General features: G+C 65.7%; 96 protein-coding genes, 9 tRNA genes and 3 pseudogenes. 37 read left to right on the forward strand and 71 right to left on the reverse strand.

Features of this window, described 5'->3' with window-relative positions:
- Window positions 1-282: 282 nt before the first annotated feature.
- Together EO174_RS02550 and EO174_RS02555 are read right to left on the reverse strand one after the other, a co-directional pair.
- Window positions 283-2,091: a transmembrane repetitive protein gene (locus EO174_RS02550; RefSeq protein WP_126942060.1), complete on the reverse strand. Its 1,809-nt coding sequence runs from the start codon at window positions 2,089-2,091 to the stop codon at window positions 283-285.
- 13 nt (window positions 2,092-2,104) lie between these two features.
- Complete coding sequence (locus tag EO174_RS02555; RefSeq protein ID WP_039815233.1) at window positions 2,105-2,704, reverse strand: NfuA family Fe-S biogenesis protein; 600 nt, start codon at window positions 2,702-2,704, stop codon at window positions 2,105-2,107.
- Window positions 2,705-2,792: 88 nt separating this feature from the next.
- Here EO174_RS02555 and EO174_RS02560 point away from each other — a divergent pair, with 88 nt between their 5' ends.
- The 3 genes from EO174_RS02560 (at window position 2,793) to zupT (ending at window position 4,663) form a co-directional block, all read left to right on the forward strand.
- Entirely contained in the window at window positions 2,793-3,149 is a 357-nt protein-coding gene (locus EO174_RS02560) for a 4a-hydroxytetrahydrobiopterin dehydratase (RefSeq protein WP_046342783.1), read from the forward strand.
- Entirely contained in the window at window positions 3,146-3,568 is a 423-nt protein-coding gene (locus tag EO174_RS02565) for an energy transducer TonB (protein ID WP_104582585.1), read from the forward strand. The genes EO174_RS02560 and EO174_RS02565 overlap by 4 nt, the downstream gene beginning before the upstream one ends.
- A gap of 276 nt (window positions 3,569-3,844) precedes the next feature.
- Window positions 3,845-4,663, forward strand: a complete 819-nt coding sequence (zupT, locus tag EO174_RS02570) for a zinc transporter ZupT (protein WP_104582584.1) — start codon at window positions 3,845-3,847, stop codon at window positions 4,661-4,663.
- Between the two features lie 211 nt (window positions 4,664-4,874).
- Here the strand turns inward: zupT and EO174_RS02575 are convergent, their stop codons facing one another.
- Window positions 4,875-5,861: an RluA family pseudouridine synthase gene (locus tag EO174_RS02575; protein ID WP_126942062.1), complete on the reverse strand. Its 987-nt coding sequence runs from the start codon at window positions 5,859-5,861 to the stop codon at window positions 4,875-4,877.
- 410 nt (window positions 5,862-6,271) lie between these two features.
- Here EO174_RS02575 and EO174_RS02585 point away from each other — a divergent pair, with 410 nt between their 5' ends.
- On the forward strand, window positions 6,272-10,003 hold the full coding sequence (locus EO174_RS02585) for an Rne/Rng family ribonuclease (protein WP_164740063.1): 3,732 nt from the start codon (window positions 6,272-6,274) through the stop codon (window positions 10,001-10,003).
- Window positions 10,004-10,189: 186 nt separating this feature from the next.
- Here the strand turns inward: EO174_RS02585 and EO174_RS02590 are convergent, their stop codons facing one another.
- From EO174_RS02590 to EO174_RS02600, 3 genes are all read right to left on the reverse strand, one after another.
- A complete protein-coding gene (locus EO174_RS02590) occupies window positions 10,190-10,837 on the reverse strand; it encodes a response regulator (protein WP_016904564.1) in 648 nt (215 codons plus the stop codon).
- A 209-nt stretch (window positions 10,838-11,046) separates the two neighbouring features.
- A complete protein-coding gene (locus tag EO174_RS02595) occupies window positions 11,047-11,808 on the reverse strand; it encodes a sulfurtransferase (RefSeq protein WP_126942066.1) in 762 nt (253 codons plus the stop codon).
- Between the two features lie 35 nt (window positions 11,809-11,843).
- Window positions 11,844-12,209 (reverse strand): DUF6164 family protein, encoded by a 366-nt coding sequence (locus EO174_RS02600; RefSeq protein ID WP_126942068.1) that lies wholly within the window; start codon window positions 12,207-12,209, stop codon window positions 11,844-11,846.
- A 61-nt stretch (window positions 12,210-12,270) separates the two neighbouring features.
- Here EO174_RS02600 and EO174_RS02605 point away from each other — a divergent pair, with 61 nt between their 5' ends.
- Together EO174_RS02605 and EO174_RS02610 are read left to right on the forward strand one after the other, a co-directional pair.
- On the forward strand, window positions 12,271-12,702 hold the full coding sequence (locus EO174_RS02605; protein WP_164740055.1) for an FKBP-type peptidyl-prolyl cis-trans isomerase: 432 nt from the start codon (window positions 12,271-12,273) through the stop codon (window positions 12,700-12,702).
- An 11-nt stretch (window positions 12,703-12,713) separates the two neighbouring features.
- Window positions 12,714-13,976 (forward strand): TIGR03862 family flavoprotein, encoded by a 1,263-nt coding sequence (locus tag EO174_RS02610; protein WP_126942070.1) that lies wholly within the window; start codon window positions 12,714-12,716, stop codon window positions 13,974-13,976.
- Here EO174_RS02610 and EO174_RS02615 read toward each other — a convergent pair.
- Window positions 13,960-15,252, reverse strand: a complete 1,293-nt coding sequence (locus EO174_RS02615; RefSeq protein ID WP_126942072.1) for a nucleotide sugar dehydrogenase — start codon at window positions 15,250-15,252, stop codon at window positions 13,960-13,962. The genes EO174_RS02610 and EO174_RS02615 overlap by 17 nt on opposite strands.
- Window positions 15,253-15,394: 142 nt before the next feature.
- Here EO174_RS02615 and EO174_RS02620 point away from each other — a divergent pair.
- Window positions 15,395-15,478, forward strand: a tRNA-Leu gene (locus tag EO174_RS02620).
- Between the two features lie 351 nt (window positions 15,479-15,829).
- Here the strand turns inward: EO174_RS02620 and EO174_RS02625 are convergent.
- The 13 genes and pseudogenes from EO174_RS02625 to EO174_RS02685 form a co-directional block, all read right to left on the reverse strand.
- Window positions 15,830-15,905 (reverse strand) — tRNA-Gly (locus tag EO174_RS02625).
- Window positions 15,906-15,985: 80 nt separating this feature from the next.
- Window positions 15,986-16,059 (reverse strand) — tRNA-Cys (locus tag EO174_RS02630).
- 68 nt (window positions 16,060-16,127) lie between these two features.
- A tRNA-Gly gene (locus EO174_RS02635) sits at window positions 16,128-16,203 on the reverse strand.
- A gap of 36 nt (window positions 16,204-16,239) precedes the next feature.
- A complete protein-coding gene (pgsA, locus tag EO174_RS02640; RefSeq protein WP_016902574.1) occupies window positions 16,240-16,872 on the reverse strand; it encodes a CDP-diacylglycerol--glycerol-3-phosphate 3-phosphatidyltransferase in 633 nt (210 codons plus the stop codon).
- Window positions 16,872-18,728, reverse strand: coding sequence for an excinuclease ABC subunit UvrC (gene uvrC / locus EO174_RS02645; protein WP_126942074.1), 1,857 nt, complete (start codon window positions 18,726-18,728; stop codon window positions 16,872-16,874). Before uvrC ends, pgsA begins: the two co-directional genes overlap by 1 nt.
- Window positions 18,725-20,143 (reverse strand): hypothetical protein, encoded by a 1,419-nt coding sequence (locus tag EO174_RS02650; RefSeq protein WP_164740056.1) that lies wholly within the window; start codon window positions 20,141-20,143, stop codon window positions 18,725-18,727. Before EO174_RS02650 ends, uvrC begins: the two co-directional genes overlap by 4 nt.
- A 23-nt stretch (window positions 20,144-20,166) precedes the next feature.
- Window positions 20,167-20,631: a low molecular weight protein-tyrosine-phosphatase gene (locus EO174_RS02655; RefSeq protein WP_104582574.1), complete on the reverse strand. Its 465-nt coding sequence runs from the start codon at window positions 20,629-20,631 to the stop codon at window positions 20,167-20,169.
- Entirely contained in the window at window positions 20,628-21,407 is a 780-nt protein-coding gene (gene kdsB, locus EO174_RS02660; RefSeq protein WP_126942076.1) for a 3-deoxy-manno-octulosonate cytidylyltransferase, read from the reverse strand. Before kdsB ends, EO174_RS02655 begins: the two co-directional genes overlap by 4 nt.
- 318 nt (window positions 21,408-21,725) lie before the next feature.
- Window positions 21,726-22,769, reverse strand: coding sequence for a tetraacyldisaccharide 4'-kinase (lpxK, locus tag EO174_RS02665; protein WP_119131912.1), 1,044 nt, complete (start codon window positions 22,767-22,769; stop codon window positions 21,726-21,728).
- Window positions 22,766-24,535, reverse strand: coding sequence for a lipid A export permease/ATP-binding protein MsbA (gene msbA, locus EO174_RS02670; RefSeq protein WP_104582571.1), 1,770 nt, complete (start codon window positions 24,533-24,535; stop codon window positions 22,766-22,768). The genes lpxK and msbA overlap by 4 nt, the downstream gene beginning before the upstream one ends.
- Entirely contained in the window at window positions 24,532-24,996 is a 465-nt protein-coding gene (locus EO174_RS02675; protein ID WP_104582570.1) for a biopolymer transporter ExbD, read from the reverse strand. The genes msbA and EO174_RS02675 overlap by 4 nt, the downstream gene beginning before the upstream one ends.
- A gap of 3 nt (window positions 24,997-24,999) precedes the next feature.
- The gene (locus tag EO174_RS02680) at window positions 25,000-25,662 is read right to left on the reverse strand and encodes a MotA/TolQ/ExbB proton channel family protein (protein WP_115676959.1); all 663 of its coding nucleotides are present in this window, start codon (window positions 25,660-25,662) and stop codon (window positions 25,000-25,002) included.
- Window positions 25,556-28,102, reverse strand: a pseudogene (locus EO174_RS02685) (DNA internalization-related competence protein ComEC/Rec2); the annotation flags it as partial. The gene EO174_RS02680 and the pseudogene EO174_RS02685, both read right to left, overlap by 107 nt.
- 257 nt (window positions 28,103-28,359) lie before the next feature.
- Between EO174_RS02685 and EO174_RS02690 the strand changes: the two are divergent.
- Window positions 28,360-29,424: an SDR family oxidoreductase gene (locus tag EO174_RS02690; protein ID WP_126942080.1), complete on the forward strand. Its 1,065-nt coding sequence runs from the start codon at window positions 28,360-28,362 to the stop codon at window positions 29,422-29,424.
- 226 nt (window positions 29,425-29,650) lie between these two features.
- On the opposite strand, the gene lolD is transcribed toward EO174_RS02690, so the two are convergent.
- The 10 genes from lolD to EO174_RS23400 all read right to left on the reverse strand — a co-directional run bounded on the left by lolD (window position 29,651) and on the right by EO174_RS23400 (window position 36,402).
- Window positions 29,651-30,406, reverse strand: coding sequence for a lipoprotein-releasing ABC transporter ATP-binding protein LolD (lolD, locus tag EO174_RS02695; RefSeq protein WP_164739044.1), 756 nt, complete (start codon window positions 30,404-30,406; stop codon window positions 29,651-29,653).
- Complete coding sequence (locus EO174_RS02700) at window positions 30,399-31,640, reverse strand: lipoprotein-releasing ABC transporter permease subunit (RefSeq protein ID WP_126942082.1); 1,242 nt, start codon at window positions 31,638-31,640, stop codon at window positions 30,399-30,401. Before EO174_RS02700 ends, lolD begins: the two co-directional genes overlap by 8 nt.
- A 23-nt stretch (window positions 31,641-31,663) precedes the next feature.
- Window positions 31,664-32,116 (reverse strand): hypothetical protein, encoded by a 453-nt coding sequence (locus EO174_RS02705; RefSeq protein WP_104582564.1) that lies wholly within the window; start codon window positions 32,114-32,116, stop codon window positions 31,664-31,666.
- Complete coding sequence (locus EO174_RS02710) at window positions 32,067-32,315, reverse strand: succinate dehydrogenase assembly factor 2 (protein ID WP_104582563.1); 249 nt, start codon at window positions 32,313-32,315, stop codon at window positions 32,067-32,069. The genes EO174_RS02705 and EO174_RS02710 overlap by 50 nt, the downstream gene beginning before the upstream one ends.
- Before the next feature lie 108 nt (window positions 32,316-32,423).
- The gene (locus EO174_RS02715) at window positions 32,424-33,206 is read right to left on the reverse strand and encodes a succinate dehydrogenase iron-sulfur subunit (protein WP_024938686.1); all 783 of its coding nucleotides are present in this window, start codon (window positions 33,204-33,206) and stop codon (window positions 32,424-32,426) included.
- A 16-nt stretch (window positions 33,207-33,222) separates the two neighbouring features.
- On the reverse strand, window positions 33,223-33,432 hold the full coding sequence (locus tag EO174_RS02720) for a hypothetical protein (RefSeq protein ID WP_104582562.1): 210 nt from the start codon (window positions 33,430-33,432) through the stop codon (window positions 33,223-33,225).
- Window positions 33,433-33,435: 3 nt separating this feature from the next.
- Window positions 33,436-35,226, reverse strand: a complete 1,791-nt coding sequence (gene sdhA, locus EO174_RS02725) for a succinate dehydrogenase flavoprotein subunit (RefSeq protein WP_104650447.1) — start codon at window positions 35,224-35,226, stop codon at window positions 33,436-33,438.
- 33 nt (window positions 35,227-35,259) lie between these two features.
- Window positions 35,260-35,646 (reverse strand): succinate dehydrogenase, hydrophobic membrane anchor protein, encoded by a 387-nt coding sequence (gene sdhD / locus EO174_RS02730; protein ID WP_016902592.1) that lies wholly within the window; start codon window positions 35,644-35,646, stop codon window positions 35,260-35,262.
- Window positions 35,643-36,038 carry a succinate dehydrogenase, cytochrome b556 subunit gene (gene sdhC, locus EO174_RS02735; protein WP_104582560.1) on the reverse strand — a complete coding sequence of 132 codons (396 nt, stop codon included), beginning with the start codon at window positions 36,036-36,038 and terminating at the stop codon, window positions 35,643-35,645. Before sdhC ends, sdhD begins: the two co-directional genes overlap by 4 nt.
- A 55-nt stretch (window positions 36,039-36,093) precedes the next feature.
- Window positions 36,094-36,402, reverse strand: coding sequence for a DUF1674 domain-containing protein (locus EO174_RS23400; RefSeq protein WP_338121599.1), 309 nt, complete (start codon window positions 36,400-36,402; stop codon window positions 36,094-36,096).
- On the opposite strand from EO174_RS23400, the gene EO174_RS02745 reads away from it, so the two are divergent.
- On the forward strand, window positions 36,304-37,194 hold the full coding sequence (locus tag EO174_RS02745) for a folate-binding protein YgfZ (protein ID WP_126942084.1): 891 nt from the start codon (window positions 36,304-36,306) through the stop codon (window positions 37,192-37,194). The genes EO174_RS23400 and EO174_RS02745 overlap by 99 nt on opposite strands.
- On the opposite strand, the gene ugpC is transcribed toward EO174_RS02745, so the two are convergent.
- The gene (gene ugpC / locus EO174_RS02750; protein ID WP_115676952.1) at window positions 37,191-38,279 is read right to left on the reverse strand and encodes a sn-glycerol-3-phosphate ABC transporter ATP-binding protein UgpC; all 1,089 of its coding nucleotides are present in this window, start codon (window positions 38,277-38,279) and stop codon (window positions 37,191-37,193) included. The genes EO174_RS02745 and ugpC overlap by 4 nt on opposite strands.
- A 421-nt stretch (window positions 38,280-38,700) precedes the next feature.
- Between ugpC and zwf the strand changes: the two genes are divergently transcribed.
- The 5 genes from zwf (at window position 38,701) to EO174_RS02775 (ending at window position 44,629) form a co-directional block, all read left to right on the forward strand.
- Window positions 38,701-40,131, forward strand: coding sequence for a glucose-6-phosphate dehydrogenase (gene zwf, locus EO174_RS02755; protein ID WP_115676951.1), 1,431 nt, complete (start codon window positions 38,701-38,703; stop codon window positions 40,129-40,131).
- Window positions 40,128-41,135: a glucokinase gene (glk, locus tag EO174_RS02760; RefSeq protein ID WP_126942086.1), complete on the forward strand. Its 1,008-nt coding sequence runs from the start codon at window positions 40,128-40,130 to the stop codon at window positions 41,133-41,135. Before zwf ends, glk begins: the two co-directional genes overlap by 4 nt.
- Window positions 41,132-41,851 carry a 6-phosphogluconolactonase gene (gene pgl, locus EO174_RS02765; protein ID WP_104582556.1) on the forward strand — a complete coding sequence of 240 codons (720 nt, stop codon included), beginning with the start codon at window positions 41,132-41,134 and terminating at the stop codon, window positions 41,849-41,851. Before glk ends, pgl begins: the two co-directional genes overlap by 4 nt.
- Window positions 41,852-42,000: 149 nt before the next feature.
- Window positions 42,001-43,917 carry a phosphogluconate dehydratase gene (gene edd / locus EO174_RS02770; protein ID WP_126942088.1) on the forward strand — a complete coding sequence of 639 codons (1,917 nt, stop codon included), beginning with the start codon at window positions 42,001-42,003 and terminating at the stop codon, window positions 43,915-43,917.
- A 52-nt stretch (window positions 43,918-43,969) separates the two neighbouring features.
- A complete protein-coding gene (locus EO174_RS02775; RefSeq protein WP_104650443.1) occupies window positions 43,970-44,629 on the forward strand; it encodes a bifunctional 4-hydroxy-2-oxoglutarate aldolase/2-dehydro-3-deoxy-phosphogluconate aldolase in 660 nt (219 codons plus the stop codon).
- A gap of 602 nt (window positions 44,630-45,231) precedes the next feature.
- Here EO174_RS02775 and EO174_RS02785 read toward each other — a convergent pair.
- The 3 genes from EO174_RS02785 to EO174_RS02795 are packed head-to-tail and all read right to left on the reverse strand — an operon-like array spanning window position 45,232 to window position 52,954.
- Window positions 45,232-48,318 carry an efflux RND transporter permease subunit gene (locus tag EO174_RS02785; RefSeq protein WP_115676950.1) on the reverse strand — a complete coding sequence of 1,029 codons (3,087 nt, stop codon included), beginning with the start codon at window positions 48,316-48,318 and terminating at the stop codon, window positions 45,232-45,234.
- The gene (locus EO174_RS02790) at window positions 48,315-51,824 is read right to left on the reverse strand and encodes an efflux RND transporter permease subunit (protein ID WP_126942090.1); all 3,510 of its coding nucleotides are present in this window, start codon (window positions 51,822-51,824) and stop codon (window positions 48,315-48,317) included. The genes EO174_RS02785 and EO174_RS02790 overlap by 4 nt, the downstream gene beginning before the upstream one ends.
- Complete coding sequence (locus tag EO174_RS02795) at window positions 51,821-52,954, reverse strand: efflux RND transporter periplasmic adaptor subunit (protein WP_164739042.1); 1,134 nt, start codon at window positions 52,952-52,954, stop codon at window positions 51,821-51,823. Before EO174_RS02795 ends, EO174_RS02790 begins: the two co-directional genes overlap by 4 nt.
- 204 nt (window positions 52,955-53,158) lie before the next feature.
- On the opposite strand from EO174_RS02795, the gene EO174_RS02800 reads away from it, so the two are divergent.
- The 6 genes from EO174_RS02800 (at window position 53,159) to EO174_RS02830 (ending at window position 55,022) form a co-directional block, all read left to right on the forward strand.
- Window positions 53,159-53,551, forward strand: coding sequence for a cytochrome c (locus tag EO174_RS02800; protein WP_126942092.1), 393 nt, complete (start codon window positions 53,159-53,161; stop codon window positions 53,549-53,551).
- 8 nt (window positions 53,552-53,559) lie between these two features.
- The gene (locus tag EO174_RS02805) at window positions 53,560-54,021 is read left to right on the forward strand and encodes a cytochrome c (RefSeq protein ID WP_164740057.1); all 462 of its coding nucleotides are present in this window, start codon (window positions 53,560-53,562) and stop codon (window positions 54,019-54,021) included.
- Between the two features lie 104 nt (window positions 54,022-54,125).
- A tRNA-Ala gene (locus EO174_RS02810) sits at window positions 54,126-54,201 on the forward strand.
- A 46-nt stretch (window positions 54,202-54,247) separates the two neighbouring features.
- Window positions 54,248-54,323, forward strand: a tRNA-Glu gene (locus EO174_RS02815).
- Window positions 54,324-54,821: 498 nt separating this feature from the next.
- Window positions 54,822-54,897: transfer RNA gene (locus tag EO174_RS02825), tRNA-Ala, on the forward strand.
- 49 nt (window positions 54,898-54,946) lie between these two features.
- Window positions 54,947-55,022, forward strand: a tRNA-Glu gene (locus EO174_RS02830).
- 255 nt (window positions 55,023-55,277) lie between these two features.
- Here the strand turns inward: EO174_RS02830 and EO174_RS02835 are convergent.
- Together EO174_RS02835 and EO174_RS02840 are read right to left on the reverse strand one after the other, a co-directional pair.
- Complete coding sequence (locus EO174_RS02835; RefSeq protein WP_104582549.1) at window positions 55,278-55,454, reverse strand: hypothetical protein; 177 nt, start codon at window positions 55,452-55,454, stop codon at window positions 55,278-55,280.
- A 343-nt stretch (window positions 55,455-55,797) separates the two neighbouring features.
- Window positions 55,798-55,884: transfer RNA gene (locus EO174_RS02840), tRNA-Leu, on the reverse strand.
- A 139-nt stretch (window positions 55,885-56,023) separates the two neighbouring features.
- Here EO174_RS02840 and EO174_RS02845 point away from each other — a divergent pair.
- Together EO174_RS02845 and EO174_RS02850 are read left to right on the forward strand one after the other, a co-directional pair.
- On the forward strand, window positions 56,024-56,404 hold the full coding sequence (locus EO174_RS02845; RefSeq protein ID WP_104582548.1) for a response regulator: 381 nt from the start codon (window positions 56,024-56,026) through the stop codon (window positions 56,402-56,404).
- Between the two features lie 190 nt (window positions 56,405-56,594).
- On the forward strand, window positions 56,595-60,365 hold the full coding sequence (locus EO174_RS02850; protein ID WP_126942096.1) for a PAS domain S-box protein: 3,771 nt from the start codon (window positions 56,595-56,597) through the stop codon (window positions 60,363-60,365).
- A gap of 389 nt (window positions 60,366-60,754) precedes the next feature.
- Here the strand turns inward: EO174_RS02850 and EO174_RS02855 are convergent, their stop codons facing one another.
- On the reverse strand, window positions 60,755-63,121 hold the full coding sequence (locus EO174_RS02855) for a Tex family protein (protein ID WP_126942099.1): 2,367 nt from the start codon (window positions 63,119-63,121) through the stop codon (window positions 60,755-60,757).
- 244 nt (window positions 63,122-63,365) lie between these two features.
- Window positions 63,366-63,593, reverse strand: a complete 228-nt coding sequence (locus EO174_RS02860; protein WP_016904406.1) for a hypothetical protein — start codon at window positions 63,591-63,593, stop codon at window positions 63,366-63,368.
- A gap of 192 nt (window positions 63,594-63,785) precedes the next feature.
- Here EO174_RS02860 and EO174_RS02865 point away from each other — a divergent pair, with 192 nt between their 5' ends.
- Window positions 63,786-64,997, forward strand: coding sequence for an FAD-dependent oxidoreductase (locus tag EO174_RS02865; protein WP_126942101.1), 1,212 nt, complete (start codon window positions 63,786-63,788; stop codon window positions 64,995-64,997).
- Here the strand turns inward: EO174_RS02865 and EO174_RS02870 are convergent.
- The 5 genes from EO174_RS02870 to EO174_RS02890 form a co-directional block, all read right to left on the reverse strand.
- Window positions 64,955-65,443, reverse strand: a complete 489-nt coding sequence (locus EO174_RS02870) for a hypothetical protein (protein ID WP_164740064.1) — start codon at window positions 65,441-65,443, stop codon at window positions 64,955-64,957. The genes EO174_RS02865 and EO174_RS02870 overlap by 43 nt on opposite strands.
- A complete protein-coding gene (locus EO174_RS02875) occupies window positions 65,440-65,640 on the reverse strand; it encodes a PspC domain-containing protein (protein WP_016904409.1) in 201 nt (66 codons plus the stop codon). Before EO174_RS02875 ends, EO174_RS02870 begins: the two co-directional genes overlap by 4 nt.
- A gap of 103 nt (window positions 65,641-65,743) precedes the next feature.
- Window positions 65,744-66,820 carry a class III poly(R)-hydroxyalkanoic acid synthase subunit PhaC gene (locus tag EO174_RS02880; protein ID WP_126942105.1) on the reverse strand — a complete coding sequence of 359 codons (1,077 nt, stop codon included), beginning with the start codon at window positions 66,818-66,820 and terminating at the stop codon, window positions 65,744-65,746.
- Window positions 66,817-67,983 carry a class III poly(R)-hydroxyalkanoic acid synthase subunit PhaE gene (gene phaE, locus EO174_RS02885; protein WP_164740065.1) on the reverse strand — a complete coding sequence of 389 codons (1,167 nt, stop codon included), beginning with the start codon at window positions 67,981-67,983 and terminating at the stop codon, window positions 66,817-66,819. The genes EO174_RS02880 and phaE overlap by 4 nt, the downstream gene beginning before the upstream one ends.
- 54 nt (window positions 67,984-68,037) lie before the next feature.
- The gene (locus EO174_RS02890; RefSeq protein ID WP_172453143.1) at window positions 68,038-68,700 is read right to left on the reverse strand and encodes a CDP-alcohol phosphatidyltransferase family protein; all 663 of its coding nucleotides are present in this window, start codon (window positions 68,698-68,700) and stop codon (window positions 68,038-68,040) included.
- Between the two features lie 82 nt (window positions 68,701-68,782).
- Here EO174_RS02890 and EO174_RS02895 point away from each other — a divergent pair, with 82 nt between their 5' ends.
- A complete protein-coding gene (locus EO174_RS02895) occupies window positions 68,783-69,544 on the forward strand; it encodes a 3-hydroxybutyrate dehydrogenase (RefSeq protein ID WP_126942109.1) in 762 nt (253 codons plus the stop codon).
- Between the two features lie 322 nt (window positions 69,545-69,866).
- Here EO174_RS02895 and EO174_RS02900 read toward each other — a convergent pair whose 3' ends face one another.
- The 3 genes from EO174_RS02900 to EO174_RS02910 all read right to left on the reverse strand — a co-directional run bounded on the left by EO174_RS02900 (window position 69,867) and on the right by EO174_RS02910 (window position 71,951).
- Window positions 69,867-70,355 (reverse strand): 8-oxo-dGTP diphosphatase, encoded by a 489-nt coding sequence (locus EO174_RS02900; RefSeq protein ID WP_104582543.1) that lies wholly within the window; start codon window positions 70,353-70,355, stop codon window positions 69,867-69,869.
- A 64-nt stretch (window positions 70,356-70,419) separates the two neighbouring features.
- Window positions 70,420-70,929: a DUF1249 domain-containing protein gene (locus EO174_RS02905; protein WP_104582542.1), complete on the reverse strand. Its 510-nt coding sequence runs from the start codon at window positions 70,927-70,929 to the stop codon at window positions 70,420-70,422.
- 200 nt (window positions 70,930-71,129) lie between these two features.
- The gene (locus EO174_RS02910) at window positions 71,130-71,951 is read right to left on the reverse strand and encodes a pyruvate, water dikinase regulatory protein (RefSeq protein WP_024939184.1); all 822 of its coding nucleotides are present in this window, start codon (window positions 71,949-71,951) and stop codon (window positions 71,130-71,132) included.
- Window positions 71,952-72,093: 142 nt separating this feature from the next.
- Here EO174_RS02910 and ppsA point away from each other — a divergent pair, with 142 nt between their 5' ends.
- Both ppsA and EO174_RS02920 read left to right on the forward strand, forming a co-directional pair.
- Entirely contained in the window at window positions 72,094-74,472 is a 2,379-nt protein-coding gene (ppsA, locus tag EO174_RS02915) for a phosphoenolpyruvate synthase (RefSeq protein WP_126942111.1), read from the forward strand.
- Window positions 74,472-75,404, forward strand: a complete 933-nt coding sequence (locus EO174_RS02920; RefSeq protein ID WP_126942113.1) for a mechanosensitive ion channel family protein — start codon at window positions 74,472-74,474, stop codon at window positions 75,402-75,404. The genes ppsA and EO174_RS02920 overlap by 1 nt, the downstream gene beginning before the upstream one ends.
- Window positions 75,405-75,594: 190 nt before the next feature.
- Here EO174_RS02920 and orn read toward each other — a convergent pair whose 3' ends face one another.
- The 3 genes from orn to mntR form a co-directional block, all read right to left on the reverse strand.
- Window positions 75,595-76,179: an oligoribonuclease gene (gene orn, locus EO174_RS02925; protein WP_126942116.1), complete on the reverse strand. Its 585-nt coding sequence runs from the start codon at window positions 76,177-76,179 to the stop codon at window positions 75,595-75,597.
- A gap of 70 nt (window positions 76,180-76,249) precedes the next feature.
- Complete coding sequence (tadA, locus tag EO174_RS02930; protein WP_164740058.1) at window positions 76,250-76,765, reverse strand: tRNA adenosine(34) deaminase TadA; 516 nt, start codon at window positions 76,763-76,765, stop codon at window positions 76,250-76,252.
- Complete coding sequence (mntR, locus tag EO174_RS02935) at window positions 76,762-77,229, reverse strand: manganese-binding transcriptional regulator MntR (RefSeq protein WP_024939187.1); 468 nt, start codon at window positions 77,227-77,229, stop codon at window positions 76,762-76,764. The genes tadA and mntR overlap by 4 nt, the downstream gene beginning before the upstream one ends.
- Window positions 77,230-77,372: 143 nt before the next feature.
- Here mntR and EO174_RS02940 point away from each other — a divergent pair, with 143 nt between their 5' ends.
- The 4 genes from EO174_RS02940 (at window position 77,373) to EO174_RS02955 (ending at window position 81,930) form a co-directional block, all read left to right on the forward strand.
- Entirely contained in the window at window positions 77,373-78,719 is a 1,347-nt protein-coding gene (locus EO174_RS02940) for an Nramp family divalent metal transporter (protein WP_126942119.1), read from the forward strand.
- A gap of 226 nt (window positions 78,720-78,945) precedes the next feature.
- Complete coding sequence (locus EO174_RS02945) at window positions 78,946-79,770, forward strand: alpha/beta hydrolase (RefSeq protein WP_104582537.1); 825 nt, start codon at window positions 78,946-78,948, stop codon at window positions 79,768-79,770.
- A gap of 346 nt (window positions 79,771-80,116) precedes the next feature.
- Window positions 80,117-81,244 carry a Cache 3/Cache 2 fusion domain-containing protein gene (locus EO174_RS02950; RefSeq protein ID WP_104582536.1) on the forward strand — a complete coding sequence of 376 codons (1,128 nt, stop codon included), beginning with the start codon at window positions 80,117-80,119 and terminating at the stop codon, window positions 81,242-81,244.
- 44 nt (window positions 81,245-81,288) lie between these two features.
- Complete coding sequence (locus tag EO174_RS02955) at window positions 81,289-81,930, forward strand: hypothetical protein (RefSeq protein WP_126942122.1); 642 nt, start codon at window positions 81,289-81,291, stop codon at window positions 81,928-81,930.
- Between the two features lie 168 nt (window positions 81,931-82,098).
- Here EO174_RS02955 and guaA read toward each other — a convergent pair whose 3' ends face one another.
- The 3 genes from guaA to folD form a co-directional block, all read right to left on the reverse strand.
- A complete protein-coding gene (guaA, locus tag EO174_RS02960; RefSeq protein ID WP_126942125.1) occupies window positions 82,099-83,664 on the reverse strand; it encodes a glutamine-hydrolyzing GMP synthase in 1,566 nt (521 codons plus the stop codon).
- Window positions 83,665-83,795: 131 nt separating this feature from the next.
- Complete coding sequence (guaB, locus tag EO174_RS02965; RefSeq protein WP_016903541.1) at window positions 83,796-85,253, reverse strand: IMP dehydrogenase; 1,458 nt, start codon at window positions 85,251-85,253, stop codon at window positions 83,796-83,798.
- Between the two features lie 92 nt (window positions 85,254-85,345).
- A complete protein-coding gene (folD, locus tag EO174_RS02970; RefSeq protein WP_104582533.1) occupies window positions 85,346-86,230 on the reverse strand; it encodes a bifunctional methylenetetrahydrofolate dehydrogenase/methenyltetrahydrofolate cyclohydrolase FolD in 885 nt (294 codons plus the stop codon).
- A gap of 49 nt (window positions 86,231-86,279) precedes the next feature.
- Here folD and EO174_RS02975 point away from each other — a divergent pair, with 49 nt between their 5' ends.
- Window positions 86,280-86,600, forward strand: coding sequence for a DUF1244 domain-containing protein (locus tag EO174_RS02975; protein ID WP_126942128.1), 321 nt, complete (start codon window positions 86,280-86,282; stop codon window positions 86,598-86,600).
- An 81-nt stretch (window positions 86,601-86,681) separates the two neighbouring features.
- Here EO174_RS02975 and EO174_RS23120 read toward each other — a convergent pair.
- The 9 genes and pseudogenes from EO174_RS23120 to cmk all read right to left on the reverse strand — a co-directional run.
- Window positions 86,682-86,861: pseudogene (locus EO174_RS23120) on the reverse strand (hypothetical protein); the annotation flags it as partial.
- 104 nt (window positions 86,862-86,965) lie between these two features.
- Entirely contained in the window at window positions 86,966-87,859 is an 894-nt protein-coding gene (gene galU / locus EO174_RS02985) for a UTP--glucose-1-phosphate uridylyltransferase GalU (RefSeq protein WP_016903544.1), read from the reverse strand.
- On the reverse strand, window positions 87,859-89,766 hold the full coding sequence (locus tag EO174_RS02990) for a nucleoside-diphosphate sugar epimerase/dehydratase (RefSeq protein WP_164739802.1): 1,908 nt from the start codon (window positions 89,764-89,766) through the stop codon (window positions 87,859-87,861). The genes galU and EO174_RS02990 overlap by 1 nt, the downstream gene beginning before the upstream one ends.
- A 13-nt stretch (window positions 89,767-89,779) precedes the next feature.
- Window positions 89,780-90,757, reverse strand: a complete 978-nt coding sequence (locus EO174_RS02995; RefSeq protein WP_126942131.1) for a glycosyltransferase family 4 protein — start codon at window positions 90,755-90,757, stop codon at window positions 89,780-89,782.
- A complete protein-coding gene (lapB, locus tag EO174_RS03000) occupies window positions 90,757-91,935 on the reverse strand; it encodes a lipopolysaccharide assembly protein LapB (protein WP_104582530.1) in 1,179 nt (392 codons plus the stop codon). The genes EO174_RS02995 and lapB overlap by 1 nt, the downstream gene beginning before the upstream one ends.
- A gap of 6 nt (window positions 91,936-91,941) precedes the next feature.
- Complete coding sequence (locus tag EO174_RS03005) at window positions 91,942-92,247, reverse strand: LapA family protein (protein ID WP_104533506.1); 306 nt, start codon at window positions 92,245-92,247, stop codon at window positions 91,942-91,944.
- 66 nt (window positions 92,248-92,313) lie between these two features.
- Complete coding sequence (locus EO174_RS03010; RefSeq protein ID WP_104582529.1) at window positions 92,314-92,625, reverse strand: integration host factor subunit beta; 312 nt, start codon at window positions 92,623-92,625, stop codon at window positions 92,314-92,316.
- Window positions 92,626-92,712: 87 nt separating this feature from the next.
- Window positions 92,713-94,398 (reverse strand): 30S ribosomal protein S1, encoded by a 1,686-nt coding sequence (rpsA, locus tag EO174_RS03015; RefSeq protein ID WP_016903550.1) that lies wholly within the window; start codon window positions 94,396-94,398, stop codon window positions 92,713-92,715.
- Between the two features lie 183 nt (window positions 94,399-94,581).
- The gene (gene cmk, locus EO174_RS03020; protein ID WP_104582528.1) at window positions 94,582-95,265 is read right to left on the reverse strand and encodes a (d)CMP kinase; all 684 of its coding nucleotides are present in this window, start codon (window positions 95,263-95,265) and stop codon (window positions 94,582-94,584) included.
- Between the two features lie 172 nt (window positions 95,266-95,437).
- Between cmk and ykgO the strand changes: the two genes are divergently transcribed.
- From ykgO to EO174_RS03050, 6 genes and pseudogenes are all read left to right on the forward strand, one after another.
- A complete protein-coding gene (gene ykgO / locus EO174_RS03025) occupies window positions 95,438-95,563 on the forward strand; it encodes a type B 50S ribosomal protein L36 (RefSeq protein ID WP_005913193.1) in 126 nt (41 codons plus the stop codon).
- 241 nt (window positions 95,564-95,804) lie between these two features.
- Window positions 95,805-96,134: a hypothetical protein gene (locus tag EO174_RS03030; RefSeq protein WP_104582527.1), complete on the forward strand. Its 330-nt coding sequence runs from the start codon at window positions 95,805-95,807 to the stop codon at window positions 96,132-96,134.
- A 260-nt stretch (window positions 96,135-96,394) separates the two neighbouring features.
- The gene (locus EO174_RS03035; RefSeq protein WP_164740059.1) at window positions 96,395-97,429 is read left to right on the forward strand and encodes an agmatine deiminase family protein; all 1,035 of its coding nucleotides are present in this window, start codon (window positions 96,395-96,397) and stop codon (window positions 97,427-97,429) included.
- Between the two features lie 80 nt (window positions 97,430-97,509).
- Complete coding sequence (locus tag EO174_RS03040; RefSeq protein WP_104582525.1) at window positions 97,510-98,394, forward strand: carbon-nitrogen hydrolase; 885 nt, start codon at window positions 97,510-97,512, stop codon at window positions 98,392-98,394.
- A 16-nt stretch (window positions 98,395-98,410) separates the two neighbouring features.
- Window positions 98,411-98,671 (forward strand): annotated as a pseudogene (locus tag EO174_RS03045) (phosphinothricin acetyltransferase); the annotation flags it as partial.
- 4 nt (window positions 98,672-98,675) lie between these two features.
- A complete protein-coding gene (locus tag EO174_RS03050) occupies window positions 98,676-99,896 on the forward strand; it encodes a TraB/GumN family protein (protein ID WP_181142027.1) in 1,221 nt (406 codons plus the stop codon).
- A 117-nt stretch (window positions 99,897-100,013) separates the two neighbouring features.
- Here EO174_RS03050 and EO174_RS03055 read toward each other — a convergent pair whose 3' ends face one another.
- The 10 genes from EO174_RS03055 to EO174_RS03100 all read right to left on the reverse strand — a co-directional run bounded on the left by EO174_RS03055 (window position 100,014) and on the right by EO174_RS03100 (window position 114,212).
- Window positions 100,014-100,925, reverse strand: a complete 912-nt coding sequence (locus EO174_RS03055; RefSeq protein WP_164740066.1) for an endonuclease/exonuclease/phosphatase family protein — start codon at window positions 100,923-100,925, stop codon at window positions 100,014-100,016.
- Window positions 100,926-100,987: 62 nt separating this feature from the next.
- Window positions 100,988-104,125, reverse strand: coding sequence for a discoidin domain-containing protein (locus EO174_RS03060; protein ID WP_164740060.1), 3,138 nt, complete (start codon window positions 104,123-104,125; stop codon window positions 100,988-100,990).
- A 26-nt stretch (window positions 104,126-104,151) separates the two neighbouring features.
- Window positions 104,152-104,988, reverse strand: a complete 837-nt coding sequence (locus EO174_RS03065; RefSeq protein ID WP_104582522.1) for a carbohydrate ABC transporter permease — start codon at window positions 104,986-104,988, stop codon at window positions 104,152-104,154.
- Window positions 104,985-105,869 carry a sugar ABC transporter permease gene (locus EO174_RS03070; protein WP_104567381.1) on the reverse strand — a complete coding sequence of 295 codons (885 nt, stop codon included), beginning with the start codon at window positions 105,867-105,869 and terminating at the stop codon, window positions 104,985-104,987. Before EO174_RS03070 ends, EO174_RS03065 begins: the two co-directional genes overlap by 4 nt.
- Window positions 105,866-107,224 carry a sugar ABC transporter substrate-binding protein gene (locus EO174_RS03075; protein ID WP_126942140.1) on the reverse strand — a complete coding sequence of 453 codons (1,359 nt, stop codon included), beginning with the start codon at window positions 107,222-107,224 and terminating at the stop codon, window positions 105,866-105,868. The genes EO174_RS03070 and EO174_RS03075 overlap by 4 nt, the downstream gene beginning before the upstream one ends.
- A gap of 3 nt (window positions 107,225-107,227) precedes the next feature.
- Window positions 107,228-108,865 carry a glucoamylase family protein gene (locus EO174_RS03080; protein WP_119128704.1) on the reverse strand — a complete coding sequence of 546 codons (1,638 nt, stop codon included), beginning with the start codon at window positions 108,863-108,865 and terminating at the stop codon, window positions 107,228-107,230.
- 101 nt (window positions 108,866-108,966) lie between these two features.
- Window positions 108,967-111,945, reverse strand: coding sequence for a TonB-dependent receptor (locus tag EO174_RS03085; RefSeq protein ID WP_104582519.1), 2,979 nt, complete (start codon window positions 111,943-111,945; stop codon window positions 108,967-108,969).
- A 119-nt stretch (window positions 111,946-112,064) separates the two neighbouring features.
- A complete protein-coding gene (locus EO174_RS03090) occupies window positions 112,065-113,087 on the reverse strand; it encodes a LacI family DNA-binding transcriptional regulator (protein ID WP_104648989.1) in 1,023 nt (340 codons plus the stop codon).
- A gap of 559 nt (window positions 113,088-113,646) precedes the next feature.
- Window positions 113,647-113,916: a BolA family protein gene (locus EO174_RS03095; RefSeq protein ID WP_104582517.1), complete on the reverse strand. Its 270-nt coding sequence runs from the start codon at window positions 113,914-113,916 to the stop codon at window positions 113,647-113,649.
- On the reverse strand, window positions 113,913-114,212 hold the full coding sequence (locus EO174_RS03100; RefSeq protein ID WP_104648991.1) for a YciI family protein: 300 nt from the start codon (window positions 114,210-114,212) through the stop codon (window positions 113,913-113,915). Before EO174_RS03100 ends, EO174_RS03095 begins: the two co-directional genes overlap by 4 nt.
- Window positions 114,213-114,321 lie beyond the last annotated feature (109 nt).

Raw genomic sequence — 114,321 nt, forward strand, 5'->3', positions numbered from 1 at the left:
CCCCCCAGAGTGCGCGACTGGGAAAACCAGGCACTCATTACTGCGTTCCCGGAACTATAGACCCCCTTGACTGCGTTAAATGGATACTCAGAGTGCGTCGGTGGACCATCAAAGAGTGCGGTGCCCATCCTTACAAATCAATGATGGGCACGATCTGAGAAAAGGGACACGAATTTAAAAACTGACAAAGGGACAACCATTGATAGTCCGCAGGACGCACGGGGAGCGCCAACAGGCCACTTCGCATAATGTATATTATGTCAGGCCAAGCCTAGCAACCGACTACCTAACAGCCCCATTGTCTTCCTGCAGCTCCCGCTTGAACGGCACATCCGGCGGCGGTCTTGCAGTTGCCGGTTGATCGTTGAGATTCGGGTCGCTCAGGCCGCAGCCGCCGCCGAACTGCAGCAACGACACCACGCAACTGATCTTGGTGGTGGTTCCCGGGATCGGGATCTCGATCTTCTTCAGGCCGCGGCGCACCCATTCCTGCAGCAGCGACTGGTTTGGCATCCAGTACTTGTCCAGCGAGGTCGGCGTGTAACCGTACGGCGGACGTTTGAGCCAGGTGCCGCCCTGGGCGATCTGGTCGCGGGTCCAGGTATCGGTTTCGCTGCCTGGCGGCCCGCGGTCGCCAGCACCGTTGTCCGCATCGCCGGTTCCGGCGGCGACGTGGACGCTGCCGTCTGCGTTGAACATGCCATTGCGCGTTCCGTTGGCACCTGTTGCTTCGCCGGCGCGACGACGGTCGGATTTGCTCCAGTCGTCTGCATTGGCCGCAACATCCCAGCCGCCACTGCGATCTGCTGGCGCCGGGCCGGCATTGCTGGTCGCCGGCTTGGCTGCGGATGAGGCTGCTGCAGTAGTGCTGCTGGATTGCGCAGATCGCGCCGGATTCGCCTGCGCCTGGCTGGGCTGCGTGGAAGCTGCCGATGGCTGCGTCGCTGCAGTAGCCGACGCGGATGCTGCCGGCGACGGAGTCACCGGCGTCTGTTGGGCTGGTGCCGCCGGTGCCGGCTGGGGCGCCGGGTCCGGCACGCTTGGCAGTTCGGCCGTTCGAACGGCGACATCGGGCATGCGAACCGTCGGAGTGATCTCGTGACTGCGTACGGACGGCGCAACGACCTGTGGCCGGTCCGGCACGACGACTTCCCGCTCGCGCACCGTTGGCGCATTGGCAGCGCGCACCGCCACCGTGGCTGCAGGACGCTGCAATTCGCGCAGTTGCGGCTGTTCGGTGACGGTCTGGATATCGCGCTGGCGCACCTCGATCTGCGGCGCGGCCGGCGCAACCGGACGCGGAGTCACCGTGATCGTGGGCGGCGGCGGCACGACGAAGTCGTTCGTAGCCACCGGTGTTTCGGTGACCTGCAGCGGCGATTCAATCGTCACCGGCGGCACCTGCACGCTCACACGTGGCACCTCAGGCGCCACCGGTTCGCTGGCAGCGGCAGCCTCCGGTTCCGGCGCGATGTCCTGCGCCTGGGCAGTACTTGAAGGATCGACTGGTGGCTCGGCGGGCGCAGGCTCTGACGGTGCTGCACTCGCTTTGCTCGGCCTGCCGGTTGCAACGGACGCAGCGGATTGCGGCGCTAAAGCCGCATCGCCCGAGGCGGCCTGCGCCGCGTCAGCGGGCTGCCCTTGTCCACCGCCCTGCTCCGCCGCTCCGTCGCCGATGAAGGTCATGCGCACCCGCGATTCGTCGCCGGTCTTAGTGTCATCCGGCGCCCAGCGCACCGTGACGACCCAGATCAGCAGTGCGATGAAACCGAGATGGATCAACAGGCTAGCGAGCAGCGCCAGCCAGTGTTGCGGCCGTTGGTCCTTCGGCCGCGGCTCCCAGTGCTGCCACCACAGGCTGCGAAATGCCTGGAACGGCGACAACAGCAACGCCATGCCAGCACCTGCAGGCGACGCTGGCCGTGCCAGCAGCACGCCCATCACCTGGTCATCGTCGAACGCAGCCGCCGGCCCGATGCGACTACTCATCCAGGTTGCCCAGCCGTAAGGCAGGCCGGCGCGCCGATCCAGGATGAGCTTGCCCGGCATGCGCGCGCGCAATGCCTGCAGCAGATCGGCGGCCGTGGTCACCGGTGGCGCGGAATCAGGCCGCGCTGTCGCGCGGAATATACGGCGCGTCGCCGGTGGCGTGATCGGTCGCGTCGCGCACCGCAATCACGCCGGGCACGCGCCCCATCAAGGTCTTCTCGATGCCCTGCTTCAAGGTTACATCGGCCATGCCGCAGCCGTGGCAACCGCCGCCGAAGCGCAGCAGCACGACACCCTCCGCCGAGACCTCCTGCACCGCCACACGGCCACCATGCGATGCCAACTGCGGGTTGATCTCGTTCTCCACCACCCAGCGCACGCGCTCCACCATCGATGCGGAGTCCGCCGGCGCTTCGCCCTTGATCTTGGGCGCCTTGATGGTGAGCTGCTGGTTGCCGGTGGACTGGGTGACGTAGTCGATTTCGGCGCCATCCACCCAGGGCACGCTGGCGGCGACGATATACAAGGTGAAGCCGTCGCAGTCGATCGCCCATTCGTCACCGCTCAGGTCCGCCGGTTCGGCGAACTCGAGCCGGGCGTCGGCGCGCGGGGTGCCGGCGTCCACTGCGCTCAGGCGCACGCCCATGCCGGGCACGCCCTCACGTTCGATGAGCTTGCGGAAATAGGTTTGGGCTTTGTCGGATATCTGGATCATGGGGTTATTCTACCGCTCAATGCGCCTGCGCTCATGGAACACCGTGATCCTGAGTGAACGCGCTGTCCGCCACCCCTGCGAGACTGTCATGACCGATCTGATTCCCCTGGAACAGGCCCACTGCCTGCCGCGCAAGGGCAGCGACCACAAGCTCGGCGAAGCGCGCCTGGCCGAATTGCTGCCGCAGGTGCCAGGCTGGGAGCTGGCCGAACTGGGCACGGCGATCACCCGCACGTTCCGCTTTGCCGACTATTACCGCACGCTGGCCTTCGTCAACGCGCTGGCGTGGATCGCCCACCGCGAAGACCACCACCCCGACCTGGGCGTGCATTACGACCGCGTGGTGGTGCGCTATTCCACCCACGACGTCGGCGGATTGAGCGAAAACGACTTCATCTGTGCGGCCAAGGCCGCCCAGCTCTACGACCAAGGAGCCACCCCATGACCCCGTCTCGCACCGCCCTCGCCGGCCTGTTCATTGCCGTCGGCATCAGCGGCTGTGGCAAGTCGTCGCAGCCGCCGGCCGCGCCGGCGGTGGCTCCGACCGAACTGGCCGCCTTGAAGACGCCGCCGCCGGAATACTCCCCGCAACTGGCCTGTGCCGGCATCGGCGGCACTGCCGTGCTCCGGGTGGTGGTTGGTGTCGAAGGCACCCCGACCGACGTCTCGGTCGCGCAAAGCAGCGGTCAGCCGGTGCTGGACGAAGCCGCGCAAAAACGCGTGCGCGAGTGGAAATTCCGGGCCGCGACGCGCAATGGCCAGGCGGTGCCGCAGACGATCCAGGTGCCGGTCGCCTTCAAGCCGCCGGTGCCGCGCCCGGACGAATGCTTTGCCATCGAAGAGCGGGCGCGTCGAGGCGGCTGAGCCGCTGTTGATACGTTGCGCGAGCAGACGCGGCGGCGGTAACCCGCCGGCGCGCCGCCCCCAACGCCGAGCACCGCGCAGGCCTGCAGCAGCGCCAGGCACCGCAGTGTTCGCCAGCTGTCAGCGTGCACGCGCCAGGCCTGCCGCGTCAGACACCACGTGTTCGTCATCCAGGCATGGCCATCCTGCAGGCGCAGCGTGGCCATGCGCAAAGTGCGCAGCAGCAGTCGCCACGCTCCCCGCAGGTCGGTTCCATTCCACGAGGTCGTGCGTCACATGCTCGAAGTGTCATCCCACAATGTCTGGACCGCATTTGCGGTCACGCTGGCAGCTGGCCTGGCGACCGGACTCGGCAGCCTGATGGTCGTGTTCTCCAAGAAGCCCAATCCGCGCCTGCTGGCGTTCGGGCTGGCATTTGCCGGCGGCGCGATGGTGTACGTATCGCTGTCGGAGATTCTCAACAAATCGATCGCTTCGTTCTCCAACGCCTATAACGACAAGCTCGGCTTCACCTTCGGCACGCTGGCGTTTCTGGGGGGCATGCTGTTGATCATGGTGATCGACCGCCTGGTGCCCAACCCGCACCAGAGCCTGTCCAGCGATGATCCGCTGTTCCGCGACGACAACCGGGCCTATATCCGCCGGGTCGGCCTGATGACGGCCATCGCCATCACCGCGCACAATTTCCCCGAAGGCCTGGCAACCTTCTTCGCCACGCTGGAAAGCCCCGCGGTCGGCATGCCGCTCGCGTTCGCCATCGCCATCCACAACATTCCCGAGGGCATCGCCATTGCGGTGCCGGTGTACTTCGCCACCCGCAACAAGTTCTACGCCTTTGGCGCCAGCCTGCTCAGCGGACTGGCCGAACCGATCGGCGCCGGCATCGGCTATCTGGCCTTGTCCAGCGTGCTGTCCGAAGCGGTGTTCGGCACCGTCTTCGGCCTGATTTCCGGGGTGATGGTGTTCCTGGCACTGGACGAATTGCTGCCGGCCGCCAAGCGCTACGCGCAGGGCCACGAGACGGTCTACGGCCTGGTCGCCGGCATGGGCACGCTGGCGATCAGCCTGGTGTTGTTCCGCTTCGCCACGCCCTAGCGCGGCCTGCGACGACCACGCGACGTGGGAGCGAGACGCGATTGCCCGATTCAATCGGTTCAGTTCGCATGCCGAGGTTTGTGAGTCGCCATTCCCCTGACGAGCGCGGGTTCCGCTCTACCGGCAGGATCGTGACCCGCACAGCCGCACATGGCGCGGGTGCGGCCCCAGCATCCGCGCCGATGTAGCCTCCCTGCCCGCCCTGGCTGCGTCAGCGCCCCAGCCGGTCCAATGCCTCGGCCAGCTCCGGCGCCAGCGGCGCGCTCAAGACGTAGGGCGTCTTGCCGCCGTCCAGCGTGAATTCCAGCGACGCGGCATGCAGGAACAAACGCTTCAGGCCGAGCTGGTCGCGCAGGCGCTTGTTGACCTCCCCCTCGCCGTACTTGTCGTCGCCGGCCACCGGGTGCCCCAGGTGCTGGGCGTGCACGCGGATCTGGTGGGTGCGGCCGGTTTCGATGCGGACTTCGCAATACGAGTGCCCGCCGCGCCGCTCCAGCAGCGTGAAGTGGCTCAGCGACGGCTTGCCGATCGCATTGACCTGCACATGCCGCTCGCCGCCCTGGCGCAGCCCGATGTGCAGTGGCGCATCGACCGTCATCACCCCGTCCGGCATGCGACCGACCAGCAAGGTCAGATAGCGCTTGGTGATGCCGCGGCCCTCGACGCGGTCGTCCTCCCGCATCAAGGCCTGCATTTCGGTCAGCGCGGAGCGCTTTTTCGCCACGATCAACAGCCCGGAGGTATCGCGGTCGAGCCGGTGCACCAGTTCCAGGGTCTGGTTCGGCCGCAGCGCCCGCAGGGTCTCGATGGCGCCGAAGCTGATCCCGCTGCCGCCATGGCTGGCGACCCCGGATGGCTTGTTGAGCGCCAGCAGGCGCGCGTCCTCGAACACGATCGCCGCTTCCAGCCGCGCCAGGAACGACGACGGTGGCGCGGCCTTGTCGCCCTCTTCGGCAACGCGCACCGGCGGGATCCGCACTTCTTCGCCGCCTTCGAGCTTGCGCTCGGCCTTGGCCCGCCCGCCGTTCACGCGCACCTGGCCGCTGCGCACCAGCTTGTAGATCAGGCTGCGTGGCGCGCCCTTGAGCTGGCCGAGCAGGAAATTGTCCAGCCGCTGCCCAGCACGGTCTTGCGGAACTTTGAGAATACGCACGCCCACACGGTCGGCAGGCGGCTTGGGGGGCTGGGGGTCGGTCATCCGGCTCTTTATTCTGTTACACTCGGCGAGCGAGATAAGGGTTTGATTTCGTTGGAAGTTGATTGGCCAGAAGCCTGCCTTCCGATGATTCCGGCACAGTGCGCGACCACCGCCCCCGGGGCGGCCATGTTAGCGGCTCACCGGCCTGCCCGGCCATCGCCAGCGGTTTTTGACCGTTGCGCTGAACATGTCCCGTGCGCTGCCCCGGTTCTTCCGGACGCGGCTGCCGGCCCTGAAACACCTATAAAACTTAAGACAAGCGCTCCCGCGGCCTGCCGTGGTGTTGCAGCGCTGGAAACCCTGGTCAGGCCTGTCCGCGCGTTGCGCGAAGGGCCGACAAGCTGTTCCAGAGGCGAAACGTCACGGCGTTCCGCGCGGTAGAGCGCGAGAGGAACGCAATAATGAAGCGAATGCTGATCAACGCAACGCAGGCCGAAGAGCTGCGCGTGGCGATTGTGGACGGCCAGACCCTGTACGACATCGACATCGAACAGCCGTCCAAGGAACAGAAGAAGTCCAACATCTACAAGGGCCGTATCACCCGGCTCGAGCCCTCCCTGGAGGCGGCGTTCGTGGACTATGGCGCCGAGCGCCATGGCTTCCTGCCGCTGAAGGAAATCTCCCGCGATTATTTCCAGGCTGGCGTCGACCACAACAAGTCGACCATCCGCGAGTTGCTGCGCGAAGGCCAGGAAATCGTGGTGCAGGTCGACAAGGAAGAGCGTGGCAACAAGGGCGCCGCCCTGACCACGTTCATCTCGCTGGCCGGCCGCTACATGGTGCTGATGCCCAATTCGCCGAGCGCCGGTGGCGTCTCGCGCCGGATCGAAGGCGAAGACCGTGCCGCGCTGAAGGAAGCGCTGGACAAGCTCGACATCCCCGACGACATGGGCGTGATCATCCGCACCGCCGGTGTCGGCCGTGACGCCGAAGAGCTGCAGTGGGACCTGGACTACCTGCTGCAGACCTGGAAGGCGATCGCCGAGGCGGCGCTGAGCAAGCCGGCCGCGTTCCTGATCTACCAGGAATCGCGCCTGATCATCCGCGCCCTGCGCGACTACCTGCGCGCCGACATCGGCGAGATCCTGGTCGATACGCCGGAGCTGTACGCCGACGCCCAGGAGTTCATGCAGCAGGTGATGCCGCAGAGCCTGCGCAAGCTCAAGCACTACACCGACGACATTCCGCTGTTCAACCGCTTCCAGATCGAATCGCAGATCGAAGGCGCCTATGAGCGCAACGTGCGGCTGCCCTCGGGTGGCTCGATCGTGGTCGATCAGACCGAAGCGCTGACCGCCGTCGACGTGAACTCCTCGCGCGCCACCAAGGGCAGCGACATCGAGGAGACCGCCTTCCAGACCAATCTGGAAGCGGCCGAGGAAGTCGCCCGCCAGCTGCGCCTGCGCGACCTGGGCGGCTTGGTGGTGATCGACTTCATCGACATGGCCTCGACCAAGCACCAGCGCGAAGTCGAAAACAAGCTGCAGAACGCGCTCAAGTACGACCGCGCGCGCGTGCAGCTGGGCCGCATCTCGCGCTTTGGCCTGATGGAAATGAGCCGCCAGCGCCTGCGTCCGAGCCTGGGCGAATCCAGCCAGATCGTGTGCCCGCGTTGCGACGGCCATGGCCGCATGCGCAGCGTCGAGTCGCTGTCGCTGTCGATCATCCGCGTGGCCGAAGAGCACGCCATGAAGGAAAACACCGGACAGGTGCTGGTGCAGGCCCCGGTGGAGATCGCCAACTACCTGCTCAACGAAAAGCGCAGCGCGCTGCGTGAGATCGAGCAGCGTCACGAGTCGCCGATCATCATCGTCGCCGACGAACAGCTGCATACCCCGCACTACGAAGTCACCCGCCTGCGTGAGAACGAGCTGGGCGAAGACAGCGGCAAGCCGAGCTACCAGCGCGGCACCCCGCGCAAGTTGCCGGTACATGCGCTGACCAAGGCACAGTTGAATATCCCGGCTGCGCCGGCAGTGACCTCGATCAAGCCGAGCCAGCCGGCGCCGCTGCGTGAAGAGGCCCCTGCCCCGGTTGCCGCCGCACCTGCACCGGCACCGGTTCCGGTCGCGGCACTGCCGCTGCCCGCGCCGGTGACCGGTGTGGTCGGCTGGCTGAAGCGCATCTTCGGTGGCGTCGAGCCGGTCGCGCCTGCGCCCGAATCGACCCAGCGTCCGCGTCAGAACGATGCCGGCCGCAGCAGCCGTAACGAGCGTAGCGACCGTGGCGGTCAGCGTCGCGACGGCCGGGATGCCCGCAATGGTGGCAGTCAGCACCGCGGCAATGGCAACGGCAATGGCGCCAACAAGGAGCGTCGTGACGAGCGTCGCCAGCCGGCCAATGGCCAGGCTGCGCAGAACGGCGGGCAGGCGCAGCAGGTGCAGGTGCCCAAGCCGCCACGCGGCGAGGCACAGCAACCCAAGCAGCCGCAGCAGGCCCAGCAGCAGAAGCAGAAGCCGCAGAACCAGGCACCGCGCCCGCCGCGTGCAGCTGCACAGCAGCAGGACGGCGCGCCGTCTGAACGGCAGCAGCGCCCTGCGCGTCAGGACGAAGGCACTGCCTCGGCGCAGACGCTGACCTCCACGGCCGCAACCGCCACGACTGCGACCGTGGTCGCGGCGATTGCGGAAACCGCGGCACCGGCAACGCAGGCCTCGGCACATGAGGCTGCGCCGGCACACCCGGTCGAGGTCATCGTGACCGAAGCGCATGCCGATCGCGGCACCGACGCGAATGCGGACGGCCAGGCACCGGAGGCGGCAGGCGATGATGCGGCCAATGGCGAAGGCGGCAGCCGTCGTCGTCGCGGTCGTCGCGGTGGCCGTCGTCGCCGTCGCGGCGCTGGTGCAAACGGCGAAGGCGGCAGCGGCGTCGATGGTCTGGAAACGGACGATCTGGACGGCGATGCCGAGGGCGATCTCGATAGCGACACCGAGAGCGACGATGCCGGTGCGCAGGTCCACACCTCTGCTGCCCCGCGCGCCGGACAGCCGGAGTTCGACTTCGACGATGACGCGACCACGCCCGCGGTAGCGGCACGCACCAAGCCGGAGTCCAGCACTCCGGCAGCAGTGAAGCCGCGCCCGGTACCGAAGGAACGTGCGGAAGCGCCGCTGGCGGCCGACACGACGTCGACCACGGCGCCGGTTTCCAACGCCACGCCGTCGTTCGAACAGCAAGCTGCAAGCCCTGCAGTGACCGCAGCCGAACAGGCACGTGGCGATGCACCGGCGGCCTCTCCGGCACCGGCTGCAACAGTCCCGGCTGGCAATGCAGCGCCAGCTGCAGCGCAACCGGCTGTGCAGGCTCCGGCCAATGCACCGCGTCCGCAAGCGCCTCAGGCTCCGGTCGTTGCGCAGGAATCGGCGAACCCGCAGGCCCAGCCTCCGGTTGCCGCGTCGACTCCGTCCGCTGCGTCGAGCCCGGTTGCCGCTTCGGCCCCGGTTGCGACGTCGGCGGCGGCTCCTGCTGCAGCTTCGCCTGTCGAGACTGCCGCTTCCTTGGCAGAGCCTTCGTCCAAGCCGACGATGCGGTCAACACCGGCGGCGTCGGTATCGGCCGACGCTGCAGCGCCGGCCGTTGCTGGGCAGGAAGTTGCCCGGCAGGAACAGGCAGCACCGGTAGCCGCCGCGGCAGCAACGCACGCGGAGCCGGCGAAGACCGACGCAACGCCGGCAGCTGGCAGCGTTCCCAAGCCGGTCGCTGCTGCGCCGTCGAGCGCCCAGGCGAACGTGGTGACATCCAAGCCGCCGCATGCCGAGCCGTCAACAGCGGAAAGCCCGGCAACCGATGTTGCCGCGACGTCCACCACCACGGTGCCGCAGACCTCCCCGTCTGCCGACGCTGCGCCGGCACGCAAGCCGTACGCTCCGGTGCAGACCACGCTGCTGGACGCCTTGGCTCCGGCCGATGCAACCGCGGCGACACTGCCACAGGCCGAAACGCCGGTGCCCTACAAGGCGCCCGAGCGGCCGGCATCGGTCGCACCCGTGGTGCCTGCAGACGCCACCGAGCCGACTGCCGACAAGCCGAAGCCGACCGTCGTCGTGTCCGAGGCGGTGAAGCCGGCAGATGCATCGCCTAACGGCGATGACGCCCAGGCGCAGCAAGACGACACCAACAAGCCGCGCGGCGATCACTGATCGTCTCCCGGCCGGTTGAACCTGCCTGGGTAAATCCGGGCAGGTGGCGTCAGACAAGGCGGCCTTCGGGCCGCCTTTTTTTATGCGTACAGCAGTGTCATGCCGGCATTCAGGCTCCCGGCAACAGCACGTTATGCGGCAGCATCCGACCGCCGCATCTGCAAGATCGGACCCGAGGAACTTGGCTTACAGGGTGCGCGCCGGGTCGGTCAGGCCGTACTGATTGGCCAGACGCGCCAGGGCGATGTTGTCCTGGATGCCGACCTTTTCGAACAGGCGCGCCTTGTGGGTGTTGATGGTCTTGGCGCTGAGGTTCAGGCGCTTGGCGATGTCTTCCTGGCGCAGGCCCTGGGTCAGCAACAGGGCGACCTCCAGTTCGCGCGGCGATAGCGCATCGAACGGCGAGCTGCCCCCTTCCAGATTGGACAGGGCCAGATTCTGCGCAATGGTATTGCCGAGATAGCGCCGGCCCAGTGCGACTTCGCGCACCGCACGCAGCAGTTCCTGCGCATCGCCGCCCTTGCCGACATAGCCAGATGCGCCAGCTTCAAGCAGACGCTTGGGCAATGGGCCGTCTTCCAGCACCGACACGATGATGACGCGGGTGCCATAATCGCCCTTGACGATGCGCTCGGTGATTTCCAGGCCGCTGACACCGGGCAGATGCAGGTCGCAGAGCACGATCTCGGGTTTGAGCTGGCGAATTTGCGGCAAGGCCGCCTCCCCGCTCTCCGCTTCTCCCACCACATCGATGTCCACTTCCTTGGACAGGATCATCTTCATGCCGGTACGCACGAGTGCATGATCGTCGATCAGAAAAACTCTGATGGTCATCCTTGTTGTCCTCGCTGTGCGGCTGGCTGATGCAGCCTATCTCCGTGAATAATTCAGGGCAAGCTCGATGCGACGTATTACATTTGAGTAAGAATGCGACGCACTCTGCCGCCGCGTGTCATGGCAGGCATTGAATGCACGATCGCGGCATGATCGGATGATGCGAGCGCCCCCAATGCGCGAACATCGGGCAATTCACTCGCCCCCGGTCAGATTTTTCCTGCTTCGGTGCTGCACTCGGCGTCCACCAAGGGGCGCAGTTGCGCATCGAGTGCAACGCGCTCGTCGAACACGAAGCAGCGGCCGTCGTAGCCTTCGCCACCGACCTCTTCGAAGTAGCCGAGGATGCCGCCTTCAAGCTGCAGCACGTTGTCCATGCCGTCGGCCTGCATCCACAGCGCAGCTTTCTCGCAACGGATGCCGCCGGTGCAGAAGCTGACCACGGTGGCATCGGCCAATGCAGCGCGATGCGGTTCCAGCGCAGCCGGCAAGTCGGTGAACTTGTCGATCGGCAGCGTCAACGCTCCCTGGAACGTGCCGTACGCGACTTCCTGGGCATTGCGCGTGTCCAGCAGCACCAACGGGCGGCCGCGATCGTCGCGCCCTTCCTGCATCCACGCGCGCAGCGTGGCGGGCGTCACTGCCGGCGCACGGCCCTGCAGCGGCGAGGCATCGTCGCGGCGGAAGCTGATGATCTCCGGCTTGACCTTCACCTTGAGCCGCGCAAACGGCTGCGACGCGCTCAGGCTGTACTTGATGCGCATCTGTGCAAAACGCGGATCGGCCTGCAGCCACGCGTAGAACGTGCCGACCTGTTCGGCTTCGCCGGCCAGAAACAGGTTGATCCCCTCTCCGGCCACCAGCACCGATCCTTTCAAGGCCTGCTGCCCGGCCTGCGCGAGGACGCTGTCGGCGAGCGACTGCGGATCCTGGATGGTGACGAACTGGTAGGCAGCGGTATTGGTGATCATGCGGCCATTTTAAGCCGATGCGGCCGCAGGTGCGATCAGCCACGCAGCAGCAGGAACGGCAGCAGCACCAGCGAGGCGACAACCAGCATGCCGATCAACGTGGCAATCACGAACAGCGGGCGCTTGCGCAGCAGCGCGCCGAAGGTTTCGGCGGTGCCGGCAGCGAGCGCATCCTGGCGTTGTGCGCGCGCGAGGGCACCCCGCTGCGCCTGGTACGCATCCATCGCCGCCTTGGCGCGCGGGTAGTCGGCATCGTCGCTGAGCCAGATGCCACCGGCGGAAATGCCCCAGTTACTGGGCCGAGTTTCGTAGATCGGTATGAGATGCTCGCGCATCAGCGCCCGTACCTCGTCGGCCTCGTCATCGGGAACATTGCGCAGATTGAGCAGCAGCTTGGCCATGGGCGCGATGATACCGGGAGCCGGATGCGATAATGGCGCACTTCCCTTGCCGGACCCTCCCATGCGCCTTCTGTTGACGCTTTGTGCTGCCCTGCTGCTCGCAGGCTGTACGCCCGCCCTGCCGCCGTCCGGCGGCACCATCGCCGCGTTCGAGCGGATCGACCGCAATGTCGGTACCGGTGCCGAAGCCACGCCGGGCGCGCTGGTCACCGTGCACTACACCGGCTGGCTGTACGACGAAAAAGCCGCCGACAAGCACGGCAAGAAGTTCGACAGCTCGCTTGATCGCGCCGAGCCATTCCAGTTCGCGCTGGGCGGCCGTCAGGTGATCCGCGGCTGGGACGAGGGCGTGGCCGGCATGCGCGTGGGCGGCAAGCGTACCCTGATGATTCCACCCGAGTACGGCTATGGCGACAACGGCGCAGGTGGGGTGATTCCGCCCGGCGCGTCGCTGGTGTTCGACGTGGAATTGCTTGGCGTGCAGCCGCGCTGAAGGCCTGAGCAATGACGGATGCGAGCAAGCGGCGGCTGGCGGTGATCGGTGGTGGGCCGGCCGGTCTGATGGCTGCAGAAGCGGCGTGTGCGGCGGGCCTGGCGGTCGACCTGTACGAAGCCAAGGGGTCGGTGGGACGCAAGTTCCTGATTGCCGGCAAGGGCGGGCTGAACCTCACCCACTCCGATCCGATGCCGGTGTTTGCGCAGCGCTATCGCGAGCGCACCGATGCAGTCGCCTCGTGGCTGCAGGCGTTCGATGCAGACGCGCTGCGTGCCTGGGCGCGCGACCTGGGCGTGGAAACCTACGTCGGCAGTTCCGGACGCGTGTTCCCGATGGATCGCAAGGCCGCACCGTTGTTGCGCGGCTGGGTGCGCCGACTCAAGGAACAGGGCGTGGCGTTTCATGTGCAGCATCGCTGGCTTGGCTGGAGCGACGACGGTGCGTTGCGCTTCCACTCGCCCACCGGCGACGTCGAACGCACTGCAGATGCCGTGGTGCTGGCGCTCGGTGGCGGCAGCTGGCCGCAGCTCGGTTCCGATGGTCTTTGGCAACCGGTGCTGCAGGAACGCGGCATTGCGGTGGCACCGCTGGTACCGGCCAACTGCGGCTTCGACATCGCCTGGAGTGCGCATTTCGTGCAGCGACATGCCGGTGCGCCACTCAAACCCGTGGTTGCACACTGGCAGGACCGCCACGGCACGCCGCATCAGTTGCAGGGCGAGTGCGTGGCGACGTCCACCGGTATCGAGGGCAGCCTGATCTATGCGTTGGCTGCGGATCTTCGCGCGCAGATCGATGCGGATGGCGTGGCCGAGCTGGTGCTGGACCTGCTGCCCGGGCGCACGCTGGAACGCGTCAACGCCGAGCTGGAAAAACCGCGCAAGGGACGCAGTTTCAGCGAGCATCTGCGCCGTCAGCTCGGCATCGATGGCGTCAAGGCCGCCTTGCTCTACGAACATCTGGGCAAGCAGGCGGGCGACGATCCTGCGCTGGCAGCGCGCACGCTCAAGCGATTGCCGCTACGTCTGCTGCGGCCGCGCCCGCTTGCCGAGGCAATCAGCTCGGCCGGTGGTGTGCAGCTGGAGGCGCTGGATGCGCAACTGATGGCGCACGCGCAGCCCGGCGTGTTCTGTGCCGGCGAAATGCTCGACTGGGAAGCACCGACCGGTGGCTATCTGCTGACTGCCTGCTTTGCCAGCGGATTACGTGCCGCGCATGGCGCGGTGCAGTGGCTGCAGCGACCGGGCGACCGCGCTACAGGCGATCGCTGACCGCATTGCGCGGCCATACCGATTTGACGTCATAGATCACCGCACCGGGTTTGCCCAGCGCTGCGATGCGCTGCGCGTCGTAGTCGCGGTATTGCGCATGCGCCACTGCCAGCACCACGGCGTCGTAGGCACCCTCGTCCGCAAGCGCGCACAACTGCACGCCGGCATGATGCAGCGCTTCTGCAGGGTCGGCCCACGGGTCGCAGGTATCGACCTGCACGCCCGCAGCTTGCAGCAGCTGCACCAGTTCCAGCGCCCGGCTGTTGCGCAGGTCCGGGCAGTTCTCCTTGAAGGTGGCGCCCAGCACCAGCACCCTCGCCTGCGCAAGCACCACGCCACGCGTGGCCAGCATGCCGCAGACACGCTCGGCCACGTGCCGGCCGACGCGGTTGTTGACCTGGCGCGCGGTGTGGATCAGGTCCGGGTGGTAGCCCACGCTTTCGGACTTGTGCATCAGGTAATACGGATCCACCCCGATGCAGTGGCCACCGACCAGGCCGGGCCGGAACGGCAGGAAATTCCATTTGGTTCCGGCCGCCTCCAGCACATCCAACGTATCGATGCCCAACTTGTCGAAGATCAACGCCAACTCGTTGACCAGCGCAATGTTGACGTCGCGCTGGATGTTTTCGACCACCTTGGCGGCCTCGGCCACGCGCATCGATGGCGCCCGCCAGGTGCCGGCGGTGATGATGCCGGCATACAAGGCATCGACCGCATCGGCCGCTTCGGCGGTGGAGCCGGAAGTGATCTTGCGGATATCGCGCAGACGCCGCTGGCGGTCTCCCGGATTGACGCGCTCAGGGCTGTAGCCACAGAAGAAGTCGTCGTTGAAGCGCAAACCCGAGGCAGCTTCGAGCAAGGGCACGCAGACTTCTTCGGTGGTGCCCGGGTAGACGGTGGATTCGTAGATCACCAGGTCGCCGGGTTTGAGCGCGGCGGCGATCAGCGTGGTGGCACTGCGCAGCGGTTCCAGGTCGGGCTGCTCGAAGCTGTCGATCGGCGTCGGCACGGTGACGATGAAGATGCTGCACGCGGCCAGGTCCGCAGCGTTGGCGGTGTAGCGCAGGCGGGTGGCGGCGGCCAGCTCGGTGTCGTCCAGCTCCAGCGTGGCGTCATGGCCATCGCGCAATTGCCCGACCCGTTGCGCATCGATGTCGAAGCCCAAGGTGTCGCACTGTTCGCCGAAGGCGACGGCCAGCGGCAGGCCGACATAGCCCAGCCCGATCACGGCGATGCGGGCCTGCTGCGGAGCGAGTAACGTGGTGCTGGACATGCGGTTCCTTCAATCGTGCGCAGCCGGTTGCTGCGCGCCTGCGCGGTGGCAGCATAGCGCAGCCGACCATCGGGCCATCAGTGCGGCGCGCCTGCGACGCGGCGATTCACAATCGGCGCGCAATCAGGCACGCTATCGCAATGCCCGGGTGGCGAAACTGGTATACGCAAGGGACTTAAAATCCCTCAGCTGCAAGGCTATGCGGGTTCGATTCCCGCCCCGGGCACACGCTTATCGCGTTGCGAATCGCGCAACGCCATGCACGCACCGACTGGTCTCCCCAGTTGCGTTGTCGCTGCCATAGCGCATGGCGATCGGTCACACCTGTGCGTCGTGCTTGGGCAATGTATTGCGCGCCCTCAGGCAGCTCCCTGCCCCCGAAAATGATCGCAGGCGTCAATGCATATGCATCCCGGCCCGACGTGGAAGATCGCGAGCAGACCATGGATCGACGCTACCGCCGACGTCGACAGTGATGCGAAACTGCGTTGAACGAGATGGAGCTGCGCGCTTCTGCGTACCAGACGATCAACCAATAAAAAGCCCCGAATATCGTTTGATATCCGGGGCCTGAATTTGGAGCGGGAAACGAGACTCGAACTCGCGACCTCAACCTTGGCAAGGTTGCGCTCTACCAACTGAGCTATTCCCGCGTGGAGCAAAATTGTACAGCTTGTTACTTCGTTGCGCCAGTCCTGTCGTCGTTGCCGACGCATGAAAAACGCATGCAATGTGGAGGCCTGGGCCGGAATTGAACCGGCGTACGCGGATTTGCAGTCCGCTGCATAACCACTCTACCACCAGGCCGAAACATCAAACCCAAGGCATCCTGCCTTGAAACAACGAGACCTCGGGCAAGGGGCCTTGTCTACATCTGGAGCGGGAAACGAGACTCGAACTCGCGACCTCAACCTTGGCAAGGTTGCGCTCTACCAACTGAGCTATTCCCGCTTGGGAGGCGAAATTCTACAGCGAACAGCATCGCTGTCAACTATTGCTTTCGACTTTTTTCGGTTTGCTGGTGATCGCGGCTTTTTCGTCGGCACGCAGGCTCGGCCAGGCGGCCTGCAGGTACTGGAATCCCGACCACAGCGTCAGCAGCGCGGCGATCGCCAGCGTCCAGTAACCGGCGCGGAAGATCAGGTTGCCGAACCAGATTTCGTGCGTGGGCATCTGCCCCGGCGTGACCGAATACAGCAGGCATAGCAGCGCGACCATCTGCGCGGTGGTTTTGACCTTGCCGATCACCGCCACCCGCACCTTGGCGCGCTGGCCGATCTCGGCCATCCATTCCCGCAACGCCGACACCGCGATTTCACGTCCGACGATGACCGCCGCCCAGAACGCCATCCACGGCGTGGGGTGGCCCTGCACGATCAGGAACAATGCCACCGCGACCATCAACTTGTCGGCCACCGGGTCCAGGAATGCACCGAAGGCCGAATACTGGTGATAACGCCGCGCGACCCAGCCATCCAGCCAGTCGGTGATGGCGGCCAGCGCGAACACGCCGGCGGACGCGAAATTGGTCCAGGTGTACGGCAGGTAGAACACCACGACCAACACCGGGATCATCACGATCCTCAGCAGTGTCAGCCACGTGGGGATGGTCAACTTCATTACGGACTCGACTCGCCTGCCGCATCGGGAAGCGCCAGCCCGTGCAGGTTAGCGTAGATTCGCGCGGCAAGTGCGGCATTGACGCCCTCCACCCGCGCAATCTCGGCCTCGCCGGCGGCCTTGAGCCCGACCAGGCCGCCGAAATGCTTGAGCAGGCTCGCGCGCCGGCGCGGACCGATGCCGGGGATATCCTCGAGCTTGCTGGTCATGCGCGCCTTCTGGCGACGGCCACGGTGACCGGTGATCGCAAAACGGTGCGCTTCGTCGCGCACCTGCTGGATGAACTGCAGTGCCGGCGATGCCGCGCCCGGCCGCAGCTCGCGGCCATCGGCCATGATCAGCGCTTCATGCCCTGCCCTGCGTTCCTCGCCCTTGGCCACGCCGACCAGCAGCACGTTCTCGATGCCCAGATCGGCCAGCGCGCCCTTGGCCTGCGCCAGCTGACCGGCGCCGCCATCGATCAGCAGCACGTCGGGCAGTACGCCGTTTTCTTCCACCGCGCGTCGAAAACGCCGTTCGATGGCCTGACGCATTGCGGCGTAGTCGTCACCTGGCGTGATCCCGGAGATATTGAAGCGCCGGTATTGGCCGCGCACCGGCCCATTGGCATCGAACACCACGCAGGAGGCCACCGTCGCCTCGCCCATGGTGTGACTGATATCGAAGCACTCCACCCGCTTGACCTGCTCGGCCAGCCCCAGCATCTCGCGCAGTGCCTCGCTGCGTGCGTGCTGCGCGCTCTGGCTGGTGAGTTCGGTAACCAGGGTCAGCTGCGCATTGCGGGTGGCCAGCAGCAGGTAGCCGGCACGTTCGCCGCGCACGTTCCACTTCAACGTGACCTTGTGCTCGGCGGCGCTGCCGAGTGCGGCCTCGATCAGTTCGGCATCGGGAATTTCGCGATCGAGCAGGATCTCGCGCGGCGGCGAATGTTCTGCGTAGTACTGCGATACGAATGCAGCCAGGATTTCGTCCGCGCTGTCTTCGCCATTGGTCTTGGGAAAGAACGAGCGCGTGCCCAGGTTGCGGCCATCGCGAAAACTCAGCAGCAGCACGCAGGCCTGACTGGATTGCGTGGCGCAGGCCAGCACATCCAGATCCGCCGCGCGGCCGTCCACGTACTGGCGGTTCTGCATGCTGCGCAACGAGGACAGCAGGTCGCGCAGACGCGCGGCACGCTCGAACTCGAGCGCTTCGCTGGCCTGCTGCATCGAGTGCATGATCTCTTCGCCGAGCTGGTCGCTCTTGCCTTCCAGAAACATGGTGGCGCGGCGCACCGATTCGGCGTAGTCGGAAGCGGCGACCAGCTCCACGCAGGGCGCGCTGCAGCGGCCGATCTGATACTGCAGGCATGGCCGCGAGCGATTGCGGAACACGCTGTCCTCGCAACTGCGCAGCTTGAACAGCTTGTGCATCAGGCTCAACGTTTCGCGCACACCGGTAACGCCGGTGTACGGGCCGAAATAGCGCCCCTGCACGGCGCGCGGGCCGCGGTGCAAGGCGATGCGCGGCCACTGCTCACGCGTCAGCAGCACGTAGGGATAACTTTTGTCGTCGCGCAATGACACGTTGTAGCGCGGCGACAGCGACTTGATCAGCTGGTTTTCCAGCAGCAGCGCTTCGGCCTCGCTGCGGGTCACGGTGACGTCCATGCGCGCAACCTGCGACAGCATCGAGGTCAGCCGCGCATTCTTCGGCGTACCGTTGAAATAACTGCCTACACGCTTGCGCAACGCACCGGCCTTGCCGACGTACAGCAAGGTGTCGTCGCCCGCGTACATGCGGTAGACGCCGGGCGCAGTGCTCAGTTGGGCAGCAAACGCCTTTCCATCGAAATCGGCTTGGGGCCTTGCGTTCATTCTTCTATCGAAACATCGCGCAGTTCGCCGCTCGCCAGGTCGTAGCGCAACACGGCATGGGCATCGGTCTCGGCAATCCATACCGCGCCGGCGGCAACTGCCAGCCCGGCCGGGCCATGCAGGCGGCGTGGCAGCAAGACGGTGGTCAGTTCGCCGCCGCCCAGACGCAGGCAACGCAGGCGGCCGTTGCCGGTGTCGGCAATCCAGAGCATCGGCGAATCGGTAGCCAGGGCGATGGCTTGCGGAAACTGCAGGCGCGCCGTGCCGCGCGGGCCGTCCTCGTCGCCGAACTGCCAGGTGCCCTGCCCGCCGACCAGGGTCTGCACCAGATCGCCGCGCAATTGCATGGTGCGGATCGACGAACCCAGGCCATCGCAGACGTAGGCCACCTGCTGCACCGCGGCCAACCCGGCCGGCTGTGCGAACGCGGCCAGATGCCCGCTGCCATCGCGAATCTCGAGCGCGCCGGTACCGGCGCGTGCGCTCAGTGCGGCGCGACCCAGGTCATAGCTCCAGATGCGGTTGTCGCCCGCCATGGCGATCAATACCTGATTGTCGGCAACCGCCAGCCCTTGCGGGTAATGCAGCGCCGAGGCACCGGCGAACGCCAGCGGCCCCTCGACCGGCTCGCCGGAGCGCCCGGTGCCGCACAAGGTGTCGACCTGCCCGCTGCGCAGGTTGATGCGACGCAAGGCGTGATTGCCGGTGTCGGCGACATACAGCTGGTCGCGTTCCAGCGCCAGGCCCTGCGGACGCCGGAACGCCGCTTCACCGACGCCACCATCGATGAAGTCCGCGTTGCCATGGCCGAACTGACGCAGCACGCGGCCACCATGCGTGCATTCGAGCACGCGGTGATGACCGGTGTCGGCGATGTACAGGCGGTCCTCGGTGGCGGCAAGGCCAGTTGGAAACCGCAGTTCCAGGCGCGGCTCGGGGTCGCGCTCGGCGACCCCATGCAGATCGGCATCGGATGGCAGCTGCTGGCCTTCACATAATGCGACCAGTGCCTTGTCGAGATCGCCAGTCACGCCGACCAGGCGCTGACGCTCGCGGCCGTAGGCATCGAGCAGCACCAGCGTGGGCCAGGATTCGATGCCGAAACGGCGCCAGGTCTCCCAGTCCCTGTCGAGCAAAATGGGGGCGCTGACACCATGACCGCGCAGCTGCTTGAGTGCGCGTTGCGGCTCGCGTTCGCTGTCAAAGCGCGGCACCTGCACCACGATCACCTGCAGCCGGCCGGGGCTGCGGGCCTGCCAGTGCGCCAGCTCGGCCAGGCGCTCGGCGCACCACACCGAGCTGGCATTGACGAATGCCAGCACCAGTGCACGCCCGCGATGCTCCTGCAGCGTGGATGGCCTGGCGTTGAGCCAGGTAGGAAATTCCGGCAGTTCCTGGGTGAGCTGGGCAGTCATATCGTAATTATGCCCAAGCCCGATTAGCGGCGGGTGAGCCTGGCCACGGTCTGGCGCGCAGCGGTATCGACCAGTTGCCAGGCACGCTCGAAATCGTCCATGCCACCGGTGTAGGGGTCGGGGATTTCGTCGCGCTCTTCCACACCCGCCCAGGGCAGCCACAAGGCCAGCTTGTCGCGCAGCGGCGCCGGGGCGAGGCGTTGCAGATCACGCAGATTGCTGCCATCGGCGCACAGCAGCCAGTCGAAGTGCTCGAAGTCTGCCGTACGCACCTGGCGCGCGCGCAATCCGGAGATGTCCACGCCATGGCCGCGTGCACAGCGAATCGCGCGCGGATCGGGTGGGTCGCCGGCATGCCAGTCGCCGGTACCGGCCGAATCGACCTCGATCCGCAGCGACAAGCGCGCCTCGTCCAGCCGCGCACGCAGGGCGCCCTCGCCCATTGGCGAGCGGCAGATGTTGCCCAGGCACACGATCAGCACCCTCATGCCGACGCCAGGCGGGTTTGCGCGCGCGCCAGATCGTCCGGGGTATCGATGCCCGGCGGAAACTGCTCGGGCGTCACTGCCACCGCGATGCGGTAGCCGGCCTCCATCACGCGCAGTTGTTCCAGTGACTCGATGCGCTCCAGCATGCCGGGCGGCATTGCGGCAAAGCGCTGCAGAAACCCCGCACGGTAGGCATAGATCCCGATGTGGCGCAGCCACTGCCCGTCACCGGGCAAGGTGTCGGGCTGACTGGCAAAGCTGTCGCGATGCCAGGGAATCGGCGCGCGGCTGAAATACAAGGCGTCGCCGCCAGCACTACGCACCAGCTTGACCACATTGGGATCGAACAGCTCATGCGCGTCGTCGACCTGTGCGGCCAGCGTGGCCATCTCGGCACCGGAATGCAGCAGCAGCTGGGCCACCGCACGGATGCCGGCCGCCGGCGCGAACGGCTCGTCGCCCTGCAGGTTCACCACGCAGGTGTCGGCCTCCCAGCCGGCGATCCGCGCGCACTCGGCAAGCCGGTCGGTTCCCGATACGTGCGCATTGCCGGTCATCGCCACATGCACGCCGGGCAGGCCGTCGATCACCTCGGCAATGCGCGCATCGTCGGTGGCCACCCAGACCTCGCGCGCCCCGGCCAGCAATGCCCGCTCGGCCACATGCTGGATCATCGGGCGATCGCCGATCAATTGCAGCGGTTTGCCCGGCAAGCGCGTGGAAGCGTAGCGCGCGGGAATGGCGACGACGAAATCTGCAGGCGTTGTGGCGGTCATGCGTGCGTGCTCTGGAAGGCAGGAAGAGTTGAAGAAACGAGATAACCGAATCGCATGATGTCGTTGTGTGATTGAGCGAAGTCGCGGTGTTCAGTTTGGCAGCGATGCCCTACATAGCACTAGCACGCCGATGCATGCACTGCTCGCACATGCACACCGATCATCGTGATTGGTCCTTGCCCACCCACCGTCGCGGGACCTTACGCGGCATGGATGCCGCGTAAGAGCCTATATGGATGTACTTGCGGCGTGTCCCGCGACGGTGGGTGGGCAAGGGCCCTGCAACCAAGCCGCAGATCACCACTACCGGCGCAGCGTTCAAACGCCTTGCCGACTCGCCAACTTGTCCAGGCGATCCAGCAGACTCACCCAGAACGCCGCCGGCAACTCTGCCTTGAGCGGTACGCTGTACAGCCACTCGTCGGCGAAGGGCCGGCATTTGACCGCGTCTTTTTCGGTCATCAGCACCGGCAGGCGGCTGCCGAAACTGAAGTCGGCGGCGCGATAGACGTGGTGATCGGGAAAGGCATGCGGCACCACACCGATGCCGCGCGCGCGCAGCATCGCGAAGAAGCGTTCCGGATGCGCAATCCCGGCCACTGCATGCACGCGCTGGCCGGCCAGCCTGCTCAATGGCTGAGCGCGCTTGCCATCCATCGGTTGCACGCTGTCGATGCTCAGGCGCATCTGCCATTCGCCGAATCCGGCGTCATCGGGCGCGGGCACGGGTGTCGTCGTCGCTGCGCTGGCCTGGCCCAGATTGACCACGCGGAAATCGCAGTCGCGCGCACGCGCCGCCGGCTCGCGCAACGGCCCGGCCGGCAACAGGCGCCCGTTGCCGTAACGGCGCTGGCCATCGACCACTTCGATCTCCACATCGCGGGCGAGCCGGTAGTGCTGCAGCCCGTCGTCGCAGACGACGATGTCGCAGCCTGCTTCGACCAGGGCGCGCGCCGCGGCCAGGCGATCGCGGTCCACGCGCACGCGCGCGCCGGTTTTCCAGGCGATCAGTACCGGCTCGTCGCCGCCGAGCGCCACCGGCGTGTCCGCCTCGACCCAGCGTGCAGTATCCGACGCCTCGCGGCCATAACCGCGACTGGCGACGCCGGGCGTCCAGCCGGCTTCCTGCAACTTGGCGACCAGGGCAATCGTCAACGGGGTCTTGCCGGTGCCGCCGGCGGTGACGTTGCCCACCACGATCACCGGCACCGGCACGCCGTGGCGCTTGCGCCAGCCGCGGCGATACAGCGCGCGTCGCAGCGCGATGGCAGCACCGTAGACCGGCGCCAGCAGGCGCGCCGACAGCGGAATCGGCGCATTGTCGTACCAGTAGCCCGGCGTGCGGGCGCCGCGCTTGCTCATGCCTGACGTTCGCGAAACTGCATGCCGTGCAGATGCGAGTACAAGCCACCCTGCTCCAGCAATTGGCGATGCGTGCCGCGCTCGACGATGCGACCCTGGTCCATCACCAGCACCTGGTCGGCATGCTCGATCGTGGACAGGCGGTGCGCGATCACCAGGGTGGTACGGTCCGGCATCAATTTATGCAGGGCGTCCTGCACCAGGCGTTCGGATTCGTTGTCCAGCGCCGCAGTGGCTTCGTCCAGGATCAGGATCGGCGCGTCCTTGAGCATCGCGCGCGCGATCGCCAGACGCTGGCGCTGGCCACCGGACAGGCGCCCGCCCTTGGTGCCCACGTGCGACTGCAGCCCTTCGGGCAGCTGCGCGACGAACTCCATCGCATTGGCACCCAGAATCGCGCGTTCCAGCTGGCCGGCGTCGGCACTGCGCATTTCGCCATAGGCGACGTTGTCGGCGATGCTGCCATCGAACAGCATCACCTGCTGGCCGACCAGGGCGATCTGCCGACGCAGATCGGCCAATGCGTACGCCTGCACCGGGTGCCCGTCGAGCAGGATCTGCCCGGACTCTGCCTCGTAGAAGCGCGGAATCAACTTGATCAGGCTAGACTTGCCGCTGCCGGAACGCCCGACGATCGCGGTCACCGTGCCCGGCTGCGCCACGAAACTGACCTCGGCCAGGGCCGGATTCACCTGCCCCGGATAACGCGCAGTGACGTTGCGGAACTCGATCAAGCCCTTGGCGCGCGTCAGCGGCACCGTGCCCTGATCCGGCTCGTCGGCACTGTCGAGCACCGAGAACAGGCGCTCGGCCGAGGCCAGGCCGCGCTGCACCATGTTCTGCACATTGGTGAGCTGCTTGAGCCCGGGAATGATCGTCAGCATCGAGGTCATCAGCACCACGAAATCACCTGCGGTCAGCCGCCCGGCCAATGCCTGCGCACCAGCCACGAACAGCAGCGCCGACAGACCGATCGCGCCGATCATCTGCACCGTGGCGGTGGAAATGCCGCGCGTGGATTCGACCTTCATCGCCAGCCGCAGATTGCGGTCGGCCAGCGCGCCATAGCGCTCCATTTCGGTCTGCTGGGCACCGTAGATCTTGACCTCCTGGTGGCTGGACAAGGTCTGGTCGGCCGCCTGCAGCAGATGCGCGCCGCTTTCCTGGATGCTGTGGCTGATGCGCCGGTAGCGCCGCGCCACCTTGTCCATCACCCAGGCCAGCACCGGTGCCAGCACCAGGATGGTCAGCGTGACCTGCCAGCTATGCCACAGCATCAGCGCCAACGCGCCGATCACCTGCAGCGACTGCTGGATCATCACCTTGACCGCATCCACCGCCGCCTGCGCCACCTGATCCGAGTCCGAGCCCAGGCGGATCAACATCGACGGGACCGGCTCGGAATCGAAGCGCGACCCCGGCAGGCGCAGGTATTTGGACATCACCTTGACGCGCAGATCGCGCGCGATGCTGCGTGCGGATTTGCCCATCGCCATATCGGTGATGTAGCCGGCGACCCCGCGCACCACGAACAACAGGATGATCTGCACCGGCAGCCAGCGGCTGACCTCGGCATTCTTGTAGATGAAGGTCTCGTCGGTGATCGGCTTCATCAACGCCAGGAAGCCGGTCGTGCCGGCCGCTTCGATCAGCGCGGCAATCAGCGCGGCGACCAGCAACAGGCGATACGGCTTGGCGAAGGCCAGCAGGCGACGGTACGTGCGCCAGGACGAGACTGGCGCCGGGCGGTCGTTGGAGGTGGTCACTGGCGGGTTCCGTTAGTGCGTGTGTGGCCGGGTGTGGGTGTGGTGCCGGCCTGCGGCGCTGTGGCGATCGCGATGCGGCGGAAGCCGAGCTGCCCCAGCGCATCCTGCGCGGTCACCACCGCCTGATACGGTGTACGCGCATCGGCGCGCATCAACACCGTCTGCTCGCGGTCGTCACCGGCGATCTGGGCAATGGTCTGCTTGAGCGAATCCACATCCGAACGCAGCACTTCCTGATCGTTGATGAAATAACGCCCGTCGGCATTGACCAGTACGCTCAATGAACGCGGCGGCGCGCTGGTGTGTTGGTCGCTGGCGGTCGGCAGCTGCAATTGCAGCGTGGAGCGTGCGTCGAAGGTCGTGGTCACCACGAAAAAGATGATGAGGACAAGGATCACGTCAATCAATGGCACCAGATCGATATGCGGCTCGTCCTGGCGTCGGTCACTGCCGATGCGCATCCGTCAGCCCTTTGCCATGACGGGTTTGCCAGCTGCCGCAAGCGGCGCCGCGGCGGCTGGCACCGAGCGGCCGTCCATGGTGTCCAGCAGCAAGGTGGCTTCCTGCTCCATCTCGATGATGTAGCCGGCGATGCGGCCCTTGAAGAAGCGATGCGCCATCAACGCCGGCACCGCGATGATCATGCCGGTGGCCGTGCACACCAGCGCCTTGCCGATGCCGCCGGCCAGCTGGTTCACATCGCCCACGCCGTGATCGAGGATGCCCAGGAACATCTGGATCATGCCGACCACTGTGCCCAGCAGTCCCAGCAACGGCCCGGCCGAGGCGATCGTACCCAATGCATTCAGATAGCGCTCCATGCGGTGCACCACGTGCCGGCCGGTGTCCTCGATGCGCTCGCGAATCAACTCACGCGGACGCCCACGCACGTCCAGCGCTGCGGCCAGCAAGGCGCCCAGTGGCGAATTGCGACGCAGCGATTCAATGTGGCTGGGATCCAGCTTGCCGCGCGCAGCCCAGTTGCGGACCTCTTCGCCCAGGCCTGGCGGGGCCACCTCGTTGCGGCGCAGGCTCCACAGGCGCTCCAGCATGATCGCCAGGGCGATCACGCCCAGCAACAGCAACGGCACCATCGGCCAACCGCCTGCCTTGACCAGCTCCAACACGATTCGATTCCTCCGGCGACGCGGCCGCCTATTCGCTGGTCGATAGGATAGCAGCCGACCGCCGCCGTTCCGCAGCATCCCACAGCCGTGGCTGCCAGCGCCGCCGCTCGCGTACCTGCAGGCCGTCGGCGCCCGGCCAGACCCGGATCGCCCCGGCCTGGGCCGTGTCGAGCAGCTCCGCGCCACTGCCCTGCCAGCGCTGCACCACCTCGGCACGCGGGTGGCCGAAGCGATTGCCGTGTCCGGAAGACACCAGCGCCAGCCGCGCGCCGGTGGCGGCGATGAAGCCGGCATGCGAGCCGTCGGCGCTGCCATGGTGCGGGACCACCACCAGATCGGCACGCAACTCCGGGGCATGCTGCCGCAGCAGGCGCCGCTCGACGATCTCGCCGATATCGCCCGGCAACAGCGCGCTTGCATGGCGCGTCTCGACACGCAGCACGCAACTGGATTGATTGCGCAGATACGGAAAACCGGCGCTGGGATGCAGGAAGCGAAAGCGCACACCGTCCCATACCCACTGCTGGCCGGCACGGCAGCGCGTGCTGACGTCCAGCGGCGCCTGTGGCGGCGCCGCCGTCATTGCAACGGGCAATCCCGCACGTACTGCCGCATAGCCGCCAGCGTGGTCGGCGTCGGCATGACTGAGCACGATGGCATCGAGGCGGCGCAAGCCGAGCGCGCGCAATGCCGGCAGCACCACCCGCTCACCGGCATCGAAACCATCGCGCACCGCCGGACCGGTGTCGAATAGCAGCGCATGCCGTTGCGTGCGCACCAGCACCGCCAGGCCCTGCCCCACGTCCAGCACCTGCACGTCGGCCTCGCCCGCCGCAGGCAGTTCGCGGTCCGGCCACAGCAGCGGCAGCCATAGCAGCACCGCCAGCGATTTGCCGGGCGTGCCGCGCGGCAGCAACAACCAGAACGCGCCGAGCAGGGCCACGACCAAGGCGGTCGCATCGGACTCGGGCACCCACCACAACGCCACCGACGTCTGCCCGAGCCAGACCAGGCCCGGCCAGGACAGCTCGAAGCACCAGCCCGCCAATCGCCATGCCCACACGCCCAGGCCCGGATGAAGTGCTTCCAGCGCAGTCCCCAGCAAGGCAAGTGGCACCACCACGAAGGTCCACCAGGGAATGGCGACCAGATTGGCCAATGGCCCCACCAACGATGCCTGCCCGAACAGGCTGACGGTCAACGGCAGCAGGCCGACGGTGGCCACGGTCTGGGCGGACAGGAAGCCCCGCACGATCGCGCGATCGTCCGCTGGCAGACACCACACCAGCCAGGCCACCCCGGCAAAGCTGAGCCAGAAGCCGGCCACCAGCACGCTCAGCGGATCCCAAAGCAGCACTGCCAACATCGCCAGCGCGAGGATCTGCGCGGTGGTGGCACGGCGCCGTACCACCCGCGCCAACGCGACCACGGCAATCATCAGTACGGTGCGCACCGTGGGCAGCGCCAGACCCGCCAGCACCGCATAACCAACCGCACCGAGCGAGGCGGCGACTGCCGCCGCGTGGGCACGCGGAATCCGGGTCCCAAGCGCTGGCCAGCAACGCCAGAGCCCGGCGACCAGCACGGCCACGAATGCAGCGACCAGCCCCACATGAAACCCCGAGATCGCAATCAGATGGCTGAGCCCGGTCGCGCGCAGCGTGGCCCAGGCCGCGTCGTCCAGCCCGCGCGTGTCGCCCAACGCGAGCGCGCGCAGGTAAGGCGTCGACGGCCCGGGCACGCGCTCGGCAATGCGCTGCGACATTCCTTCGCGCCAGGCATCCACCCCACGCGGTGCCGCGACCTGCTGCGCAGCGGCCGGCACCCGTACATAGCCGGTCGCGGCAATGCGCTGTGCCAGCGCATGCCGCTCGGCATCGAACCCGCCAGGATTGCGCAAGCCACGCGGCGCACGCAGCTTGAGCCGCAGCTGCCAGCCTGCGCCTGCGCGCAGCGCACCACGCGGCCCCATCCGCTCGGCACCGAAATCGTCATACCAGGCCAGCTGCAGCAGCTGGCCGCGCAGTGCGGCAGGCTGCGCGGGATCGTCATCCACACGCAGTTGAAAGCGCGTGCGTCGTGGCTCGGCGACCGGCAATTCGACGATCTGACCGCGCACCGCCAGTTCTCGCACTTCATCCTGCGGGCGCAGTTGTGCCTGCAGGACACCGGCGACCTGCCAGCCCATCAGCCCGAAACCGAAAACGGCGGTGGCCAGCGCCCACACCAGCACCCTTGGCTGCAAACGCAGCCATGTGCTGATACCGATGCCCAGCGCCGCCGCACCAAGGCAGGCCGCATAGACCGCACGCGACAGCAGCGCAGGCGACCATGCGCACACCACGATGCCCAGCAACAATGCCGCTGCGATCGTTATCGTCGATATGCGCTGCGGCGAAGGCGATGCCTGTGCTGACGCATGCATGCTGTCGGTCGCCATCCTGGCCGTGGTCCATCCACCGACTCAGGTTAGGCCAGCGCCCGTGTCGGGCACAGCAGCGATCGGTGCTGTGCCTGGTAGGAAAAAGGCGGCGCCTGCCGTGGTGCATCCGGCCGGGGGAGCGTCCTCCTATCGGCCGCGCAACACGCTGGGCAGGACAGTGTGTACGGGCCGCACATCGACCGTATCGGCCTGCATTCGCCTCGATTTCATGGCCGCCGCGCTATGTTCGCCACTGTTTTCGAGGAGCTTCCCCCATGCGTAAAGGCACTGCACTGATTGTCGGCGTCACCGGCATTTCCGGCTACAACCTCGCCAATGTCCTGGTGGCCGACGGCTGGACCGTCTACGGCCTGGCACGGCGCCCGCTGCCTCAGGATGGCGTGATCCCGCTTGCGGCCGATCTGCTGGATGCCGAGAGCACCAGCAAGGCGCTGGGTGGCCTGCCGATCACCCACGTATTCTTCTGCACCTGGACCCGGCGCGACACCGAGCGTGAAAACGTCGAAGCCAACGGCGCGATGATGCGGCATCTGTGCGAAGCCCTGAGCGATGCGCCGCTGCAGCACATGGCGCTGGTCACCGGCACCAAACACTACCTGGGCGCGTTCGAGAACTACGGTAGCGGCAAGGCCGAAACCCCGTTCCGCGAAAGCGAACCACGCCAGCCCGGCGAGAATTTCTACTACACGCTGGAAGACCTGCTGTTCGCGCATGCCGAGCAGCATGGCTTCGGTTGGAGCGTGCATCGCTCGCACACCATGATCGGCATGGCCAACGGCAGCAATGCGATGAACATGGGCGTGACGCTGGCGGTGTACGCGTCGCTGTGCAAGCACACCGGCCAGCCGTTCGTGTTTCCCGGATCGCAGGCGCAGTGGAACAGCCTCACCGACCTGACCGACGCCGGCCTGCTCGGCAAGCAGCTGGCCTGGGCCGGCCTGAGCCCGGCCGCGCGCAATCAGGCCTTCAACACCGTCAATGGCGATGTGTTCCGCTGGCGCTGGATGTGGAGCCAGATTGCCGACTTCTTCGGGCTCGAAGCTGCGCCCTGCCCCGAGACCCCGATGCCGCTGGAGGCACGCCTGAGCGAGACCGCCCCGGCGGTGTGGAGCGAGATCGCCAAGCAGCATGGCCTGGTGGAAGCCGACGTCAACCGGCTGGCATCCTGGTGGCACACCGATGCCGACCTGGGCCGCGAGATCGAGTGCGTCAACGACATGACCAAGAGCCGCGAGCTGGGCTTCCTGGAGTTCTACGACAGCCGTGCATCGTTCCTGGAATTGTTCACGCGCCTGCGCGCGCAGCGCATCATTCCCTGATGCACCCGGTCGTCGTCACCCACGTGACGGCGACCGTTTCCTGTCAAAGCGCGCATCGACGCGACGATGCTTGCGGGCGCTGCATACAGCGCGAACAGGGTGTCGCAACATCCGGTCGCCCATCACACAGGTGCATCGGTAACCGGATGCGGGATCTTCGATCGGAAACCCGCGATTCAACACCCTCTAGCCGCCAGGGATTGGCCCGACGGCCAGACAGTGCGTCCTACACCGCAGACGGCGCCAACTCGCGCAGCTTGCCCTGGTGCAATTCGAGTACGCGGTCCAGACGCCGGGCCAGACTGCGGTCGTGGGTCACCAGGACCAGGCTGGTGCGCTGTGCACGATTGAGTTCCAGCATCAGCTCGAACACGGTCTCGGCGGTCTTGTCGTCCAGGTTGCCGGTTGGCTCATCGCCCAGCACGCAGCCCGGCTTGTTCACCAGCGCACGCGCCACGGCCGCACGCTGGCGCTCGCCACCGGACAACTCGCTGGGCTTGTGTTCGATGCGATGTCCGAGCCCGACCGATTCCAGCAGCTGCAAGGCCTGCGCCCGGGCAAGCGCGACCTCTTTTCCGGACAACAGCACCGGCATCATCACGTTTTCCAGCGCGGTGAATTCCGGCAACAGGTGATGGAACTGGTACACGAAGCCCAGGGCCTGATTGCGCAACTTGCCGCGCTCGCCATCGGACAACGCCGACATGCGCCGGCCGGCCACATACACCTCGCCCGAGGTCGGAACATCCAGCCCGCCGAGCAGATGCAGCAGCGTGCTCTTGCCCGCACCGGAGGCACCGACAATGGCCACGGTCTCGCCGGTCGCCACGGTCAGATCCAATCGATCGAACACCGGTGTGCGCATCTTGCCTTCGGCATAGGTCTTGCCCAGACCCTCGGCGCGGATCACTGCTTCTGCGTGGCTTGACGTCTGCACGGCCGATTCCCGATTCCCGAATCCCGATTCCCTGATCTCATTCATAACGCAGCGCCTCCGCCGGTTGGGTCCGCGACGCGCGCCATGCCGGATACAGGGTCGCCAGGAAGCTCATCACCAGCGCGACGACGGTGATCACCACCACGTCCTGGGTCTGCATGTCGGTCGGCAACCCGGTGATGTAATACACGTCCTCGGGCAGCAGCTTGACGCTGAAGATCGTCTCGATCACCCCGAGGATGCGTTCCAGATTGAGCGTCAGCACGATGCCGCCGATCACGCCCATGATCGTGCCCATGAAGCCGATCAACGAACCCTGCACCATGAACACCTGCATCACGCCCGTAGGCGACAGGCCCAGTGTGCGCAGGATGGCGATATCGGCCTGCTTGTCGGTGACCAGCATCACCTGCGAGGACACCAGGTTGAACGCACCCATCGCCACGATCAGCGACAGCAGGATGCCCATCACGGTCTTTTCCATCTTCAACGAATGGTAGAGATTGGCGTTCTCCTGGGTCCAGTCGCTGACCCGGTACGGACCATGCAACTTCACCGCCAGATCGCGCGCAACCGGCCAGGCCTGGTCCATGTCGTGCAGGCGCAGCCGCACGCCGGTGACACCGTCCATGCGCAGCACGCGCGCCAGGTCCTGCATGTTGACCACGGCCAGGCCGCGGTCGATCTCGTTGTAGCCCGCCTCGAAGATTCCGCTGACAGTGAAGCGTTTGAGCCGCGGCATCGCACCCAGGGGCGTGGCCTGGGTATCACTGAGCAGCACGACGATGCTGTCGCCCACGTCCACGCCCAGCCAGATCGCCAGCTCCTTGCCAATGACGATGTTGTAGGAGCCCGGGGTCAGGCTGTCGACCGACCCCTGCTGCATCTTCTTGGCCAGCACCGACACCTTGCCTTCTTCGGCAGGAACGATGCCGCGCACGATCGCCGGCTGCTTGCGCGGGCCCTGCAGCAGTGATTCGGTTTCGATATACGGCGCGGCACCGGCGATGCGCGGATCGGCCATGGCGACCTCGACCGCATGCTGCCAGTCGTGCATCGGCGCGCCGTCCGCACTGACGGTGGCATGCGCGGCCATCTGCAGCAGACGATCGCGGATCTCCTTCTGGAAACCGCTCATCACCGCCAGCGTGGTGATCAGCACGGTCACGCCCAGGGCGATGCCCAGGATCGATGCCATCGAGATAAACGAGATGAAGCCATTGCGCCGCTTGGCACGCAGGTAGCGCAAGCCGATGGCAACCGGGATAGGTTTGAACATGCGGTTCAACCAGGAAAGGGACGCTATGGTGCCACTTGCGGCCGCCCGGACGAAATGGCGTGTGCCTGAGCGGCCAGACGCAGTTCACGTCGCTGCGCCACCGGCAAGGTATCCGGCCAGAAATGCAGGCGCCGGCGACGTGCATCCGGGCCAGTCCACGACACCACCGCGATCGGGCCGCGCCATGCCACCTGCAGGCCTTGCACCTGCTTGCCGTCAACGCTGGCAGGCGTTTGGCCCCACGGCACGATCACCTCGCGTGCTGGCGAACGCAACAGCACGCGTAAGGATCGGCCGCCCGCCACCACTGCATAGACCGACAACAACACTGCCAACCACAGCGGCACCCCGCTACGCCAGAGCGCCCACAACGCGAGTGCACTCAGCACGCCCAGTGCGCAGACCAGCCCGCGCGAGGGGCGCCATTCAAGCCGGCATGGCGCGAATATCGGCGATGAGCGCGGCGTTGGCGGCATCGGGGCAGGTCTCGTATCCCATGAACCAGCGCCACAACTTATCGTCTTCGCAATCCAGCAGCTGTAGGAAAACCGCGCGCTCGGACTCGGAAGCCTGCGCCCAGCGTTGATCCAGATAGCGCCCGAACAATTGATCGAGCTCGCGCATGCCGCGCCGGCAACGCCAGCGCAGTTTCTTCAGCAGGACTTGTTCATCCATCTCACTCTCCTCGCCTGACGCGGCGCCGAAAACGACAGCGGCACCAGACCAAGGGCCGGTGCCGCTGTGAACCCTCTCCCCGCCAAGGCGGGACGTCAATACCTGCGATCAGGCGCGACGCGCCATCATCAGCTTCTTGATCTCGGCAATGGCCAGCGCCGGATTCAGGCCCTTCGGGCAGGTCCGCGCGCAGTTCATGATGGTGTGGCAGCGATACAGCTTGAACGGATCTTCCAGGTCGTCCAGGCGCGCACCGGTGTCTTCGTCGCGCGAGTCGATGATCCAGCGATACGCCTGCAGCAGGATCGCCGGGCCCAGATAACGCTCGCCATTCCACCAGTAGCTCGGGCAGCTGGTCGAGCAGCAGGCGCACAGGATGCACTCGTACAGACCGTCGAGCTTGCGGCGGTCTTCCGGCGACTGCAGGCGCTCGCGGTCCGGCGGCGGCGGGGTCTGGGTGCGGATCCACGGCTTGATCGATGCGTACTGCGCGTAGAAATGCGTCAGATCCGGCACCAGGTCCTTGATCACGCTCATGTGCGGCAGCGGATAGATCGGCACCTCGGCCTTGCCGCAGGCGGCAATCGCCTTGGTGCAGGCCAGCGTGTTGGTGCCGTCGATATTCATCGCGCACGAGCCGCAGATGCCTTCGCGGCAGGAGCGACGGAACGCCAGCGTCGGGTCGATCTCGTTCTTGATCTTGATCAGCGCGTCCAACACCATCGGGCCGCACTTGTCGAGATCGATCTCGTAGCTGTCGGTACGCGGGTTGGCCTCGCCATCCGGATCCCAGCGGTAGACCTTGAAGGTGCGCGTGTTCTTGGCGCCCTGCGCAGGGTAATGCTTGCCCTTGCCGATCTTTGAATTCTTGGGGAGGGTGAACTCTGCCATAGCTGCTCTCGTTGGCTCAGGCGATGCGCGGTGCGGACGACGACCGCACCGTGCGCATGAAGGTAAAGATGACGGACGCCACTGCCGAAGCGGTGGCGCAACGGCCGGCGGCGTGCCGGCGTTGCCGCTGCGTCAGGACACGATCCGCCTGCAACGGTGCGCCGCTGCCATGCCCGGACAGACCGGCCGGCAGAGGCAACGCACAAGCGGATCGGTCCATGCGCATCGATCAGTAAACGCGCGGCTTCGGCGGGACCACGTCCACGTCCTTGCTCAGCGTGTACATGTGCACCGGACGATATTCGAACTCGCACTTGCCCTTGTCGTCGACGGTGACCAGGGTGTGCTTCTGCCAGTTGACGTCGTCGCGGTCCGGGAAGTCTTCGTGCGAGTGCGCGCCGCGGCTTTCGTGGCGCTGCTCGGCCGAGTTGATCGTCGCCACTGCATTGAGCAGCAGGTTGTTCAACTCGTAGGTCTCGATCAGGTCCGAGTTCCACACCAGCGAGCGGTCCGAGACCTTGACGTCCTCGAAGCTGGCGAAGATCTCGGCCATCTTGTCGACGCCTTCCTTCAGCGTCTTGCTGGTACGGAACACGGCCGCGTCCGACTGCATGGTGCGCTGCATGTTGTCGCGGATCACCGAGGTCGGCGTGGAGCCGTTGGCGTAGCGCAACTTGTCCAGCAGGCCCAGCGCCTTGTCACAGACATCGGACGGCAGCGTCTTGTGCGGCTGGTTGGGCTTGACCGTCTCGGCGCAACGGTTGGCCACCGCACGACCGAACACCACCAGATCCAGCAGCGAGTTGGAACCCAGGCGGTTGGCGCCGTGCACCGACACGCAGGCGGCTTCGCCGATCGCATACAGGCCCGGCACGACCGCATCCGGGTTGTCGCCCTGCTTGCGCACGACTTCGCCGTAGAAGTTGGTCGGAATGCCGCCCATGTTGTAGTGCACGGTCGGCAACACCGGAATCGGCTGCTTGGTCACGTCCACACCGGCAAAGATGTGCGCGCTCTCGGCGATGCCGGGCAGCTTTTCGTTGATGACTTCCGGGCCGAGGTGGGTCAGGTCGAGCAGGATGTGGTCCTTGTGCTCGCCCACGCCGCGGCCTTCGCGGATTTCCACGGTCATCGAGCGCGACACCACGTCGCGCGAGGCCAGATCCTTGTAATGCGGTGCATAGCGCTCCATGAAGCGCTCGCCGTTGCTGTTGCGCAGGATGCCGCCTTCGCCACGCACGCCCTCGGTGATCAGGCAGCCCGCGCCGTAGATGCCGGTGGGATGGAACTGCACGAACTCCATGTCCTGCACCGGCAGGCCGGCACGCATCACCAGGCCGCCGCCGTCACCCGTACAGGTGTGCGCGGAGGTGGCGCTGAAGTAGGCGCGGCCATAGCCGCCGGTGGCCAGCACCACGCCATGGGCGCGGAACAGATGCAGGCTGCCATCGGCCATGTCCAGCGCCAGTACGCCGCGGCAGACGCCCTCTTCGTCGAAGATCAGGTCGAGCGCAAAGTACTCGATCATGAAGCGCGCGTTGTGCGCCAAGGACTGCTGATACAGCGTATGCAGCATCGCGTGACCGGTCCGGTCGGCCGCCGCGCAGGTGCGCTGCGCGGACGGGCCCTCGCCGTACTTGGTGGTCATGCCACCGAACGGGCGCTGGTAGATCTTGCCATCTTCGGTACGCGAGAACGGCACGCCGTAGTGCTCGAGCTCGATGATGGCCGGGATCGCCTCGCGGCACATGTACTCGATTGCGTCCTGGTCACCCAGCCAATCGGAGCCCTTGATGGTGTCGTAGAAGTGATAGCGCCAGTCGTCTTCGCCCATGTTGCCGAGCGCGGCCGAAATACCGCCCTGTGCCGCCACGGTGTGCGAGCGGGTCGGGAAGACCTTGGTCAGGCAGACGGTCTGCAAGCCCTTCTGGGCCAGGCCGAAGGTGGCGCGCAGGCCGGCACCGCCGGCGCCCACCACGACCATGTCGTACTTGTGTTCTGTGATCTTGTAAGCGGACATCGAATTATGGATTCCTGTTTGGTCGCGGACGACTCAGCTGATGCCAAGCGCAATACGCGCCACGGCAAACACGCTGACAATGGCGCCCAGCACGGCGACGAAGCGCACGATCGTCTGCGCCGCAAGCGCCAGCAGCGAGTTGTGCACGTAATCTTCCAGTACCACCTGCATGCCCAGCTGCGCATGCCAGAACGAGGCGATCAGGAAGCCGACCAACAGAATCGCGTTCCACGGCTTGGCCACGGCGGCACTGGCTGCGGCGTGATCGGCACCGATCAGGCTCAGCACGAAGATCAGGAACCAGATCGACAGCGGCACCAGGGCGGTGGCGGTCAGGCGCTGCACCACGAAGTGTTCGGTACCGGTCTTGGCGGCACCCAGGCCACGCACGTTTTTCAACGGGGTACGGTAGCGGTTCATACGGCACCTCCGGCCAGCAGCACATATGCCCAGATGGCAGCGGTGAGCACGAAGCTCAGGATCAGCGACAGCCAGCCGAGGCTGACGAACGAGCGCACTGCATAGCCCTGCCCGAAGTCCTGCAGGATGTGGCGCAGGCCGCCAAACAGATGGAACGCAAAGCACCAGGTCCAGCCGAACAGGAACACTTGCCCGTACCAGGCGCCGGCATGCGCGCGGAAACAATTCCAGTGGTCGGGGCCGAGCATCAACGTCAGCAGGGCGGCGGCAATCGCCAGAGCGCCGATGGACAGTACGATGCCGGTGGCTCGATTGAGAATCGAGGTCACCATCTGTATCTGCCAGCGGTACACCTGGAGATGCGGGGAAAGAGGACGTTCGCGGATCGCCATTCGCTGGGCTCGTATCTCGGCTGGGCGGCACTAGGCCGCTGTGGCTAAAAGCTGCTCAAAAATCGATGCAGCGTCCATTTTTTTCCCAGTCGCCGTAGCGCGTTGGCTCAGGGCCGTCGCGTCCACCAATTTCCTTGGGCAGTGGCTGCTTCTCGGGAATATGCTCCTGAGGAGAAGGCTGCGTCTCGGAATCCTGCGCTGGGGTGGGGGTTGGATGGCCTATCATAGTGGTCTCACAACATTGCGATTTTAGTCCTCCCCTTCCGTGGCTGACAACCTGAATCTTATTCCGCAGGGTTTTGGCTCCCTGCATGACATGCAATACGTCCGCTTGACCGGGACGGATGCAGTGGCGTTCGCGCATGCGCAATTTGCCAACGACGTACAGGCGCTGGCGATCGGGCAGTGGCAATGGAATGCGTGGTTGACGGCGAAGGGGCGCGTGATCGCCATCTTCGCACTCCTGCGTGAGGACGACACGCACCTGTTGCTGCTGCTGCCCGACGGCGATGCGGCCGGGATCGCGGCGCAACTCGGCCGTTTTGTGTTCCGACGCAAGCTCAAGATCGGCGTGGCGGCGCTTTCGGCCTATGGCGGCTTCGCCACACCTGCGTGCGCGCATGGCGCGCAGGCCGATATCGGAACGCAGCGTATCGAATTGGACATGGGCAGCCCTGCCCTGCCGCGCACGCTGGTGCTGCTGTCGGACCAGCAGGCGTTGGCCGCGCCTATCGAATCTGCCCGCATGGACGCCGATTGGCGCCGTGCGGACCTGCAACTGGGGCTGGCGCGCCTGCCCGACGCGCAGCGCGAGCAATGGACGCCGCAACAGCTGGCGCTGGATCGCCTGCACGCCTTCAGCGTCAAAAAGGGGTGCTATCCGGGCCAGGAAATCGTTGCGCGGACGCATTTCCTGGGCAAGGCCAAGCGTGCGCTGCAGCTGCTGCAGGTCGAGGCGGCCGTCGGTGATGCCGCGGCAGAACCGGGCCAGGCCGTGCTGCTGGGCGAGACTACCGTCGGCACGCTGGTCAGCGTGGCGGGCGATCTCGCGCTGGCGGTGTTGCCGCTGGAGCTGACCCTGGAGGCCGACGCCGTGCTGCAGGCGGGCGCGCATACCGCCCGCCCGCTTGCGTTCGTGCAGGGTCTGGCGCGTTAGGCCGGCGCCAGCCGTTCGCCGCTGGCCGGGTCAAAGAAGTGCAGCGCCTCGCTGCGCAGCGCCAGGCGCAGCGGCTCGCCTACCGCCGGCAAGGCCTGCGGTGCGACACGGATCACCAGCGGCTGGCCGCCACGGTCGAGGTTGAGGAATATCTCGTTGCCGACCGGCTCGATCACATCGATACGCGCATCGAAGCCCAGTGCGGCATCGCTTGACGGTTGCAGGTGCTCCGGGCGTACGCCGACGATCACGTCGCGACCGAACCAGCTGCGATCGATGCGGGCCGCACCCAGTGGCACGCGCCAGCCATCGGCCATGACCAGATGCAGGCCGTCCTGCTCATCCAGGCGCCCCTGCAGCACGTTCATCGCCGGGCTGCCCAGGAATCCGGCCACGAACAGATTGGCCGGGCGGTCGTACAGCGCCATCGGGCTGTCGATCTGCTGGATCACCCCGTCCTTGAGCACCACGATGCGCTGACCCAGCGTCATCGCCTCGACCTGATCGTGGGTGACGTAGATCATCGTGGTACCCAGCTTGCGATGCAGCTGCGCGATCTCGGTGCGCACGCTGTGGCGCAGCTTGGCATCCAGATTGGACAGCGGCTCGTCGAGCAGGAACACCGACGACTCGCGCACCATCGCCCGTCCCAGCGCCACGCGCTGACGCTGGCCGCCGGACATCGCCTTGGGCAGCTTGTCGAGCATCGGGGTCAGCCCCAGCAACTCGGCGGCGTTGTTGACCCGTTCGGCGATGACCTGCTTGGGGTGGCCGCGCAACTTGAGCCCGAAGGCCAGGTTCTCGGCCACGGTCATGTGCGGGTAGAGCGCATAGCTCTGGAACACCATGGCGATGTCGCGGTCCTTCGGAGCCACGTCGTTGACCACACGCTCGCCGATCTTCAACGTGCCGGCACTGATGTCCTCGAGCCCGGCGATCATGCGCAACAGGGTCGACTTGCCGCAGCCGGACGGACCGACCAGCACCATCAACTCGCCATCGGCGACCTCGAAACTCGCACCCTGCACCGCGACCTGGCCGTTCTCGTAGACCTTGCGGACACCTTCCAACTGCACTTTCGCCATCTTCGGCCTCAACGTAAGTTGTGCGCCCTGCCCTCGGCCCTCCCGACGGCGGTGACGCCACATGCGCCTGCAAGGAAATCTCCTGCAAACGAATGCATTGGTTTATTCTGACATGTAATCGTTTTCACATGGCAACATCGATCTCGGGAGGGACCATGCCGCCACCAACCCAAGCCGCTGTTTCAAGCGGTGCAGCCTACCGTGCAAGGGCCGGCATCCGGCCACGCATGGGCAGGTCTACCGCCGCGGCGCTAACCGCTGACGGCCACTTGCTGCAACAATCGGGGACTGGGCGCGCGCGTCCATCCCCCGCTGCGCGCACGCCAGTGACGCTCAGGAACAGACATACCGACCGCCGGCTGTCCGGCGCCTTTCCGACCAGCTGCTGATCACGATGTCTCCAGAATCTGAAATTCGGTCCATGCATAACACCCTGATCCTGTTCGGCGCCACCGGCGATCTCGCCCAGCGCTATCTCTTCCCGTCCCTGCTGCGACTGTTCGTCGACGGCCTGCTGCCGGAGGATTTCCGTATCCGTGCGCTGGCATTGTCGCCGCACGACACCGAGGCCTTCCGCGAGGTCCTGCGCCCGCGCCTGGCCGCCGCACTGCCGATCGCCACGCCCGAGCAGATCCAGACGCTGCTGCAGCGGGTCGACTACCGCTCGGTGGATCTGCGCGATGCCGAGTCGGTGGCCAATGCCGTGCGCGAGCTGGCCAACCGCCAGTGCGTGAGCTATCTGGCGATTCCGCCGGGCCTGTACATCAGCACCTGCCAGGGCCTGGCGCTGGGCGGCGCGCTGGCCGCGCCGCACCGGCTGATGCTGGAAAAGCCGATCGGCCACGATTCGGACAGCGCCCGCGAGATCCTGCAGTCGATCGGCGCGCTGATCGACGAAGACCGCGTGTTCCGCCTCGACCATTACCTGGGCAAGGCGGCGGTGCAGAACCTGATCGCGCTGCGCTTCGGCAATACGCTGCTGGAGGCGGTGTGGAACCGCACCTACATCGAGTCGGTACAGATCCTGGTGGCCGAAAGCGAAGGCGTGGACGGGCGCGATGCCTATTACGCCCGCTCCGGCGCGCTGCGCGACATGGTGCAGAGTCACATCCTGCAGCTGTTGTGCCTGGTGGCAATGGAGCCACCGGCCTCGCTGGAAGCCGACCGCATCCGCGACGAGAAGGTCAAGGTGCTGCGCGCCCTGCGCCCGATGACCGCCGAGCATGCCGCCCATGACAGCGTGCGCGGCCGCTACACCGCCGGCAGCATCAATGGCCAGCCGGCGCAGGCGTATCACCCACCGGAAGGCAGCGATGTGGAGACCTTCGTCGCGGTGACCGCGCATATCGACAACTGGCGCTGGGCCGGGGTGCCGTTCCATCTGTGCACCGGCAAGCGTCTGGCCGAGCGCTCCACCCGCATCGTGGTCACCCTCAAGCCGGTGACGCATTGGCTGTTCGAGCGCCCGGACCGGCAGAACGCCGTGCCCAACCGGCTGACCTTCCAGTTGCAGCCGCAGGAAAACATCGAGCTCGGCCTGATGAGCAGCCTGGCCGGCCCGGAATGGGGGGCGATCGAGCTGCAGCCGCTGGAACTGGAACTGTCAGTGCCAACCGGCCTGCACCGGCGCATCGCCTACGAGCGCCTGTTCGTGGATGCCTTCAACGGCAACCCGGCGCTGTTCGTGCGCGACGACGAGGTCAAGGCCGCCTGGTCGTGGATCGACAGCGTCAGCGATGCCTGGAAAGACGCGCAGTTGCCACTGCAGCCCTACCCGGCCGGCAGTTGGGGCCCCGATGCCGCGGCCCCCTTCCTGCCCCCCGCCACCGACGCACAGGGACACACCGCATGACCGCTCCTTCCAAGCCGGTGCTGGTTGCCGATATCGGCGGAACCAATGCGCGCTTCGCGCTGGCCGACGTCGACGCCTCGGTACCGCTGCTGGATGACACCTCGCGCGAATTTGCGGTGGTCGATTTCGGCTCGCTCGGCGAAGCCGCGCGTTACTACCTCGACCAGATCGGCGTGCAGGCCACCCAGGGCGTGTTTGCCGTGGCCGGCCGCGTGGATGGCGACGAGGCACGCATCACCAACCATCCGTGGGTGATCTCGCGCTCGCGCACCGCTGCGATGCTGGGCTTCAGCACCCTGCACCTGATCAACGACTTCGCCGCGCAGGCCATGGCGATCAGCCTGCTGCGCCCGCAGGACGTGGTCCAGGTCGGCGGCGCCAGCTGGCGGCCGGCGCCGATCGACCAGGCGCGCAACTACGGCGTGATCGGCCCGGGCACCGGGCTGGGCGTGGGCGGGCTGATCATCCGCAACGGACGCTGTTTCCCGCTGGAAACCGAAGGCGGCCACGTCAGCTTCCCGCCCGGCACGCCGGAGGAGATCCGCATCCTGGAGATCCTGTCCGAGCAGTTCGGCCGGGTCTCCAACGAGCGGCTGATCTGCGGCCCCGGCCTGGTCAACATCCACCGCGCGCTCAGCGAGATCGCCGGGGTCGACCCGGGTCCGTTGCAGCCCAAGGACATCACCGCACGGGCGGCGGCGGGCGACCCGCGCTCGTCGCGCACCATCGATCTGTTCTGCGCCATCTTCGGCGCGATCGCCGGCGACATGGTGCTCATGCAGGGCGCCTGGGACGGCGTGTTCCTCACTGGCGGGCTGGTGCCCAAGGTGCTGGATTCGCTGCAGCATTCCGGCTTCCGCCAGCGCTTCGAACACAAGGGACGCTTCTCCGCGATCATGTCGCGGGTGCCGTCGCTGGCGGTCATGCATCCGCATGCCGGCCTGCTCGGCGCCGCCGCCTATGCGGTGGATGCGCAGCATCAGCATCCAGGGGAGCAGCGATGAACCTGCAGGACAATCCGCGCATCACACTGGTGCGCTACGAAGACCCGGCCGAATGGACCGAGGCGGTCGCCAGCGAGATGGCCGACCTGCTGGAACAGGAGATTTCGCGCCGCGGCCAGGCGCGCATGCTGCTGTCCGGCGGCACCACACCGGCGCCGGTGTACGAATCCCTCGCCCATCGTCCGCTGGACTGGTCGCGGGTGGAAGTGGGCCTGGTCGACGAGCGCTGGCTCTCGCCGCAGGATCAGGACAGCAACGCCTGGCTGGTCAATCACAGCTTCTTGACCCATGCACCGGCGGCGACCTTCATTCCGCTGGTGCGCCCGGGCAAGCAATTGCCCGAGTGCGTGCACACCGCGAACCTGCAGGCCAGGCATGCCGAACCCGCATGCCTGGCAGTGCTGGGCATGGGCGGCGACGGCCACACCGCCTCGTTGTTTCCGGGCTCGACCGACTTGAGCAAGGCGCTTTCCAGCCCGCAGCCCTATGCGTCGCTGGATGCCACCGGCTGCCCCGGTTCGAATCAGTGGCCGCTGCGGATCACGCTGACACCGGCCGGGCTTGCCACCATCCCGACCCGCTTGCTGCTGCTGCGCGGCAAGCAGAAGCTTGACGTATTGCAGGCTGCGCTGGCGGGCGATGATGTCAGCGAGTATCCGATCCGGGTGGCGCTGCAGCAGCCGGGCCCGAAGTTGCGGGTTCACTGGTGTGCTTGAGTGCGAGTCCCTCGCAACAGCCGATTTGGTGCGAGTCCTTCGCAACAGCCGATTTTGTGCGACTCCTTCGCAACAGCCCGCACATCCATGTGCGGGGATCTAAAAAAGCGTGATTACTTTCTTCCCCCGTTTCTCATAGCCGGTAGCCAATGAGCCTGCATCCGAACATCCAAGCTGTCACCGACCGTATCCGCAAGCGCAGCGCGCCGTCGCGCGCGGCGTATCTGGCCGGTCTCGATGCCGCCCTGCGCGAGGGTCCGTTCCGTAGCCGTCTGAGCTGCGGCAATCTTGCGCATGGTTTCGCTGCGTCCGAGCCGACCGACAAGTCGCGCCTGCGCGGTGCGGCCACGCCCAACCTGGGCATCATCACCGCCTACAACGACATGCTGTCGGCACATCAGCCGTTCGAGCATTACCCGCAGCTGATCCGTGAGACCGCGCGTACGCTCGGCGCCACCGCGCAGGTTGCCGGCGGCGTGCCGGCGATGTGCGACGGGGTGACCCAGGGCCGCGCGGGCATGGAGCTGTCGCTGTTCTCGCGCGACAACATTGCCCAGGCCACGGCGATCGGCCTGAGCCACGACATGTTCGACAGCGTGGTGTACCTGGGCGTGTGCGACAAGATCGTGCCGGGCCTTTTGATCGGCGCGCTGGCGTTCGGGCACCTGCCGGCGCTGTTCATGCCGGCCGGCCCGATGACGCCGGGCATTCCGAACAAGCAGAAGGCCGAAGTGCGCGAGCGCTACGCCGCTGGCGAAGCCACCCGCGCCGAATTGCTGGAAGCCGAATCGTCTTCGTATCACTCGCCCGGCACCTGCACCTTCTACGGCACCGCCAACTCCAACCAGGTGTTGCTCGAAGCGATGGGCGTGCAGCTGCCCGGCGCCTCGTTCGTCAACCCGGAACTGCAATTGCGCGATGCGCTGACCCGCGAGGGCACCGCGCGTGCGCTGGCAATCTCCGCACTGGGCCAGGACTTCCGTCCGTTCGGTCGCCTGATCGACGAGCGCGCCATCGTCAACGCCGTGGTCGCGCTGATGGCCACCGGCGGCTCCACCAATCACACCATCCACTGGATTGCGGTGGCGCGCGCGGCCGGCATCGTGCTGACCTGGGACGACATGGACCTGATCTCGCAGACCGTGCCGTTGCTGACCCGCATCTATCCCAACGGCGAAGCCGACGTGAACCGCTTCCAGGCTGCGGGCGGCACCGCGTTCGTGTTCCGCGAGCTGATGGACGCCGGGATGATGCACGACGACCTGCCCACCGTGGTCGAGGGCGGCATGCGCGCCTATGCCAACGAGCCACGCCTGCAGGACGGCAAGATCGTGTACGTGCCCGGCACCGCGACCACCGCCGACGACAGCGTGGCGCGCCCAGTCAGCGCCGCATTCGAGTCGCAGGGCGGCCTGCGCCTGCTGCGCGGCAACCTGGGCCGTTCGCTGATCAAGCTGTCGGCGGTCAAGCCGCAGCACCGCACGATCAAGGCGCCGGCGGTGGTGATCGATACGCCGCAGGTGCTCAACAAGCTGCATGCCGCCGGCGTGCTGCCGCACGATTTCGTGGTGGTGCTGCGCTACCAGGGTCCGCGTGCCAATGGCATGCCGGAACTGCACTCGATGGCACCGCTGCTGGGCCTGTTGCAGAACCAGGGCCGGCGCGTGGCGCTGGTCACCGACGGCCGTCTGTCCGGTGCCTCGGGCAAGTTCCCGGCGGCGATCCACATGACCCCGGAAGCCGCACGCGGCGGTCCGATCGGGCGTGTGCGCGAAGGCGACATCGTGCGCCTGGACGGCGAAGCCGGCACGCTGGAAGTGCTGGTGTCGGCCGAAGAATGGGCATCGCGCGAGGTCGCGCCGAACACCTCGGTGGCCGGCAACGACCTGGGACGCAACCTGTTCGCGATCAACCGCCAGGTGGTTGGCCCGGCCGACCAGGGCGCCATCTCGATTTCCTGCGGCCCGACCCGTCCGGACGGCGCGCTGTGGAGCTACGACGCCGAGTACGAACTCGGTGCCGATGCAGCGGCCGCCGCCGCACCGCACGAGTCCAAGGACGCCTGATTCCCCTTCCCTCTGCGCGACCGCCCTGCGGTCGCCGTCTACCGGAGTTGCAATGACGATTGCCCAGACCCAGAACACCGCCGAACAGCTGCTGCGCGACGCCGGCATCCTGCCGGTGGTCACCGTGGACACGCTGGACCAGGCCCGCCGCGTCGCCGATGCGCTGCTCGAAGGCGGCCTGCCCGCGATCGAGCTGACCCTGCGCACCCCGGTCGCGATCGACGCACTGGCCATGCTCAAGCGCGAGCTGCCCGACATCGTGATCGGCGCCGGCACCGTGCTGAGCGAGCTGCAACTGCGTCAGTCGGTGGATGCCGGTGCGGACTTCTTGGTCACCCCGGGCACGCCGGCGCCGCTGGCGCGCCTGCTGGCCGACGCGCCGATTCCCGCAGTGCCTGGCGCGGCCACGCCGACCGAACTGCTGACCCTGATGGGCCTGGGCTTCCGCGTCTGCAAGCTGTTCCCGGCCACCGCCGTGGGGGGATTGCAAATGCTCAAGGGCTTGGCCGGTCCGCTGTCCGAGCTCAAGCTCTGCCCCACCGGCGGCATCAGCGAAGCCAACGCGGCCGAGTTCCTGTCGCAGCCGAACGTGCTGTGCATCGGCGGCTCGTGGATGGTGCCCAAGGACTGGCTGGCCCAGGGCCAGTGGGACAAGGTGAAGGAAAGCTCGGCCAAGGCTGCAGCGATCGTGCGGCAGGTGCGGGCTGGCTGATTTGTGGGCCGCATCCCGCGCGGGATAGCCGGGTGGAAGCTGGTTGGCTGAGGAACGCTGATCAGCTGGCGTCCTGGTGTTGACTGAGGAAAGCCCGGGTTGCTGGCGGTTTGGTTTTGGTCGAGGAGAGCCCGATTGGCTGGCGCCTTGATTCCATGCGTGGGAGCGGCCCGCGGGCGCCGGGGCAGGACACGCCGTGAACCCATCCATGGGGGCTCTTACACGCGCCATGTCGTGTAAGGTCCCGCCCCGGCGCCCGCGGACCACTCTCGAATGTTCCTGCGTTGGCGGAACGGAGAGCAGATTGGCACGCATCAAAATCGAGCACTGAACCGGCTGCCGTTTTTCGTCGCCCAACGTCGCGGAAACGACTCGCCGAAGCGACAGCGTGGCCGGGGATTGGCGGAGAGCGGCACAGGGATGTGCCGCGGCGGCGAGTCAGACAGGATGTCTGACCGAGCCGAGGAGCCAGTCCGCGGACGCGCTGCCGCCCTCACCGAAGCCAGCGACTGACAGCCGCTTGATTGGCAGTGCCCGGGGCACCCGTACCCTCACCCCAACCCCTCTCCCGACAGGAGAGGGGCTCAGGCGGCGTGTGAGGTTCAAGACTCAAGCGCAACGCTCGCCGGCGGCATCTTCGGCACACCGCGCGCACGTCGTACCAGCGCTGCTGCGCCATTGCTCATGTCATCGAGAATCGCGTAGATCGTCGGCAGGAACAGCAGGCTCACCACCGTCGAAAATGCCAGCCCGCCGGCAATCGCGCGGGCCATCGGGAAGTACGGCGGGCCGTCGCTGAACATCGTGGTGCTGGTCAGCGAGATCGGCACCATCGCCAGGATGGCGGTGCCCATCGTCATCATGATCGGCCGCAGGCGCTCGCGTGAGCCTTCGATCAGCGCCTGGGTGCGGCCCATGCCGCGGCGGCGCAGGTTGTTGATGTGCTCGATCATCACGATGCCGTTGTTCACCACCACGCCCATCAACACCAGGATGCCGATGAAGGACATGATCCCGAACGAAGTGCCGGTGATCCAGAACAGCCAGAACACCCCGAAGATCGAAAACACCACGCCGCTCATGATCGCCGCAGGAAACAGCAGCGACTCGAACACCGCCGCCATCACCACATAGATCATCACCAGCGCGATCACCAGGTTGAACACCATCTGGCCCATCGCTTCGCCGTCGTCCTGGTAATCGCCGCCGTCGAAGGTGTAGCTGTAACCGGCCGGGAAGCTCATTGCCTTGAGCGGCTTTTCCATTGCCGCGCGTGCTTCCGGTACGGTGACCTTGCTGGCCAGGTTGGCCTTGATGGTCAGCGTGGTCTGCCGATTGGTACGGCCGATCTGCGTGGCGGCCGGGCGAATCTGCACATCCACCAGGCTGAGCAACGGCACGCTGCGGCCATCCTTGGTGCGCACCGTGAAGCTGGCCAGGTCTTCCGGCTTGCTCTGTTCGGCGCCGGCAAAGCGCACCCACACCGGCACCTCGTTGTCGCCGCGGCGGAACTCGCGCAATGGCGTGCCACGCAAGGCCAGGCCCACGAAGCTTGCCACCTGTTCGGCACTGAAGCCGAAGGCCGCCGCACGCTCGCGGTCCACCCGGATCGCCAACTCGCTGGTGCGATCGCCGGTATCCACATGCACATCGCGCAATTCCTTGCGCTGCGCCAGCAATGGGATCACCTCATCGGCCAAGGCCTGCAGGGCCTGGGTCGAGTCGCCGACCAGCTGCACCTGCACCCCTTGATTGCCGCTGCCGCCATCGCCCTGGTTGCCGATGCTGTAGTCCGCACGTGCCGAGCGCGGCAATGCCTTGCGGATCTGTTCCAACAGCGGTGGCAGGTCCTTGACCTTGCCCGCGTCGAAGGTCACGGTGGTGCTGCTGCCTTCGGCCTCGCTGAACCACGAATAGATCTGGGTGATGTGGTACTTGTCGCGATGGGCCTGCAGGTAGTGCTCGACCCGCCCGACCTCCTCGCCCATCTGCTCATGCGTGTACGAGCCTTTCCACTGGTACTGGATGAAGGCCTCGTTGCCGCCATCGCCGCCGAACATGTCGACCTTGGTCAACTTCATCGGCACCAGGCTGATCGCACTGACCAGCACGATGCCGGCCACGCTCCAGCCGCGATGCGCCAGCGTCCACGCCAGCACCCTGGCATAACGGCGCTGCAGCCGTGCGATCACGCCGCGCTCGGAGCTCACCATCGGCGGTGTCTTCATGCGCGCCGACAACATCGGAATCAGGCTGATGGCCACCAACCATGAAGCCAGCAGCGAAACCGAAATGGTGATCGCGATCTGTGCCATGAAGATGCTGATGTTGTTGGTCTCACCGAACAGGTTCGGCACGAACACGATGCAATGGCACAAGGTGCCGGCGCTGAGCGCGATCGCCACGCTGCGCGTGCCCAGCAAGGCCGCCAGCTGCGGTTGGCCGGGCATGCGCTCGCGTTCCTGGTAGATGCTTTCCACCACCACCACCGCGTTGTCGACCAGCATGCCGACCGCCAGCAACAGGCCCATCATGGTCAGGATGTTGAGCGTGACGCCGACGAAATACATGAAGCCCAGCGTGATCGCAAAGCAGATCGGAATCGCCAGCGTCACCATCAGCGTCGATGGCCAGTGGCGCAGGAAGAAGAACAGCACCGTGATCGACAACAGCAAGCCCACCGCGCCGGCTTCTGCCAGCTCCGCCAGCGATGAGGTCACCGCCTTGCCCTGGTTGTCGATCACCTTGATCTGCACATCGCGCATCGCAGGTTCGGCGCGAATGTCTTCGACCTCCTTCAACGCCGCCCTGGACACATCCACCAGGTTGGCGCTGCGCTCCTTGTAGATATCCAGCCCGATCGCCGGCCGTCCATCCAGGCGGCGTCCGTAATTCATCCGCGTGGGCTTCAACCGCACCTGCGCAATATCGCCAAGACGCAGCCCTTTTGCGTTGAGCACCAGCTCGCGCAGCTCCTGCAGGTCGCGCAATTCGCCGATCGGCTGGACCCGAATGCGCTGGCCGTTGTCATCGATCTGGCCGGCAGACACCGAGAAGTTGAGCTTGCCCAGGCGCTCGCTCAACTCATTGAGGCTGAGGTCGTGCGCAGTGAGCCGGTCTGGCGCGATCGCGATCTCCACCTCGTTCGGCGGGGCGCCGGAGATCTCCACCTTGGCCACGCCGGGAATCCGTTCGATGCGCCGCTTGAATTCGCGGTCGAGCATGTCGTACGCGCCGGTCAGGTCGGTCTGGCTGGCCAGGCGCACCTTGAGTACCGGTTCGTCGCTGCTGGACCATTTGTAGATGTGGAAGCGCTGCAGATCTTCCGGAAAATCGTCACGGATGGCATCCAGCCGCTCGCGCGCATCCGATGCGGCGATGGCGATGTCGCGATCCCAGTCGGAGAACTCGATGAAGATGTTGGCGCCATCGGCGGTGGCGGTCGAGCGCATGCGCTTGATGCCGGTCATCGTCGCCAGCGCCTCTTCGGCCGGGCGCACCAGGTTGCGTTCCACCTCGTCCGGGGTGGAGCCGGTGTACGGCAGTTGCACGAACAGGAACGGCGCGGAAATGTCCGGCAGCGCCTCCAGTGGCAGCCGGAATGCGGCAATCAGCCCCACCACCACCAGCGAGACGAAGCACATGATGGTGGTGACCGGGCGACGGATGCTGAAGGCGGCAACGCTCATAGCGCCTCCAGCCCGTCGGAGTTCCCGGGTGCCTGCGCACGCTGCCCGGCCATGCGTCGGCCACGCTCCAGGTAGTACGCATCGGCGCGTCGATCCAGCAGGTCGTACACCACCGGGATCACCAGCAGGGTCAGCAGCGTGGACACCAGCAACCCACCGATCACGGTGATCGCCATCGGCGCGCGCACCTCGGCACCCTCACCCATTGCCACCGCCAGCGGCAGGAAACCGAACAAGGTGCACAGCGTGGTCATCACGATCGGCCGCAAGCGCGAACGCGCACCTTCGATCAAGGCCTCGCGCTTGGGCGCGCCGTCCTCGCGCAACTGGTTGACCTTGTCGATCAGGATGATCGCGTTCTTGGTCACCAGCCCCACCAGCAGGATCAAGCCGATGAACACCACCACCGACACCGGCTTGCCGGTCATCAGCAAGGCCAGCACCGCGCCGACCATCGCCAGCGGGATGGTGAACAGGATGACGAACGGATGCAGCAGCGATTCGAACTGCGAGGCCATCACCAGGTAGACCAGGAAGATCGCCAGGCCGAACGCGAACAGCAGCGACTTCACCGATTGCGCCAGCTCCTCGCCCTGCCCGCCGATATGCATGCCCACGCCGGCGGCCAGCGGATCGTTGCGCACCATCGACTCGACCTCGCGCACCGCACCGCCCAGGTCCATGTCATGCAGGCTGGCCGAGACGATCGCCACGCGGGTCTGGTCGGCGCGATGGATCTCGCTCGGCCCGGTCGTCGCCACCACCTCGGCCACCGCTGCCAGACGCACCGGCCGGCTGCTGCCGGGGTTGACGATCAGCTGCCGGATCGCGTCCACGCTGGCGCGGTCGCTGTGCTGCGCGCGCACCAGCACGTCGATCTTGCGATCGCGAAAGCTGTAACGCGTGGCCACGTCCCCGCGCACCTTCTTGACGATGACATCGGCGATCTGGCGCGTGGTCAAGCCCAACGCACCGGCGCGCTCCTGGTCGAAACGGATCTGGATTTCCGGAAAGCCCTCCTCCACCGTCGACTTGACGTCGGCATAGTGGCCATTGGCCCGCAGCATCGCCGCCAGCTTCTGCCCGGCACGTTCCAGCTCGCCCAGGTCCTGCCCACGCAGCTCCACTTCCAGCGGCGTGGAAAAACTGAACAACGCCGGCCGTGCAAAATCCACCTGCGCCCCCGGGTGCCCGGCCATGCTGTTGCGCAGCCGCGTGGTGGCCGCCGCTTCCACTGCCGGGCTGCCGCCACCGGCCATCACCACGGTGAGCTTGCCGATGTTCTCGCCGCTTTCGGTGGGATTGGCGTCCAGCCGCGTGCCGCTGCCGCTGACGCCATACAACGAGGCGATGCCCGGGTCCTTGTCGTGCGCCAGCTGCAACTCGCGCACCAGCGCGTCGGTCTGCGCCAACGGCGTACCGGAAGGCAGCTTCACGGTCATTTCGAAGCGGTCCTGCGCCAGCTGCGGAATCAGGTCCGCCCCCAGCATCGGCACCAGCAACACGGTGCCGACAAACGCGGCCGCCGCCAGTCCCAGCACCAACCCGGGCCGCCGTAACGCCGCCGGCAGCATCGCCAGATAGCCACGCTCGGCGCGGCCATACGGCGCCATCGCCAGATCGCTGGCCTTGCGCATCACCGGCGACACCACCCGCGCGATGCCGCGCCACAGCCGGACCACCGCCCACGCCACAGCGAAGAACGCATAGCGCACGCTCGCCCCGGCTCCGCGCCGGCCGGCGGCCACCGGCTTGAGCCAGCGCTGCTGCGGCTGCCACTGCGGGTGGCTCGGCTCGTCCGGGAACGCCATCGGCGGCGCGCCCTTGAGCGAACTCAGCATCGGGATCAGCGTCATCGATACCACCAGCGAGATCGCGATCGCGATCGCCACGGTCATCGCCTGGTCGCGGAACAGCTGCCCGGCGATGCCCTCGACGAACACCAGCGGCAGGAACACCGCGATCGTGGTCAGCGTGGACGCCATCACCGCCATGCTCACTTCACGGGTGCCGGCGATTGCGGCATCCAGCACGCTCAGGCCGCGCTCGCGCGCCTTGGCGATGCTTTCCAGCACCACGATCGAATCGTCCACCACCAGGCCGGTGGCCAGCGCCAGACCGCCCAGCGACATCACGTTGAGGCTCAGGCCCAGCTGGCCCATGAAGAAGAACGTGGTGATGATCGACACCGGCAGCGACAGGCTGATCACGAAGGTGCTCCAGCCATCGCGCAGGAACAGGAAGATGATCAGGATCGCCAGCACGCCGCCGATCACCGCATCCTTCTTGACGTCGCTGATCGCGTGCTCGATGAAGTGCGACTGGTCCTCGATGGTGGTGATTTCGACATCGCCGGGCACGGTCGCCTTCAACTGCTCCAGCCGCTTGCGCAGCGCTGCGGCGGTGGACACGGTGTTGGCGTCGCCTTCCTTGTAGATCGCCAGCTCCACCGCTTCCTTGCCGCCCAGGCGGATGATCGCCTCGCGCTCCTTGTAGCCCTGGCGCACCTCGGCCACATCCTTCAATCGCACCGGCATGCCGCCGGCAATGCTGCTGGTCGACGACGAGGACGTGCTCTGCACCTCGGCCGCCGCCGCCAGCGCCGCCTGCGATCCGGTGGACGCGGCGATCGCATACATCTGCTGCATCGCCGCTTCCGCGGCGCTGCCGCTGCTGCTCTGCGTGGTCACCAGCATGTTGCGGATCTCGTCCAGATCCACGAACTGGTTGACCGTGCGCACCAAGTACCGCTGCGAGCCTTCTTCCAGCCGGCCGCCGGAGATGTTGACGTTCTCTTCCTTGAGCCGGGTGATCACGTTGTCGATCGGCAGGTTGAGCTGGGCCAGCTTCTGCTGATCGATATCGACCTGGATCTCGTCCTCCAGCCCGCCGCCGACCTTGACCGCGGCCACGCCGGCCACCGGTTCGAGCTTCTTTTTCAGATCCTCGTCGGCATACCGACGCAAGCCGGTGAGCTGGCGGATCGCATCGCTGTCGGAGGACGGTGCCTGCTTCGGCGACAACGCCAGCCGCATGATCGGCTCGGTCGATGGATTGAAGCGCAGCAACACCGGCGGCTTGGTTTCCAGCGGCAGCGACAAGGCTTCCATCTTGTCGCGCACCTCCAGGCTGGCCTGGTCCATGTTGGTGCCCCAGGCGAATTCCAGCACAACATCGCTCTGCCCGGTGCGCGAGATCGACTTGAGCTTGCGCAGGTTCTTGACCACGCCGACCGCTTCCTCCACCGGCTCGGTCACCAGCGTTTCGATTTCCGCCGGCGCCGCGCCGGTGTATTCGGTGCGCACGGTCAGCGTGGGATAGCTCAGATCCGGCAGCAGATTGACCTTGAGGCTGCGCAAGGCGATCAGCCCGAACAGCAGCATGGTCACGGTGATCATCGCGATGGTCACCCGCCGCCGCGTGGCGAAGGCCACCAGACCGCCACCGCCGGACAAGGACGCATGCGGGTCGTGCACGGGTCCGTGCGGGTTGCCGTGATCGCTCATGAGCGCTTCCCGTCGCTGCCGGTTGCCGGCGCCGCAGCCGCAACCGGCTTGCGATCGGGCTGGCCGATCACCTGCACCGCAGTGCCATCGCGCAGCGCCACCTTGCCGGCGGTCACCACCTGGTCGCCTTCCTTCAGGCCTTGCCGCACTTCCAGCCATGGGCCTTCGGCATAGCCGAGTTTCACCGGCACCCGGCTGGCCTTGCCGTTGCGCACCACGAATACCGCCGGCTCGCCATCATCCAGCAGTGCCAGGCGCGGAATCACCAATGCATCCTTGCGCTGGTCGTAGTCGATGCGGATGCGCCCGAACATGCCCGGCTGCAGCGCTTCGGCGCCCTGGCCAAACGCACAGATCACCCGGAAGGTGCCGCTGCCCGAATCCACCACCGGCGCAATGCGATCGACCTTGCCGATGAACTGCTGGCCGGGCAAGGCATCGGCCAGCAAGGTCACCGGCTGGCCGGATTTGAGCGTGGCCAGTTCGCGCTCGGGCACGTTGAGCGTGGCCTCCAGCTGCGAGTCGTCGACGATGCGGAAGATCGGCGTATTGATCTGCACGAAGTTGCCGGTCTTGATCGAGCGCGAGGCGATCACCCCGGAAATCGGCGCCTGCACCGTGGTGTAGGACAGTTCCAGCGATGCCAGGCGGTGCTGCGCGCGGCTGTTTTCGACATCGAACTTGAGCTGGTCGACATCGGCGGCACTGACCAGTTGCTGCCCCACCAACTGGGTGGCGCGACGGTAGCTGTTCTCCAGCTTGCGCAGCTGCGCCTCGCTTTGCGCCACCGCCAGATGCGCGCGGTCCGGATCCAGGCGGACCAGCGCCTGGCCCGCGGACACCTTCTGCCCCTCTTCCACCATCACCGCCAGCGCCACACCGGAGGTCTTTGCCACCACCTGTGCTTCGGCACGCGGCTCCAGCGCGGCGGTGCCGGTATAGCTGGCCGCCACCGCACGGCGTGCGGCCTTGGCAATTTCCACCGGCACCGCGTCGACGCTCTTCTTTTCCTCGGCCGCCTTGGCCGCGCCATCTCCGGCCTTGCAACCGCCCAGCAACAGGCTCGTGGTGATCAACAATGCGGCGGCGCAGGTTCCGCTGCGGCCGGGCAAGAAAGAGCGTGGCGACATCGTCGTGTCCTAGTGGATGCGTGAACAGGTGTTGTAGGCAAGTAGACCACCCGAACGATGATGTCGCCAATGCGCCAAAGGTCATGGTCTGTTCAAGTTCGCCTATTCACCCCGTTTGCGCGAGGCCAAATCGCAGGCATACTCGGACCGGTTCCGTCATGCCCCCACGTGCGGACGTTCAATCAGTCTTCCGGATACGAAACCATGCGCCCGCAGCCGCTCGCCGCTTGTCTCGCTCTGGTCGTCTTCCTGCCGTTTGGGGGCGCATCAGCGACACCATCAGTCCCGCCAGCCGCACCCGCCACGCCTGCGCCCACTGCGGCGGCGGCCCCCCCCGCAGCGCCCACCGGCAACCCGTCCAACGGCCGCTTGCTGGCCTATACATGTCAGGGTTGCCACGGGGTCACCGGGTACAAGAACGCCTATCCGAGTTATCGCGTGCCCAAGATCGGCGGCCAGTCCAGTCAGTATCTGACCCAGGCGCTGACCGAGTACCGCCAGGGCAAACGCAAGCATCCCACCATGCAAGCGCAGGCGCAGAGCTTTTCCGAGCAGGACATCGCCGATATCTCCGCCTACCTGTCCACCCTCAAATAAGCGCCCACATGCCGAACGCCCTGCACGCTCCGCGTCTAGCCATCGTCCTGGTCGCTGCCCTGATGGTGGCGGCCTGCTCCCAATCCCAGGTGGAGTCCACCGATCATTCCGCCGGCGATGCCGGCCACGCCAGCGGCGAACATGGCTCCGGTTCGTCCGCCGGGCTGCCGACCGGGCGCGCCGAGGCCGGAGACAAGCTGGCGCATGCGAAGGGCAAGGCCACCGGCCAGAGCTGCATCGATTGCCATGGCGCCGACGGCAATGTTCCCATCGACCCCAGCTATCCCAAGCTCGGCGGCCAGTACGGCGACTACCTTGCGCACGCCCTGCAGGCCTACCGCAGCGGCGATCGCCAGCACCCGCTGATGACCGCACAGGCCACCGCGCTGAGCGATCAGGACATTGCCGATCTGGCCGCCTACTTTGGTGCGCGGCAGACGCAGCTGCGCGATCTGCACGGCGTCAACTGAGTTGCAGACGCGTCGGGTGCCCCGCGCACGTTGCGTCTCATTCGAGATGAAAAAGCACTTGCGCGAACATTAACAGGCCGCTATCATTTCGTTCTCAGTTTCGTGGGGCCATAGCTCAGCTGGGAGAGCGCCTGCATGGCATGCAGGAGGTCGGCGGTTCGATCCCGCCTGGCTCCACCAATCCTGGCTTAGGCCGCCAGGTAGACAAACTCAGGTTTTGATATGCGTCCCCATCGTCTAGAGGCCTAGGACACCACCCTTTCACGGTGGACACCGGGGTTCGAATCCCCGTGGGGACGCCAATCATCAGAAAGCCTCGGCATCGCCGGGGCTTTTTTTTGCGTGTTTTTCGGCATCGCTCGTGTGTCGTGGATCTGCACGCGGCCCATCTGGTGCGGCATGTCGTCATGCGGATATCGAAGATGCAGCGGCAGCGTGTTGCCGCAATGCAAGCGGCCCCTTTGCTGATCCGCCGTCGGCTGCAGCGCAACAGCACGCATGCCGATGACCGCGAACGCGCACCCCTTGCAACGCAGGTCGATCACTTGCGCAACGACTGCTGCACATGCCCAGCCTGCGGATAACCAAGGCCACTGCATCGTTGCGCTCTACCCGATCGGACAATCCCCGCACAGCGACATCCAGCTCCATCAATCGGCGATGCTGGAACGCATCACATGCCTGCATCTGCACGCGCCATGCTGACCCTGCCACCGGCAATCGCTCAGCACATCTTTTTTTGCACGCACCACTTCCCAAGCGTCATCGATGTCGCTATGATTGCCGGCTCGCAGCATCGTGGGGCCATAGCTCAGCTGGGAGAGCGCCTGCATGGCATGCAGGAGGTCGGCGGTTCGATCCCGCCTGGCTCCACCAGTATTCCCGACATAGGCCGTCTGGAATCTACAACCAGGTTTTGATACGCGTCCCCATCGTCTAGAGGCCTAGGACACCACCCTTTCACGGTGGACACCGGGGTTCGAATCCCCGTGGGGACGCCAATCATCAGAAAGCCTCGGCATTGCCGGGGCTTTTTTTTGCCTGATGCTGCTCAGCAGCCCCCTGCTTCACCGCATGCGATCGGTAGCGACGCGACCACATATCGTTGAGCTGCCAGTTCAACGAGCCTATCGACTGCGGGCGCGAGGCGGTGTCGCTGCATCCACACGCACGCACCGCCGATCGAATGTGGAACGTGTGCACTCGATGACGCACCAACCGGCTTGCGCATCGACCAACGTCCGCACCACGCCAGATCAGGTCTGGCCGACATCCAGCGCCTTGCGGCCTTCGTGGGTGAGATCGATATCGCCGTCTTCGGCCTGTGTCGCATAGCCGGCGCGCACCGCCCAGTTGGCCTCTTCGTCGGTCACCGGCTTGGTGTCGTGGATGTCGCGCAAAATGCGCAGCTGCTGCGAAGAATCAAAATCCATGGAAGCCACCTGCTTGAAAGAGCTGTCCAAGGTACGCACCGCGCGTGATGGTTGCGTGCCTGCAGGCGCAAGGTGGCAGGGCTGCCTCATCTCGACTGCATTCTTCAGCAACTACGCGGCAGCGATGCGGGCCAGCGAACACACTGCCATGCAAGCACGGCACGACGCTGCGCCGCCTGGCGCACAACATCGACACCCCCTCGCTCCACGCCCGACGGCACTGCGCAAGCGCGGCGATGCAATCACCGGCAGGCATTCGCCTGCTCCGGCACGGCTGTCGAGCGCCAAAAAGAAAAGCCCCTCTGACTGTCGCCAGAAGGGCTCTGCTTGTACCGCTACATCCTGGTGCCGAAGGTGGGACTCGAACCCACACGCTTTTAAGGGCGGCGGATTTTGAGTCCGCTGCGTCTACCGATTCCGCCACTTCGGCGTGGCCGCGCAGTATAGCGAGTTGTACATGAAACGAACAGTGTCAGAACGCGCCTGACGAATTCAGGTGCAAGCGGAGTCATCAGCGCCGCGGCGAAGCAGTGTCGATATACTGGCCGACTTAGGTGAAGGAGTAAGCAATGTCGGTGTTGCGTGGAGTTCGGGTGCTGGTGGTCGAGAACGACCAGATGAATGCCATGCTGCTCGACCTGCAGCTCGTCCAGGCCGGTGCCGTCGTGCTGGGTCCGGTCGGAGAGGTTGCACAGGCGCTGACGCTGATCAAGGCCGATGCGCCGGAAATCGCGGTGCTCGATTACCGTCTTGGCAACGGCGAGACCAGCGAGCCGGTCGCCCGACTGTTGTCGGAACTGGGGATTCCGTTCGTGCTGGCCACCGGTGTTGCCAGTGGCACCATCCCCGGCGGCTTCGAACGCGGCGTGATCCTGACCAAGCCTTACTTGTCCGAAGAGCTGATCAGCGCGCTGTCCAGGGCACGGCAGCTGAGCGGTGCCGCCAGCTGAGCGCAACCGCCTACCGGTGTATCGCAAGCACGTGGCGCGGTCGATAGTTGGCACTCTTCGGTAACCAATTGCGCCACTGCTGCGCTTAACGCAGGCCGTTCGCGCTGCCGTGCCGGTTGTCGCAAACCCCTCGCCTACAGCCCGCTTGCCACTAGAATCGTGCATCCAGGCATGATGGGCAGGTCACCCAATGGATAGCGTCGTGTCGCCGTTTGCCGGTCTGCTGCCGGAAACGTGCGAGATCGCCGGATTATTGTCGTCGTCCGCATGCGCCGCCGATCCGCTGCTGCGCGACAGCCAGGCGCTGCGGACGACCCTCTCGGTGTGCCTGCACGCGCAAGTTCCGATGCTGCTGGTCTGGGGCGACCAGTCACGCTGCATCTACAACGATGCCTGCATCGCGCTGCTGGGCGCGCGCCACCCGGCAGCATTCGGCCAGCCATTGGCGGAACTTGCAGACACCACTGAAGCCGACCACCACGGTGCGCATCCGCATGCGGCATTGCCGCTGTCGGCGTGGTCGTGCAGCCCGATCCTGCAGGCCGGCGAACGTCTGGGCATGTTGTATGTCGCCGGCACACTCGCCCCTGCTGCGACACAGACCCGTAGCGAGGCCGAGCCTGCAGCGGTGTCCACCGCGCTCGATCAGTCGCCGGCCTTCATGGCGGTGCTGCGTGGCCCCGGTTATATCGTCGAGAGCGCAAATCAACGCTTCCACGACCTGGTCGGCCACCGTCCGTTGCTTGGCCAACCATTACTCGAGGCGATGCCGGAACTCGCCGACCAGGGCTATGTCGAGCTGCTCGATGAGGTGCGACGCAGCGGCCGTCCTTTCATCGGCGAATCGATGGCGGCCTATCTGCAGCGCAGGCCCGGCAGCGTGCTGGATCAGACCTTCGTGGATTTCCTGTATCAGCCCATGCGCGAGCGCGATGGCCGCATCGACGCGATCCTGGTGCACGGATTCGATGTCACCGAGCAACGCAACGTGGCCAGTCGCGACAGCTTCTTGCTGATGCTCGAAGACGCGCTGCAGAACGTCTCCGATCCGCGCCAGATCATCGATACCAGTGTGCGATTGCTGGGCGAACATCTGCAGGTCAATCGCTGCGCGTTTGGCCTGGCGGCGGCCGACGGCAGGACCATGCACGTGATCAGCGACCATGTGCAGGACATGCCGAGCCTGCAGGGCGATTTTCCGCTGGAAGTGGCACAGGGCTTGCGCGACGCCTTGCTGGAAAACCGCCCCTGGTTCACCACCGATGCGATGGCGCCCGGTGCACCGGACTATGTGTCCCAGCAGTACCGCCGCTCAGGCCTGCGCGCATCACTGGCGATTCCGCTGCACAAACACGGCCGCCTGGTCGCGGCCATCGGCGTGCATCAGCGCGCACCGCGGCGATGGTTGTCCACCGAGATCGAACTGGTCCGCCTGGTCGCCGCACGCTGCTGGGAGTCCATGCAACGCGCCAAGGCACAGCAGCAACTGGCCGCCAACGAAGCGCGGCTGCGCCGACTGGCCGACACGCTGCCGCAGATCATCTTCATCGCCGACCGGGAGGGTCAGCCGCATTACTTCAATCGGCGCTGGTACGAATACACCGGACTGGATCCTTCAGACAACCAGACTGCTGCATGGCATCGGGCGCATACCGCCGAGGGCCTGCGGGTGTCTTCGCAGGCCTGGGCGCTGGCAGTCGATGGCGAGCGCGCCTATGAAATGGAGTGCGAACTGCAACGTCACGATGGCCAGAGGCGCTGGCACCTGGCGCGCGCCCTGCCCGTGCGCGGCGACGACGGCAGCATCGGGGAGTGGATCGGCACCTACACCGACATCCATGACCGTCGTGCGTTCGAGCAACAGCTGCGCGAAAGCGAAGTGCGCTTCCGCGCCTTGTGCGAGACGGTGCCGGCAATGATCTGGATGGCCGATGCGCAGGGCGACTGCGTGTACTGGAATCCGCGCTGGTACCACTTCACCGGGCAGGCCGAAGACCAGGCGATGAATCAGGGCTGGTGGGATGTGATGCATCCTGACGATGCCGAGCGCGTACGCCATGCGTTCGGGCAGGCATTGGCGCAACGTGGCGAGTTCCTGGCCGAGTACCGGGTGCGTCGTCACGACGGGCAGTATCGCTGGTGCATCGATACCGCATCGCCGCACTTCGCCAGCGATGGACGTTTTCTCGGCCACATCGGTTCGCTGACCGATATCTCCGAACGCAAGCACATCGAAGATGCCACCGCCTCCGACCGCGCCATCCTGAGCCTGATCACCACCGGCGCACCGCTGCCGGTGGTGCTGGATGCCATCGCATCGAGCGTGGAAGCGCGTGGCGAGACGACCTTGTATTGCGCGGTGATGGTGCTCGACGAGGTACGAAAAACGCTGAGCTTCGGCTCGGCGCCGCATTTTCCGATCGAGTACCGCGGGCATTTCGAAGCCTCGCCGATCGGGCTGAACGGGCCGCCTTGCGCGCGCTCTGCCTACCTCGGGCAGCAGGTGATTTGCGAGGACATCCAGGCCGACCCCAGCTTCAGCGACCATCATGCGGTGTCGTCGGCACTGGGCATCGTCGCCTGCTGCGTGACGCCCATCCTGGACAGCAACGGTCAGGTGCTGGGCACGCTCAACATCTACTACGATCGCGCCCACCTGCCCTCGCTGCGCGAACAGGCAATGGCGCGCTCTGCATCGCATCTGGCCGGCATCGTCATCGAGCGCACGCGCGTGGACGCCAAGCTCAAGCAATCGCTGCAAGCCGAGACCGCCGCACGCAGCCAGGCCGAGCATGCCAGCCGGGTCAAGGACGAGTTTCTGGCCACGCTCAGCCACGAATTGCGCACGCCGCTCAATGCCATCCTCGGCTGGTCGCGGTTGATGCAGTCGGAGGTGTTCGATCCGGCCAATGTGGGCAAAGGCCTGATCATCATCGAGCGCAGTGCGCGTGCACAGACGCAGATCATCGACGACCTGCTCGACATGAGCGCGATCCTGTCCGGCAAGATCCGCCTGCAGGCAGAGCACTTCGATATCGCAGGACTGATGCGCAGCACGGTGGAACTGATGCAGCCGTCCGCACTGGCGCGCGACATCGCGCTGGAACTGGATGCGCCCGATGCAGGCGAACTGTGGTTCTTCGGCGATGCCGGGCGCCTGCAGCAGGTGCTGACCAATCTGCTCAGCAACGCACTCAAGTTCACCTCGCCCGGTGGCACGGTGCGGGTGGCGCTGGACATCGAGGACGAGCGGCTGCGGCTATGCGTGCAGGACACCGGCATCGGGATTGCAGCCGACTTCCTGCCGCACGTGTTCGACCGTTTTCGGCAGGCCGATGCCGGGACCACGCGCCGCGTCGGTGGGCTGGGGCTGGGCTTGTCGATCTCGCGTCAGTTGGTCGATCTGCACGGCGGCAGCCTGGGGGCATCCAGTGCAGGCGAAGGCAAGGGGGCGACCTTCACCATCGTGTTGCCGTTCCAGCACGGGGTCAGCGATCTGCGGCCGGCGGCGTCCGGGTCGCTGCAGGTCGGCCCCTTGCCGAGCGACTGTCTCGGACGCCTGGATGGCGTGCGCCTGTTGCTGGTCGACGACGACCAGGATTCGCGCGAGGCAGTTGTGCAGTTCCTGATGCTGGCCGGCGCGCAGGTGCAGGCGGCCGGCTCGGTGGAGGCAGCCGAACAATGCCTGGCAGAGGCACCCTTCGACGTGCTGGTCAGCGATATCGCCATGCCGATGCGCGACGGCTACGACCTGATCCGCACGGTGCGCTCCGGTCGCACCGACCTGCCACGGCATATCCCCGCGATCGCCCTTACCGCCTACGTGCGCGAAGAAGACCGCGACCGCGCCGTAGTGGCCGGATTCGATGCGCATATGGGCAAGCCGGTGGAGCCGCCCGGCTTGGTCGACCTGATCGAACGCCTGATCTTGCCGACGCGCGCGGTACGCAGCGAGGCGTGAGGTCGCCTGGAAACGGCTAATAAAACAGCGTGGTCAACCAGCGCTGTTTGCAACAAAACACACCGACCATCCCGACAGGTCCTTGCCTGCCCGCCGTCGCGGGACCTCACGCGGCATGGATGCCGCGTAAGAGCCTACAAGGACGTCCTTGCGGCGTGTCCTGCGAGGGTGGGCGAGCAAGGGCCCTGCAGCAAGGCCTCGGATCAGCCGCCTTACGACTGATCGTATCTGCATGGGCGCACCGCGGTGGTCGGAGGCCACGGACCCAGCAGCCAGTTGCAGATCAGCCTGCCCACGCACGCTCCAATCGCAGCAGCAGACCCGCCGCCTTGCGAGCGGGTCTATCTACACTGCCCAGCCATGCCAGCACAGCCGCCGGGCACGCCGGGTCAGCTGCGCTTGGCGCGTGCGAATGCGGCGGCCAGCGCGTTGTCGGCCGGCGGTGCAGTGATGCGTGGCTTGTTGTTGCCCTGTGCCGGGCCACGTCCACCGCCACCGTCGCGCCTGCCCTGCCCCGGGCCGCCGCTGCCGCGTTGATCGCGCGATTGGGCTGCGCCATCGGCCGGTGGAGGCGTGTCGGACAGACGGCAGGTCAGTGCGATGCGTTTGCGCGCCACGTCCACTTCCAGCACCTTGACCTTGACGATGTCGCCGGCCTTGACCACATCGCGCGGATCCTTGACGAAGGTGTCCGACAACGCGGAGATGTGCACCAAACCATCCTGGTGCACGCCGATATCGACGAACGCACCGAATGCGGCCACGTTGCTGACCACGCCTTCGAGCACCATGCCGGGCTTGAGGTGCTTGATGTCCTCGATGCCTTCGGCGAACTGCGCGGCCTTGAACTCGGGACGCGGATCACGGCCGGGTTTTTCCAGCTCCTTGAGGATGTCGCGCACGGTCGGTACACCGAACTGTTCGTCGGTGAACAGCTCCGGCTTGAGTCCGCGCAGAAAGCTGCCGTCGCCCAGCAAGGCCTTGATCGGCTTGCCGGTGCTGCCGACGATACGCTCGACCACCGGATAGGCTTCCGGGTGCACCGCCGAGACGTCCAGCGGCTCGTCGCCATCGGCGATGCGCAGGAAACCGGCGCATTGTTCGAAGGTCTTCTCGCCCAGACGCGGCACCTTGAGCAGGTCCTTGCGGCGCTTGAACGGGCCGTTGTCGTCGCGATGGCGCACGATGTTTTCCGCCACCGTGCTCGACAGCCCGGACACCCGCGACAGCAACGCCGCCGAAGCGGTGTTGACGTACACGCCGACCGCGTTGACGCAGTCTTCCACGCGCGCTTCCAGCGCCTTGGCCAAGCGATACTGGTCCACGTCGTGCTGGTACTGGCCCACGCCGATCGCCTTGGGTTCGATCTTGACCAGCTCGGCCAGCGGGTCCTGCAGGCGGCGCGCGATCGACACCGCGCCGCGCAACGACACGTCCAGGGTGGGGAACTCCTTGGCCGCGAATTCGGACGCCGAATACACCGACGCCCCCGCTTCGCTGACCACGATCTTCTGCAGCTTGCTCGCCCCGCACAGCGCGATCGCCTCACCAGCCAGCTTGTCGGTTTCGCGGCTGGCAGTGCCGTTGCCGATCGCGATCAGCTCCACGTTGTGCTGCAGGCACAGCTTCTTGATCGTCTGCAGCGACTGGTCCCATTGCCGCTTGGGCTCATGCGGATAGATCGTCTCGGTGGCCACCAGCTTGCCGGTGGCATCGACCACGGCGATCTTGCAGCCGGTGCGGATACCGGGGTCCAGCCCCAGCACCACGCGCGGGCCGGCCGGCGCAGCCAGCATCAGGTCCTTGAGATTGTCGCCGAACACGGCGATCGCCTCGGCCTCGGCTTTTTCGCGCGCCTGGTTGAACAGGTCCAGCAGCAGATGCATGTGCAGCTTGGCACGCCAGGTCAGCCGGCAGGCATCCAGCAGCCAGCGGTCGGCCAGGCGGTTCTGGTTGGAAATGCCGGCGTTGCGCGCCACACGCCCTTCGGCGTACTGATGACCGGCCTCGGCATCGTTGCCCGGCTCCAGGTCCAGGTACAGGAACTCCTCGCGGCGCGCGCGAAACAGCGCCAACAGGCGGTGCGAGGGAATCCTGGACAGCGCTTCGGCGTGATCGAAGTAATCGCGGTACTTGGCGCCGGCCTCTTCCTTGCCCTCGGCGACGCGCGCGCGGATCACGCCGTTGTCGTTCAACCAACCGCGCAGCTCGCCCACCAGGGCGGCGTCCTCGCCCCAGCGCTCCATCAGGATGGCGCGTGCGCCTTCCAGTGCCGCCTTGATATCGGCCACGCCCTTGTCTGCATCGATGAACGCAGCAGCAGCGACTTCCGGCGCCTGGTTCGGGTCGGCCAGCAGGCCGTCGGCCAGCGGTTCCAGGCCGGCTTCGCGCGCGATCTGCGCGCGGGTGCGGCGCTTGGGCTTGTAAGGCAGGTACAGATCTTCCAGCCGCGACTTGGTGTCGGCCGCCACGATCTCACCGCGCAATTCGTCGCTGAGCTTGCCCTGCTCGCCAATGCTGGCCAGGATCGCCGCGCGCCGTTCTTCCAGCTCGCGCAGATAGGTCAGGCGCGTTTCCAGATTGCGCAGTTGCGTATCGTCCAGCCCACCGGTGACTTCCTTGCGGTAGCGGGCAATGAACGGAACGCTGGCGCCTTCGTCGAGAAGGGCGATGGCGGCGCGCGCCTGGGCGGGTTGGGCACCGATCTCGTCGGCGATGGTGCGAGCGATCTGCTGGGCAAGCTGGCTATCGTGCATGGCGGCGCGGCCAAAGCCGCTTCACTGAAAAAAGCATTTTCGCAGTGCTGGCCCGCCGCGGGAACCCGTTGACAGGATCACCATAACCCTATGCCGACGCGTCTTTCGACGGCTGACAAGCTCTAGCGGGCGATCGTCAGGTGGTTACAGATGGTGCGGAATAGCTGAAGTACCGGTGCGATACCTGCAGCAGTGGCACTTGGCGCCCACTGACAGTGAGCGCAGTCGTCCGGTCGGCTGCCCCTTAGCTGGCGCGACCTGCGTAGTGAGTAGCAGCGCGCTCGACCAGGATGCTCTCGTGCAGCGACTCCAGCGCCATCACGCGGATCTTGCCGACATCCTTCAGCGGCACCATGCGCTCGACGTAGATCTCCGGCCCGGCGTCGGTCATCGCACGCGACTTGCTGAACCCGTAAGGCACAACACCCTTGTCGCCATCTTTGCTGCCACCAACATACAGAACGATCGACATGCCCACACCCTCGTTAACAACTGTGACTACGTTAGTGGCGCGAGCATAACGACCGTGCCGTGAGGAGCTTTCCACGCAGGTTAACGCCGGCTGTTTGCGGTTTGGTGACCGCCGCACCCAGGCCAGTGCCTGCACGACCGCTTCACCCGGCCTGCCCGTCCAATTGCGCTCCGCCCGCACGTACGACACCGCATGGACCTCAAAAGTGGCTACCCGTTCTGGTCGATCCGCAACGGGCTGATGCGCGCCTACCCGCGTCTGGAACAGGACACCCAGTGCGAAGTCGCCATCGTCGGTGGCGGTGTCACTGCCGCCTTGATCGCACACGAACTGCTCAAGCACGGGCACGAAGTGGTGGTGGTCGAGCAGCGCGAGATCGGCTGGGGCAGTACGTCGGCCAGCACTGCCTTGCTGCAGTACGAAATCGATACGCCGATGATCGCGCTGGCCAACCACTACGGCATGCCGGCCGCCGCGCTGGCATACGGGGCATGCGCGCAAGCCATCCTCGACCTGCAAGGCCTTTGCAATACGTTGGGCGGCTGCGACTTCAGCCGTCAGGACAGTCTCTACTATGCGAGCCGGTCACGGGATCTCAACGACCTGCGCAGCGAACTGGATACGCGAAGAACCCACAAGCTTCCGGTGGAATGGATCGAGCGCGCACCCTTGTGGCACAACTACGGCGTGCGCTCGGAGGGCGCCATCCTCAGCCGCCTGGCCGCCGGCGTCGACCCGTACCGGCTGTGCTACCGCCTGTTTGCAGAAGGCGAGCAATATGGCGCGCGCATCTACGACCGCACCACGATTGCCGCCATCACACCCTATGACCAGCATGTTCATTTGCGCACCCAGGAGGGGGTCACGCTGCGCGCCCGGCACGTCATCCTGGCCGCGGGTTACGGAAACCAGCAGTGGCTGTCGCAGCGGGTGGCACGCAACCGCAGCAGCTACGCATTCGTGACCGATCCCCTGCACGACAGCGACATGGGCGCGCTCAAGCACACCATGATGTGGGAAACCGCGCGGCCCTATCTCTACCTGCGCAGCACGCCGGATGGACGCGTGGTGGCCGGCGGCGAAGACGACAGCGTCGATCTTCCCGCGCGTCGCGATGCGCGTGTCATGAGCAAGTTGAAAACGCTGCTGAAGAAAATCCACGAGACGATGCCGGATATCACCTTGCGCCCGGTATTTGCCTGGGGTGGCACCTTTGCCGAAACCGCCGATGGATTGCCGTTCTTCGGCACGCATCCCGAACATGGGCCGCGGGTGTCGTTCGCCATGGCCTATGGCGGCAACGGCATCACCTATAGCGCCATCGGTGCAGGGTTACTGCGCGCACAACTGGAAGGCAGGCCTCACCCGTTGTCGGACCTGTTCGGTTTCTCGCGCTTGCGCTGAGCCCCCCATGGCCACCAGCCGTGGCCATGCAGCGCATATCCGTCGGCCGCCCGTTCCAGCGGATTGCGAACGTGGATGCCGCCGCACAGGAAATACACCGGCAGAAACAGCGGGCCGAGCAGCATGTACTGATAGACATGGGCCCGCTCATGATCGCCCAGGCGTACCGGCGGGTGCCGGCAATGCCCGGCGGCATGCGCATAGGTGCTGCATTGCAGGTCGAGCGAGGCGCCCTTGAGCAGGATCACATTGCCCAGCGTCATCGCCCCGCCCGGCCCCCATGGCCAGGCATGGAACACGACTGCGAGTTCCGCACCGGACCAGCGCGGACGCGCGCCGAAGCAACTGCCCGTGGCACCGATCGCAAGACCGAGCACGGTGTTGGGCAGCGTCCACACCGCGCCGAGCACATGCAGCGCGGACCACCCGCGCCGGCCGGGCGTCAGTCGGCCTGGTTGGGGATCAGCAGCCACAGGATCAGATAGACCAGGATGCCGGGAAACGCCGCCGAGGCGATCGACACGATCACGAACAGCACGCGCAGCAGCGTGGAACTCCAGCCGAAGCGGCGGGCGATGCCGCCGACGACGCCGGCGATCATGCGATCGTTGAGGGAACGGGACAATGCGGTGGTCGTGGCCATGGAAGGCTCCTTCGAACGTGGCGCCCAGTCTAGAAAGCGCAGCGACAGCGCGTCGTGATGGCTGCAGCGTCCGGTCTCACGTGCAGCGCAACGCGAACTCGCCTCACGCGTTGCCGCCCCGCTCCTGCAACCAACGGTGGATCGCCACCGGCACTTCGCGCTGCGCGCGCCCGGAGACATAGATGCCGATATGCCCGCCACGGAAACTCAGCTCGGTGTAGTCGTCGCTGCCGACCAGGCTACGCAATGCACGCGAGGCGTCGGGCGGCACCAGATGATCGTGTTCGGCATAGATGTTGAGCACCGGCATGTCCACTGCCCGAAGATCAACCGCTTCCCCGCCGATGCGTACCTGCCCGGTCACCAGGCCATTGCGCTGATAGAACTGGGTGACGAACTCGCGGAAGGCCTCGCCGGCCAGGTCGGGCGAATCGAAGATCCACTTTTCCATGCGCAGGAAATCTTCCAGCGCCTGCTTGTCGTCGAGGATGTCGAGCAAGCCGACGTATTTCTGCAGATTCAGGCGGAACGGCTTGAGCATCAGGTAACTGGCGTTCATCAGATCCGCCGGCACGTTGCCCATGGTGTCCACGAACAGATCCACATCGACCATGCGCGCCCAGTTGGAGAGCATGTTGTCGGGGGTGTGGAAATCCACCGGCGTGACCATGGTGATCAGGTTGCGCACCTTCGGCCGCTGCAGCGCCGCATAGCACAGCGCAAACGTGCCGCCCTGGCAGATGCCGAGCACATCGACCGCCTCCAGCCCCGACTGCGCACGCAGGTGGTCCACCGCGCCATCGATGTAACGCAGCAGATAGTCCTCCAGCGTGAGGTAACGCTCGGAGCGGTCCGGGTAGCCCCAGTCCAGCACGTAGACGTCCTGGCCGTGGCCCAGCAGGCCCTTGACCAGCGAGCGGTCGGCCTGCAGGTCGACCATGTATGGGCGGTTGACCAGCGCATAGACGATCAGCAGCGGCGTCCTGGCCACCGGCGCCTGCTCGCCGACAAAGCGGTACAGCACCACCTTGCCGTCGCGCCAGATTTCCTCGCGCTCGGTCACCCCGTAATCCACGTCTTCCACGCCGGGCAGCAACTTGAGCCCTTCGCGCAGCTTGCGCTGCATCGACAGGGTTTCCTGCATCAGGTCTTCGGCGCTGAATCCCAACGGGCCTTTCATGCCTGCGCTCCCCGTGGCTTGCGTGCGACCGGCGTGCCGGGGGATGTGCCGCCGGAACGCCTGGAGGTGTTTTTCGACACCTTCGTGTCTTTCGTATCTTTGGCCGGGGCGGTCTTCGCCGGCGATTTCCTGGCGGCCGGCGGCTGGGGCGCAGTGTCCGCCCTGGCTGCCGGGGCGCGCTTGGCCGTGGCCGGCGCAACCGGGTCAGCCGCCGCTGCAGCGGGCTTGCCGGCCGGGCTGGCCGCGGTGCGCAGCAGGCGCCGCACCGCACGTTCCAGCTCGGCGATGCGGCGGTGCGCGGCGTCCATCTCCGAACGCGTGGGCATCCCGAAACGTTCGCTCAGCTGCTCCACCTCTTCCTGCAGCGCGGCGCGCAAGCGCATATGCGCATTGGCAAAGCCGCCGTACACCTCGCGAAACTGGTCGGATAGCGCGACGTCGGCATACGACTCTTCGGCAGCCTCGATCCACAGGTCGAACAAGGCACGCGCGCTGGTCAGCTGACTGCCGCTGCTTTCGTGCTCGCCCAGCTTGGAGGCAAACCGCCCGAATGCCTGCTCGATGGCCGACTTGAGTTGTTCGCCATAGGCCTGCGACTGCGCCTGGTATTCCTGCTGCGCACGGGCCAGCGTCTGCAGGCGCGCCTGGTGATTGCGGTTCAGGCCGAACGCCGGCATGTCCAGCCACGGCGCGTTTTCCTCCCGCCACTTTGCCAGGGCCTGCGCGGCGTCCTGCAGCCACGGGTCGAAGCCGCCCGGGCTGCCGCCACGCAGCGAGCCCAGCGTCCATTGCATCAGCTGCTCGCCCTGCCCCTGCACGGCGCGCCGCCAGGCCTCGGAGACCTCGGTGGCCGAGGTGTCGCGCCCGGCAAACTGCGCGGCCACCTGCTGCATGGTGCCGAACCAGTCGCCGGCCTGATGACGAAAGCGGTCGATCGCCTCCTGCGCCTGCGGTGCGGCCTGGGTGGGCAGCAACTGCGACCACCAGTCCATCGCCTTGCGCCAATCCTGCGGTGGCTCGGTGCCCGGCCCCATGCCGGGAACGGCGCCGGGCTGCGCAGCGGCGCCGGACTGGCCGTGGCGCATGGCATCTCCCCAGGCGCTCCAGTACTGGCGCGCCTTGTCTTCGAAGTTGCCGTTGTCCGAACCGCTGGTTGCCATGATCCCTTCCCGTGACTGTCCACCAGCCATCCTACCGCGTGCGCCCGGCTATACCGGTCAGGGTTTGGGGATCCGCAACGTCTTGCTGATCATCAGCGAGCCGGACACCGCAAACAGCAGCACCAACGGGTGGAACTGCCACGGCCCGAGCTGCCATTGGCCCCACCACAAGGTCTGGCCGATATGGCCACTGCTGGCGGCCACCGCCAGCAGGATCACCAGCAGCAGGCTGGTGGGAATCGGGGTGCCTTCGAAGTACGGCACCTTGTCGGCCTCGCCGGCGATCTCTTCGGCGGTGACGTTGTAGCGCGCCAGCCGGCTCACGCCGCAGCAGACGAAATAGCTCAGCACCAGCCAATCCCAGCCGCCGCGCATGCCGCAGGCATAGCCCAGTGCCGCCGGCGCCACCCCGAACGAGATCACGTCGGCCAGTGAATCCAGCTCGCGGCCCAGGGTCGAGGACGCCTTGCGCCAGCGCGCCACGTGCCCGTCCAGCGCATCGAACACGAACGCCAGCGGGATCAGCGCCATGCCCAGCAGCAGGTCGCCGCGATGGCCTTCCTGCAGGAAGCGCATCGACGCAAACACCGCGCCGGTGCCGCAGAAGGCGTTGGCCAGGGTGAACCAGTCCGCCAGTTGGAAATCGCGCAGCATCGAGAAATGGCGTTTCATGCGGAACCTGAGAAGTGCAAGGCACAAAGGGTAACGCGCGCACGCCATGCAGGCGACCGTTTCGCGCCATGGGCTAGTCTGGCGGTCGACGCGGCCGGTCCGGCCGGGCACGATCAACGACGAGGACAGCATGAAGCGCAGCATCCTGATCACCGGCGCAGGCAGCGGCATCGGCGCCGGTATCGCCACCGAGCTGGCCGCCGGCGGCCACCACCTGATCGTCAGCGACATGGACCTGGCGGCGGCCGAACGCACGGCGCAGGGCCTGCGCGCGACCGGTGGCTCGGCCGAAGCGCTGGCGCTGGACGTCACCGACGAGCACAGCATCGCGCAGGCATTGGCAAGCGCGACGCGTGCGCCGCAGGTGCTGGTCAACAACGCAGGGCTGCAGCAGGTGTCGGCGCTGGAAGACTTCCCGATGCAGCGCTGGACCTTGCTGGTGGATGTGATGCTGACCGGCGCCGCACGGCTCGGCCGCGCGGTCCTGCCCGGCATGCGCGCGGCCGGCTACGGGCGCATCGTCAATATCGGCAGCATCCACTCGCTGGTCGCCAGCCCGTACAAGAGTGCGTATGTCGCCGCCAAGCACGGCCTGGTTGGCCTGGCCAAGGTCATCGCCCTGGAGACCGCCGACTGCGACATCACCGTCAACACGCTGTGCCCGAGCTACGTGCGCACCCCGCTGGTGGAGCGCCAGATCGCCGACCAGGCGCGCACGCGCGGCATCGCCGAAGAGGCGGTGATCCGCGATGTGATGCTCAAGCCGATGCCCAAGGGCGCCTTCATCGACTACGACGAACTCGCCGGCACGGTCGCGTTCCTGATGTCGCATGCCGCGCGCAACATCACCGGGCAGGCGATCGCCATCGACGGCGGCTGGACCGCGCAGTAAGCACGGCTGGCGAAATTTTCACCAGCCGACGTGGCGGCCTTGCGCCGCAAGGCGCGCACGCAGTTGTCCACAGACTTGCGCAGGATCCATCCACAGCGGGTGTGGAGAAATGCGTGGAGACGAATGCGACCGGCATGTGGCCACAGCGTGCAACGCCCGCTTGCGCTTGCGCTCGCCAACCTTGTCCTGCGTGCATTGCCGTCACTGACCGAACTACACGGTCTAGGGAAGACAAGAAACAGTGCGCAGGCGCAGGAAGACACCGGCGGCCATCCGGCTGCGGCCGCGCTCGCCTGACGACTGCACCTGACTGGATCGCCACTCAGACGCGCGAGTACGTCCACGACTGCATGCGTCCGTCGCGATACGGCATCACGCCATGAAACGGGCGCGGGTCGCCATCGAAGACCAGCGGCAGGAAATTGCGGTCGCCCTCCCACATCGGCACCTGGTCCATGCGGTCGATCGCCACCCATTCCAGCGTGCCTTCCGGGTTGGAGGCCTGAGGCTCGCCTTCGAAGCTGTGGATCAGGAACACGAAGCCCAGCCAGTCCTCGCCATGCTTGCCGAAGCCCGGCCAGCTGATGGTGCCGCGCAGTTGCATGTCGCCGCACTCCACACCGGCCTCTTCGCGAATTTCGCGGCGCATGCCGGCCAGCACGTCTTCGTCCGGCTCCACCTTGCCGCCGAGCCCGTTGTACTTGCCCAGGTGCTGATCGCCGGGGCGGGCGTTGCGATGGATCATCAGGACCTGGGTGCCGTCGGGCGACAACAGGTAACCGAGCGTGGCGACGATGGGGGTATAGGGCATGGCGGGCGATCTGACATCGAGCGCATCAGTATGACCGATGCCGCCCAAGCGGCGTGGCGCAGACTCAGCCGGCCGCGGCCTGCGCACCGGGGCGCGGTGGCGCCACGTACTCGGCATCCAGGCGCAAGGTGGCCACGCCATGGCCGCGCTCGGCCAGATAATCCAGCCACTTGCCCAGGAAGGTGTTCATGCGCATGCGGTGGCTGATCAGCTCGGCCGGCGGCGGGAACAGGCCCATCACGTCCTGCCAGCGACGGCCGACATAGCAATGGGTGGTCTCGGCCTGGCGGGCATCGCGGTACAGCCGCACATAGGCCGACGGGTCCGGCTCGCCGGTCACCGGGTCGCACAGGTCGTAGGTCAGCCGCAGCTCGACCGTGTAGCGGTGGCATTCGATCACGTCCAGACGCAGGTCCAGGCCATCGCCGATCGAGGACACGTAGGAGCCCGGAGCGAGGTCGGCCGGTGCGAACAACCGGGTCAGGTGCTGGAAGTTTTCTGCGTACAAGCCCATCAGCCAGCCGAACCGGCTCAACTTGGGGATGCGTTCGAGTTTACTCAGTGCTTGCGCCATGAACCGATCCTACACGCTGCGCTGCCGCACGGGCAGCATTGACGACCGGCCACCGGCAGGCCTACCTTGGCGGAGCACTGCCCCGCCCGCTGTGTTTCCTTGACGCTTGCCGACAAACCCTAATTACCCCACGGCAAACCGGGATCCTGAACGCGCTACGCAGCGCCCTAATCCCCAATCCCGCCACACCAATCCCCGCCTCAAAACATCTCGCGTTGCAGCCCCAGCGTGGACAACACCTTGCTGGAAATCTCCTCGATCGAGGTATTGGTGGTGCTCAAGGTCGGAATGCGCTCCATCTGGAACATGCGCTCAGCGGTGGCCACCTCGCGCCGGCAGGTCTCCGCCGCGCTGTAGCGTGAATTGGCACGCCGCTCCTGGCGGATCTGCTGCAACCGCTCCGGGTCGATGGTCAGGCCGAACAGCTTGCTGCGGTAGTTGCGCAGGCGCGGAGGCAGGCGCTCGTTTTCCAGGTCTTCCTCGGTCAACGGATAGTTGGCGGCGCGGATGCCGTAATGCAATGCCAGGTAGATGCAGGTCGGCGTCTTGCCGGCGCGCGACACCGCCACCAGGATCACGTCGGCCTCGTCGTAATTGAGTGCGATGCCGTCATCGTGGCTCAGCGCAAAGTTCATCGCGTTGATGCGGCGGTGATAGGTCTCGAAATCCACCATGCCGTGCGCACGCCCCACCCGCGAATGCCGCGGCGCATTGAGCTCGCGCTCCAGCGGTTCGATGAAGGGCGCGAACACGTCCAGCATCAGGGCGCCGCTTTCGGCCAGGATCATGCTCAGTTGGGGGTCGACGCAGGAATTGACCACCACCGGGCGCACCTGGTACCGCTCGCCTGCCGCGCGCACGCGCAACGCCGCATCGCGCGCTTTTTCTGCATCATCAATGAACGACATGCGGTCGGTGACGAAGTTGAATCCGCTGAACTGCGTGAGCAGGCTATGCCCAATCGTTTCAGCGGTGATACCGGTTCCATCGGAGACGTAGAACACCGGCCGAATTGTTGACATCAAGACCACCTCTTTGAACTGGTGTCCAAAACTTACGGGTTCATGCTTGTGCAGATTCCGCTGTGCACTGCATCATAGCGGCTTCTTCCTACGGACGCGGCCATCCAGCCCGCTCGGGCGATGGCCATACGGAGCATCGCGCTTGAACGAGAATATCCTGTGGTTGCATGAGCTACGCCTGGCCGATCTGGCCCGCGTAGGCGGTAAGAATTCCTCGCTCGGCGAGATGATCGGCAACCTGGCCGGGCTTGGCGTTTCGGTTCCCGGTGGATATGCGACCACTGCCGAAGCTTTCAAGGACTTCATCGCGCATAACGATCTGTCCAAGCGCATCTTCGACAAGCTTGCAACGCTGGACGTCGAAGATGTTGGTGCCCTCACCATCGCCGGCAAGGAAATCCGCGGCTGGGTGATCGATGCGCCGCTGCAACCGGAACTGGACCGCGACATCCGCACCGCCTACGCACAGCTGTGCGCGGAAAACGGTGGCGGCGAGGTGGCCGTGGCGGTGCGTTCGTCGGCCACCGCCGAAGATCTGCCCGATGCCTCGTTCGCCGGTCAGCAGGAAACCTTCCTCAATGTCACCGGCGCCGACGATGTCGTGCACAAGGTCAAGGAAGTGTTCGCCAGCCTCTACAACGATCGCGCGATCGCCTATCGCGTGCATCATGGTTTCAAGCACGAGGACGTGTTCCTGTCGGCCGGCGTGCAGTTGATGGTGCGCTCGGGCGTCGGTGCGGCCGGCGTGCTGTTCACGCTGGACACCGAATCGGGCTTCCGCGATGTGGTGTTCGTCACCTCCAGCTTCGGCCTGGGCGAGATGGTCGTGCAGGGCGCGGTCAACCCGGACGAGTTCTATGTCTACAAGCCCACGCTGACCGCGGGCAAGCCGGCAATCCTGCGCCGCTCGCTCGGCAGCAAGGCGATCCGCATGGTCTATTCGGACGTGCCCGGCGAGCGCGTGCGTACCGAAGACACGCCGGTGGAACTGCGCAGCACCTTCTCGATCAGCGACGAAGACGTGCAGGAGCTCTCCAAGCAGGCACTGGTGATCGAAAAGCATTACGGCCGCCCGATGGATATCGAGTGGGCCAAGGACGGTGTCAGCGGCAAGCTGTTCATCGTGCAGGCGCGCCCGGAGACCGTGAAATCGCGCAGCCATGCCACCCAGATCGAGCGTTTCTCGCTGGAAGCCAAGGATGCCAAGGTCCTGGTCGAGGGCCGTGCGGTGGGCGCCAAGATCGGCAGCGGCGTGGCCCGCGTGGTGCGTTCGCTGGACGACATGAATCGCGTGCAGGCCGGCGACGTGTTGATCGCCGACATGACCGATCCGGATTGGGAGCCGGTGATGAAGCGGGCCTCGGCCATCGTCACCAACCGTGGCGGCCGCACCTGCCATGCAGCGATCATCGCGCGCGAACTCGGCGTGCCGGCCGTGGTCGGTTCGGGCAACGCCACCGACGTGATCAGCGACGGCCAGGAAGTGACGGTCAGCTGCGCCGAAGGCGATACCGGCTTCATCTACGACGGCCTGCTGCCGTTCGAGCGCACCACCACCGACCTGGGCAACATGCCGCCTGCCCCGCTCAAGATCATGATGAACGTGGCCAACCCCGAGCGCGCGTTCGACTTCGGCCAGCTGCCCAACGCCGGCATCGGCCTGGCACGCCTGGAAATGATCATTGCCGCGCATATCGGCATCCATCCCAACGCGCTGCTGGAGTACGACAAGCAGGACGCCGACGTCCGCAGGAAGATCGACGCCAAGACCGCCGGCTACGGCGATCCGGTGAGCTTCTACGTCAACCGCCTGGCCGAGGGCATCGCGACGCTGACCGCCTCGGTGGCGCCGAACACGGTGATCGTGCGCCTGTCGGACTTCAAGTCCAACGAGTACGCCAACCTGATCGGCGGCACGCGCTACGAGCCGCATGAAGAGAACCCGATGATCGGCTTCCGTGGCGCCAGCCGCTACGTCGACCCGTCCTTCACCAAGGCCTTCTCGCTGGAGTGCAAGGCGGTGCTGAAGGTGCGCAACGAGATGGGCCTGGACAACCTCTGGGTGATGATCCCGTTCGTGCGTACGCTGGAAGAAGGCCGCAAGGTGATCGAGGTGCTGGAACAGAACGGGCTCAAGCAGGGCGAGAACGGCCTGAAGATCATCATGATGTGCGAGCTGCCGTCCAACGCGTTGCTGGCCGATGAATTCCTGGAGATCTTCGACGGTTTCTCGATCGGCTCCAACGACCTGACCCAGCTGACCCTGGGCCTGGACCGCGATTCGTCGATCGTGGCGCATCTGTTCGACGAGCGGAATCCGGCGGTCAAGAAGCTGCTGTCGATGGCGATCAAGTCGGCGCGCGCCAAGGGCAAGTACGTTGGCATCTGCGGCCAGGGGCCGTCGGATCACCCGGAGCTGGCCGAGTGGCTGATGCAGGAAGGCATCGAGTCGGTGTCGCTGAATCCTGACACCGTGGTCGATACCTGGCTGCGTCTGGCCAAGCTGAAGAGCGAGAGCTGATGGGTATGCTGGGTGCAGTGGCGGCGGCGGCCAAGGCGGCGGAGCCGGCGTTCAACTGGGCAAACATCCCATGGGCGCAGTACGTGCTCAACTGGGGACTGGCCCTGCTGATCGTGGTGGTCGGCATGTGGCTGGCCAAGCAACTCAGCCAGTGGCTGCACCGTGCGCTGACCCGCGCGCGCGTGGAGATCACGCTGACCAACTTCCTGCGCAATGTGCTGTATGCGTTGTTGCTGGTGCTGGTCTTCGTCACTGCGTTGAGCAAGATCGGTGTGCCGCCGACCTCGCTGATCGCAGTGCTGGGTGCAGCCGGCCTGGCGGTTGGTCTGGCGTTGAAGGATTCGCTGTCCAATATCGCTGCAGGCGTGATGCTGATCGTGCTGCGGCCGATGCGCGATGGCGACCACGTGGTGATTGCCGGCCAGGAGGGCATCGTCGACGAGATCCGGATCTTCCAGACGCGGATCCGTTCGTTCGACGAGCGCATGATCACCCTGCCCAACAGCACGATCACCACCTCGCCGATCGTCAACTACAGCACCCTGCCCAACCGGCGCCTTGAAGTGACGGTGGGCGTGGGCTACGGCGACGACCTGAAAAAAGCCCAGCAGCTGTTGCTGCAGATCGCCAAGGACAACCCGAACCTCCTGGAGTCGCCGGCACCGTTCGTGCAGGTCACCAATCTGGGCGAAAGCACGGTGGACCTGATGTTGTTCGCCTATGCGACCAACGGCAATTTCGGCGCCGCCAAGAGCACCACGCTGGAACAGATCCGCAACCAGTTGCTGGAGAACGGGCTCAATATCCCGTATCCGCAGCGCGACCTGCACGTGTACCACCACGATGCCGACGGCAAGCCGATCTCCGACTTGCTGCTGAGAGGCATCGCCGACGATGGCGACCTGAGCAAGGGACCGTCGCTGGCACGCTGACGCGCTGGATGGCGTGATGGAAAGGCAAAAGGCCGCCTCGGATGATGCGGCCTTTTTGCTGGATGCGCTGGCACCGTGTGCGTCTGGCTACGCGGTCAGCGGCGAACCCGCGCGCTGCTCGGCGCACGCAGGTCGCAACTGGACACCGTCAACACGCCACGCCCACCGCGTGCAACACCGCAGCCAGCGCTCAGCCCTGCGCCTTTGCCTGGGAATCGCCACCCAACGCGCCCATGAACTGGCGGTAGTGACGCAGCTCGTCGATCGAATCGCGCACATCGCTCAAGGCGGTGTGGGCCGAGCTCTTGGCAACCCCATTGGCCACCGTCGGCGCCCACCGCCGTGCCAGCTCCTTGATGGTGGACACGTCCAGGTTGCGGTAATGGAAATAGCGCTCCAGGCGCGACATCTGGCGGTGCAGGAAGCGGCGATCCTGGCAGATCGAGTTGCCGCACATCGGCGAGGCACCGGCGCGGATCCACTCGCCCAGGAAGGCCACCGTCTGCGCTTCGGCCTGGGCATGGGTGACCTGGCTGTCGAGCACACGCTGCCACAGGCCCGAACGGCGGTGCTGGTTGCGGTTCCATTCGTCCATGGCTTCCAGCGTTGCCAGCGGATGGGCGATGGCCAGTTCCGGCCCTTCGGCAAGCACGTTCAACTGCGCATCGGTCACGATGGTGGCGATCTCGATGATGGAATCGCGATCGGTATCCAGGCCGGTCATTTCCAGATCGATCCAGATCAGTCGGTCGTTGCCTGCAAGGGTGTCTGCCATGTCGCCGTCCTGTGGAGGGCCGTCGCCGGCCAGATGCTGAAGGGCGCGCATCATACCGCGGCCGCGCCGCTCAGGGCGCGAGGGGCGGCTTGCCACGCTTGGCCCTGAAGTAATTGGTCAGCCGCAGCCCCGCCTCGGCGGCCAGGACGCCACCGCTGACCTGCACGCGGTGGTTGTGGCGCGGGTCGGCGGGCAGGTCGAACACACTGCCGCAGGCGCCGGTCTTGGGGTCGCTGGCGGCGAACACCACCCGCGCGATACGCGCATGGATCATCGCCATTGCGCACATCGCGCACGGCTCCAGCGTGACGTACAACGTGCAGCCGATCAGCCGATGGTTGGCCAGGCGGCGGCCGCCTTCGCGCATGGCCATGATCTCGGCATGCGCGCTGGGATCGTGGCTGGCGATATTTAAGTTCCAGCCTTCGCCCAGCACGTTGCCCTGCGCATCGATCAGCAGCGCGCCGACCGGGATCTCGTCAAAGTCGCGTTCAGCACGCTCGGCCAGCTGCAGGGCGCGTTGCATCCACTGTCGGTCGATAAGCGCCTGCGCCGCGTCGACCGACGTTTCCACCGGCATGCTCACGCGGCGCTGCCGCCCTGGCGATCCAGGAAGGCGGCGAACGCGGCGACGGTGGCTTCGCTGACATGGTGCTCGATGCCTTCGGCGTCGCGGCGCGCGGTGGCCTCGTCGATGCCCAGCGCGAGCAGGAAGCGTTCGACGATCTGATGGCGCTGCCGGCTGGACGCGGCCAGCGCCTCGCCGGCCGGGGTCAGGAACACACCACGATACGGGCGCTGCACCACCCAGCCGTCGCGCACAAGCCGCTTGAGCATCTTGGCCACGGTCGGCTGGGCCACGCCCAGGCGCGCGGCGATATCGACCTGGCGCGCCTCACCGCCGTCGACCAGCAGATCGGAGATCAGCTCCACGTAGTCCTCGACCAGCTCGGCGCGACGCGCCTCGCGCACCTGACGGAAGCTCTCCATGTGCACCTGCGCGTCGATCAGCGCCGGCGCGGCTGCTTCCAGCTTTTCGCTCTTGCCCACCCTCATCCCCGTCATCACGTCCGGCGCCAGTGCCGGGATGCGTAGTTTGAAGCACGCAGCCGATCATTACGATTTAAATTGCCAATGCTCAACAGCATAGCAGTTGCTATATCATCCGTGTGACCCTAGCCAGCCTGCCCCGCATGTCCGCCGATCTCCGTCCCAACGCAGCCCTGCCCCTCCCCTCGCCGGCAGCGGCCCATGGCGGGCTGGGCGACCACCACGCCAGCGTCGCCGTGCCCAAAGGAGGCCATTGGTGGTTCCGGCTGCTGGCATTTCTGGGCCCGGGCTACATGGTGTCGGTGGGGTACATGGACCCGGGCAACTGGGCCACCGACCTGGCCGGTGGCTCGCAGTTCGGCTATCTGCTGCTGTCGGTGATCCTGCTGTCCAACCTGATGGCGATCGTGCTGCAGAGCCTGTCGGCACGGCTGGGCATCGCCACCGGGCTGGATCTGGCACAGGCCTGCCGGGCGCGTTACCCGCGCGGGGTGAACCTGGCGCTGTGGGGCGTCTGCGAACTGGCGATCATCGCCTGCGACCTGGCCGAAGTGATCGGTACCGCCATCGCGTTGAAGCTGTTGTTCGGCATTCCGCTGACCGTGGGCGCCATCATCACCGCGGTGGACGTGGTGCTGGTGTTGCTGCTGATGAATCGCGGTTTCCGCGCGCTGGAAGCGTTCGTGATCGCGCTGCTGTTGATCATCTTCGTGTGCTTCGGCATCCAGATCGCGCTGGCGGCACCACCGATCGCAGCGGTGCTGGGCGGCTTCATTCCGCATGCGCAAGTGGTCACCGACCCGCATGCGCTGTATCTGGCGATCGGCATCATCGGTGCGACGGTGATGCCGCACAACCTGTACCTGCATTCGTCGATCGTGCAGACGCGTGCGTACCCGCGCACCGATGTGGGCCGCAAGTCGGCGCTGCGCTGGGCGGTGACCGACAGCACCGTGGCGTTGATGTTCGCGCTGTTCATCAACGCCTCGATCCTGATCCTGGCGGCGGCGGTGTTTCATGCGCAGGGCCGTACCGATGTGCAGGAGATCGAACAGGCCCATGCCCTGCTCGCACCGATGCTCGGCGTGGGCCTGGCCTCGACGCTGTTTGCCGTCGCGCTGCTGGCTTCCGGCGTCAATTCCACCGTCACTGCCACGCTGGCCGGGCAGATCGTGATGGAAGGCTTCCTGCAATTGCGCTTGCCGCCGTGGCTGCGCCGTCTGCTGACGCGCGGCATCGCCATCGTGCCGGTGGTGATCGTGACCTGGCTGTATGGCGAGGCCGGCACCGCGCGGCTATTGGTGCTGAGCCAGGTGGTGTTGTCGATGCAGCTGCCGTTTGCGGTGATCCCGCTGGTGCGCTTCGTGTCCGACCGTGCGTTGATGGGCGCGCTGGTGGCACCGCCCTGGCTGGTGCGCATCGCCTGGGTCATTGCGACGGTGATCGTCGGCCTGAACCTGAAACTGCTCTGGGATACCGCGCTGCAGTGATCCATCCTAGCGACCCGCCGCGGTGATCCGCCCGTGCGGTCGAGGCTGATGCGCTGGCGGCGCCTCGCAGATACCGAATGCACAACGGCCGACGCCGGACGCCGCAGCTTTCTCATCTCCGGCACGGCCACCGTGGCAGCGTTGCCGCTGCCGGGCTTGGCCAGTGCTGCCCCGGCGTGACGCACTCACCCCACCGCCCCAACCGACCAACAACGGAGTCAAGCCGATGTCCAATTTCGTCACCCGCCCCGACGGCGCCACCATTTTTTACAAGGACTGGGGCAAGGGCCAGCCGGTCGTGTTCTCGCACGGCTGGCCGCTCAGCGCCGATGCCTGGGATGCGCAGATGCTGTTCATGGGCCAACAGGGCTTCCGCGTGATCGCGCATGACCGCCGCAGTCATGGCCGCTCGTCGCAGACCTGGGACGGCAACGACATGGACACCTACGCCGACGACCTGGCGGCGGTGATCGAAACGCTGGACCTGCAGGACGCGATCCTGGTCGGCCATTCCACCGGCGGCGGCGAAGTGGCGCATTACGTCGGCCGCCATGGCAGCAAGCGCGTGGCCAAGGTGGTGCTGGTCGGCGCGGTGCCGCCGCAAATGGTCAAGAGCCCGACCAATCCCGGCGGCCTGCCGATGAGCGTGTTCGACGGCATCCGCGACGGCGTGGCCAAGGACCGCTCGCAGTTCTATCAGGACCTGACCACCCCGTTCTTCGGCGCCAACCGCGACGGCCACAAGGTCACCCAGGGCATGCGCGACGCGTTCTGGCTGCAGGGCATGCTGGGCGGCCACAAGGGCCAGTACGACTGCATCCAGCAGTTCTCCGAAGTGGACTACACCCCGGACCTGGAGAAGATCGACGTGCCCGCACTGGTGGTGCATGGCGACGACGACCAGATCGTGCCGATCGACGCATCCGGCAAGCTGTCGGCCAAGATCATCAAGAACGCCGAACTGAAGATCTACGCCGGCGCTCCGCATGGCCTCACCGTGACCCACGCCGATCAGTTCAACCAGGATCTGCTGGCGTTTGCAAACGCCTGACCTGGTTCGATTCGGGTTACTGAGCCGACTCGCGAGAGTCGGCTTTTTCGTGCGCTCCTGCTTCGCATCGCCCGTTCGAAGTGCGCAAGATCCACTACGCCGTTTTTTTTCTGCTCACGCCCATTCCGCCGCGACCTGCAACAAGGTCGAGCCTGCTTGAACGCCCGGTCACATGGCACACCCGCCGCGCTGCCAAATCGATCGCCTTGAGCTATCGTATGCACCGCCAGCGGCGTGGGGGCCGCTTCAGCATCGTGTACAACCGCCGATAACGGCTAGGTCCGACCGCTGCCGGGGGGCTGCGGCGCACTCGATCCAATCACTAAACGCGTTCAGGGGAATTGCGATGCTTCGTCACTCTTTGCGGGTGCGCCTGCTGTTGCCGGTGCTGGCCTTGGTGCTGGTCGTGGTGGCGGCACTGACGGTCATTCTGGCCATTACCGAAGCGAACCGGGTCAGGTTCGAGGCCGGCGACGCGATCGAGCGCCAGTCGGTGTCCCTGCAGACCTTGTTCTCGGTCACCCGCGCGATGATGCTGGACCGCGTCAATTCCTCCATGCGCCAGCTGCGCAAGGAAGCCAACGCACACGGCGCTGCAAGCATCGGCAACGAAGTGCGCGTGGGCGAGCGCAATGCCAACGACCTGCTGCTGGGCCAGAAGGCGCAGGCCAACGACTTCGACATGCTCGACGATGTCACCGCCATCCACGAAGGCACCGCCACGCTGTTCTCGCGTACCGGCGATGACTTCGTGCGCATCTCCACCAACGTCAAGAAGGACGACGGCAGCCGCGCCATCGGCACCGTGCTCGATCCCAACGGCCAGGCCGCCGCCAAGCTGCGCAACGGCGAAAGCTTCTACGGCGTGGTCGACATCCTCGGCAACCCGTACGTCACCGGCTACGAGCCGATCTTTGCGGGCAACGACAAGCGTGTGATCGGTGCCTGGTACGTCGGCTACAAGGCCGACACGCAGGCGCTGGAAAACGTGGTCAGCAGCCGTCGCGTGCTCGACTCCGGCTTCATCGCCGTGTTCGACAGCAAGAACACGCTGCGCTTCCAGTCCACCACCGGTGCCACCACCGACACCGCCACCATCGAACGGATCGTCAAGGACACGCCGGACGACTGGGTCGTGACCAAGCAGGAAGTGCCGGACTGGGGCTTCACCCTGGTCTCGGCCTACCCCAAGAGCGACGTCAATGACGTGATCGTGCGCCAGTCGCTGTGGATCGCCGGCATCGGCCTGCTGGTCTGCGCCTTGCTGCTCGGCCTGCAATGGGCGTTGATCTGGAGCCGCGTGCTGCGCCCGATCCAGCACCTGACCACCGTGGCCGAAGAGCTGAGCCTGGGCAAGTGGAACCACACCATCGACGAGGTCAACCTCAAGGATGAAATTGGTACCCTGGCGCGCGCCATTTCCCGCCTGTCCAACAGCGTGCGGCTGGCGATGGAACGGCTCAGCAAACGCTGAGCCCCGCGCACCCACTTCGTACCAGATGATGCAAGGAAGACGCCATGTCCACTGAATTCCGTCCGCTGATCGACGTGCTGCGCGAGCTCAAGGCGCTGGCACTGAAGAAGGCGTCCGGCTTTCTGTTCGTCGTCACCGAGGAGAACCACTCCTGCATCGTCCGCCTCAACGCCGGGCAGATCGAAGAAGTGGTGTTCCGCATGTTGCGCAATGACGAGGCGGTACAGCGCCTTACCATGGTCAACGCGGCCAAGGCCCGCTTCCAGGCCGACCCCGGTGCCGGCATGGGCAAGCCGTCGCTGCTGAGCGACGACGCGCGGCAGTGGTTGATGGGCGGTTTCGAACAGGATCTGGGTGGTGCGCCGACACCGCCGCGCGCACCGATTGCATCGGCGCCGGCACCGGTCGCTGCAACGCAGGTCGCCGCAACGCAGGTCGCCGCACCGAGCGCAACATCTGCATCCGCGGGAGCGGGCTTGGCACCCGACGAGCGGGTGCGCGATGCGCTGGAAAAGGTCGCGCTGAATTATCTTGGCCCGATCGCCGGCATGCTCTGCGACGAAGCCTGGGACGCATCGAGCGACATCGAGCAGGTGCTCAACCAGCTGGGCGCCAACCTCTCCACGCCGCAGGAAACGCAGAAGTTCATGGCCGATGCCCGTGTGGCGCTGGCCAAGGTGCGCTGAAGAAGATCGGCGGCGGCGCGGCGCAGCACAATCGACGTCGACATCTTCAAGCGCTACGCACTGCTTTCCAGTACGGCGCGCAACTGGCGATGTACCACTGAACGCAAACCTGTCGGCTAACTGCACGCCCTGACGAAAAGGCGCCTCACGGCGCCTTTGTCGTTCAACTCATTCCCACTCGATCGTCGCCGGCGGCTTGCCGGAGATGTCGTAGACCACGCGCGAGACGCCGCGCAGTTCGTTGATGATGCGGTTGCTGACCGTGCCAAGGAAGTCGTACGGCAGGTGCGCCCAGTGCGCGGTCATGAAGTCGATGGTTTCCACAGCGCGCAGCGCGATCACCCATTCGTAGGCGCGTGCATCGCCGACCACACCCACCGACTTGACCGGCAGGAACACCGCAAATGCCTGGCTGGTCTTGTCATACAGATCGGCCTTGCGCAGTTCATCGATGAAGATCGCATCGGCCTTGGCCAGCAGTTCGGCGTATTCGCGCTTCACTTCGCCCAGGATGCGCACACCCAGGCCCGGACCGGGGAACGGATGGCGGTACACCATCGTGCGCGGCAGGCCGAGTTCGACACCGAGGCGGCGCACTTCGTCCTTGAACAACTCGCGCAGCGGTTCGACCAGGCCCAGCTTCATGTGCTCCGGCAAGCCACCGACGTTGTGGTGGCTCTTGATCACGTGCGCCTTGCCGGTCTTGCTGCCGGCCGACTCGATCACGTCCGGATAGATCGTGCCCTGCGCCAGCCACTTGGCGTTGGCCAGCTTGTTGGATTCCTCGTCGAAGATATCTACGAACAGGTTGCCGATGATCTTGCGCTTGGCTTCCGGGTCGCTGACGCCTTCCAGCTTGGCGAAATAGCGGTCGGCCGCGTTGACGCGGATCACCTTCACGCCCATGTGCTCGGCGAACATCGCCATCACCTGGTCGCCTTCCTGCCAGCGCAGCAGGCCGGTATCGACGAACACGCAGGTCAGCTTGTCGCCGATCGCCTTGTGCAACAGCGCGGCGACCACCGACGAATCGACGCCGCCGGACAGGCCAAGAATCACTTCGTCATCGCCCACCTGCTCGCGCACGCGCGCGATCTGGTCATCGATGATGTTGGCCGCCGTCCACAGCGTCTGGCAGCCGCAGACATCGACCACGAAGCGACGCAGCAAGGTCTGGCCCTGCAGCGTATGTGTCACTTCCGGGTGGAACTGCACGCCGTACCAGCGCTTGTCCTCGTTGGACATCGCCGCCACCGGAATGCGGTCGGTCACTGCGGTAACGGTGAAGCCCGGCGGGACCTGCGACACGTGATCGCCGTGGCTCATCCATACATTCAGTCGCGACGCGCCGGCATGGTCGGTCAAGCCTGCGAGTAAGGCATCGGCCGCCACCACATCGACTTCGGCATGGCCGAATTCGCGTTGATCGGCCGCTTCCGTAGCACCGCCCAGCTGCGCCGCCAGCGTCTGCATGCCGTAGCAGATGCCGAACACCGGCAGGCCGCTGTCAAACACTTCCTGTGGCGCGACCGGCGCACCCGGCAAGGTAGTCGACTCGGGACCACCGGACAGGATGATGCCCTTGGCACCGAAACCGGCAATCTCCGACGGGTCGTGATCCCAGGCCCAGATCTCGCAATACACCCCGATCTCGCGGATGCGCCGCGCAATCAGCTGGGTGTACTGCGCGCCGAAATCGAGGATGAGGATCTTGTCGCTATGGATGTTGGTCATTGAGAGCCGGGATTGGGAATTCGGGATTGGGGATTTGCAACAGCGGAATGGCAGCGGTGCACCGCGCCGAAGGAGATGCGGCGGGCTGTTACGAATCCCCAATCCCGAATCTCCAATCCCGCGGATGGGCATCAGCCCATCCGGTAATTCGGCGGTTCCTTGGTGATCTGCACGTCGTGGACATGGCTCTCGCGCTGGCCGGCACCGGTGATGGTGACGAACTTCGGCTTGGTGCGCATTTCCTCGATGGTTGCGCAACCCACGTAGCCCATCGTGGCGCGCAGGCCGCCGATCAACTGATGGACGATGCCGCCGACCGGGCCGCGATACGGCACGCGCCCTTCGATGCCTTCCGGCACCAGCTTGTCGGCATCGCTGGAATCCTGGAAATAGCGGTCCTTGGACCCCTTCTCCATCGCGCCCAGGCTGCCCATGCCGCGGTAGCTCTTGTAGCTGCGGCCCTGGAACAGCTCGACCTCGCCCGGGGCCTCCTCGGTGCCGGCGAACAGGCCGCCGACCATCACCGTGGAGGCGCCGGCAACCAGTGCCTTGCCGATGTCGCCGGAATAGCGGATGCCGCCATCGGCGATCAACGGAATGCGGTCCTGCAGCGCCTCGGCAACCATGTCCACCGCGGTGATCTGCGGCACGCCGACACCGGCGACCACGCGCGTGGTGCAGATCGAGCCCGGACCCACGCCGACCTTGACCGCGTCGGCACCGGCGTCCATCAGCGCCAGCGCGGCATCGCCGGTGACGATGTTGCCGCCGATCACCTGCAGCTGCGGATACGCCTTCTTGACCCAGGCCACGCGATCAATGACGCCCTGCGAATGGCCGTGCGCGGTATCGACGATGACCACGTCCACGCCCGCCGCAGCCAGCAGTTCGATGCGCTGCTCGGTATCGCCGCCCACACCGACCGCCGCGCCGACCAGCAGGCGCGTGGACCCGTCCTTGGCGGCGTTGGGGTTGTCGGTCTTCTTCTGGATGTCCTTGACCGTGATCAGGCCGCGCAGCTCGAAGCTGTCGTTGACCACCAGGATCTTTTCGATGCGGTTGCGGTGCAGCAGCTCCAGCACTTCCTCGTCACTGGCGCCTTCGCGCACGGTGATCAGGCGATCCTTCTTGGTCATGATATGGCGGACCGGATCGTCGAGCTTCTTCTCGAAGCGCATGTCGCGGCTGGTGACGATGCCGACCAGTTCGCTGCCATCCACCACCGGCACGCCGGAGATGTTGCGCGCGCGGGTCAGCTTGAGCACTTCACCGATGGTCGTGTCCGGGCTCACCGTGAACGGCTCGGTGATCACGCCGGATTCGAACTTCTTGACCCGGGCGACTTCGCCGGCCTGCTGCGCAGGAGTCAGGTTCTTGTGGATGATGCCGATGCCGCCCAGCTGGGCCATGGCCACCGCCAGGCGGTGTTCGGTCACTGTGTCCATCGCGGCCGAGAGAATCGGCAGTTTCAGGCGCAGATCGCGCGTCAGCCGGGTTTCCAGGCTGACGTCCTTGGGCAGGACGATCGAATGGGCGGGGACGAGGGAAACGTCGTCGTAGGTGAGAGCTTCAGCCTGGATGCGGAGCATCGGCGGACCCGAGTTTGGGGAAGCGCGGCATTTTACCCTGAAAGCCTTCACGAAGACACAACGCGACTGCAATGCAGCGTTACGCGCGCGCCTCAACCAGCCGCGTCGGCCGCTTCCAGCGTGTTCTGCATCAAGGTGGCAACCGTCATCGGCCCCACCCCGCCCGGCACCGGCGTGATCCAGGCCGCACGTTGCACGGCCGCCTCGAACCCCACATCGCCGACCAGGCGGCCATCATCCAGTCGATTGATGCCGACATCGATCACCACCGCGCCCGGCTTGACCCATTCGCCCGGAATCAGGCCCGGTCGCCCCACCGCCACCACCAGGATATCGGCATTGCGCACGCTGGCTTCCAGCACTGCGGGCGGGGTGAACTTGTGGCAGCTGGTGACCGTGCAACCGGCGATCAGCAGTTCCAGCCCCATCGGCCGGCCGACGTGATTGCTCACGCCCACGATGGTCGCATTGCGGCCGCGCACCGGCTGGTCGGTGTGCGCCAGCAAGGTCACGATGCCGCGCGGCGTGCACGGACGCAGGCCGAATTCGCGTAGCGCCAGATGCCCGACATTCTGCGGATGGAACCCATCGACGTCCTTGCGCGGATCGATACGCTGGATCAGGCGGTTGGCATCGGGGATGCCGGGCAACGGCAGCTGGATCAGGATGCCGTGAATCTTGGGGTCGGCATTGAGCTGGTCGATCAGCCGCGCCAGCTCGGCCTCGCTGGTGCCTTGCGGCAAGTCGTAGTCGAAGGCCTCGATACCGACCTTTTCCGCCGCACGCCGCTTGTTGCGCACATATACCGACGAGGCCGGATCGCCACCGACCAGTACCACCGCCAGCCCGGGGCGCGTCCTGCCGGCGGCCAGGCGCGCATCCACGCGCAGCTTCAACCCGTCGAGCAGTTCCTCGGCGATGCGGCGACCATCGAGAAGGCGGGCCGGAGCAGAGGCAGCTGGCGCGGAAACGGTCATGGGGCGTCAGGTGTAGAGTCGAAGGCCGTCTATTGTCCCCGATTCCGCCATGACCGACACCACCTCGACACACGATTCCACCACCACGTCCATCGAAGCGGCCGCATTTCGCCGTCTGTTGCAGCATCTCAACCAGCAGCGCCCGGATGTGCAGAACATCGACCTGATGATCCTGGCCGGCTTCTGCCGCAACTGCCTGGGTGACTGGTACCGCGAAGCTGCCGAAGCGCAGGGCCAGCCAATGAGCAAGGAGCAGGCGCGCGAAGCGGTGTACGGCATGCCGTTTGCCGACTGGAAGCAGCGGCATCAGAAAGACGCCACGCCCGAGCAGCTGGACGCCTTCGCGGCCGCTCAACGCCGGCACGGCTGAGTCAATCGGTCTGTCCCCCAGGCCGGCACCTCGGCGCCGGTCGCTCAATTCCCCGAGGCGTTCTCGACCGGCTACGACAACTGCATCGCGACGCCGGATCTCGCGGGCAATGGCGGCGGCCTCGTCCACGCCCAGCTCGACCAGCGCCGCCTGCCCGAACGCCAGCGCCGACGCGAAGGTTTCGCGGCCCTGGCAATCCACTCCGACGGCGACCAACTGCGCTGCGTGCTCACGGCCGCAGGCGCGCACCAGCACGTTGGCCCGCCGTGTCGATCACCAACGGCACGGCGTTCTGGCCAGCAAGGGCCCAAACGACGAACGACGCCAGATGGCGTCGTTCGTGGATGCAGGCGATGGTCAGGCAATCAGCCGCGCGCGTCGGCCTCGGCCAATGCGGTGCGCAGGATTTCCTTGGCCGGCCCGCCATGCTTCTCGTGCTCGAGCGCGAAATGCACGGTGGCTTCGATCAGGCCGATATGCGCGCCGCAATCGAAACGGCGGCCTTCGAAGCGGTAGGCATCGACGGTTTCCTGCTGCAGCAGCCCGGCAATCGCATCGGTCAACTGGATTTCGCCGCCAGCGCCGGCGCCGGTCTCTTCGAGCAATTCAAAGATCTTCGGGTTGAGCACATAGCGGCCGACCACGGCCAGATTGCTCGGTGCCACTTCCGGCTTGGGCTTTTCGACGATGGCGTTGATGCGGCCCTTGCGGCCATCGAACGCATCGGTGGCCACGATGCCGTAGCTGGCGGTCTTGTCGTGCGGCACATCCTCGACGGCGATGACGCTGCCACCGGAGGCCTCGGCCACATCGGCCATCTGGGTCAGTGCACCGGCGCCGCGGTTCCAGATCAGGTCGTCCGGCAGCAACACCGCGAACGGCTCATCGCCGACGACGGCCTTGGCACACAGCACGGCATGGCCCAGGCCAAGCGCTTCGGCCTGCGTCACGAAAATGGCGCGCACGCCTTCCGGCAGGGCATGCCGCACCAGCTCCAGCTGCTCGAGCTTGCCGGCGCGCTCGAGCTTCTGCTCCAGCTCGTAGGCCTTGTCGAAGTAGTCGGCGATGGAGTGCTTGTAGCGATTGGTCACGAAGATCAGCGTGTCGCAACCAGCCTGGATGGCTTCGTCGACGGCGTACTGGATCAGCGGTTTGTCGATGATTGGCAGCATTTCCTTCGGAACCGTTTTGGTTGCCGGAAGAAAGCGGGTCCCAAGACCTGCGACGGGGAATACGGCCTTGCGAATACGCTTGCTCATTAAAGTCTTCTGACCTCACGTGCGGGGAATGGAACGACCGTATCAGATCGCGCGTCGACTTTCCGTCGAGCCGCCGCAAAATCCGGCATCAGGCTGCCCAGCACAGTCTCCATCGCCTTGATGTCATAGCGGTTAACCGCCTCACGCAGGCGCGTCACCAGCTGCAACACCTGCTCGTGCGAGAACTCGCGCACGCCGGCCTCCAGAATCTTGGGATGCGCGGTGGGGCGATAGTCCTCGTCGGAATAGAACAGGGTTTCGTGCAGCTTCTCGCCTGGACGCAAGCCGGTATAGAGGATCGCCACGTCCTTGCCGGGCTGCTTGCCGGCGAGACGAATCATCTGCTCGGCGAGCAGGCGAATCGGCACCGGCTCGCCCATGTCCAATGTGTAGATCGCCCCGTGCGAGGCGGAGGCGGCGGCCTGCACCACGAGCTGGCAGGCTTCCGGAATGGTCATGAAGTAACGTGTCACATCCGGGTGCGTCACCGTGACCGGGCCGCCCTGGCGGATCTGTTCGCGGAACAACGGCACCACGCTGCCGGCCGAATCCAGGACGTTGCCGAAGCGCACGGTGATGAAGCGCGTCGGCGCATCGCGCGCGTCGAGACTCTGGCAGATCATCTCGGCGTAGCGCTTGCTCGCGCCCAGCACATTGACCGGCTCGACCGCCTTGTCGGTGGAGATGAAAACGAAGGTCTCGATGCGTGCACGCTGGCAGGCGCGCGCCACGTTTTCGGTGGCCAGTACGTTGTTGCGTACCGCCTCGCGCAGTTGCTCTTCCAGCAACGGCACCTGCTTGTAGGCGGCGGCATGGAACACCGCATCCGGCGGTGCGGTGTTCAAGGCATGCGCGACCACCGCCGGGTCGCCGCAGTCGCCCAGCACGCGCACCACTTCGATATCGGGGAACAAGCGGCGCAGGTCCGAATCGACGGTCAGCAATGCCAGCTCGTCGATCTCCAGCAGCACGATGCGGCGTGCGCCATGACGGGCGCACTGGCGGCAGACTTCCGAACCGATCGAGCCACCCGCGCCGGTCACCATCACCGTCTTGTTGGTCAACCAGTCGCGTATCAGGCGCCAGTCCGGGGTGACCGGCTTGCGATTGAGCAGGTCCTCGATTGCGACCTCCTTCAACTCGCCAGGCAAGGAGCGCCCTTCCAGCACGTTGATCAGCTTCGGCACCATGCGGAACGGCAGCCCGGTGCTTTCGCAGATGGCCACCACGCGCTGCATGCCGGAGGCATCCAGCGACGGAATCGCAATGACCAGCAGCTTGGCAGCCGTCTCCTTGGCGATGGCTGCCGCCTGATCCAGGCTGCCCAGCACGTTGAGACCCTGGATCTTGGCGCCATGCAGGTTGTTGGCATCGTCCAGATACCCGACCGGCACAAATGCACCAGTGCGGCGCAGATCGCGGACAAGACCCTCGGCAGCGCGACCTGCGCCCAGGATCAATACGCGCTGCGCGGCGTCGCCGGAGTGTGCAATCTGGTAATCCTTCCAGGCGCGATACAGCAACCGTGGCGTGCCCAGCAGTGCCGACAGGGCGAATGGGTAGACGACCAGCACCGACAGCGGCACCCCGTCCAGGCGGTCATAGGACAGCGCCAGCACGATCGCGACTAGGCCGAGGAAGCTCGACTTGAAGATGTTCCACAGGTCCGGCACCGACGCGAACCGCCACAGCCCGCGATACAGGCCCATCTTCCAGAACACCAGGCCTTGCGCGACCAGGACGACGCCGGTGCGCCAATCCCACAACGGCAGATCGGGGGCGTCGCGCAGCATCGAGTAGCGGCCGGCGTGCAGCAGCTGCCAGCACACCCACACCATCAACAGGTCGTGCAGCACCACCGCTGCTTGCGGCAGGGCCTTGGTCAAACGATCACGCCAGGAAATCATAAGAGTCCATTACTCACGAATTGCGCACTCCATCGCGCAGAAAAAACCAGATTGCGGTGGCACCCAGGCCCCATGCCAGGGCTCCGGACACTTGCTGCCAATTTGCATCATGACGAAGTAACACATACAAGCAGACGGCAGCGACGCTGAAAGCGAAATAAATCCCGGTTACCGGAACGTGTGCCTCAAGCCTGCGCGCCAGCCGCTGATAGAGATGTTGGGCGTGCGGCTCCCACCAACGTTGTCCGTCGAGCATGCGAGACAGCAGCGTGAAGCCGGCGTCTACAAGAAATGCGGTCAGCGGCAGCCAGCTGATCCACCAGCTCACTTGCCCGCTCGCCACTGTCAGCGCTAGCAACGCCGCCAGCACATAGCCCAAGGCACCACTGCCGCCGTCGCCCAGAAAGATGCGCGCACGTGGAAAGTTGAACGGCAAGAATCCCAGGCAGGATGCGGCCACGGCAAGACCGGCCCACGCCCAGGCGCCCGGCACGACCGCGGCAAACGCCAGGGCAGCCAGCGCCGCCTGGCTGCTGGCCAGGCCGTTGATGCCGTCCATGAAATTCCAGACGTTGATCAACACCACCGACGCCATCGCGGTGAGCACGCCATCCCACAGCTTGCCGGTGTGATGGCTGACCAGCCAGCCCAGCAGGACCGATGCCAGCAGATGGATCGCAAAACGCAACCTGGCCGAGAGCGGACGATGGTCGTCCCACCAACCGACCCCGGCCACCAGCACCAGACCTGCGGCGAACCAGCTGATGACCAGGCCTGCCGCCGGCCACAACACGCCTGCCACCACGCACCCCGCCAGCATCGCCGCTACGATTGCCATGCCGCCGCCCCGTGGTGTGGCGACCACATGGCTGCGGCGTTCGCCCGGATGATCGAGCAAGCGCCGATGCAACGCATAGCGCCGCAACAGCCAGGTCCCCAGTGCCGCGACCGTCAGGTGCAACAGACACCACCACAGCCAGGCCTGCGGCATCAGACCACCGCGTAGTTCAACAGCGGCTTGACCGTGCCCCATTCCTTGCAGCTCGGGCATTGCCAGTGGTGCGTCTTGGCACCGAAACCGCAGCGGGTACAGCGGTAGCTCGGGTTGCGCACCAGCAACTGGTCGGTGATGTGCTTGAGATCCTGCAAGGTGCCGACCGGGTCGCTGCCTTCGGCCAGGGTCAGGTCGATCAATGCCGATTCGCCGCGGACCGATGGCCGATCCTTGAGCTGACGCCCCAGGTAGGCCAGCGCCGGCGCTACGCCATCCTGCGCTTCCATCAGCTGCGTCAACGCCAGCACCGGCGCGATGCCGCGATAGTGCTCGGTCATCTCCGACAGGAAATTACGCGCACCTGCGATATCACCCACCCGGCGATAGGCCGCCATCAGTGCAGGGATGATTTCAGGCAGGTATTCCGGATCGTGCCGCGCCGCACGTTCGAACGCGCGGACGGCCGCTTCGTCGTGTCCGCGCTCGGCTTCGATGCGTCCTTCCAGAATGCCCGCACGCACCGAGGTGCCATCGGCCTGGTAGGCGCGCGCGACCGCCTGCAGCGCTTCGTCGGGCTTGCTCAAGCCGCGGTAGCGATCGGCAAGCTCGCACTCGAATTGCGAAATCAGCTTGCCCATCGGCTCGCCGGTGACTTCTTCGTAACGGGTGGCATTGTCGATCGCCTTTTCCCAATCACGCTCGGCCTGATAGATGCCGATCAGATGACGCAACGCCTGCGGCGCACGCTGATCCAGTTGCGCCAGCTCGGTGAATACGGTCTCGGCACGATCCAGCAGGCCGGACTTCATGTAGTCCTCGCCCAGCGCCAGCAAGGCCTGCACGCGCTGTTGGTCGGTCAGGTCGGCGCGTTGCACCAGGCCCTGGTGCAGCCGGATCGCGCGATCGACCTCGCCGCGACGGCGGAACAGATGTCCCAACGCGACCTGGGTCTCGAAGGTTTCCTTGTCCAGTTCGGCGATGTGCAGAAACAGCTCAATCGCCTTGTCCGGCTGCTCGTTGAGCAGATAGTTCAGCCCGCGAAAATAGGTGCTGGACAAGCGACTGACCTGGGTATCGCCATGGCGCTGGCCACCGCGGCGGCCAACGACCCAGCCCCCCAACGCTGCCAACGGCACGAACAGGAAGAACCAGATCCACTCGGTCAAAAAGTCCATACGCGCTTACAGTCCATCAAAGGGGCGCGGCTCGACTGCGGCAGGCGCAATCGGCCTGGCATCGGTGCGACTGACTGCAACGGCCTTGTTGGCCTGGCGCAGTTTGGAATAGAGGGGAATCACCACACTGACCAGCACCATGCCGGCACCGATCAACACACCGACCAGCAGCGCGACGATGATCGCGATCCCGGAGGTCGTATGCACACTGGAGAAAAGGAAGTCGAGAGTGACGTCCTGGGAATTGACCGCGCCGATGATCAGACCGACCAGCAGGAAGGCCAACATCACCAGCAAACGAAACACCTTCATGGCCGGACTCCGTCGAAAGAGGCTTAGCTTAACCGAGCCGACATAAACGCAGCGGCAGAACGAGCGTCAGTCGGTCGCATCAAGCAGATCGACCGGGACCACGGAGCTGACACGCTCACGCAATTCCTTGCCAGGCTTGAAGTGCGGAACATGCTTGCCCGGCAACGCGACCGACTCACCGGTCTTCGGATTACGGCCCAGACGTGGCGGGCGGTAGTGCAACGAGAAGCTGCCGAACCCGCGGATTTCGATCCGATCACCATCGGAGAGCGCCTGCCCCATCATTTCCAGCAGCGATTTGACTGCCAGATCCACGTCGTCCGCCTTCAGATGCGCTTGACGTCGCGCCAGGATTTCAATCAATTCGGACTTGGTCATGGGAAGACTTGCTTTTTCGACTGACACATCGGAATCGGCCCGGGCAAGCCCGGGCCGATCCATCACGCTCTTGCGAGCGCTACGCGCTTACTCGGACTTGTTGCTGTTTAACTGTGCACGCAGCAGCGCGCCCAGCTGAGTCATGCCGCCCGACGCAGCGGAGGACTGGTATTCCTCCAGCGTTTCGCGCATTTCGGCATCGTCCTTGGCCTTGATCGACAGCTGCAGGGTGCGGCCCTTGCGGTCCATTCCCACGAACTTGGCTTCGATCTTGTCGCCGACCTTCAGGTGCTGGGTCGCATCGTCCACGCGCTCGTTGGCGATGTCGCGTGCAGCGACGTAGCCTTCGATGCCATCGGCCAGGTCGATCGTGGCGCCCTTGGCATCCACTTCACGCACCACGCCTTCGACCTTCGAACCCTTCGGGTTGGACGCCATGTATTGGCCGAACGGATCCTGCTCCAGCTGCTTGACGCCCAGGCTGATGCGCTCACGTTCCGGATCGACTGCCAGCACGACGGCTTCCAGCGTGTCGCCCTTCTTGTAGTTGCGCACGACGTCTTCGCCGGTGGTGTTCCAGCTGATGTCGGACAGGTGGACCAGGCCGTCGATGCCGCCGTCCAGACCGATGAAGATGCCGAAGTCGGTGATCGACTTGATCTGGCCGGACACCTTGTCGTTCTTCTTGTGGGTGGCAGCAAAGGTTTCCCACGGATTGGCGGCAACCTGCTTCATGCCCAGCGAGATGCGGCGACGCTCCTCGTCGACATCCAGCACCATCACTTCGACTTCGTCACCAACCTGCACGACCTTGGACGGGTTGACGTTCTTGTTGGTCCAATCCATCTCGGAGACGTGCACCAGGCCTTCGACGCCCGGCTCGATCTCGACGAATGCGCCGTAATCGGTGACGTTGGAGACCTTGCCGAACACGCGGCTGTTGGCCGGATAACGACGGGCGATGTTGTCCCACGGATCTTCGCCCAGCTGCTTCAGGCCGAGGCTGACGCGGTTACGCTCGCGATCGAACTTCAGCACGCGCACGTCCAGCTCGTCGCCGACGTTGACGACTTCGGACGGATGGCGCACGCGCTTCCAGGCCATGTCGGTGATGTGCAGCAGGCCGTCGATACCGCCCAGGTCCACGAACGCGCCGTAATCGGTCAGGTTCTTGACGACACCCTTCAGGATCGCGCCTTCCTGCAGCTTGTCCATCAGCTGCTCGCGCTCTTCCGAGTGCTCGCTCTCGACCACGGCACGACGCGAAACCACCACGTTGTTGCGCTTGCGGTCCAGCTTGATCAGCTTGAACTCGAGTTCCTTGCCTTCCAGGTAGGCCGGGTCGCGCACCGGGCGCACATCCACCAGCGAACCAGGCAGGAACGCGCGGACATCCTTGATGTCCACGGTGAAACCACCCTTGACCTTGCCGCTGATGCGGCCGGTGATGGTTTCGTTCTTTTCCAACGCCTCTTCCAGCTCGTCCCACACCATTGCGCGCTTGGCCTTCTCGCGCGACAGCACGGTCTCACCGAAGCCGTTCTCGATGGAATCGAGGGCAACCTTGACCTGGTCGCCTACGCCGACATCGATCTCGCCAGCGTCATTACGGAACTGCTCGATCGGCACGATGCCTTCGGACTTCAGGCCAGCGTTGATCACCACCACGTCGCCGCGCACTTCCACGACGGTACCGGTGACGATCGAGCCCGGCTTCAGCTTCGCCAGATTGGCTTGACTGGCTTCGAACAGTTCAGCAAAAGATTCTGTCATTTGAATTTTACTCAGTTGAACACACGGGCGTTGATCGTCGAATGCGACAGATGCCAAGCGCCCAGCCTGTTGGTCGACTCCGGACAGCAAGTCGGTTAAGTAGTCATAGAACCACCACACGGGATGTGCGACGGAGCCTTGGAACGCCTTACGGTCGGCGGGACATGCCCGCTTGCGGAACGCTTACGACGACGTGCGGGCGGCTAACACCCCGACCACACGCTGGACGACATCCTCGATCCCTATTCCGCTGGTATCGATCAGCACGGCGTCTTCGGCCGGCCGCAATGGCGCCACCACCCGCTGCGCATCACGGGCATCTCGAGCCATGATCTCGCGCAGCAGGTCGTCAAAGATAACCGAAACACCCTTTTCCATCAACTGTTTATGGCGACGGCCCGCACGTTCTTCGGCACTGGCGGTCAGAAACACCTTGAAGGCGGCATCGGGGAAGATCACCGTGCCCATGTCGCGCCCGTCTGCGACCAGGCCGGGCGCGCGCCTGAATGCGCGCTGGCGCTCTTTCAGCGCGCTGCGCACCTCGGGAATGGCGGCAATTGCCGAAGCCAGCGCCCCGGTGGTTTCCAGGCGCAGCTCGCCAGTGGCATCGGCGCCGTTGACCAGTACCCGCAGCCCCGCCTCGCCCGCGTCGTCGAACTCCACCTTGGTATCGAAGGTGCAGCGCACCAGCGCGGCCGGGTCGGAGACGTCCAGATCGGCCCAGCTCGCCGCCACGCCCACGGCGCGATACAGTGCGCCCGAATCGAGGTAATGCCAGCCCAGCCGGGCGGCCACGATCCGGCTCACGGTGCCCTTGCCGGCGCCGGAGGGACCATCGATGGTAAGGACGGGCGAAAGGTCGGTCATTCAGGTTTCCGGAAGGTCATCAGCCGGTAGTGTAGCGCCGCTCGCAGCGATTGCGATGCAACCACTTGAAAGCACGACGAAAAGCCGGTTAGAATTGCCGGCTTAATTCCGGGTGCACCCTCGATTGCGGGCACTCTTCCATCGAATCCAACCGTTTACGCCGAGGTGTGCCATGAAAGTCCTGTCCTCCCTGAAGTCTGCGAAGACCCGTCACCGCGACTGCAAGGTGGTCCGCCGCCGCGGCAAGGTCTTCGTGATCTGCAAGTCGAACCCGCGTTTCAAGGCGCGTCAGCGCTAAGCCTTCGCCGCGCGTGCAAGACCCGAGAAAGCCGCCTCCGGGCGGTTTTTTCTTGGCCGATGCTTCACGCCGGCGATGGCTACATGCAGGCTGGAGTGTGTCGGGGGTATGGCGGGCTTGGCGCGGCATTCAACCTGACCGACATTCGGCGCGGCGTTGGGTAACACCGCCCTGCAGGCACGCCCGTCCTGAGTTTTTGCTGTAATCCCATCCGAATCTTGTCCACTGGGGAGTAGATGACATGCGCAACCGTTTGTTTGTCCTGCCGCTGATCGCACTGATGGGGATCAGCGCCGTCGCGTCGGCCGATACGCTGCTGGTGGACCGGGTACAGCAAAAGCCTGCCGCTGCCCTGCCCCTGCGTGGCGACAGCATGAGCCAGGTCGAAGGCCGTTACGGTGCGCCGCAGGAAAAGCTGGAACCGCGCGGCGGCCAGAAGCGCCAGTGGCCGACGATCCACCGCTGGGTGTATCCGGCCTTCACCGTGTACTTCGAAAAGAGCCGGGTGATCGACGTGGTGGCCAATCAGGCCGATGCCAACGAGATCGGTCCCAAGCCACCGATCAGGTGATCGGGTGGCGTTCGAGCGCCATCGGATGGTGGCTGCAACGCTGGTCTGATCCAATGATGCGCGGGATACGATCACTGCGCGCTTCACGCAACGGCGATGTCGTGCAGCACACCCCGGATGCAGGCAGATCGCGAGCGTCGATGCGAGTTACTCGCACGCGCCGATTTGAGGCGAGTCCCTCGCAAGCGCCCGCACATCCCTGTGCGGGGATTTGAATTAACAGCCCGGGCTTGCCTGGGCATTGATGGGTAATTTCAGGTATGACCGATAGCGTCCGCTTTCCCGCCGAGTGGGAACCTCAATCCGCCGTGTTGATTGCCTGGCCGCATGCGGGCACCGATTGGGCCGAGCGCCTTGCCGAGGTGGAAGAGACCTATATCGCGCTGGTCACGGCGATTTCCCGCTTCGAGCCGGTGATCGTGTGCGTGGCCGATGACGATCTGCAGATCTACGCGGAAGCGCGGCTGCGCTCGGCGCGGGTGGACATGGCGCGGGTGCGCTTCGTGGTTGCGGCCTACAACGACACCTGGCTGCGCGATTCCGGCCCGATCACGCTGCGCCAGGATGGCGGCTTCCGCCTGATGGATTTCCGTTTCACCGGCTGGGGCGGCAAGTTCGAGGCGAGCCTGGACGATCAGCTGGTCACTTCGCTGGATGCGGCGCAGGTGTTCGTGCCCTCGCAGGTGCAGACGGTCGACTTCGCGCTGGAAGGCGGCGCGATCGAGACCGATGGTGCCGGCACACTGCTGACCACCTGGACGTGCCTGCACGAGCGGCATCCGCAGCGCACGCGCGATTCGCTGAGTACCGAGCTTGCCGCGTGGCTGGCGCAGGACCGCGTGCTGTGGCTGGATCATGGCTACCTGGAAGGCGACGACACCGACGCGCATATCGACACGCTGGCGCGCTTTGCCGGCCCGGATGCGATCGTCTACCAGGGCTGCGATGTGGCCACCGATTCGCACTACACCGAACTGCAGGCGATGGGCGCCGAACTGGCGGCGTTGCGCACCGCCGATGGGCAGCCGTATCGCCTGTTCGTGTTGCCATGGGCCGAGCCGATCCTGGATCAGGGCCGGCGCCTGGCCGCCTCGTACGCCAATTTCCTGATCGTCAACGGGGCGGTGCTGATGCCGGCCTACGGCGACAAGGCCGATGCGAGCGCGCAGGCGGTGCTGGCCGAAGCGTTTCCGCAGCACACCATCGTGCCGGTGCCGTGCCGCCCGCTGATCTGGCAGAACGGCAGCCTGCACTGCCTGACCATGCAGCTGCCCGCCGGTTTGCTGGCGGGCTGATCCATTCCTGTTCCGGCCGGCAGGCCGGTGTTACGCCATCGCGCGCTACCTTAGTGCGCCACTTCGCTGGACCAATCGCCATGACCCGTCATCTCCTTCCCGTCGCGCTGATCCAGGAGCGCAACCACGGCGACGCCGAGGCCAATCTGGCCATCATCGAATCGCGTGTGGCCGAAGCCGCCGCGCAGGGCGCCAAGCTGGTGCTGCTGCAGGAACTGCACAACGGTGCGTATTTCTGCCAGCACGAGTCGGTGGACGAATTCGACCTGGCCGAGCCGATCCCCGGCCCCAGCACCGAGCGTCTGGGCGCGCTGGCCAGGCAGCATGGCGTGGTGCTGGTGGCTTCGTTGTTCGAGCGCCGCGCGGCCGGGCTGTATCACAACACCGCGGTGGTGTTCGAAAAGGACGGCCGCCTGCTCGGCAAGTACCGCAAGATGCATATCCCGGACGATCCGGGCTTCTATGAGAAGTTCTACTTCACCCCGGGCGATCTTGGCTTTGCGCCGATCGATACCTCGGTCGGCCGGCTGGGCGTGCTGGTGTGCTGGGACCAGTGGTACCCCGAGGCCGCGCGCCTGATGGCGCTGGCCGGTGCGGAGCTGCTGCTCTACCCCACCGCGATCGGCTGGGATCCGGACGACCAGCAACCCGAGCAGGAGCGCCAGCGCGATGCCTGGGTGCTCAGCCATCGCGGCCATGCGGTCGCCAACGGGGTGCCGGTGCTGTCGTGCAACCGCGTCGGCCATGAGCCCTCGCCGCTGGGCGCGTCGGGCATCCAGTTCTGGGGCAACAGCCATGTGCTGGGGCCGCAGGGCGAATTCATCGCCGAAGCCGGCCAGGACCCGACCGTGCTGGTGTGCGACGTCGATCTGCAGCGCAGCGAACACGTGCGCCGCATCTGGCCGTTCCTGCGCGATCGCCGCATCGATGCGTATGGCGATCTGCTCAAGCGCTACATCGACTGACCGCATGCCAGTCGAGTTGCGCAAGGCTGGCGCTGTCCGCGGCAAAGCCGTGCTTGGCGAGCTGATCGCACGCGGCAAACAACGCAGCGGTCGACCGATGATTGCGGTGATCGGCGATGCCGACACCCTGGCATCGCGACGGCTGCATGAACGTTTTGGTTTTCGCACGGTCGGAACGTTCACCGGTAACGGCCGCACGCATGGTCGCCGGCTGGACGGCGTGCAGTTGCAAGGCACGCCCGGCTCCGGCGACACCGCCCCTCCTTCTGATGAATGACCCCATGACTGAGCAGACCACCCACGTTCTGGACGATGCGCTGTCCGGCCAGCCGCATCGCATCGTCGAACGCGATGGCGTGCGCTATACCTTGCTCGGCACCGCGCACGTGTCACTCGCCAGCGTGGCTGCGGTGCAGCGGGCGATCGGCAGCGGCCGCTATGACGCGGTGGCGGTGGAACTGGACGCACAGCGCCTGCAGGCGCTCAGCGACCCGGATGCCCTCGCCCGGCTGGACTTGGTGCAGGTGATTCGCAAGGGACGGGTGGCCTTGTTTGCGGCGAATCTCGCCCTGGCCGCCTACCAGCGCCGCCTGGCCAAGCAGCTCGGCATCGAACCGGGCGCGGAGTTGAAGGAAGCGGTGAACCTGGCACGCGCGCAAGGTCTGCCGGTGCACCTGATCGATCGCGAAGTCGGCCTGACCTTCAAGCGCGCGTCCGGGCGGCTGGGATTCTTCGGCAAGATGAAACTGGCCGGTGGCCTGCTCGGTGGGCTGTTCGCGGCCGACGAGGTGGGCGAAGAGGAAATCGAGAAGCTCAAGCAAGGCGACATGCTGGAGGCGAGCTTCGGCGATTTCGCCAGCGAAAGCCCGGAACTGTACGAAACCGTGATTGCCGAGCGCGACCAGTACATGGCCACGCGCCTGCGCGAGGAAGCCAGGACGGACCAGCGCGAGATACTGGCGGTGGTCGGCGCAGGACACCTGGCCGGTCTTGCGCGCCACCTGGAACAGGACACCGACGCGCCCGGCCCATTGCGCGAGTCGCTGGAGTATGTGCAGCAGCGCAAGCGCATTCCGTGGATCACGCTGGGCATTCTGGCGGTCATCATCACCGGCATCGGCATCGGGTTCTGGCGCGGCGGCCTGAGCATGGGCGCGGACCTGTTGTTGCAATGGGCGATGTATACCGGCGGCTTGGCCGCGCTGGGCTGCCTGCTGGCCGGCAGCCACCCGCTGAGCATTCTCACCGCGGCGGTCGTGGCGCCGTTCAAGCCGTTCCGCCTGAGCGTGCCGACCGGCGCGTTTGCCGCGCTGGTCGAGGTGCACATGCGCAAACCGGCCTATGGCGATTTCCTGTCGCTACGCGACGATGCGCAGACCTTGCGTGGCTGGTACCGCAACCGCGTCTCGCGCGTGGTGCTGACGTTCCTGCTGACCAACGTCGGCAGCATGGCCGGTGTATGGCTGGCGGGCGTGCAGATCTTCAATCGCCTGCACGGGTGAGTGTGAGGGTGCCGCAGATCCGATGCTTCGCGTAGGAGCGCACCCGGGCGCGATGGGCATTATCGGTAGTGCCCGTCGCGCCCGGGTGCGCTCCTACGCATTCGGTCGCGCGCGCCGCTACGGTGCGGGCTGCGCCTGTGGCGCCAGCTGCAGGCGTACCCAGACGCCGTAGTGGTCCGAGGCCCAGCGCCCCTCGGCATACGGCGTGTCGAACAGGATGCGTGCTTCGCGGGCGAGCAGGCGCTTCTGCTGGAAGAACACGTGGTCGATACGCGCCGGCTTGTCGAAGACATGCAGGTTCAAGGTGCTCACGGTGGCGTCGCTGTTGCGATGCACGCTGCCGTAGCTGTCGCCATAGCCCTTGCGTAGCGCCTCCAGATCCAGGGCATCGGCGGCGGTGTTGAAGTCGCCGGCAATCACGACCGGTGCCTGATTGCTGGTAGAGGAAATGAAATCCAGCAGGTCCGCGACCTGGCGCGTGCGCGTGGCCGTGCCGCGTGCATCGGCACGCTCGTTGAGATGGGTGACGTAGACGTTGATCGGCTGGCCGTCGATGTCGACCTGCAGATGCGCGGCAACGCGGTAATCGTCCAGCGGCTGAAGCAGGCGCTGATGCCGGGCCAGCACCTTGCGCCGGCTCAGCAATGCGTTGCCGTAGCGCTTGGGCGCATCGACCGGGTCGACAGAGACAAAGCTGTAGGCGTACCCCAGCTTGCGCGCCAGCCAGGCGGCCTGGTTCTCCACGCTGCCGCGGCGTTCGATCACTTCCTGCAGCGCGATCACGTCTGGCGCCAGTTGCCTGAGTTCCTTGGCGATATGGGCACGACGCGCCGGCCAGTCTTCGCGGTCGTGATGGAGGTTGAGCGTGACCAGGGTCATCTCGCGCTGCACTGCGCTGGTCGATGGCACTGCCCGTGATGCGGGTTCTGCGCGATCGGGCCTGTCGACCTGCGCAGGTTGCGCGGCCTGCACGGCCCGGGTCGCCTGCGTGGCTTGTACGGCACCGGAGCACGGCAGCAGCGCCGCCAACACGACCGGCCATCCGGCACGTCGCCGCGCCGGCGCTGCCCAGGCCGGTCGGGGTGTGTCAGTCATTGCGTGGCGCGCTCGGCCCGCCGCACCGCGCTGGGCACATCGATCTGCACGTTGGCCGGCAGCTGTTGAATCCGCAATTCGCCGTTCTGCCACTCGGCCGATTCGCCATTGATGCTGGCCTTACCCGGCGTGCCCTGGTACGGCCATGGCAACACCACCCCGCCCGGCGGCAGGATCAGCCCCGGCTGCAGTTGCAGCACCAGCTGTTTGTCGGTGCGCTGCAAGGTGTAATTGAGGCGCCCATACGGGGTGCGCAATTCGGCGATGCCGATGCCCTTGCCCTCGAACCAGCGCGTCGGCGTGCCGGCAGCGATGACCAGGCTGGCGTCGGATTCGCGCCCGTAGGCGAACATGTCCAGCACCGAGCGCACGAAATCCGAGGCGACCCAGGCATGCGGCAGGTCGCCGACGAAGAACGGCGTACGCGGCGTACGCGAGACCACCTCGGCCCACTGGTTCCAGGGTTGCGGCGCGCGGTCCTTGAAGAAGAACGCGGTGGCATCCCAGGCGCGTTCGCGCCAGCCCTGGCGCACGAATGCGGCCACGTTGCGCCATTCGTAGGGTGTGTAGTCCTTCCATTCGCGCTTGCCGTCGCGGCGGTCGGAAAACTCCTTCCAGTAGCGCTCGAAGGTATTGCTCAACAAGTCCTGCGGCAGGCGTTGCTGCTCGCCCCCCGGTGCCAGTGCGATGGTGGTCGAGGTCGCATCGAAGTCGCCCAGCTCGGCCGAGCCGGGCAGGAAATCCAGGGAGTGCTGGCGCACCGTCGCACCCAGCGAGGCGATCAGGTCGCCACTGAATTCGTCGCGTGCAGTGCTGAAGCGGGCGACCTCGTCGGGCTTGTCGAGCGCGCCGGCCAGCATCACCGCGTCCTTGTAGCCGCGCAGCGCCCAGAAGTTGTCCCAGTACGAATGCACCGGCTTGGCCGAATAGCCTTCGTGGCTGATCGACACCGGCATCATTCCGTAGAAGGCCGGGTTGCGCATGAAGTTGTCTTCGGTGCGCTCGCTGGCACGCAGCGTTTCCATGTAGTCGTACGCAGCGGTCACGTGCGGCCACATCCTTTCCAGGAATGCCTTGTCGCCGGTGTAGCGGTAATACTCGGCGATGTTGAAGATCAGCTCGCCGTGGCTGTCGTTCTCCGGCACCGGGTCGCTGCCGCGGTCGTCCACGCAGCACGGCACCATGCCGTCGGCGAACTGGTATGGCGCAAACCAGTCGACGTATTCGCGCACCACGTCCTCGCGGCCGAGTCGCAGCAGGCCTTCGGAAATCATTGCGCCGTCGCGGATCCAGCTGCGCGAGTAGGAACGCGTCCCCGGCTGCAGACGCGGGCCGATGCGCGAGATCAGCATATGCGCCAGCGCGGTGCGCAAGGTGTCGATCACCGGCTTGCCTTCGGCCGGCACGCTGATGCGCACGCGATCGAGCTTGCTGCGCCACTGCTGGGCCACCTGCTGTTGTGCCTTGTCGGCATCGAAGCCGGCCGGCAGCTGCGCGGTGCCGGTCTGCGGAATCACCAGCGCCACCTCGCGCCGTTGACCAGGCTCCAGCTTCCAGCGATACAGCAGCACGCCCGAGGCCAGGCCGGTCTCGTCCTTGACCTGGGTGATCGCCGCCGGCGTGGCGGCGGTGAGATGGCTGACGTCCATGCCACTGTCGAAGGCACTGGCAAAGCCGGCATCCGGAGGTTGCGCGGCGAATACGCGCGGCTTGCCGTTGACGCTGACCTGTGCGCCCTGCACCGCCAGCTGGTCGATCCGGCTGACACCGCCCAGGGTGTTGAGGAACTGGGTCGGCGGATTGACCTGGAACGGACGCACCGCCAAGGCCAGGGTGAACTCACGCGCGTCCTTGCCGGTATTGTGCAGCTGATAGCGCGCGACCAGTTGCGCCTGATCGGGCGTGCCCTGCACGAACGCGGTGACGCGCAGGTTCATCAGGTCGTGATGCCAGTCGACGCTGGGAATCGGCAGATAGTCGTCCTGCAGGCTCTGCTCGCTGCTGACGTCGGACCAATGCAGCAGCTTGCCGCCGGTGACCACGAACGGCTCGATACTGAAGCCGCCCTTGCCCACTTCCACCGCGCCGTCCTCGCCGATCAGGCCCTGCTCGGTACCACCATCCAGGCCCAGGATGGTCCAGTACGGCTGCTCGCCGGAGAAACCGCGTGGATAGCTGCCGCGCGGCGCCTGCGCGGCCAGCGATTTGATGAAATCGTTCGGTGTGGCGGCGAAGGCCAGCGGCTGCAGCTGGACTTCCTTGATGCCGTAGCGCCAGTTGGGGCCGTCCTTGAGATCGAAGCGCAGGTAACGTGCCTCGGTATCGGGCAAGGCCAGCCAGTCGGTGCCGCCGGCACCGGCGGTGACGGTGCGCAGATCACGCCAGCCGCGCCCGTCGCTGGACGCGCGCACCACGTATTGCGAGGCCTGCAAGCCAGGAACCCACTGCACCACCGCGCCGCCGAATTCGCGCACCTTGCCCAGATCCAGCGTGACGGTCTGCTGCTTGACCGCGCCACTGAGCCAGAAGGTCTCCGGCTTGCCGTCGGCCAGGCGTTGTTCCAGCGCGGGCGCGGTGTCGGTGATGGCCTCGGCCTTCAACGGCGAGGTGTCTTCCGGCGGCAGCGGCGTGAGCGTCAGACGGTCGAAGCACACCGTGCCCTTGCCGCCGACCTTGTTGTAGATGGTGAACTCGACATCTGCGCTGCTGCGCAGTTGCTTGTCCTGGCCTGGGCCCCAGGCCTTTTCGATGTTGCGCTTGCGATAGCCGACGGTGGTCCAGTTCTTCGGGAAGTTGAAGCCGGGCCGGTTGACCCACCACACGTTGTCGCCGCTGGCATCGATCAGCTTGACCTGCAGGTCGTTGGACGGCGAATCACCGCGCAGCGAAAAGCCGATGCGGTAATTGTCCGGATAGGTGATCGGCAGGTTGCGGCGGATGCCGACATAGCCGGACACGCCATTGAAGTTGTAGTCAAGGCACAGGGCGTGGCCGCCGGAACTGGTGGCTACCGGCCGCAGCGAACCGCTGACCTGGTTGGACACCACCAGGCGCCAGGCGCCGATGTCGTTGAAGCCGTCGAGCACGCGCTCCTGCGCCTGCGCCGTGCCCGCAAACGTCGCAACAGCGGTCATGGCACACAGTCGCAGGAACACTGGTTTCACCCCTTCACACTCCCCAGCAGAAGACCTTGGATGTAGTAACGCTGCAGCGCCACGAACAATAGCAGCACCGGAATCACCGTCACCACCGCGCCGGCCATCATCAGCTCCACGTCCATGATGTGCTCGCGCGACAGCGCCGCCAATGCCACCGGCAAGGTGTATTGCTCCTGGTCGGTCAGCACGATCAGCGGCCACATGAAGTCGTTCCACGAGCCCATGAAGGTGAAGATGGTCAAGGTGACCAGCACCGGCTTGAGCATCGGCAGCACGATCTGGAAGAAGATCCGCATCTCGCTGGCACCGTCGATGCGGGCGGCTTCGATCAGCTCGTCGGGAATGCTGCGCGCGTACTGGCGCACCAGGAAGATGCCGAACACCGTCGCCAATGCCGGCACCACCACCCCGCCGATGTTGTTGACCAGATGCAGCTGCTTCATCAACAGGAACAGCGGCAGCATCGCCACCTGCGCAGGGATCACCAGCGCGGCCATCAGGATCTTGAAGATGCGCTCGCGGCCGACGAATTGCAGCTTGGCGAACGCATAGCCGGCCATGGTGTTGATTAGCAGCGAGCCGAGCGTGATCAGCCCGGACACCATCAGGCTGTTGGCGAAATTGCGCGCCATGCCGGTGCGCGCAAACAGCTCGTGGTAGTTGGCAGTGGTGAAGGCCGAGGGCAGCATCGGCGGCGGGAAGCGGCTGGCCTCGCCGGTGGGCATGAACGACACCGACAGCATCCACAGCAGCGGCGCCAGGCTGACCAGCGCCAGCATCAGCAGGCCACCGTTGATCAGCACGGCATTCCAGCGCGATTGACCGACATCACGACTCATATCAAATCCCTCTTGCGGCCAAAGCGCAGCATCACGGTGGTCACCGCCAGGATGATCAGGAACAGCAGGAACGCCACCGCCGACGCGCGGCCGAGGTTCCACCACTTGAAGCCTTCCTCGAACATGAAGTACAGCACGCTCACGGTGCTCTGCAATGGGTCGCCGCGGGTCATCACATAGGGTTCGGCGAACAGCTGGAAATAGCCGGAAATGGTGATCACCCCGACCACCATCAGCACCGGGCCGAGCATCGGCAGGGTGATATGCAGGAACTGCTTCCAGCGCGAGGCGCCATCGATGCGCGCGGCCTCGTACAGGTCCTGCGGGATCGCCTGCAGGCCGGCCAGGAAGATCACCATGTTGTAGCCGAAGTTCTTCCACACCGCGAACAGCATGATGGTCGGCATCGCCCAGCGCGGATCGCCCAGCCAGTCGATCGGGGCGATGCCCAGATGGCTCAGGCCGAAGTTCACCAGGCCGTATTTGATGTGGAACAGATAGCGCCAGATCACCGCCACCGCCACCAGCGTGGTCACCACCGGTGCGAACAAGGCGGTGCGGAACAGGGCCTTGAAGCGCGAGGCCTTGGCGTTGAGCAGCAACGCGGCGCCCAGCGACACGCCGATCGACATCGGCACGCCGAGCAGCACGAAGTACGTGGTGTTCCACAACGACTTCCAGAACAGCGGCGTCTGCAGCAGGTCGATGTAGTTGCCCAGGCCGACGAAGCGCAGGTGGCTGCTGTCGGCCAATGCATACAGGTCGAAGTCGGTGACGCTGAGCACCAGCGCGGCGAACACCGGCACGCCGAAGAACATGCCCAGCACCAGGATCGACGGGGCGGCGAACACCCAGCCGGCGACGGAATTACGCTTCATCATCGTGCCGCTCCCTTGCCTGCTGCCGGCGCTGGCGCTGCGGCGGGTGCCGCCGCAGGCATTGCTGATTCACCGGCCGGACCGACATGCCCACCCTCCTGTTCAAAGATCCAGCGGCGCTTGGCCAGAATCTCGTCCACGCGTTTATCCAGCTCCTGCACGGCGGCCTCGTGTGATTGGCCGCCACGCACCACGCGCTCGGTCACCAGGCGCATTTCCTGCACGATGCGCTCCCACTCCAGCACCTTGGGCGTGGCCTTGACCCGCTCCAGCTGGTCGCCGAAGGCATGCGCCAGTTCGTCGTTGGCCAGCGAGGGCAACTTCCAGGTGCTGCGACGCGGCGGCAGGTCGCCAATGATGGCGTGGAAGCGCGCCTGCACCTGCGGCTGCGACAGGTATTCGATCAGCTTCCAGCTGGCGTCCTTGTGCTGTGACGACTTGAAGATCACCAGGCTGGAACCACCGGCGATGCCCGCGCCCAGGCCATTGGGCCCCGGCAGCGGCGCGGTGCCCCACTTGCCTTCCATGCCCGGCGGCTGGCGCAGCTTGAACTCGCGCACGTTCCATGGGCCGGACAGGTAGAACGCGTAATAGCCGTTGAAGAACTCGTACCAGACATTGGAGACCTGGGTCTCGGAGACCTTCGGCGCCCAGCCCTTCTGGTACATGGTGTCGTAGAAGCCCAGCGCCTTGCGGAAGCCTTCGCCGCGGAAGTTGCCGTAGTTGTCGTGGTCACGCAGCAGGCGGTCGTCCTGCTGCAGTGCGAACGACAGCTGCTGCTCGAACTCGTTGAGCGGCATCAGGATGGCGTAGCGGTCCGGGCCGACCTTGCGCTTGATCGCCGCCATCACCTGTTCCATCTCGGTCCAGGTCTTGGGCATCTGGCTGTAGCCGGCATCGCGCAGCAGGTCCTTGCGATAGAACAGCAGCCGGGTGTCCACGTACCACGGCACGCCATACAAGGTGCCGTCGACCAGGTTGGTGTCCCACACGCCGGGGAAATAATCCTGCGGGTCGACGATCCTGGAACGCGCCACGTACGGCTGCATCGGTTCCAGCGTGTCCAGCAGGGCGAACTCCGGCAGCCAGGTGTTGCCGAGCTGGCACACGTCCGGCAAGCCGTCTGCGGCAAAGGCGGTCAGCAGCTTTTCGTGCGCCGCCGTCATCGGGATGTTCTGCACATCCACGTGGATGCCCGGGTTCTGCTTCTCGAAGTCGGTCACCAGCTCGGCGACCACTTCGGCCTCCTTGCCCATGGCCCAGAAGCGCACGGTGGTCTTGCCTGGATCGGAGCGTTCGCATCCGGCCACACCCAGACAGAGTGTCGCGGACAGTATCAACAGTTTCAAAAGGCGCACGGATTACTCGGGTTTGGGGCGTTGCGTGGAGTTTTGGCGTTGCGAGGGGTCTTGCTGGGCCTGGGCAGCGGCGGCACGCGACTCGGCCATGCCCAGCGAACGCGCGGCGGCCTTCTGCTCGTCCTTCTGCGGCGCCGGCTGCGGCTCGCCTTCGGGGGTGAGCCAGCCGCCGGTGAAGCCAGCGCGTTCCAGACCGGCCCGGATGTAGGGGTTCTTCTTCATCACGGTCCAGACGAATTCGTTCTGGTAATTGGCGATCATCGCCAGGATCGGGCCCTGGTCGATGGCGATGTAGTCGCTGGCCACCCAGCCGCGGTCCGGCACCATGCGCCCGGTCTTGAGCGGGATGTCGTAGTTGAAGCTGGGATTGAACGAATCCAGAAAGCCGTAGCTCGAGTACAGGAAGTCGCCATAGCGCTTGTGCATCTCCTCGGTGGCCGGGATCACCACTTCCGGGGCGAACACGATCGAGGAAATCGCCGCCGACGGCACGATGGTGCCGTCGTCGAAATTCTCGCGCAGGCCGGCGCCACGCGAGGAGTAATGGCGGAACTGGCGCTGCTCGCCACGGTATTCCTGGCTGGTGTTCTGCGGGCCGTCGCCGGCGGTCAGACCCCAGACGTTCTCGCCGTAGTCCTTCCACTTCATCGGGTTGTCGATGGCGTAGTCGCGCTGGGCCAGGGTGGCGCGGCGGCTGTTGAGGAAATAGTCGATGCCGCGTTCGCGCATGTACTGGTCCTGGATATCGCGGAAATCGATCCAGACATGGCTGTATTGGTGACCGAACAGCGGGCCGAAGGACAGGTATTCCTGGCCCTGGTAGACGCCCCAGTCGTTGTTGTAGGTGCGGGTCCAGCTGGTCCACGCATCCACATCCACGCCGTGGGTCGGCGAGCCGAGCGCGAGGATGTACAGCATCATCGCCTCGTTGTAGCCCATCCAGTCGTGGTCGATGAAGCCGCTCTCGGGGAACCAGCCCATCGAGATCAGCGGTGCGCGTTGCTGCAGCCAGCGCCAGTCCACGCGCTTGTACAGCGTATCGGCGATCTGGCGGATCTCCTTTTCGCGCGGGTCGTCGCCGTCGTAGTACGACTGGGTGAACAGCACGCCCATCATCAGCAGCGCGGTATCCACGCTCGACAGCTCGACCCAGCTGTCGTAGCGGTTGCCCTGCTGCATGTCCAGAAAGTGGTAGTAGAAGCCCTTGTACCCGGCCCTACCGGTCCGCTGCGGCCCCATCGGCGCATCGCGGAAGAATTTCAGTGTGGTCAAGGTGCGGTCGATCGCCTGATTGCGACTGACCCAGCCATTCTCGATCCCGATCGGATACGCGGTCAGCGCGAACCCCACCGAGGCAATGCTGGCGAACGGGCGCGACGGAAACCGGTCCGGCGACAACCCATTGAGTTCGTTGGTGGTGTCCCAGAAAAACTGGAAGGTGCGACGCTCGATGTCCGAGAACAGCGGCGGAAGCGCCGGTTTGACCGGCTTGGGTGGCAGCTGTGCTTCCACCAGGATGACTTTCACCGGTGCCTTCTTTTCGGCCACCTTGGGCTCCTCTGCCTGTTTGCAGGACGCCAGCACCAGCACGCCCAGCAATAGTGGAATCGTCAACCAATACGAAGTCCTGCCCCTGTTCATCCGCCCCCCACTCGTGTAATCGATTACATCTCGCACGCCAACCTACCCTATCCAAGCGCCGAGTTCGACCGCCCCGGCAACTGCCGGGGCGGTCGGGTACCTCACCAGTTCAGGCCGAAGGCCAGACGGAAGGTACGCATCGGCGACGCCAGCACACCGGTCGGGGTGCCGTAAGCCGTGTTCAAGTCTCCCAGTGTCCCGGTCTCGCCGTTAAAGTTGGCGTAGTTCACCCAATTGAACACGTTGAGGATATCCGCACGCACGTTGAATTTGACACCGCCGCCGGTATCCCATTCTTTATTGGCGGCGATGCTGAACTCCTTGTAGCCCAGCGTGCCGTCCGGCTTGAACTGGACGATGTAGCACTGGTCGTTGCCGGCCAGGCAATTCTGCCCGTAACGCGCGGTCTGGCTGGCCAGCGACAGCTTGCCGGACAGTTTGACCTCGTAGGGCAGCTCGTAGATGCCGGTGACCACCAGGCGGTTCTTCGGAATGCCGCCGGCCTCGCGCCAGCCATAGTCCTCGATGCGTTCGCGATCCAGTGCGTAGTGCTCGCCGAACTGGCGGTTTTCCTTGGCATCGGAATAGGTGTAGGCCACGGTCAGGCCCCAGCCCGATTCCTCGTCGAACGGCTTTTCGACCTGCAGGGCGAGCTGGTTGTTGCGGGTTTCCACGCCGTTGGTCCCGAGCACGATGGCGCTGTAGCCGTCCGGGCCGTCGGTCGGCGAGCCGGAGGTGGTGCCCGGCTGGAAGAAGGAACCGTCCGGCAGGCGGTTGCCGCGCACGAACGCGAAGCCGTCATGGCTTTCGATACGGCTCAGGGTCACGTCGGTGAACCAGTCCTGGCCCCACAGCGGCACCATGTTGCGCATGCCGATGCTGAACTGGTCCGAGTACGGGGTCTTGATGTTGTTGTCGATCAGGTAGACCTCGCGACCGCCGCCGCCGGTGCTGCTGCCGGTCAGGGTGTTCAGCCCTTCCTGCGTGCCGTAGGCCGGATTCCATGCCGTGCATGGGTCGCCCAGGCAGGCCTGGTTGTTGGCGCTGGTGAAGTAGTAGCTGTAGGAATTGAACGAGTTGTTGAGCTGCTCGAGCGCCAGGTAGTCGAAGATGTTGCGGTCGTAGGCGCGGCCGGCACCGCCGTAGATCACGTGGGCCTGATCGCCGAACAGGTCATAGGAGGCACCCAGGCGCGGCTGCCAGGCATTCTTGAACGCCTTGCGGTTGTTGCCGGTGCTGATGAAGTTGTTGATGTCGTAGTTGGCGTTGCGCAGGTTGGTCCAGTTCTGCAAGGCACCGGCGACGTCGGACGGGGTGACGAAGTCCAGGAATGCCGGGGTTTCTTCGTAGTCGTAGCGCACGCCCAGGTTCAGGGTCCAGTGCTCGTTGACCTCCCAGTCGTCCTGCAGATAGATGCCGTACTGCTTGTTCTCGGACACCACCGAGCCGCCACCTTCGACCAGCGGCGCACCGAAGCGCACCCGGTACGGCGTTTCCACATCGCTGAGGATGTTGTAGTAGTACTGCGGGTTGGCCGGGTTGAACTGGGTGGAGTCCAGATCGATGCTCTTGAACTTCACGCCCATCTTGACGGTGTGCGCGCCATGCCATTCCAGGCTGTTCAAGGTCAGGTCGTCCTGGAAGGTCCAGCCCTTCTGCCCCTTGCGCTGGAAGCTGCTGCCGGCGCCTGCGGCAAGCACATCGGTCTCGTTGCCGCGGTTGGGCGTGTAGCTGAGGATGTAACCGTTGCCGTTGTTGATCGGCGCCTGGTTCCAGAACGCGCTCTCATAGCTGAGGTTGGCCTCGTTGAGGAAGTTGGCGCCGCTGTACTGCCAACGCAGGTTGGCGCGCTTTTCTTCCTGGCCGTTGATGCTGCCGTGCTCAAGGGTCGAGGTGCCGCCGACGTCGTTGAGCTCGTCTTCCTTGCGGTACTTGCCACTCAGCTCGAACAGGCTGTTGTCGCCGATGGTCCAGTCGATCTTGGCGAAGTACAGGTCTTCCTTGAACGGCGTGCTGTAGGTGGCGACCAGCGGCTGCAACTGCGCAGGCAGCTGATCGACGCGGTCCGAATAGATCGAACCGGGGATCACCACGTTCGGGGTGGTGTATTCCTTGGCTTCATAGGCGACGAAGAAATGTGCCTTGTCCTTGAGGATCGGGCCGCTGAAGGTCGCGCCGTACTGGGTTTCCTCGAAGTCGTCACGCACGCCGGCGCGCTTTTCCAGCGGGCTCTCTTCACGCCAGCTGTCGTTGCTGGTATCCCAGAAGAAGCTGCCGTGGAAATCGTTGGTACCGGACTTGGACGAGGCCACGATGGCCGCGCCGCTGACCTGGTCGAACTCGGCCTTGTAGTTGGAGGTGATGACCTTGTATTCGCCGATCGCCGACTGCGGGAACGGATTGCCGCGGCTGGAGTCCTGGCCGCTGACGCCGCCGGTGAGCACGTAGTTCTTCTGGCTGACGCCGTCAATATAGACGTTGGTGCCTTCGGCCGAGGTGGCGCCCGAACGGACCTTGGTGGTGCCGTTGGCATCGCGGGTGAACTGCACGTTCGGCACGGTGTCGGCCAGTTCCAGGAAGTTGCGCGTGGCACGCGGCAGGTTCTGGATCTGCACGTTGGAGATGTAGGTGGCGTTCTCGGAGGTACGGGTTTCCACTAGTACCGGCGGCGCCTTGACCTGCACCGCGTCCAGCGTGGTGGCGTTACCACCTTCGGCCGTGGCCGGTTCGCCGCCGACGCCCAGGTTCAGGGTCGCGGTCTGGCCGACCTGCACGGTGACGTTCTGCGAGGTGGTCTGGCCGTTGGCGGTGACGTCCAGGCGGTACGAACCCGGCGGCAGGCCGCCAAGCGAGTAGCCGCCGTTGCTGACCTGTACGGTGCGGGTCAGGCCGGTGGCGAGGTTGGTCGCGGTGACCTGCGCCTGGCTGGCAGGTGCCGAGTCGACGGTGACCTGGCCGCGGATCGTCGCGGCAGCGCTCTGCGCGAAGGCCGGGGCGGCGCCCAGCAGCAGGCAACTGGCCAGGGCGCAGCTGAGCAGCTTGCGCGCCGGACTGGCGGAATGGGGGTAGTGGTGGCGCATTGGTCCCTCCAGGGATCGGTACAGAATGTTGTTGTGGCGTTGCGGCTTGCAGGAACGACCGCTGCGGGGGGCAGCGGGAGCGGACAGGACGTCCGCGAAAGGGTCAGGGGTTGGAAACGTCAGAGGCCGGGCTCGCCGGCGCCGCAGGAGGCGCGGACCACCAGCTCGGGCGTGAGCAGTTGGCGGATACCGTCGTCGTGGCCGGGCTGGTCCACCAGCCGCATCAGCCGGCTCATCGCCTGTTCGCCCAGGCGCGCGATGCTGACCCGCATCGTGGTCAGCGCCGGATGGACGAAACGGGCCAGCGGAATATCGTCGAAGCCGGCCAGTGCCACGTCGCCGGGTACCGAGACATCGGCCTGGGCAAAGGCGTACAGGCAGCCCAGTGCGGTCATGTCGTTGGCGGCGAATACCGCGTCGGGCAGCGCGCCGTCGGCCAGCATCGCCTGCCCGGCACGGTGGCCGGAGGCCTCGTCGAAGTCGCCAGGAAATTCGATGCCCTGCGCGGTGTCGCCGTGTGCGGCAATCGCATCGCGGAAGCCGCGCAGGCGTTCGCGCGCATCGAAGTTGAGCGCCGGCCCGCCGATGAAGGCGATGCGCCGATGCCCGGCCGAGAGCAGGTGTTCGGTCATCGCCATCGCGCCGGCATGGTCGTCGATGCTCAGCACCGGATAGGCGTCGCCCGGGACGTGCGCGTTGATCAGCACCGTAGGCAGCGCCTGCGGCAGGTTGTCGGTGAGGAACCCGGGCTGCTCGGCATACGGCGACAGCACCAGCAGGCCATCCACCCGCCCGCGCATGGACTGCAACGCCCTGCCCTGCGCTTCGGGGTCGCCGTGGTAACTGGACACCAGCAGATGCTGGCCGGCAGCACGCGCCGCGCCGTCGATCCCGCGGATCAGCTCGGAAAAGAATTCGCCGTACAGATCGGGCAGTACCACGCCCAGGGTCTGGGTGCGCCGGCTGCTCAGGCTGCGCGCCGCCGCATGCGGGCTGTAGCGCAAGCGTGCGGCCACGTCCTGCACCAGCTGGCGCACCGGCCCGGCGACGTTGTCGTGCCCATTGAGCGCACGCGACACCGTTGCGACGGAGACCTGTGCTTCCCGAGCGACATCTTTGATGGTGACCGCACCCTTGGCCATTCGTGTCGCCCTCCGCGACCGAGTCCCAAAACTGGCGCGGACTGTAAGCGTTTTCATACAAGGGCGTAAACCCCTGTCTTCACGCCCTTGAAAACGCTTACAGATCAAGCATCTGCAAGTGATGAATACGTGAAGCACCGTGTTGCGACGCAACAAATACTACTCATATGTCCACGGATGAAGGCCGACGGCGATCACGGTTGGGGCGGTTTGGCCCGCTGCGCATGGACCCCGTAGGAGCGCACCCGGGCGCGACGGGCCTTACCGATAACCTGCGTCGCGCCCGGGTGCGCTCCTACTACGCAGTTGGCGGATTCAGTTATTCGGCCTCGCCTGGCGTATCGATATTACGAGTGCGAGCGCCAATCGGGTTGCCAGTGACGCGGTTTCGCTCGGGCGCGCCCCTGCGATAAAGCCAGCCTTCAGCCATTGCGCCCGGTTGTCGGATGTCCACCCCGGCAATGCCTGCCCGTAGGAGCGCACCCGGGCGCGATGGGCCTTAGCGGTAACCTGCGTCGCGCCCGGGTGCGCTCCTACGGCGGCGGCTTGATCGGCCTGGTTACCTCGCCTCGCCTGGTGCGAAGGCCTCGATCGACAGCGCGTGGATATCGGTCTGCATCATCTCGCCGACCGCGGCATAGACCGCGCGGTGACGTGCCAACGGCGGCTTGCCGGCGAAGGTGGCGCTGACCACGCGCACATTGAAATGCCCCCGCCCGTCGCGCGCACCGGCATGCCCGGCATGGCGATGGCTGTCGTCCACCACCTCCAGCTCGGTCGGCGCAAGGGCCGACTGCAGCGCGGCGCGGATCCGCTCGACCCGGCTCATGGCAGCACCCGGCGGAACGGGCGGACCTCGGTGCGCACATACACGCCCGCCTCCACATACGGATCGGCATCGGCCCAGGCGCGCGCGTCGTCCAGCGCGTCGAATTCGGCGATGACCACGCTGCCGCTGAAGCCGGCCGGACCCGGATCCTCGGCATCGATCGCCGGGCACGGGCCCGCCACCAGCAAGCGACCTGCCGCCGCCAGCGCCTGCAAACGGGCCAGATGCGCCGGTCGCGCCTGCTGCCGCGCCGCCAGTGCATCGTCCCGGTCATACCCCTCGATTACGTACCACATCGACCACCTCGCCAAGAACCTGAAGATCAGCCGTGGGATTCTAGCCGCCTCGGCGCTGGACACTGGCCCCGCGCACGCATTACCCTTGACACCACTGCACACGCAATCG

The organism is Xanthomonas sp. BRIP62418 (genome assembly GCF_003993495.1).
GTDB classification, from domain to species: domain Bacteria; phylum Pseudomonadota; class Gammaproteobacteria; order Xanthomonadales; family Xanthomonadaceae; genus Xanthomonas; species Xanthomonas euroxanthea.

Excerpts from the sequence above, each read along its gene's own strand:
- EO174_RS02675 (WP_104582570.1), bottom strand. The coding sequence starts at position 24,996 with ATGCGCATCGGCAGTGACCGACGCCAGGACGAGCCGCATATCGATCTG.
- EO174_RS02605 (WP_164740055.1), top strand. The coding sequence starts at position 12,271 with ATGCGCCTTCTGTTGACGCTTTGTGCTGCCCTGCTGCTCGCAGGCTGT.
- galU (WP_016903544.1), bottom strand. The coding sequence starts at position 87,859 with ATGAGCAAGCGTATTCGCAAGGCCGTATTCCCCGTCGCAGGTCTTGGG.
- rpsA (WP_016903550.1), bottom strand. The coding sequence starts at position 94,398 with ATGACAGAATCTTTTGCTGAACTGTTCGAAGCCAGTCAAGCCAATCTG.
- EO174_RS03050 (WP_181142027.1), top strand. The coding sequence starts at position 98,676 with ATGACTGAGCAGACCACCCACGTTCTGGACGATGCGCTGTCCGGCCAG.
- EO174_RS02575 (WP_126942062.1), bottom strand. The coding sequence starts at position 5,861 with ATGACCGACCCCCAGCCCCCCAAGCCGCCTGCCGACCGTGTGGGCGTG.
- EO174_RS02900 (WP_104582543.1), bottom strand. The coding sequence starts at position 70,355 with ATGCCCTATACCCCCATCGTCGCCACGCTCGGTTACCTGTTGTCGCCC.
- EO174_RS02875 (WP_016904409.1), bottom strand. The coding sequence starts at position 65,640 with ATGGCCACGACCACCGCATTGTCCCGTTCCCTCAACGATCGCATGATC.
- lapB (WP_104582530.1), bottom strand. The coding sequence starts at position 91,935 with ATGGACTTTTTGACCGAGTGGATCTGGTTCTTCCTGTTCGTGCCGTTG.
- kdsB (WP_126942076.1), bottom strand. The coding sequence starts at position 21,407 with ATGACCGCCACAACGCCTGCAGATTTCGTCGTCGCCATTCCCGCGCGC.
- EO174_RS02555 (WP_039815233.1), bottom strand. The coding sequence starts at position 2,704 with ATGATCCAGATATCCGACAAAGCCCAAACCTATTTCCGCAAGCTCATC.
- uvrC (WP_126942074.1), bottom strand. The coding sequence starts at position 18,728 with ATGAACGCAAGGCCCCAAGCCGATTTCGATGGAAAGGCGTTTGCTGCC.
- EO174_RS03095 (WP_104582517.1), bottom strand. The coding sequence starts at position 113,916 with ATGAGCCGGGTCGAGCGGATCCGCGCCGCGCTGCAGTCGGCCCTTGCG.
- EO174_RS02855 (WP_126942099.1), bottom strand. The coding sequence starts at position 63,121 with ATGCACGATAGCCAGCTTGCCCAGCAGATCGCTCGCACCATCGCCGAC.
- cmk (WP_104582528.1), bottom strand. The coding sequence starts at position 95,265 with ATGACCGACCTTTCGCCCGTCCTTACCATCGATGGTCCCTCCGGCGCC.
- EO174_RS03035 (WP_164740059.1), top strand. The coding sequence starts at position 96,395 with ATGACCGATAGCGTCCGCTTTCCCGCCGAGTGGGAACCTCAATCCGCC.
- EO174_RS02720 (WP_104582562.1), bottom strand. The coding sequence starts at position 33,432 with ATGCGCATGGACCGATCCGCTTGTGCGTTGCCTCTGCCGGCCGGTCTG.
- EO174_RS02790 (WP_126942090.1), bottom strand. The coding sequence starts at position 51,824 with ATGAGCGATCACGGCAACCCGCACGGACCCGTGCACGACCCGCATGCG.
- EO174_RS02595 (WP_126942066.1), bottom strand. The coding sequence starts at position 11,808 with ATGATCACCAATACCGCTGCCTACCAGTTCGTCACCATCCAGGATCCG.
- EO174_RS02860 (WP_016904406.1), bottom strand. The coding sequence starts at position 63,593 with ATGTCGATCGTTCTGTATGTTGGTGGCAGCAAAGATGGCGACAAGGGT.
- EO174_RS03040 (WP_104582525.1), top strand. The coding sequence starts at position 97,510 with ATGACCCGTCATCTCCTTCCCGTCGCGCTGATCCAGGAGCGCAACCAC.
- EO174_RS02700 (WP_126942082.1), bottom strand. The coding sequence starts at position 31,640 with ATGTTCAAACCTATCCCGGTTGCCATCGGCTTGCGCTACCTGCGTGCC.
- EO174_RS02895 (WP_126942109.1), top strand. The coding sequence starts at position 68,783 with ATGAAGCGCAGCATCCTGATCACCGGCGCAGGCAGCGGCATCGGCGCC.
- EO174_RS02940 (WP_126942119.1), top strand. The coding sequence starts at position 77,373 with ATGTCCGCCGATCTCCGTCCCAACGCAGCCCTGCCCCTCCCCTCGCCG.
- EO174_RS02585 (WP_164740063.1), top strand. The coding sequence starts at position 6,272 with ATGCTGATCAACGCAACGCAGGCCGAAGAGCTGCGCGTGGCGATTGTG.
- EO174_RS02655 (WP_104582574.1), bottom strand. The coding sequence starts at position 20,631 with ATGAGGGTGCTGATCGTGTGCCTGGGCAACATCTGCCGCTCGCCAATG.
- EO174_RS02910 (WP_024939184.1), bottom strand. The coding sequence starts at position 71,951 with ATGTCAACAATTCGGCCGGTGTTCTACGTCTCCGATGGAACCGGTATC.
- EO174_RS02975 (WP_126942128.1), top strand. The coding sequence starts at position 86,280 with ATGACCGACACCACCTCGACACACGATTCCACCACCACGTCCATCGAA.
- lpxK (WP_119131912.1), bottom strand. The coding sequence starts at position 22,769 with ATGAGCAAGCGCGGCGCCCGCACGCCGGGCTACTGGTACGACAATGCG.
- sdhC (WP_104582560.1), bottom strand. The coding sequence starts at position 36,038 with ATGGCGATCCGCGAACGTCCTCTTTCCCCGCATCTCCAGGTGTACCGC.
- EO174_RS02785 (WP_115676950.1), bottom strand. The coding sequence starts at position 48,318 with ATGAGCGTTGCCGCCTTCAGCATCCGTCGCCCGGTCACCACCATCATG.
- EO174_RS02805 (WP_164740057.1), top strand. The coding sequence starts at position 53,560 with ATGCCGAACGCCCTGCACGCTCCGCGTCTAGCCATCGTCCTGGTCGCT.
- sdhD (WP_016902592.1), bottom strand. The coding sequence starts at position 35,646 with ATGAACCGCTACCGTACCCCGTTGAAAAACGTGCGTGGCCTGGGTGCC.
- EO174_RS02990 (WP_164739802.1), bottom strand. The coding sequence starts at position 89,766 with ATGATTTCCTGGCGTGATCGTTTGACCAAGGCCCTGCCGCAAGCAGCG.
- EO174_RS02850 (WP_126942096.1), top strand. The coding sequence starts at position 56,595 with ATGGATAGCGTCGTGTCGCCGTTTGCCGGTCTGCTGCCGGAAACGTGC.
- sdhA (WP_104650447.1), bottom strand. The coding sequence starts at position 35,226 with ATGTCCGCTTACAAGATCACAGAACACAAGTACGACATGGTCGTGGTG.
- EO174_RS02775 (WP_104650443.1), top strand. The coding sequence starts at position 43,970 with ATGACGATTGCCCAGACCCAGAACACCGCCGAACAGCTGCTGCGCGAC.
- EO174_RS02905 (WP_104582542.1), bottom strand. The coding sequence starts at position 70,929 with ATGGCGCAAGCACTGAGTAAACTCGAACGCATCCCCAAGTTGAGCCGG.
- EO174_RS02795 (WP_164739042.1), bottom strand. The coding sequence starts at position 52,954 with ATGTCGCCACGCTCTTTCTTGCCCGGCCGCAGCGGAACCTGCGCCGCC.
- guaA (WP_126942125.1), bottom strand. The coding sequence starts at position 83,664 with ATGACCAACATCCATAGCGACAAGATCCTCATCCTCGATTTCGGCGCG.
- EO174_RS02800 (WP_126942092.1), top strand. The coding sequence starts at position 53,159 with ATGCGCCCGCAGCCGCTCGCCGCTTGTCTCGCTCTGGTCGTCTTCCTG.
- EO174_RS03030 (WP_104582527.1), top strand. The coding sequence starts at position 95,805 with ATGCGCAACCGTTTGTTTGTCCTGCCGCTGATCGCACTGATGGGGATC.
- EO174_RS03085 (WP_104582519.1), bottom strand. The coding sequence starts at position 111,945 with ATGCGCCACCACTACCCCCATTCCGCCAGTCCGGCGCGCAAGCTGCTC.
- EO174_RS03070 (WP_104567381.1), bottom strand. The coding sequence starts at position 105,869 with ATGATGAAGCGTAATTCCGTCGCCGGCTGGGTGTTCGCCGCCCCGTCG.
- EO174_RS02560 (WP_046342783.1), top strand. The coding sequence starts at position 2,793 with ATGACCGATCTGATTCCCCTGGAACAGGCCCACTGCCTGCCGCGCAAG.
- EO174_RS02865 (WP_126942101.1), top strand. The coding sequence starts at position 63,786 with ATGGACCTCAAAAGTGGCTACCCGTTCTGGTCGATCCGCAACGGGCTG.
- EO174_RS02615 (WP_126942072.1), bottom strand. The coding sequence starts at position 15,252 with ATGTCCAGCACCACGTTACTCGCTCCGCAGCAGGCCCGCATCGCCGTG.
- folD (WP_104582533.1), bottom strand. The coding sequence starts at position 86,230 with ATGACCGTTTCCGCGCCAGCTGCCTCTGCTCCGGCCCGCCTTCTCGAT.
- EO174_RS02880 (WP_126942105.1), bottom strand. The coding sequence starts at position 66,820 with ATGAAAGGCCCGTTGGGATTCAGCGCCGAAGACCTGATGCAGGAAACC.
- orn (WP_126942116.1), bottom strand. The coding sequence starts at position 76,179 with ATGGCAGACACCCTTGCAGGCAACGACCGACTGATCTGGATCGATCTG.
- EO174_RS02710 (WP_104582563.1), bottom strand. The coding sequence starts at position 32,315 with ATGGATGAACAAGTCCTGCTGAAGAAACTGCGCTGGCGTTGCCGGCGC.
- pgl (WP_104582556.1), top strand. The coding sequence starts at position 41,132 with ATGAACCTGCAGGACAATCCGCGCATCACACTGGTGCGCTACGAAGAC.
- EO174_RS02590 (WP_016904564.1), bottom strand. The coding sequence starts at position 10,837 with ATGACCATCAGAGTTTTTCTGATCGACGATCATGCACTCGTGCGTACC.
- EO174_RS02955 (WP_126942122.1), top strand. The coding sequence starts at position 81,289 with ATGTCCACTGAATTCCGTCCGCTGATCGACGTGCTGCGCGAGCTCAAG.
- EO174_RS03080 (WP_119128704.1), bottom strand. The coding sequence starts at position 108,865 with ATGAACAGGGGCAGGACTTCGTATTGGTTGACGATTCCACTATTGCTG.
- glk (WP_126942086.1), top strand. The coding sequence starts at position 40,128 with ATGACCGCTCCTTCCAAGCCGGTGCTGGTTGCCGATATCGGCGGAACC.
- EO174_RS03065 (WP_104582522.1), bottom strand. The coding sequence starts at position 104,988 with ATGAGTCGTGATGTCGGTCAATCGCGCTGGAATGCCGTGCTGATCAAC.
- EO174_RS02890 (WP_172453143.1), bottom strand. The coding sequence starts at position 68,700 with ATGGCGTGCGCGCGTTACCCTTTGTGCCTTGCACTTCTCAGGTTCCGC.
- guaB (WP_016903541.1), bottom strand. The coding sequence starts at position 85,253 with ATGCTCCGCATCCAGGCTGAAGCTCTCACCTACGACGACGTTTCCCTC.
- EO174_RS02610 (WP_126942070.1), top strand. The coding sequence starts at position 12,714 with ATGACGGATGCGAGCAAGCGGCGGCTGGCGGTGATCGGTGGTGGGCCG.
- EO174_RS03010 (WP_104582529.1), bottom strand. The coding sequence starts at position 92,625 with ATGACCAAGTCCGAATTGATTGAAATCCTGGCGCGACGTCAAGCGCAT.
- EO174_RS02945 (WP_104582537.1), top strand. The coding sequence starts at position 78,946 with ATGTCCAATTTCGTCACCCGCCCCGACGGCGCCACCATTTTTTACAAG.
- pgsA (WP_016902574.1), bottom strand. The coding sequence starts at position 16,872 with ATGAAGTTGACCATCCCCACGTGGCTGACACTGCTGAGGATCGTGATG.
- ykgO (WP_005913193.1), top strand. The coding sequence starts at position 95,438 with ATGAAAGTCCTGTCCTCCCTGAAGTCTGCGAAGACCCGTCACCGCGAC.
- EO174_RS02920 (WP_126942113.1), top strand. The coding sequence starts at position 74,472 with ATGGGTATGCTGGGTGCAGTGGCGGCGGCGGCCAAGGCGGCGGAGCCG.
- EO174_RS02835 (WP_104582549.1), bottom strand. The coding sequence starts at position 55,454 with ATGGATTTTGATTCTTCGCAGCAGCTGCGCATTTTGCGCGACATCCAC.
- EO174_RS23400 (WP_338121599.1), bottom strand. The coding sequence starts at position 36,402 with ATGCGCGAACGCCACTGCATCCGTCCCGGTCAAGCGGACGTATTGCAT.
- EO174_RS02565 (WP_104582585.1), top strand. The coding sequence starts at position 3,146 with ATGACCCCGTCTCGCACCGCCCTCGCCGGCCTGTTCATTGCCGTCGGC.
- EO174_RS02950 (WP_104582536.1), top strand. The coding sequence starts at position 80,117 with ATGCTTCGTCACTCTTTGCGGGTGCGCCTGCTGTTGCCGGTGCTGGCC.
- EO174_RS03005 (WP_104533506.1), bottom strand. The coding sequence starts at position 92,247 with ATGAAGGTGTTTCGTTTGCTGGTGATGTTGGCCTTCCTGCTGGTCGGT.
- EO174_RS02715 (WP_024938686.1), bottom strand. The coding sequence starts at position 33,206 with ATGGCAGAGTTCACCCTCCCCAAGAATTCAAAGATCGGCAAGGGCAAG.
- edd (WP_126942088.1), top strand. The coding sequence starts at position 42,001 with ATGAGCCTGCATCCGAACATCCAAGCTGTCACCGACCGTATCCGCAAG.
- EO174_RS02705 (WP_104582564.1), bottom strand. The coding sequence starts at position 32,116 with ATGCCGCCAACGCCGCGCTCATCGCCGATATTCGCGCCATGCCGGCTT.
- EO174_RS03060 (WP_164740060.1), bottom strand. The coding sequence starts at position 104,125 with ATGACCGCTGTTGCGACGTTTGCGGGCACGGCGCAGGCGCAGGAGCGC.
- zwf (WP_115676951.1), top strand. The coding sequence starts at position 38,701 with ATGCATAACACCCTGATCCTGTTCGGCGCCACCGGCGATCTCGCCCAG.
- EO174_RS02690 (WP_126942080.1), top strand. The coding sequence starts at position 28,360 with ATGCGTAAAGGCACTGCACTGATTGTCGGCGTCACCGGCATTTCCGGC.
- EO174_RS02600 (WP_126942068.1), bottom strand. The coding sequence starts at position 12,209 with ATGGCCAAGCTGCTGCTCAATCTGCGCAATGTTCCCGATGACGAGGCC.
- EO174_RS02650 (WP_164740056.1), bottom strand. The coding sequence starts at position 20,143 with ATGACTGCCCAGCTCACCCAGGAACTGCCGGAATTTCCTACCTGGCTC.
- EO174_RS02995 (WP_126942131.1), bottom strand. The coding sequence starts at position 90,757 with ATGCCGCAGGCCTGGCTGTGGTGGTGTCTGTTGCACCTGACGGTCGCG.
- ugpC (WP_115676952.1), bottom strand. The coding sequence starts at position 38,279 with ATGGCGAAAGTGCAGTTGGAAGGTGTCCGCAAGGTCTACGAGAACGGC.
- lolD (WP_164739044.1), bottom strand. The coding sequence starts at position 30,406 with ATGAATGAGATCAGGGAATCGGGATTCGGGAATCGGGAATCGGCCGTG.
- EO174_RS03090 (WP_104648989.1), bottom strand. The coding sequence starts at position 113,087 with ATGGCCAAGGGTGCGGTCACCATCAAAGATGTCGCTCGGGAAGCACAG.
- EO174_RS02845 (WP_104582548.1), top strand. The coding sequence starts at position 56,024 with ATGTCGGTGTTGCGTGGAGTTCGGGTGCTGGTGGTCGAGAACGACCAG.
- zupT (WP_104582584.1), top strand. The coding sequence starts at position 3,845 with ATGCTCGAAGTGTCATCCCACAATGTCTGGACCGCATTTGCGGTCACG.
- EO174_RS03100 (WP_104648991.1), bottom strand. The coding sequence starts at position 114,212 with ATGTGGTACGTAATCGAGGGGTATGACCGGGACGATGCACTGGCGGCG.